Genomic DNA, 110,785 nt, shown 5'->3' with positions numbered 1-110,785 from the left:
CCCCGGTGGGTCCGCCGCGTCCCCCACCCGGCCGACAGCAGTCCGACCAGTTGCAGTCCGCGCCCGCCCTCGTCCGTGTCCCGCGCCCGCCGCCGCCGCGGCTGGACCAGGTTCCCGTCCCAGACCTCGCACACCAGCGTCCGGTCCAGCAGCAGCCGCAGCCTGATCTCGCCCTCCCCGTACCGCAGCGCGTTCGTGACCAGCTCGCTCACCAGCAGTTCCGTCGTGTCGAGCAGGCCCTCCAGGCCCCAGGCGGGCAGCTTGGCCCGGGCCAGTTCCCGGGCCCGGCCCACGGACCGGGCCTCGCGCGGCAGTTGCCAGTCGCCGACCGCGTCGACCGGCAGGCCCTGGACGCGGGCCATCAGCAGCGCGATGTCGTCCTCGCCGTGCCGCGTGTGCAGCGTGGCGAGCACGTGGTCGCAGACGTCCTCCAGCGGCCGGACCGGATCGGCCAGCGCCTCCCGCAGCCCGCGCAGGCCCTCCTCCAGCGGGTGGTCGCGCGATTCGACGAGGCCGTCCGTATACAGGGCGAGCAGTGCCCCTTCGGGGAGTTCCACCTCGACCTCCTCGAAGGGTTCGCCGCCGACCCCGAGCGGCATGCCGGGCGGCACCTCCAGCAGCAGGGCGGGCCGGGGCGGGCCCCCGGGTTCGGCGGGTTCGACCAGGACGGGCGGCATGTGGCCCGCGTTGGCTATGGTGCAGCGCCTGGTCACCGGGTCGTAGACGGCGTAGACGCAGGTCGCGAGGTAGACCTCGGAGAGGTCGGCGTCCCGGGACTGCAGGGCCGCCCGCGAGGACTGCTGGGAGCCGCCGGGGGTGCCCAGGCCCCGGGCGACCTCGTCCAGGGCCGTGAGCACTTCCGCCGGTTCCAGGTCGAGCAGGGCCAGGGTCCGTACGGCGGTGCGCAGTTCACCCATGGCGACGGCGGCCCGCAGGCCGCGGCCCATCACGTCGCCGACGACGAGCGCGGTGCGGTGGCCGGGCAGTTCGATGACGTCGAACCAGTCGCCGCCGACCTCGGTCGCCGCGTTGCCGGGCAGGTAGCGGCAGGCGATGTCGAGGCCCGCCGCGGCCGGGTCGCCGGGGGGCAGCAGGCTGCGCTGGAGTATCAGCGCGCGTTCGTGTTCGCGCCGGTAGAGCCGCGCGTTGTCGATGCAGACGGCGGCCCGCGCGGCGAGTTCGACGGCGACGGCCCGGTCGCGCTCGCCGAAGGGCTCGCTGCCCTTCGTACGGGAGAACTGGGCCAGGCCGACCACCGTGTCGTGGGCGACGAGCGGGACGACGAGCGTGGACTGGATGAGGTCCTCGGGTCCGGCGCCCTCCAGCAGCCGGGGCCGGGCGGTGCGCAGGGCGAGGGTGCCGGGGGAGCCGGGCGGGTAGCGGTGGACCTCGCCCACGGAGACCAGCGCGGCGGGGCCGGGTCCGGAGAGCGGGGCGTCGGAGACGGCGGAGGCGAAGGCGACCCGGCGCAGGGGTGCGGAGGGTGCGCGTCCGGGGCCGCCGCCGGGGAGCGAGGGGACCCCGGGGCCGTGCGGCCGGGCGGGGCGGTCGCGGTCGTCGTCGCCGAGCAGCAGCCCTTGGTAGAGGTCGACGGCGGCCAGGTCGCAGAAGCCGGGGACGGTGACGTCGAGGAGTTCGCGGGCGGTGGTCTCCAGGTCGAGGGAGTTCCCGATCCGGTGGCCCGCCTCGTTGAGGAGGGCGAGGTTGCGGCGTACGCCCGCGGCTTCGCGGGCGGCGAGGTGGCGGCGGGTGACGTCGGTGCCGAGGCCCGCGACGCCGATGGGCTGCCCGTTGCCGCCGTGCACCCGGTAGAGGTTGATGGACCAGTGGCGGTTGTCGCGGCTGCCGGGGGCGGCGCCGGTGATGCGCAGGTCGGTGACCGATTCGCCGGTTTCCAGGACGCGGCGCAGGGCCTCGCTCATCCGGTCGGCCTCGTGCGGGGGCAGGTAGTCGTGGACGGTGCGGCCGCGGTGTTCCTCGACGCCGCCGCCGAAGACGGTGGCGAAGCGGCGGTTGGCGCGCTGCACGGTGAGGTCCGTACCAAAGAGCAGGAAGCCGAAGGGAGATTGACCGAATATCGCCTGCGAGGCCGCCAGATCGGATTCGATCCGGTGCAGCGCGCGTACGTCGACCACGACGCAGAGCGCGGCCCGTTCGGCGGTCGCGGTCTCGGTGGGCATCACATAGATCTCGGCCACGCCGTGTGCGCCGTCACCATCGGGGATGCGGAAGGGGATCAGGCCGGTCCACTCCTTGCCATCGAGGATCTCGGCGACTCTGCGGTGCGCGCCGGGGCGCAGTTCCGGGGGCATGAAGGCGTCGACCGGATCGCGCCCCACCGCTTCGGCGGCGGTCAGCCCGAAGAGTTCCTCGGCGCGCAGACTCCACTGGTCGATGAGACCGTCGGGCCCGATCGAGAAGGATGCGACCTTTATGTAGTCATATATCGAGCCAGGCGGGCTGCTGTGCCACAGGGAGTCATGCCATGCCTCCCCTGTCACATGGGCCTGATGTGCCTGCGCAGGTATTTCGCTCACGCGACCGTCCCCTCCAGCTCACCGCAACCGGACCGGCCATGTCCGCAGTATTCAGCACCACGGGCACGCTCGGCACGGCGTTCACGATCACAGCACGGTCTCGTTCGTTTCGAGCCACGCCAGGTGATCGTCAGAGACCCTTCACCTTGTTACTCACCAGGTAGGGCCAATTCGAACCACACTGTCTTGCCCGACTTCCCATGCCGGGTGCCCCACCGCTGTGCCGAGACGGCCACCAGGTGCAGGCCGCGGCCGCCTTCGTCGTCGGGGTCGGCGACCCGCTCGCGCGGCGGATCCGGAAGCGGATCGGAAACTTCCACGAGCAGCGCCGGGCCCGTGTGGGGATGGTCGGTGGCGGAATCGCGCCGTACCAATCGGACCCCGATCGGGCCGGAGGCGTACCGCAGCGAGTTGGTGACCAGCTCGCTGACCAGCAGCACGGTGACGTCGCCGACGGACTCCAGGCCCCAGGACCGGAGCTTGCCGCGCACGGCGTGGCGGGCGGTGCGGACGGCGCCGGGCTCGGCAGGGAAGTCCCATTCGGCACATTCACCATCTGTGTCGATCACGCCGATCACTTCCCGGGCCAGCAGCGGACCCCAGTCCGGTTCGTCAGCGACGAGGAGGGACGAGATAGGGACTAATAGCGACATACCCGATATTCGCGGCGTCGTACCATCCGACCCCCCAGGCACCGGCGCACTGTGGTGCACCTGGCCTACACCGTGAGCCGTACGCGCCCCCGCGCTCCCGCGCCGACCCGACCGGCCTACGCTCCCGTGACCGCCGCCGCCGCCGCGCGCAGCCGGCGGCCGGCCTCGGCCACGGCCGGGCGGTCCTGGTCGAGCCAGTCCACCGTGTCCAGCTCGTCCGGTCCGAGCCAGCGCAGCTCGTCGTGGTCCTCCAGCGGCGCGGGCTCGCCGGAGAGCAGCCGCGCGGTCCACACGTGCAGCACCAGGCCGGGCTTCAGGGGCCACTCCCCCGGGATCCGCTCCAGGGCTTCGCTCTCCACGCCCAGTTCTTCGCGCAGTTCCCGCACCAGGGCCTCGGGGACGGACTCACCCGGTTCGGCCTTCCCGCCCGGCAGCTCCCAGCGGCCGGCCAGCTCGGGCGGGGCACTGCGCCGGGCGGCCAGCAGGCGCCCGTCATGACAAAGGGCTCCGCCCACGACCACGCGTTCAGTCATGGGGCGGAGCCTATGTCAGTTCAACTCTCAGTTCATCGTGGTGGCGCTCTGCCCGATCCGCTCGACCCAGTAGAGCTGCTTGTGTCCACGGTCGTCGAGGCTGTCGACGACCTTCTGGGCCTCGGCGCGCGTGGGGTAACGGCCCACCCGGTAGCGGTTGCCGTTGTCGTCCTGCCGTATGACCAGCCATGGGAGCAGGGCACCGCCGCCGTCGTTCATCGCGCTTCACCCTCCGCCGATGTACCCGCCCAGGAAACCGCATTGCGCATATGCCCGAGCCTACGCCCGACCTTTACTCAGCGGATACGGTTTTTCACGAAGAGGTACCTCGCAGGCGTACTCATCCGGCCATGTGTGCGAGTGCGCCGTGCGCGCCGGTTCAGGACCGGCGCACCGTCGGCATCGGCAGCACCACCGCGCCCCCGGCCCCGGCCGCCCCGCCCGCGCCCTTGCGGCAGACGTCTCCGCAGGTGGCGTCGAGCGAGCAGCAGAGCGAGCAGATCGGCCCCGCCTGGACGGGGCAGTCGGCGATGTCGGGGAGTTCGTACGCGCTCTCGCAGACCCCGCAGGTGTGGGTGGCGGTGATGTCCGCGACCACGACGCCCGGCCCGGTCAGGGTGTTAGGCCTGGCCAGGTAGTACTTCCCCTTGGTCGCCCAGGCGATCAGCGGGCACAGCGCGAGGGCGAGGAAGGCCGCGATGAAGGTGGAGAAGGCCTCGGCGTACGTCCCGAACAGCCCGAAGAAGGCCAGGATCGAGACGGTGGAGGCGATCACCATCGCGCCGAACCCGGCCGGGTTGACGGCGTAGAGGTAGGCGCGCTTGAACTCGATGTACGGCGGGCTCAGTCCGAGCCGCTTGTTGATGACCAGGTCGGCGGCGACGGCCGCGATCCAGGCGATCCCGACGTTCGAGTAGAAGCCCAGCAGCTTGCCGAGCATCGCGAACATGTCGAGTTCCATCAGCGTCAGCGCGATGGCGAGGTTGAGGAAGATGTACCAGACCCGGCCGGGGTGCCGGTGGGTGAGCCGGGAGAAGAAGTTCGACCAGGACAGCGAGCCGCTGTAGGCGTTGGTGACGTTGATCTTCACCTGGGACACGATGACGAAGAGCGCGGCGGCGGGCAGCGCGAGGCCGCCGAGCCAGGGGCGCAGCGCCTCGATCTGCGGGGCGATCGGTTCCAGGGCGTGGGTCTTGCCCACCGCTTCGAGGGCGGCGAAGGCGAGGAGGGCCCCGCCGAGCTGCTTCGCCGCGCCGATGACCACCCAGCCGGGCCCGGCGGCGAGCACGGCGAGCTTCCAGCGGCGGCTGGTGGCGGGCGTCCTGGCGGGCATGAACCGCAGGTAGTCGGCCTGTTCGCCGATCTGTGCGATGAGGGACAGGGCGATTCCGGTACCGAATCCGAAGCCGATCCAGGAGAAGCCGGACCCAGCGCCCTCCGTCCCGCCGAAGTGCGTGAACGCGCCGAACACGCCGGGGTCCTCGAAGCCGAGCACGAGGAACGGCAGCACCAGGCCGATCAGCCAGACGGGCTGGGTCCAGGCCTGCACCTTGGTGAGCGCGCCCATCCCGCGGAAGACGATGGGGATGACGATCAGGGTGGTGAGGAGGTAGCCGATCTGCAGCGGCAGCCCGAAGGCCTGGTGCATGGCCTGGGCCATGATCGAGCCTTCGAGGGCGAAGAAGATGAACGTGAACGACGCGTAGATCAGGGACGTGAGCGTGGACCCGAAGTAGCCGAAGCCCGCGCCCCGGGTGACCAGGTCCATGTCCAATCCGTACGTCGCGCACGCGCGGGCGATCGGGATGCCGGTGAGGAAGATGACCGTGGCCGCGGTCAGGATCGCGGCGAGCCCGCTGGTGAAACCGTAGGCGAAGACGATGGAGGCGCCGATCGCGAAGTCGGCGAGGTAGGCGATGCCGCCGAGGGCCGTCCCGGCGACGGTGGCGGGAGCCCAACGGCGGTAGGAGTGCGGCGCGTACCGCAGGGAGAAGTCCTCGCGGCTCTCGTCGGCGGCGAGCCGGGCGTAGCGGCGCGTCGGCTCCGGGGACCCGGGGGTGGTGGCGGGTGTGGTGGCGGTGTCCGTCATGCGCGCCGAGGCTAGGCCGTCCGCGTGACGGCCCGCCGCCTCACGGCATTGCCCCGGGGTTACGCCCCGGGCCCCCACGTGACCACGGGGTTACGCCGTCCCACGCAGGCCTGGGGAGTGCCTCAGCGCACCGGGAGGTGGTAGGCCAGCCGGTAGCGGTCGGCCGGTACCACCACGTCCGCCGTCTCCACGGCCCGGCCCGAGGCGAAGTACGTCCGCCCGATCACCAGCACCACGTGCCCCGGGACTCCGCCCAGCGCCAGGATCTCCTCCGCCAGCCCCGGCCGGGCGCCGACCTCCTCCACCACGTTGTCCACGACGACATCGATGGCGGCCATCCGGTCCACGACCCCGCTCCCGCCCAGCGGCCCCTCCTCGGGCAGCATCACCGGAGTCCGGCCGGTCACGGCCAGCGGCTCCCACGAGGTGGAGAGCATCATCGCCTCGCCCGCGTCGCGGAACACATAGCGCGTGCGCATCACCCGGTCGCCGGGCTCGATGCCCAGCCGCTTGGCGACCTCGGCCGGTGCCCCGGTCTGCTCGCTGCTGGATTCCCAGGTGCCGCGGCTGCCCGTGTCCGCCTGTTCCTGCCGGAAGGGGGTCGAGGCCCCGGCCGTGCGGTACCCGGCCCGGGCCACCCGGCGCGGCACCGGCTGCTCCCGTACGTAGGTCCCCGAACCGGAGCGGCCCTCGACCAGCCCCTCCGCCATGAGGACCTTGCGGGCCTCCAGGGCGACCGTGTCGGAGACTCCGTACTCCTCGCGGATCCGGGCCTGCGAGGGGAGCCGCGCGTGCGGGGGCAGGGACCCGTCGACGATCTTCCGTCGCAGGTCGCCGGCGACGCGAAGATAGGCCGGCTGCTCACCGAAAGTCACTAGCCACTCCCATCAGGTTGACAGACAGCTACAGCCTGGCAACCCACGGTTGTACACCGCAAGCAAGGGCCAAAGTTTCACTCGAAGTGATGAAGCCAGGTCACCAAAACCCGTTACCGTGCGTTACACCGACTGCGACCCGGAGCCCTGGCCGTCGAGCCAGCCCGTGTCCGAACCATCCGAGTCCTCCAGCCAGGACGGCACCTTCGTCGCCAGCCCCAGCGCCCCGCGCAGCCCCCGTTCCGTGTCGACCGAGGTCGCGTCCACCGCCCGGCTCCACGCCGCGCGGAAGTCCTCCGGCCGCTGCGCCCGCGCCGCCGTCTGCCAGTGCGTACGGGCCGCCTCGACCTCCTTCAGCAGCGCTTCGGCCGGCGCGCCCGCGGCGGACTCGCGCAGCGCCGCCGCCTCGGCGGCCATCGCCGGTTCCACCTTGGCCGCCCACGCCCGGTACTCGGGCAGCGAGGTCTTCAGCTCGGTCACCGGCGCGGCCGTCAGCGCGGAGTCCAGCCGGTTCGCCGCGCTCAGGAAGGTCACCTGGCCGGGCGTCAGCATCGTCGCGTCCCGCTTCAGGCTCCCCCGCTGCTCGCCCTCCGTGGTGCCGAGCACGCACAGCACGGTGCGGCGGCCCCCGTCCCACTCGTCCGCGGTCGGCGCGAAGAAGTACATCTCCGCGAACTCCGGCAGCGCCCACGTGTCCATCGCGTACGCGTCCTGCGCCTGCCAGCACCGCTCCTCGGCCCGCCCGGCGAGCGCCTCGTCGCCCGGGAAGGCGCCCGGGTCCGCGAGGTAGGACGCGGTGATCTCGCCGTGGTGCGGACGGGTGCACGCCACCTTGAAGACGAACGGCGCCTCGGCGAGCAGGTCGGCGCCGGGCACGTTGAAGCAGTCCCCGGCCCGGACCTCCTCCAGGTCCACCGGATCGCCCTCCACCTCGCGGGCCGCGCCCGCACCGCCCGTACCGCCCGCGCCCTGCCCGGCCGCCCGGGCCAGCCGCTCGCCGACCGGACCCACGGCTTCCACGGCGACCAGGGCCAGCGCCCCGGACATCAGCACGGACACCGCCAGCCCGGCGACCGCCAGGCCCTTGCCGCGCTCCCCGCGCGCGGAGATCTGGACCAGGGCCACGATCCCGAAGACCACCCCGAGCGGCGGGAAGCAGAGCAGGCCCACCAGCAGCGAGGCCAGGGCGAAGCCGTTGAGCAGCTGCGGCCCGCCGGGGGCCGGGGCGCCCGGGAACCCGTACCCGTAGGCGGGCCCCGACGGCGGGGCGGCCCACGGATCGTGCGGCGGCGGCTGGGGCGGTGGCGGGGTACTCACGGCGTGAGCTGCTCCATCAGGCGGGGTGCGGGGTGCGGGCGGGGTGTGGCGAACGACTGCGCGAATAGTACGCAAGGGCAACGGTTCCCGGCCCGGTCGCCCCCGCGGCCCTTCCCCTGAGCCACCCCTCACATACGATCCGTCACGGAGACCGGCCCGGCGGCGGCGCACGAGCCCGCGTACGGGCCACGAAGCGGAGGCGCCCCGCATGACGCACGGAACGACGCACGGACTGCCCGGCTACGTCTGTCCCGACGACGGCGCCCGCGCCGACGTCCGCACCGCCCCCTGGTGCTGCCCCGTCTGTGCGGGCCCCTGGGACCTCGACTTCACCCCGGACCCGCCGAAGGCCCCGGATCCCGGAGCCGCGCCGAACTCGCTGTGGCGCTACGGGCCCGCGCTGCCGCTGCCGGGAGCGCCCGCGGTGACCCTCGGCGAGGGCCGCACCCCCCTGGTCCCGCTGACCGGGCGGATCTCCGCCAAACTCGACTTCCTGATGCCGACCCTGTCGTTCAAGGACCGGGGTGCGGTGATGCTCGCCGAGCTGGCGCGCCGCCTCGGTCCGCGCCGGGTGGTGGCCGACAGCAGCGGCAACGCCGGGACCTCGGTCGCGGCCTACTGCGCGCGGGCCGGACTCGCCTGCGAGGTCTTCGTACCGGAGGGCACCTCGGAGAAGAAGACCGAACAGATGCGGGCGCACGGCGCGCGGGTCCGGGTGGTGCCGGGCGGGCGCGAGGCGGCGGCCCGGGCCGCGCGGGCCGCGGCCGACGAGCCGGGCGTCTTCTACGCGAGCCACGTCTTCAACCCGTACTTCCTGCACGGCACGAAGACCTATGTGTACGAGCTGTGGGAGGAGCTGGGCGGCGAGCTGCCCGAGGTGCTGGTGGTGCCCGTGGGCAACGGCACGCTGCTGCTCGGCGCGGCGCTGGCCGCCCGGGAACTGGCGCGCGCGGGCGTACGGGCCCCCGCGCTCATCGCCGTCCAGGCGGCGGCCATGGCTCCGCTGGCGCGGGCCTTCGCCGCCGGGGAGCGCGAACCGGCGGGCCCGGCCCCGGAGCCGGCGGCGACGCTGGCCGAGGGGATCGCGATCCCGGCCCCGCCACGGGCCCGGCAGATCCTGGCGGCGGTACGGGAGTCGGGCGGCACCTTCCTCACGGTGACCGAGGACCGGCTCCGCGCGGCCCAGCGGGACCTGGCGGCGCGGGGGCTGTTCGTCGAGCCGACCGGTGTGGCGTGCTGGGCCGCCGTCGGCCCGGACGCGCCCGGCGACCCCCTCGCGGGCCGCTCGGCCGTGGTCCCCCTCTGCGGCGCGGGGGCGAAGACGGGGCTGGCTCCCTAGCGACGAGCGGGGCCGGAGGACGCCCCGCCCCCGGCGCCCATGGCTCCGGTCTCCGCAGATGTCCGATTATCGCCAGCCCCCGGCCACCCCCTTCTGATGAAATGCCCGCATGACCAAGACAGTTGACCTTTCCCGCGTCCACGCCTTCCACGCACTGCACACCCCCGCGGCCCCCCTCGCCCTCGCCAACGCCTGGGACGTCGCGAGCGCCCGGCTCGTCGAGGCCGCCGGGTCCAAGGCCGTCGCCACCACCAGCGCCGGTGTCGCCTGGTCCCTCGGTTCCCCCGACGGGGACTCCCTGGCCCGGGACCGGGCCCTCGACCTGATCGCCCGCGTGGTGGGCGCGGTGGACGTCCCGGTGACCGCCGACATCGAGGGCGGCTTCGGCGCCGACGCCGCCGGGGTCGGCGAGACCGTCACCGGGGTACTGGCCGCCGGAGCCGTCGGGGTCAACATCGAGGACAGCGTCCGGGACCCGGCCGAGCAGGCCGAGCGCCTCGCCGCCGCCCGCGCGGCCGCGGATGCCCTCGGGGTCCCGCTCTACATCAACGCCCGGGTGGACACCTACCTCTTCGGCCTCGGCGAGCCCGGTCCGGCCCGCCTGGAGGAGACCCTGACCCGCGCCGCCGCCTACCTGGAGGCCGGGGCCAGCGGCGTCTTCGTGCCCGGGGTGTACGACCCGGCGACCGTGACCGAGCTGGCCCGCGGGATCGACGCCCCGCTGAACGTCCTGGTCGGGCCCGACGCGCCGGACGTCGCCGCGCTGGGCGCCCTGGGCGTGGCCCGGGTCAGCCTCGGCTCGTGGGTCGCGGAGGCCGCGTACGCCGTGGTCCGGCGCGCGACCGAGGAGCTGCTCGCGGGCGGCACGTACGGCGCGCTCTCCGGGTCCCTGTCCTACGGCGAGGTGAACTCCCTGTTCAAGGGCTGACCGGCCGAGGGTGCACGAGGGGGCCGCGAACGGGCGGCCGCGCGCGGGACCGGTCAGCCGCGCGCGGCCTGTTCGTACAGGGCCTTCGCCCGCCCGTCGAAGAGCGCGGCCGTGGAGTCCACGTCCGTGTCCCCGCCGCTGAGCACCGCGATGATCCGGCCCGGCGAGCCGGGGCCGCCCCGGTCGGCGATCCAGGGGCTGCCGCTGGTGCCCGTCCAGAAGCCCGCGCAGCTGATGTAGAGCATGTTCGGGTCGTCGGAGTCGTGCGTGGTCTGGGTGGTGCAGGAGACCGGCTTGTTCTTCGGGTTGAACGCCGAGTCCGGATAGCCGACCACGGTGACGTCGCGCTCGTAGCCGGAGGCCCAGTCGGGGGTCGGGGCCTCACCGTGGCCCACCGCCTGCTGGACGGTGTGGCCGCTCTTGTCGGGCTCGATGGTCAGGAAGGCGAAGTCGGCGGTGTCGTCGCCCCACTTCGTCCAGCGCTCGTCCACATGGATGGCGCTGACCTTCCAGCGGCCCAGTGGCTGCGAGCCGCTGCCCTCGCCGGTGAAGGCGGGGGCGAACGACAGCTCGCCGATGGCGAGCCCGTCGTGGGCCACCTCGCCGGGCGAGCCGTCCTCACCGGCCGGGGCCACGCAGTGCGCGGCGGTGGCGACGACATTGCCCTTGGGGCTGTCGACCACGCTGGCCGTGCACCAGTGCTCGCCGTTCGCCATGAGCACGCCGACGGTGGGGAAGGGCATCGCCTCGGGCTTGTCGGCGCTCGCCGAGTCGAAGACCGCCACGGCGACGACCGCCGCGAGCCCCGCGGCCGCGACGGACGCGCCCTTCACCACCGGCCGCCTCATCGCGCGGCGGAGACGGGAGCGGGGGTCGTGGTGGGCTTCGTGGCGGGCTTCGTTCCAGGAGCCGCCGACGGGCTGGTCCCCGGGCTCGCCGACCCGCTCGGGCCGGGGGTCGGGGGCAGCAGTACTTTGCTGATCCACTCCAGCGAACCCTCCCTCATGCCACGGATGTAGGACTTCCCATTGTGCTCACCATCCTGGATCACTTGGAGGCGGGTGTGCACGGGGCCCCTGGTGTAATCCCGCATGAACTTCTCGGCCTTGTCCCGGCCGCTCTCCTTGGTGCCGATCTGGAAGTTGATGTAGACGTCGGGACCGCCCGCCGCGATCAGCTTCTCAGCCAGCTTCTCCGGGTTGTTCTCGTCCATCGCCTTGGTGTCCCCCTTCCACAGCGGGGAATCGGGCACGAAGTCGACACCGCTGGCGATGACCGCCTTGAACCGCTCCGGGTACTTCAGGACGTGCTTGAAGGCACCGAAACCGCCGGAGGAGGACCCCATGAAGGCCCAGCCGTCACGGGAGGTGAAGGTGCGGAAATTGGCCTTCACGAAATCCGGCACGTCATCGGCCATCCAGGTGCCCATCCTGGGCTCTCCCGGGATGTCCGAGCCGTCGAAGTGGTGCTTCGTGTCGGCGTTGATCACCGGCATGACCAGGAGGAAGGGCAGGCTCCGGCCCGACTTCGCCCCGTCGGTCACGGCCTGCTGGAGGCCGAGACCGGGTCCGGTGCCCCAGTAGTTGGTGGGGTAGCCGCGGCCGCCGGGCAGCGCGATCAGCACCGGGAAGGCGCTCTTGTCGTAGCGCGGGTCGTTGTACTCCTTCGGCGCCCACACCCACACGTCACCCGTGAAGCCCGACTTCTTCCCGGCCAGGGTGGTCTTGCCGATCTCGGTCCCGTCGGGGAGCCGGCTGGTGCGCTGGAAGACCGCCTTGGGGCCGGTGGGCATCCGTACGCCGTTCCGCGCGCCCGTGCCGGCGCTGACGTCGGTGGCTTCGCTCGCGGTGTCCTGGACCTGGCCGAAGGACATCGGGTGGCCTATGTCGGAGAAGAGCCCGAAGCCGTACGCCGCCGCGCCGCCCCCGGCGGTGAGGGCCAGGGCGAGCGCGCCGCCGATCAGACGGCGGCGGCCGCGCCGCGGCGGCTTCTTCGCCGGGTGCTGCCGGTCGTGCTGCTGGTCGTGGTCCTGGTCGTGGTCCTGGTCGTGGTCATGCTGCACGGAAGCGTCCCGATTCCTTTCCGGCGCCCGCGGCGGAGGCGGGCAGGACCGTTTGGTCCCCCTTACACCCCTATGAGAGGGATGAACGGCGGGTCGGGTTGCCTGGGGCGCGTGTGACGTGCATCAGCCGCGCGTGCCGTGGATCAGCCGCGCGTGCCGCGCATCAGCCCTCGGCGGGCTTGGGGCCCTTCATCGCCTTGCTGATCCACTCCAGCGAGCCTTCCTTCATGCCGCGCACGTAGTGCCAGCCGTTGTGCTCGCCGTTCTGGATGTCCCGGATGGTGACCTTGATCGGACCCTTGCCGAACTCGGTCTGGAACTTCTCCATCCGGGCCCGGTCCTTCTCCTTGGTCCCGAGCTGGAAGTTGACGTAGACCTCGGGGCCCTTGGCGTCGATCAGCTTCTGGGCGAGCTTGCGGGGGTTGTTCTCGTCCATCAGCGCGGTGTCCCCCTTCCACAGCGGGGAATCGGGAACGATCTCGCCACCGCTGGCGATCACGGCCTTGAACCGGTCCGGATGCTGGAGCACCTGCTTGAGGCCGACGAAGGCACCGGAGGAGGAGCCCATGAAGGCCCAGCCGTCGCGGGACTTGTAGGTACGGAAGTTGGCCCGGGCGAAGTCCGGGACGTCATCGGCGATCCAGGTGCCCATCTTGGGCTGGCCCGGGATGTCGGAGCCGTCGTAGTAGTTCTTCTCGTCCGGGTTCAGCACCGGCATGATCAGCACGAACGGCAGGCTGGTGCCCGCCTCGACGCCTTCGCTGATGGCCTTCTGGAGGCCGAGGCTGCGGTCGGACCAGTAGTTGTTCGGGAAGCCGTTGCCGCCGGGGAGCGCGATCATCACCGGGAAGGCGCTCTTCGCGTACTTCGGGTCGTCGTACTCCTTCGGCGCCCACACCCACACGTCACCCGTGAAGCCGGACTTCGCCCCGGTCAGCCGGGTCTTGGCTATCTTCGTGCCGTCGTCGAGGCTGCCGGTCTGCTTGAACTCCGCCTTCGGGCCGGTCGGCAGCTGCACGTCCGGGTCACCGCTGGGCTTCGCCGACTGGCCGCCGCCGGGGGCGGCACCGCCGCCCGTGGCCGGGGCCGGGGCCGGGGCCGAGGCCGGCGCCTTGCCGAAGCTCACCGGGTCGCCGTCGCCGGAGAACCAGTCCAGCTTCCAGGCCGCGAAGCCGCCGCCGCCCGCCACCAGTACGACGGCGAGGGCCGCGCTGATCCACACCGCGCGCCGGGACCGCTCGCGCGGCTTGCGCCGGCCGGAACGGCCGGGCCCGCCCGGGCCGCCCGGGCCGCCGGGCTGGGGCGGCGGGGTCTGCGGGTACTCGTGCACGGACATCGCTCCGAACGGTCATGACTGCCCTTACCGGGCAGAACGGCTTGACTCCCTCGCCTTTCCTGATGACCGAATCGCCCAAGAGGTTTCAAGTTCAGGCAAAAAAATGACCTGAATCTCGCCAAGTCGCCGCGCGGCTGACACCGATCCGGTCAGCGCTCCTGGTCCAGCAGGGCCGCGCACCGCCCGAGCAGCGCGATCAGCTGCTCCCGCTCCGCCGCGCTGAACTCCGCGGCGAGCTTGCGCTCCACCCGCACCGCGGCGGCGTCGGCCACGGCGACCACCGCCCGCCCCTCGTCCGTCAGCCGGGTCTCCAGGACGTTGCGGTGCCACTCGTGCGGGCTCCGCTCGATCAGCCCGCGCTCCTGGAGGTTCTTCAGCACGGTGTTCATGGTCGGCGGCGTCACCCCGCACAGCCGCGCGAGCGCCGCGGCGGAGATGCCGGGGTTCTCGGCCAGCCAGAGCAGGGCGGAGTACTGCGGAACCGTTACTCCGGCGGGCTTCAGCACGGCGTGCTTCGTCGCGAGCAGGGACTGTTCGGCCCGCTTGATGTGGGAGCCGATGCGCTCGCCCGGGGGCATGGAGGTCATGTCGGCATCCTACGACCCTTGCCAATCATTAGACCTCTAACATATGTTCATGCCTACATGACAAGAACTGCCTACACGACAAGAATCGCCCTGACACACGGAAGGCCACACACCATGAAGCTCACCCACCTGCCCCTGGCCACGCTGACCGTGGCGGCCGCCGTGCTGGCCACGCTCACGACCACCGCCCCGGCGGCCCAGGCCGACTCCCCTTCCCCTTCCCAGGAACGCACCCGCGTCACGACGGCGTTCGACCTGCCGGGCGCCAAGGTCTATCCGGAAGGCATCGCCGCGGACGCGCGTACCGGCGCGGTCTACGTCGGCTCGTACGCGGACGGCACCGTCTACCGCGCCCGCCCCGGACAGCGCACCGCCGAGGTCTTCCTGCCCGCGGGCACCGACGGCCGCCACACGGCGAACGGCCTGCGCGTCGACGACCGCGGCCGCCTGTGGGTGACGGACTCCACCGCCGGGGTCGCCGTCTACGACACGCGTACGGGGGCCCGGCTGGCCCACTTCGAGACCGGCGGCACCGGCCCGTCCTTCATCAACGACCTGACCATCACCCCGGACGGCACCGCCTACCTGACGGACAGCGTCCGCGCCGTGATCCACCGCGTCACCCCGGCCCAGCTCGCCGCGGGCACCGGCACCCTGGAAACGGCGTACGACCTGAACTCCGCCCTGGCCCCCCGGCCCGCGGGCACCTTCACCCTGAACGGGATCGCCTCCGACCGCGCGGGCCGCTACCTGCTGACCGTCGACATGGCGGCGGGCGACCTCTACCGCGTCGACCTGCGCACCGGGGCCGTACGCCGCGTCACCCTCGACGGTCCGGCCCTGACGCACGCCGACGGCCTGGACCTCGCCCCCGACGGCACCCTGCGGGTGGCCCAGAACAGCGACAACACCCTGACGCGCTGGCAGGTCTCCGCCGACGGCACCCGGGCCCATCTGGAGCGGACCCTGACGGACCCGTCGCTGCAGATCCCCACCACCCTGGCCCACGTCCCGGGCCGCACCCTGGTGGTCCGCTCCCAGTTCGACAAGGGCGGACCCTTCGACCCCACGGGCAGCAGCACCCCGGCCAGCTTCACGATCGCCTCGGTCCGCGGGTTCTGACGGTGCCGCGGAGCCTGCGCTTTTGACCCTGTCCGGCCGGACAGGGCCTCCTTACCTTCGGGGAATCAGGCCCATGCCTGACGGCACGTACGACAGGACGACACGAACGACACGACACGGAGGCACCACATGCCCACAGCCACAGCCGCACGCACGGCCGCTCCGAAGCTCGACGAGTTCCTCGACGCGGGCCCGCTGCTGATCGATGACGAGATGATCGCCTTCGAGGACGACGACCGCAGCGACCGCGAGCACACCGCCTGTCTCGCCGACCCGTGGGTGACCGCCACCACCCGCTTCGCCTGCGACAACAACTCCTAGCGGTGACCGGGTCCATCGTCGGCCGGCGCGGATGGTCCGATGACACGTGGTCGTACCTGAACGACCCGCGCATGCCGGCGATGGACCACGGCTGGAAGCTGCACGTTTCCGCCCGTCCCGGCGAACTCGACGCCGTGGTCGCCCTGGTCCTTCCGGTGCTGCGACGGCACGTGTGCCACGCGAAGTTCGCCAAGAATCCGCAGACCCTGCGCACTATCAACTCCGGGACCGCCGGCCCCGGAATCGTCGGCAAGGCGATCACGGTCTACCCCGGCCCCGGCCCCGGCGTCCTCGCCGCCCTCGCCGCGGAACTCGTGACCGTCCTGCGCGGCCGGGAGGGACCACGGGTCGTCAGCGACCGGCGGGTCGACCCGGACGCCCCCGTCTACTACCGCTACGGACCCTTCACCGGCGACTACCGGACCGGGCGCGGCGGACGGCTTGAATCGGTCATGACCGGACCGGACGGGCAGCTCTTCGACGGGCTGGCGAGCGGCGCGTACCGCTGCCCGCCCTGGGCCCAGGACCCCTTCGCGCCGGACCCGGAACCACGGCGAAAGGGTCCTCGGCCCGCCTTCGGCGTGGGCGGCGGCCGCTACACGCTCACGGCCGGAATCGTCCGCAAGCCCCAGGGGAACGTCTACCGCGCCCTCGACCGGGCATCCGGACGGCTCGTGGTGATCAAGCAGGCGCGTGCCTTCGTATCCGAGGAAGCCGGCGGTACGGACACCCGCGACCGGCTGCGCAACGAGCGCGCGGTCCTCGCCGCGCTCGGCTCCGTCGCGGGCGTACCGCGCGGGCTGGACTACTTCCGGCACGAACCCGACGAGTACCTGGTGATGACCGACTGCGGCGACCGGAACCTGCGCCGGCAGGTCCAGGACCACGGCCCGTACCCGGCGCGCGCCCTCACGGACCTGGCCACCCGCCTCCTCCGCATCATCGACGAGATCCACACCCACTCCGTGGTGATCCGCGACCTCAAACCCGACAACGTGGTCCTGGACCCCGAGGGCCGGTGCTTCCTGATCGACTTCGGGACCAGCGAACGCGACGGCACCGGCCCGGGCGGCGCGACCCCCGGCTACAGCGCCCCGGTCCTGCGCGCGAGCGGACCGGCCCGGCCCGCCGACGACCACTACGCTCTGGGCGCCACCCTGTACTTCGCCGCCACCGGCCTGGACCCGGTGATCATCGACCCCGACCCCGCGGTCAACCGGGAGCGGACCCTCGACGCCCTGTCATGGGTCCTCCCGGACCCCGGCCACCACGGGATCCGGTCCATGATCAGCGGCCTGATGAGCCTGGACGCGACCGTACGGACGTCCACCGCGAGCCACCTCCGCACGGGCACCCCCGCCATCTCCCGCCCACGCCCCCGCCCCGGCCCCGGCCCTCGCCTGGAGGCGGACCGCCTCCGGGAGATCACCGACCACACCCTCACGTTCTGCGTGGCCGAAGCGCAGCGCATCATCGACCCGGTGCGCGCCGCCCGCCTCAGCGTCCCGACGCCGATCGACGTCTACGGCGGCACCTCCGGCCTCGGCCTGGAACTCCTCCACCACCTGCACCGCCCGGACGTGCGCGAGACCGTCACCGCCCTGGCCCAGTGGACCGCCGCACAGCCCCGGTCCAAGAACATGTCACCGGGCTTCTACTCGGGCCACACGGGCGTGGAACTGTTCCTGACCCAGGCGAACACACCCCACACGCCCCACCCGGCCGTCCCCCACCCCCTCCTCCCGTCCCGCACCCCGGACGGGGGTCCTCCGGAAGCCGACCTGATCGAGGGCGCGGCCGGCATCGGCCTCGGCCACCTCCTCCTGGCCCGGCACACCGGGGATGCGGCCCACCTCGCCGCGGCCGCCGAGTGCGCCCGCCTGCTGACCTCCGGCGAGGCCCGGCTGACGGCCACGGCATCCGCCTCCCCCGGCAATGCCGCCCTCGACCAAGGCATCGCCCACGGCGAGGCGGGCGTCGCGTACTTCCTCCTGGAACACGGGGCCACGACGGGCGACCCGCACACCATCGCCCGTTCCCGGCAGGCCTGCGCCCGCCTCGCCTCCCTCACCCCGGGCATCATCGCGGCGGCGAGCACCCCGGCGGCGACCCGCCGCTACGCCTCCTGGTGCCGCGGCCTCGCAGGCATCGGCACGGTCCTCGTCCGAGCCGCCACCCGCCTGAACGAACCCGCGTACCTCACCCTCGCCCAGCAGGCGGCCCGCACCTGCTCCACCCTCGCCCCCCGCATGCCCTTGACCGGCCAGTGCTGCGGCCTGTCGGGCGTGGGCGACTTCCTCCTGGACGTGGCAACCGCCTCCCACTCGGAAGAGTTCCACGAAGCGGCGATCCGGACCGCCCTGATCACCCTGACCCGCACCGGCGGCCCCGCCACCCGCCCCACCTTCCCGGACACCACCCTCACCACCGCCACCGCCACCTGGTCCACCGGCTCCGCAGGCGCCCTCTCCCACCTCCGCCGCCTCCACACCCCCCACTCCCCCCGCCTGGGCCTCCTCGACTGAGGGCACCATGCCGCCGAAACGATCCGGCCGGGACCGTTGGACCGTTGGCACTCCGGCCTGAGCCGCGGGCCGCTACCGTGAAGCCATGACCGCACTGCCCGACTGGATGCGCCCGCCGCGCGCGGAAGGCTGGTTCGCGGAGGACCTCGACCGCCTCCCCGAGGCGCCCCGCCACACCGAGCTGATCGATGGAGCCCTCGTCTTCATGATGTCGCCCCAGCGGTGGTGGCACGGCCACCTCGTCACCATGCTCACGGTCGCACTCATGGAGCAGGTACCCGCCGACAGCAGAGTCGGCCGCGAGATGACCATCAAGCTCGACCCGCGCAACCGCCCCGAGCCCGACCTCCTGGTGACAACGGCCGCGTACGACGACGACCGGACCTGGTTCGCCCCCGAGGAGGTCCGACTCGTCGTCGAGGTCGTCTCCCCCGAGTCCGCCCACCGCGACCGCACGGTCAAGCTCCGCAAGTACGCAGAAGCCGGGATCCCGCACTACTGGTGCATCGAGGACGAGGACGGCGCGCCCGTGGTCCACGTCTACGAGCTGGACAAACCGACCAGCTCCTACGCGCCCGCCGGCATCTTCCGCGGCACCCTCAAGCGCCCGGTCCCCTTCGAAATCACCCTCGACCTCGACAAGCTCACCCCGCCCCGAAGCAGCTGAAAGGTCAGCACCAAGTCAGCACGGGAATGCAGATGGGGCCGGACTCGACAGCGTCCGGCCCCATCTGACCCGCATGTTTGCCATGTCAACGACGTGGCGTCACTTCGCCGCTCACACGTTGAAGCGGAACTCCACCACGTCGCCGTCCTGCATGACGTAGTCCTTGCCTTCCATGCGGGCCTTGCCCTTGGCGCGGGCTTCGGTGACCGAGCCGCATTCGACCAGGTCCGCGAAGGAGATGACCTCGGCCTTGATGAAGCCGCGCTGGAAGTCCGTGTGGATCACGCCGGCCGCTTCGGGGGCCGTGGCGCCCTTCTTGATGGTCCAGGCGCGGGTTTCCTTCGGGCCTGCCGTCAGGTAGGTCTGGAGGCCCAGGGTCGCGAAGCCGACGCGGCCGAGGGTGGCCATGCCGGGCTCTTCCTGGCCGACCGACTGGAGGAGTTCGAGGGCTTCCTCGTCGTCCAGTTCGATCAGTTCGGCCTCCAGCTTGGCGTTCAGGAAGATCGCCTCGGCCGGGGCGACCAGGGCGCTCTGCTCCGCCTTGAAGGCGTCGTCGGTCAGCTCGTCCTCGTCCACGTTGAAGACGTAGAGGAAGGGCTTGACCGTGAGGAGGTGGAGCTCGTGGAGGAGGTCGCCCTGCTCCGTGCCCTTGGTGATGCCGTGGGAGAAGAGGGTGTCGCCCGCTTCGAGGATCTTCTGGGCCTTCTCGACGGCGGCGAGGACCGCGACCTTCTCCTTCTGGAGGCGGGACTCCTTCGTCAGGCGCGGCACCGCCTTCTCGATCGACTGGAGGTCGGCGAGGATCAGCTCGGTGTTGATCGTCTCGATGTCGTCCTTCGGCGAGACCTTGCCGTCGACGTGGACGACGTTCTCGTCGGCGAAGGCGCGGATGACCTGACAGATCGCGTCCGACTCGCGGATGTTCGCGAGGAACTTGTTGCCGAGGCCCTCGCCCTCCGAGGCGCCGCGGACGATGCCCGCGATGTCGACGAAGTCGACGGTCGCCGGGAGCAGCTTCTGGGAGCCGAAGATGCCCGCGAGGACGGCGAGGCGGGTGTCCGGGACGCCGACGACGCCGACGTTCGGCTCGATGGTGGCGAACGGGTAGTTGGCCGCCAGCACGTCGTTCTTGGTCAGGGCGTTGAAAAGGGTCGACTTGCCGACATTCGGCAGGCCGACGATTCCGATCGTGAGCGACACGTTGGCGACTTCCCGTAGCTGGAGGGGGGTGGCCCGGGTACGGGCCATCGGACAGTTTACTTTCCGATGCGTGCCGGTGGATGTACGCGTGTCCAGGCACCCATCCGGGGTCGGCTCCGCCTAGCTTGGTCCAGTGGAGCGAGACAGGATGCGATCGGCATATCACCCGCAGCGACAGCCGGAGGCGGCCCGGCGGCCCGCCGCCGTACCCCCGCAGGGCGGTGGCACCCCGCCCCCGGCCCGACCCCGGCCCCGGCCGCGGCCGGCTCTGGCGCGGCGGCTGCCCCGGCCCAAGCTGACCGGCCTCGGCGGCGGGCTGTTCGCCTGCGCCGCGATGGCGCTGGCCTCCGGGATCGACTGGCTGATCTTCGACGCGTCGCTGCTCGGCTACGGGCTGCTCTTCATGCCCGTCGCCGCCGCCACCGCGCTCTGGGTACGCCCCGCCGACCTGATCACCGCGCCGATCGCCGCGCCCATCGCCTTCACCGCCGGAGTGTGGCCCATCGCGGGCGGCTCCGGCGGCTTCGGCGGTCAGCTGATGGGTGTGGTCACGGCGCTGTCCCTGCACGCCGGGTGGCTGTACGCCGGGACCCTGATCGCCGGGCTGATCACGGTGGTGCGCAAGGCCGTGCTCATCGGACGGCGGCGGACCGTCCCCCGCCGCATCGCCTGAGCGACGTCAAGGAGAAGCGGGCCGCGCCGCCATCGCCGCGCCCACGATCCCCGCGTTGTTCTGAAGCTCCGCGGGGACGATCTCGGCGCGGATGCCCTCGATCAGCGGCAGGAACTTCTCCGGTTTGCGGCTCACCCCGCCGCCCAGGATGAAGAGGTCCGGGGAGAACAGCATCTCCACGTGGGCGAGGTACTTCTGCAAGCGGTGCGCCCAGCGTTCCCAGCTGAGGTCGCCGTCCTCCTTGGCCTTCACCGAGGCCCGCGTCTCCGCGTCGTGACCGCGCAGTTCCAGGTGGCCCAGCTCGCTGTTGGCGACCAGGCGGCCGTCCGTGAAGAGGGCGCTGCCGATGCCGGTGCCGAGGGTCAGGAGGATGACCGTACCGGCGCGGCCGCGGCCGGCTCCGTACGTCATCTCCGCGACGCCCGCCGCGTCCGCGTCGTTCAGGACCGTGACCGGGAGGCCGCCGAGGCGCTCCGAGAGGAGTCCGGCCGCGTCGAGGCCGACCCAGCCCTTGTCGACGTTCGCGGCGGAGCGGGTGATGCCGCCCGTGACGACCCCGGGGAAGGTGACGCCGACGGGGCCGCTCCAGTCGAAGTTCCGTACGACCTCCGCAACGCAGTCGGCCACCCCGTCGGGGGTGGCCGGATGCGGTGTCAGTACCTTGTGGCGCTCCTGCGCCAGGTCGCCGCGGTCAAGGTCCACGGGAGCGCCTTTGATCCCGGAACCGCCGATGTCCACACCGAAGATCTGCATGGACTCACCGTACGAAAAGACCCCGAAGCGGCGGGCGCGACCCGGCCCACTCGCCCGTGGACTTCCCCGTGGACTACTTCCCCGCGAGCAGGTTCGCGGCCTCGGTCCGCAGGTCGCGGCGCAGTTCCTTCGGGAGGGAGAAGACGATCGATTCCTCGGCCGTCTTGACGATCTCCACGTCGGCGTAGCCGCGCTGCGCCAGCCACTCCAGCACTTCCTCGACCAGGACCTCCGGCACCGAGGCGCCCGAGGTCAGGCCGACCGTGGTGACGCCCTCCAGCCAGGCCTCGTCGATCTCGCTCGCGAAGTCGACGAGGTACGCGGCGGACGCGCCCGCGTCCAGGGCGACCTCGACCAGCCGGATCGAGTTCGAGGAGTTCTTCGAGCCGACGACGATGACGAGGTCGGAGTCGGCGCCCATCACCTTGACGGCGGCCTGCCGGTTCGAGGTGGCGTAGCAGATGTCGTCGCTGGGCGGCGAGACGAGCAGCGGGAACTTGGTCTTCAGCGCGTCGACCGTCTCCATCGTCTCGTCGACCGAGAGCGTGGTCTGCGACAGCCAGACCACCTTGGACTCGTCGCGGACGGTGACCTTGGCGACGTCCTCGGGGCCGTCGACGATCGTGATGTGGTCGGGGGCCTCGCCGGAGGTGCCGATGACCTCTTCGTGGCCCTCGTGGCCGATGAGGAGGATGTCGAAGTCCTCGTTCGCGTACCGGACGGCTTCCTTGTGCACCTTGGTGACCAGGGGGCAGGTCGCGTCGATCGTCGCGAGCTTGCGCTCGGCGGCCTCGTCGTGGACGACGGGGGCCACGCCGTGCGCCGAGAACATCACGATGGAGCCCTCGGGGACCTCTTCCGTCCGCTCGACGAAGATGGCCCCCTTCTTCTCCAGCGTCTGGACGACGTACTTGTTGTGGACGATCTCGTGTCGGACGTAGACCGGCGCACCGTACTGCTCGAGAGCCTTCTCGACAGCGATCACGGCTCGGTCGACGCCCGCGCAGTAGCCGCGCGGGGCGGCGAGCAGGACACGGCGGGAAGCGGGAGCGGCGGCAGCAGTCATGGCGTCCATCGTACGGGGGTGTCCAACAGGCCGGACGTACCCCGTTCGGCACAAACTGGACCGAAAGCATGTCCACTGCGTCGCTCGGAGGGCGGATGGTGTCCGATACGGATCCCGGTACGGAGGCCGGTCCGTCGGCCGCGGCCGCCCCCGGAGGACGGCTGCGGCGCAGCCTCGGCTTCCGTGACCTGGTCGTCTACGGGCTGCTGTTCATCGCGCCGATGGCCCCGGTCGGCATCTTCGGCACCCTCGACGCGAAGTCGCACGGCGCTGTAGCCCTGGTCTACCTCGCCGCCACCGTCGCGATGGCCTTCACCGCCTTCTCCTACGCCCAGATGGTCCGGGTCGCGCCGCAGGCCGGTTCGGTCTTCACCTACGCCCGCAAGGGCCTCGGCGAGGGGCCCGGGCTGATCGCCGGGTGGATGGCGATGCTGGACTACCTGCTGATCCCGGCGGTGGCCTACCTCTTCTCCGGGATCGCGATGCACGCGCTGGTGCCCGAGGTGTCGCGCTGGGTGTGGACGGCGCTGGCCGTGCTGGTGACCACCGCGTTGAACCTGTGGGGCGTACGGGCGGCGGCTCGGGTGGGCTTCGCCGTGCTGGCCCTGGAGATCCTGGTCCTGCTGGTGTTCCTGGTCGCCGCCGTGACCGTACTGGTCCAGGACGGCGCGCGGCGCGGCTGGCTGTCCCCGCTGACCGGGGACGGCTCGCTCGGCTTCTCGACGGGCGCGGTGCTCGGCGCGGTGTCGGTGGCGGTCCTCTCCTACCTGGGGTTCGACGCGATCGCCTCCTTCGCGGAGGAGGTGACGGGAGGCAGCGCCAAGGTGGCGCGGGCGGTGCTCTTCTGTCTGGCGCTGACCGGGGTGCTCTTCATCGCGCAGACCTATCTGGCGGCGCTGCTGGCCCCGTTCTCCGCCGCCGAGCTGGCGGCGGATCCGGGGCTCCAGGGCCCGGCCTTCTACACCACGGTCGAATCGGCCGTCGGCTCCTGGCTGCACGACCTGGTCGCGGCCAGCAAGGCGATCGGGGCGGCCTTCGCGGCGCTGGCCGGGCAGGCGGCGGCCGGGCGGCTGCTGTTCGCGATGGCCCGGGACCGGCGGCTGCCGGGGGCCCTCGCGCGGACCTCGGGGGGCACCCCGCGCCCGGCGCTGCTGGTCGCGGCGACGGTGACGCTGGTCGCGGCCGTCTGGGCGGCCCGGCGCGACGACGGGCTCGACCACCTGGTCTCCGTCGTGGACATCGGGGCGCTGGTGGCCTTCACCCTGCTGCACGCCTCCGTGGTCGGCTGGTTCGTGGTGCGCCGCGCCGAGGGGCCGCCGAGCTGGTGGAAGCACCTGGTGGTCCCGGTGCTGGGCGCGGCGGTGACGGTCGCGGTGATCGTCGAGGCCTCGCACACCGCCCAGTGGGTGGGCGCCCTCTGGCTGGCGGTGGGGCTGGCGGTGCTGCTGGCACAGAAGGGACGGCGGGGGCGGCACCCGGGCTCCGGGCCCGGCGGACCCGCCGACGCGACGCCCGGCGGACCCGACGGCATTGTCGGTCGCGGCCGTTAGCCTGCGTGCATGGGTCTGAATTCATCGCCGGAGACGCCGCTGCCGGTCGGTCAGGTGTCCCGGCTGATCGGGGGCTGGATCGACCGCCTCGGTCAGGTGTGGGTCGAGGGGCAGATCACCCAGCTCTCCAGGCGGCCGGGGGCCGGGGTGGTGTTCCTGACCCTGCGCGATCCGTCGCACGACATCTCGGTGGCCGTGACCTGCTTCCGGCAGGTGTTCGACGAGGTCGCGGACTCGGTGTCGGAGGGCGCGCGGGTCGTCGTCCTCGCCAAGCCCGAGTGGTACGCGCCGCGCGGGCAGCTGTCGCTGCGGGCCACCGAGATACGGCCCGTGGGCATCGGCGAGCTGCTGGCGCGGCTGGAGAAGCTCAAGCGGTCGCTGGCCTCGGAGGGCCTGTTCGCGCTGGACCGCAAGAAGCCGCTGCCGTTCCTGCCGCAGCTGATCGGGCTGGTGGTGGGGCGGGCCTCGGCGGCCGAGCGGGACGTACTGGAGAACGCGCGCCGCCGCTGGCCGGCGGTCCGCTTCGAGGTGCGCAATGTCGCCGTGCAGGGCGTGCACGCGGTGCCCCAGGTGATCGAGGCGGTCAAGGAGCTGGACGCGCTGCCCGGGGTCGACGTGATCATCGTGGCGCGCGGCGGCGGCAGCGTGGAGGACCTGCTGCCCTTCTCCGACGAGGAAGTCGTACGGACGGTGGCCGCGGCCCGCACCCCCGTGGTCTCGGCGATCGGGCACGAGCCGGACTCCCCGCTGCTGGACCTGGTCGCCGACGTACGGGCGTCCACGCCGACGGACGCGGCGAAGAAGGTGGTCCCGGACGTCGGCGAGGAGCTGGAGCGGGTGCGCCAGCTCCAGGGCCGGGGGCTGCGCGCGGTGCGCGCCCTGCTGGACCGGGAGGAGCGGGGCCTCGCGCACGCCCTGGCGCGGCCCGTGTTCGTACACCCGCAGCGGATGGTGGAGACCCGGGAGGCCGAGCTGGACGCCCTGCTCGCGCGGGCCCGGCGGACCCTGGGCCACCTGCTGGACCGGGCCGAGTCGGAGCTGGCGCACACCCGCGCCCGGGTGGTGGCGCTGTCCCCGGCGGCGACGCTGGAGCGCGGTTACGCGGTGCTCCAACGGGCGGACGGGCACGTGGTGCGCTCGCCGGAGGGGCTGGGGGCGGACGAGGTGCTGCGGGCACGGGTCGCGGAGGGCGAGTTCGCCGTGCGCGTCACCGCACCCGCGGCGGGCGCCGAGTAGCCGGTGGCCACTGGCTACGAGCGACACACTCCGGCAACAATTTCGTTGTACTACGCAGATACGATCGGAGCGGGGAATGACTGAGGCCGGTACGGCGCTGGGGTACGAGCAGGCGCGGGACGAGCTGATCGAGGTCGTGCGCAAGCTGGAGGCGGGCGGCACCTCCCTGGAGGAGTCACTGGCCCTCTGGGAGCGCGGCGAGGAGCTGGCGAAGGTCTGCCGGAACTGGCTGGAGGGCGCCCGCGCCCGGCTGGACTCGGCGCTGGCGGGGCGGGACGGGGACGGCGCGGGCGACGAATAGCCCGAGGTCACGGGGCGTCGACTGTGAGGCCCGTCACCGGAATGGCCATGTAGTTGAAATTTAAATCTCTTCGGCGTACGGTCGGGACATCGCTTCACCCACGTATGGAAGAAGGCTTTCCGATGTCCCTCGTTCTCGACTCCGCCGCTCAGGACCTCCTGTTCCGCGAGGCCCGTACCGCCAACTCGTTCTCCGACGAGCCGGTGACCGAAGAGCAGGTCCAGGCGATCTACGACCTCGTCAAGTTCGGCCCGACGGCCTTCAACCAGACGCCCCTGCGCATCACGCTGGTCCGCTCCCCCGAGGCCCGCGAGCGCCTCGTGAAGCACATGGCCGAGGGCAACCAGGCCAAGACCCTGGCCGCCCCGCTGGTCGCGATCCTCTCCGCGGACAACGAGTTCCACGAGGAGCTGCCGGCCCTGCTCCCCGGGTTCCCGCAGGCCAAGGACCTCTTCTTCACCGAGCGCCCGGTCCGCGAGCACTCCGCACTGGTGAACTCGGCCCTCCAGGCCGCGTACTTCATCGTCGGCGTCCGCGCCGCCGGTCTGGCCGCCGGTCCGATGACGGGCCTGGACTTCGCCGGTGTCCAGAAGGAGTTCCTGGACGACGACCACACCCCGCTGATGGTCGTCAACATCGGCAAGCCGGGCGAGAACGCCTGGTACCCGCGCTCCCCGCGCCTGGACTTCGACCAGGTCGTCACGACCGTCTGAGCCCCGCACAAGGGTATGTGAAGAAGGCCGCCCGCCCCGGTTTCCCCGGGGCGGGCGGCCTTCTTCACATACCGATTCCGGCGGCTCAGGCGCCCTGCTTGAACTCCAGCGCGGCCGCCAGCTCGCTCAGCTCGCCGAAGGATCCGGTGCCGGTGACCACGGTCACGTGCCCCTGCTCCTGACGGACCAGGGCCCGGTACTTCGGGCCCTCCCAGCGCTCGTAGGACAGGTCGCCGACCCGCTGCGTCGACCCGGTGGCCTTGGCCTGCTGGGTGACCTTCTCCAGGTACTTCGGCGAGGTGTCGCTCGACTGCTCCACCGCGGCGTACTGCTGCCGCGGGTCGAGGAAGCCCAGGTGCCAGGCGTTGCCGGCCTTGCGGTCGTAGGTCACCGAGGTCGCGCGCCACTCCTCCTTGAGCCCGACGGGCGAACCCACCGGGTACGGAGCCGCGCGGCGGGCCGTGATGGTCTCGATCCGGTAGTCGACGACATGGGTCGGATCGGCCTTGTCGTCGTGCGGGACGGCCAGGTAGATACCCCCCGCGACCACGCCGATGATCGCCAGCGACCGGACCATGTCCCAGATCGTCTGCTTGCCTTTCATGCCTGCCACGGGACCATCGTCCCGCATCGCGGTACGCGATCATCACCAGGGTCGCCCGGAGGGGCGGGCGGCGGCCCCGATCGGTCCGCGATCCGGCCCCCATCCGTCCGCTCAGGCCAATCCGCTGACCGATATACCGCTCATACGTGCCCCGCCCTGCTCAATTTATCGACGTACCGATAGAGTTCCAGCACCCTCACTTCCCGGCCGTCGCCGTACAGAAAGGTGCGCTCCGATGACCGAGCACAACCTGCCGCCCCAGCTCGAAGTCTCTCCGGAGGCACCCGACCGCAACCTCGCCCTGGAACTCGTCCGGGTCACCGAGGCCGCCGCCATGGCCGCGGGCCGGTGGGTCGGGCGCGGTGACAAGCTCGGCGCCGACGGCGCCGCGGTCAACGCCATGCGCACCCTGATCTCCACCGTCTCGATGAACGGCGTCGTCGTCATCGGCGAGGGGGAGAAGGACGAGGCCCCCATGCTGTTCAACGGCGAGCGCGTCGGCGACGGCACCGGCCCCGAGGTCGACATCGCCGTCGACCCGATCGACGGCACCACCCTGAACGCCAAGGGCATGCCGAACGCGATCGCCGTCCTGGCCGCCGCCGACCGCGGCACCATGTTCGACCCGTCCGCGGTGTTCTACATGGAGAAGCTGGTCACCGGCCCCGAGGCCGCCGACTTCGTCGACATCAACGCCCCCGTCTCGGTGAACATCCGCCGGGTCGCCAAGGCGAAGAACATGGCCGTCGAGGACGTCACCGTGGTCATCCTGGACCGCCCCCGTCACGAGGGCATCGTCAAGGAGATCCGCGAGACCGGCGCCCGCATCAAGTTCATCTCGGACGGCGACGTCGCGGGCTCGGTCATGGCGGTGCGCGAGGGCACCGGCGTCGACCTGCTCCTCGGCATCGGCGGCACCCCCGAGGGCATCATCTCGGCCTGTGCCATCAAGTGCCTCGGCGGCACCATCCAGGGCAAGCTGTGGCCGAAGGACGAGGCCGAGCGCCAGAAGGCCATCGACGCGGGCCACGACCTGGACCGGGTCCTGCACACCAACGACCTGGTCTCCGGCGAGAACGTCTTCTTCGTCGCGACCGGCATCACGGACGGCGAGCTGCTGCGCGGCGTCCACTACCGCTCGGAGACCGCGACCACCTCGTCGCTGGTCATGCGCTCGAAGTCGGGCACGATCCGGCAGATCGACTCCACCCACCGCCTGTCGAAGCTGCGGGCGTACAGCGCGATCGACTTCGACCGCGCGCAGTAGGCCTGCGGCCGGCGCAGCCGGAGGGGCGGTCACCGCGTGCGGCGGTGACCGCCCCTCCGGCCAAAATCAGCCCCGCCGGCGTTTGAGGCGCGGGGGTCCGGGGGCGGAGCCCCCGGCAGCGGCGCCGCGCCAGACGGGACCACTCAGCCCGCGGCAGCGACCGGCTCGGCCCCCGGCCCCTGCCGCAGCTCGGCCGCCCGGCGCCGCCGACGGGCCAGCACCACCCGGCGCTCGGCAGCGGTGAGCCCGCCCCACACGCCGTACGGCTCGGGCTGGAGCAGCGCGTGCTCCCGGCAGGCGACCATCACGGGACAGCGGGCGCAGACCCGCTTGGCCGCCTCCTCGCGGGCCAGGCGGGCCGCGGTCGGTTCCTTGGAGGGGGCGAAGAAGAGGCCCGCCTCATCCCTGCGGCACACCGCCTCCGCGTGCCATGGGCCGTCCTCTTCCCTCGCGGGCGTCCGTGGGCCCGGGATGCCCCGGACGCTCTGCACGGTGGCTACCTGCAGGGACTGATGCGGCGGATGCTGCACGGTCTACTCCTGACGACGTATTCGCGAGCGAGAGACGATGCACCTGTCCCTACCCGCTGTACGTCCCCCTATGCACTGTGTGCCATCCGGGGGAAGTTCGACCGGAATCCGCCGTATGCGGAAGCCAAGCGGAACCATTCGGCCTTGATCGGAGTCGGCGCGGCCGCCCCGACCCTCCGGCATCACTGCCGAAGCGCTTCAGCCCAGCCGCTTGCGGAACTTGTCCGCCAGGTCGACGAGGCGGGCGCCCCGCTTGCGGCGGGCCTCGATGTTGCCGAGGACCGTGAACCCGCGGACGATCACGACGGGCGCCTGCGGTTCGCTGGTGGACTCGCCCTCGCCGCGCACCTCGAAGTTGCCGAGGACCCCGCTGCCGTAACCCCGCAGGGTGACGTTCTCCGGGACGTGGATCTCGACGTTGCCGAGGACGCAGGTCACGTTGATCTCGGTGACCTGCTGCTCGAAGACGGCCTCGGTGAGGTCGATGGTGATGTCGCCGAAGACCGAGACGGCCCGGGTACGGGCCGCCGGGCGCCAGCGGCCCTTGCGGGCGGAGCTGCTGAACACCGCCACCACGTTCTCGGCGTAACCGCCACCGGGCGGGCCGGAAACCGGCCAGGCGGGACCGGAAGCGGGCGCGGGTGCGGCGTAGGCAGTGCCCTGGGCGGCCGGGAGGTCCCGGACCAGCACCTCCAGTTCACCGACGGTCTTGACGGCGTAGAGGGCGTCGAGGCGCTCCGAGTGCTCTTCGGCGGTCAGCCGTCCCTCGGCGAGGGCGTCGCCGATGATCTGCGCGATGCGGTCGCGGTCGGCGTCGGAGGCGCGCAGCGCGACGGGCGCGGGCCCGGATTCGGCGGCGGGCGCGGGCGCGGCGGGGTGCTTTTCGAGGTCCACGCACCCAGCATAGCGAGACACGATAGATCGCGATACTGCTGAGCGCGGGGCGAGTGAGGGCCCGGCGAATGACCCAGTGAGCCTTACCTCACAGACAGAGCCGGTGGAAGAGGTCCTACGCTGGAGGACTGCGCTGCCAAATGGGCGTCAGCGCTGTCTGCCGAGTGAGGAATGGCCACACGATGCCGGAGTTCGCGTACACCGACCTGCTGCCCCTGGGCGAGGACACCACCCCCTACCGGCTGGTGACCGCGGAGGGCGTCTCCACCTTCAAGGCCGACGGCCGTACGTTCCTCAAGGTCGAGCCCGAGGCGCTGCGCGCCCTCGCCGAAGAGGCCATCCACGACATCCAGCACTTCCTGCGCCCCGCGCACCTCGCGCAGCTGCGCCGCATCATCGACGACCCCGAGGCGAGCGCGAACGACAAGTTCGTGGCGCTGGACCTGCTCAAGAACGCGAACATCGCGGCGGCGGGCGTCCTGCCGATGTGCCAGGACACCGGCACCGCGATCGTGATGGGCAAGCGCGGCCAGAACGTGCTGACGGAGGGCGCCGACGAGGCGGCCCTGTCCCGCGGCATCTACGACGCCTACACCCGCCTCAACCTGCGCTACTCGCAGATGGCGCCGATCACGATGTGGGAGGAGAAGAACACCGGCTCGAACCTGCCCGCGCAGATCGAGCTGTACGCGACCGACGGCGGCGCGTACAAGTTCCTCTTCATGGCCAAGGGCGGCGGCTCGGCCAACAAGTCCTTCCTCTACCAGGAGACCAAGGCGGTCCTCAACGAGGCCTCCATGATGAAGTTCCTGGAGGAGAAGATCCGTTCGCTCGGTACGGCGGCCTGCCCGCCCTACCACCTGGCGATCGTGGTCGGCGGCACGTCGGCGGAGCACGCGCTCAAGACCGCGAAGTACGCCTCGGCGCACTACCTGGACGAACTGCCGACCGAGGGCTCCCCGCTCGGCCACGGCTTCCGCGACGAGGCCCTGGAGCAGCAGGTCTTCGAGCTGACCCAGAAGATCGGCATCGGCGCCCAGTTCGGCGGCAAGTACTTCTGCCACGACGTGCGCGTGGTGCGCCTGCCCCGGCACGGCGCCTCCCTGCCCGTCGCGATCGCCGTCTCCTGCTCGGCCGACCGCCAGGCCACCGCGAAGATCACCGCGGAGGGCGTCTTCCTGGAGCAGCTGGAGCGCGACCCGGCCCGCTTCCTCCCGGAGACGACGGACGAGCACCTGAACGACTCGGCGGACGTGGTCTCCATCGACCTGAACCAGCCGATGGACGACATCCTCGCCACCCTGACCAAGCACCCGGTCAAGACCCGCCTGTCGCTGACCGGCCCGCTGGTCGTGGCGCGCGACATCGCGCACGCCAAGATCAAGGAGCTGCTGGACTCGGGCGCGCCGATGCCGCAGTACCTCAAGGACCACCCGGTCTACTACGCGGGCCCGGCGAAGACCCCCGAGGGCTACGCCTCCGGCTCCTTCGGCCCGACCACGGCCGGCCGGATGGACTCCTACGTCGAGCAGTTCCAGGCGGCGGGCGGCTCCAAGGTGATGCTGGCCAAGGGCAACCGCTCGCAGCAGGTGACGGACGCCTGCGCCGCGCACGGCGGCTTCTACCTCGGCTCGATCGGCGGCCCCGCGGCCCGCCTCGCGCAGGACTGCATCAAGAAGGTCGAGGTCCTGGAGTACGAGGAGCTGGGCATGGAGGCGGTCTGGAAGATCGAGGTCGAGGACTTCCCGGCCTTCATCGTGGTCGACGACAAGGGCAACGACTTCTTCCAGAACCCGGCCCCGGAACCCACTTTCACCCACATCCCGGTCCGCGGCCCGGGCCTGTGACCTGAGGCAGTCGGTCAGACCGGTTAACTCGCCCCGTCGAATCGGTATTCGGCGGGGCGAAGTGCTGTCTCCGGCCCGCCACACGCCGTTCTCCTGAGCCGCCTACCGTGCCCCTGGCGCGACACTGATTTCCCAGGAGAACCATCGTGAAACCCCCGCTTCGCTTCGCGCTGCTCGCACTGGCCACGGCCACCGCCGCGACCGCCGCCGCGTCCGGCCTCGTCCCGGCCTCGGCCGCGGAGCCGCTGTGGCAGAGCCCGCACGGCCAGGACGTCGTGGACATCCAGGTGCTGAACGTCTCCGACTTCCACGGCCAGCTCGACCCGCTGAACATCCGCGGCGTCGGGAACGTCGGCGGTGCGGCGGCGCTGAGCACGTACTGGAAGGCCGACCGCAAGGCCAACCCCGACACCCTGCTGATGTCGGCCGGTGACACGGTCGGCGCGAGCGTGCCGGTCTCCGGCTTCTTCGACGACGAGCCGACCGTGAAGTTCATGAACCAGACGGGCTTCTCCGCCAACACCTTCGGCAACCACAACTTCGACAAGGGACTCGCTCATCTCCAGTCCCAGATCGACGCCGCCGACTTCCCCTACGTGTCGGCGAACCTGACCAACCTGAACCGCAACCTGCACGACGTCAGCCCGTACACGATCAAGACCGTCCACGGCGTGAAAGTCGCGATCATCGGCGTGACGAACCCGGAGGCTCCGACCCTGGTCGCGCCGGGCAATTTCGGCTCGATGAAGGTGACCGACCCGGCGAAGGCCGCGATGCGGGCCCGCGAGGAGGCGGCCCGGCACGGGGCGAAGGTGTTCATCGCCCTCGGGCACCTGGGCATCGAGGGAACGGACGCCCAGGGCGGCCCCACCGGCCCGCTGACCGAGTTCGCGCACGCCGTCCACGGCTTCGATCTGGTCCTGGGCGACCACACCGACGTCCAGTACAAGAGCGAGATCAACGGCGCCCTGGTGCTGGAGAACCTCAGCAAGGGCGCGACCTACGCGAAGACCACGCTGAAGTACGACCGCCGGCGCGGCGGCCACGTCGTGGCGGCGGCCTCGGAGTTCGTCGTCCCGCTGTCGGACAAGGTCACGCCGGACCCCGAGGTGGTGGCGATGCTCAAGCCGTACCGCGACGAACTGTCGAAGCGCTACGACGGCAAGATCGCCGTGGCGACGGGACTCTTCGACCAGAGCGGCGAGGTCGACCGGGTCCGCGAGACCGCGCTGGGTGACCTGACCACGGACGCGCTGCGCACCACGTACGGAACCCAGATCGCCTTCACCAACGGCGGCGGCATCCGCGCCTCCCTCCCCTCGACCTACCAGCCGGCCGACAAGACGCTGCGGCGGACCGGGTCCGGCCCCTACGACCTGGTGGCCGGGGACGCGTACGCGGTGCTTCCGTTCGGGAACCAGTCGCTCACCCGCACCGTCACCGGCACCCAGCTGTGGGCGGTCCTGGAGCAGAGCGTCAGCAAGGCCCCGAACTCCTCCGGCGGCTTCCTCCAGGTCTCCGGATTCCGCTTCACCTACGACTCGGCGAAGCCGGTGGGCTCCCGCGTTCTGTCGGTGACGCTCGACGGCGGCACGCCGATCGCCCGGGACGCCACGACGTACACGGCGGCGACGAACAACTTCACGAACGCGGGCGGCGACGGCTACACGATGCTCGCCGACGGCCAGGGCACGACCCGCAACCTGATGGCCGGCGACCTGCTGACCTACCTGACGGCCCAGAAGACCGTCACCCCCACCACCCACACCCGCATCGACGACACGTCCCGCCCGGACGCGTAACCCACCCCGCCCTCGCCCCCGCCCTCCCCGCCGGGAGGGCGAGGGCGGGGGCGCACCCAGGGGCAGCGGCGGCATCACCCGCCGTGATGGCTGCCGCCTTGAGCCGGTACGGCGAGTTCGGCCCACACCCGCTTACCTGGCCCGCACCGCTCCCCCGCCGCCCACCGGTCGGCGAGCGCGTCCACGAGGAACAGCCCTCGCCCATGGTCCCGTTCCGGGTCGGGGGACAGCATCTCGGGCCGACCGGGGGCCGCGTCGTGTACCTCGATCCGCACACCGGCGGTGAGCCGCACGTACCGGGTCTCGATCTCCCGGCCGCGCGCGGCCCGAGCGTGCCTGCTGGCGTTCGTCAGCAGCTCGGAGACCACGATCAGCGCGTCGTCCTCGATCTGCGCCAGCCCCCAGTTCCCGAGGGCCCTGCGCAGCTCCGTCCTCGCCCGCCCGACGCACCGCGGATCGCGGTTCCACCTGCGTACGACGAGCCCGTCATCCGGCCCGCCCAGGGGCCCCTTAGGGTTCACCATGTTGACGCTCCTTCAGTAAGCGTTGGCCATGCCCCCGGACCGTTAGCGCGGTCGCGGGGGTATCTGCGTTCGGCTCCAGGGCACGCCAGATGTCACCAGGGGTGACGCGGCGTCGCTGAGAGGAGCCGTTAACCAGGGTGCTCCGCACACCGCCGGACCGCAACCGACTCAATCGGAAAATGTTCCAACTTCATGTGGCAGGACTACCCTTGAGCATTCGACGCCACCTGGAGGGGGCCGCACATGGTCGAGCCTCGACCAACTGTCCGACGCCGCCGTCTGGCTGCCCTGCTCGTACAACTACGAGAGAAGTCAGGCAGGTCGCCCGAGGAGGCAGCCGAACGCATCGGATGCCATCGCTCCAAGATCAGCCGCATCGAGAACGCCCGGCTCGGCATCTCCCTGGGCGAGCTCCGCGACCTGCTCATGTTCTACGGGGTCGATGACCCCGCATTCGTGGAGGATCTCGTCGCACTCGCCCGCCGAGGTGGTGAACGAGGGTGGACACGGCACCTTCGCGCGGCCCTCCCCTCCTACGCCGACCACATCGACTACGAGCAGACGGCCGACTACATCCGGTCGTTCCAGCCTCTATTGATCGCCGGTCTCCTCCAGACCTCCGATTACGCGAGGGCGCTGTACCGCGCCAATCCGGAGATGCTCAGTGGTAAGCGCGTGGATGACCTGACCTCCATGCGCATGCAGCGCCAGGAGGTATTGGAGCGCGACAACCCGCCCCGCATGTGCGTGATCGAGGGTGAAGCCGCCCTCCGTAGTCCGGTGGGCGGGCCCAAGGTGATGCGGCAGCAACTCGATCACCTGCTGTCGCGGGCGGAACAGCCGAATGTGGATGTGCAGGTACTGCCGTTCAGCACAGGGGCCCATGTCGGCCTGGTCGGCGCGTTCGTCCTCTTCGGATTCCCCACACCGGCGTTCTCGGACGTGGTGTGCGTCGAGCACGTCACAGGCACTCTGCACATGGAGACTCCCGAGGAGACTGCCCGGTATACGCTCGCGTTCGACACGCTGCGAACAGCGGCTCTGAACACAGCCGACAGCATGGACTTGATTCAGAGCATCAAGCGTGAAACGTGAACGACAGGACTTGAGGTGCAGACCATGCTCGCCACCGAACTCGGCACCGTATCATGGCATAAGAGCAGCTACAGCGGTGGAGGCTCATCCGGCGGTGACTGCATCGAGGTCGCCTCCGTCCAGGGCTCCGCGGCAATACGCGACAGCAAGCGTCCCGAAGGACCTGCGTTCCTCGTATCCGACGTCGCGTGGGACTCCTTCCTCGCCACCCTCAAGGCCTGAGCGCCTGCCCGGCGTTGGCCCGATAGGGTCCCGGACATGTATCCCGTCTCGCCCTCGGCCCCGCGTCTCGTCCTCCGCGAGATCACTCACGATGACGTTGATGCCGTCCACGCGATCTACGGCAACGAGGAAGCCACCCGGCACCTGTCGTTCGAGCCGCGTACGAGGGAGCAGGTGGAGGCCATCGTCGAGCGCTCCGTCACCTCGGCCGTGGCGTCGCCCAGGGACGAGTACTGGCTCGCCGTGACGGCCCGCGAGACCGCGGAGCTGATCGGCTACGCCAGGCTGGCCCTCGACCCTCACCAGCCGATGGCCGCGACCATGGGCTTCGCCCTCCGCCCGGACGCGTGGGGGCAGGGTCTGGGGACGGAGACCGTCCGCGCGCTCCTGAGCCTGGCCTTCGACCACCTCGGCCTGCACCGCGTGTGGGCGGCCCGGGCGCCGCTCAATACCGCGTCGCACAAGACCTTGATCCGTGCCGGGATGACGGAGGAGGGCCGCATCCGTGAGCACGTCCACGTCCGTGGGGCGTGGCGCGACTCCGTCACCTATTCGGTCCTCGATCACGAGTGGCGGCGGCCCCACGGTCGCGGCTGAGGCTGCTCTCGGTGATGCCCGGCCAAGGGCAACCGCGCGCAGCGGGTGACGGACGCGTACGCCCCGCAGGGCGGCTTCCGCCCGGGCGACGCCTACGCCGCCTCGGCCTCGACTGCGGCCAGTTCGTCCATGGCGGGGCGGAAGCCGGGATCTTCCGTGCCCGTGGTGCGGTGGATGGCGGCCAGGGCCTCATTGCGGCGGCTGACGAGGTCCTGGCGTCTCTCGATCTCGACCTCGCGCATCCACCAGTCGAGCCAGTGTGAGGTGGCCGACCTTCCAGCTGCGGATGGCCGCGGCCAGCGCATTCTCCTTGTGCTGCTCCAGCTCCGCCAAGCGGTGCGGCGCGATGCGGGCGAGGGCGACACGTACGGCGTCGGGGGTGTGCTCGGGGCGCGGGATCGGCGCCGCGCCGTGGTCCGGCTGTGCGGTCACGGTGTCCTCCAAGGGGTGGCGCGGCCAGGCTATCGATTCCTCAACGCGTTCAAGGCCTGAGCCTGGTCCGATTCCGTACGGGTGGAGAAGCCTGATGCCTGGAGGAGGGCCGTCAGGAGGCGGGCCTCCACCGGGGTGGCGTGGTAGCCGTCGCGGGACGCTGCCAGGACCTCCGGGATCGTCATTCCGAGCACGTCGCGGAAGACCTTCAGGGCCGCGCCGCCTGAGCCGTCCACGCGGAGCAGGACCGTGCCCTCAGCCGCAACGATGAGCGCGCGGATGTGGTCGGGTGCCCGTCCCCACCCGTAGTCGAGGTTGCAGCCGCCGCGGGGGCCCCCGAACTCACACCGGTCGCACTCCCACTCCGCTTCCCAGCGCAGCCGTCCGCCGTCGATCCGCTGCCACGCGTGATGGACGCAGTGCGGGCATGGCGCACAGACAACGAGGGCCCAACCTGATTCCGGCATGCCGACACCCTCCCGCGCCCAGGAGAGGATCCGCATCCGGTTAACGTCAGAGACACAGCCCCGCACCAGCCCGTTCACCCGGGTTTGCGAGGGTTTGGCGCATGACTCAGGCGTCCTACGTCCCCGCTTCCGCTTCCGCCGCCCGCGCGACGCGGGTCATCGCCCATCGCGGGGCTTCCGAGCAGTATCCGGAGCACACGCTCGCCGCCTACCGGCAGGCCCTGCTCGACGGGGCGGACGCGCTGGAGTGCGATGTGCGGCTGACCGCCGACGGGCGGCTGGTGTGCGTGCACGACCGCCGGGTCGACCGGACCTCCGACGGGCGCGGCGCGGTGTCCGCGATGACGTACGAGCAGCTGGCCGGGCTCGACTTCGGCAGCTGGAAGGGGGCCCGGCACGGGGGCGCCCGGGTGCTGTACTTCGAGGACCTGCTCCGCGAGGTGCTGGCCGCGCCGCGGCCCGTGGGGCTGGCCGTCGAGACCAAGCACCCGACGCGGGCGGGCGGCCGGGTGGAGGACGAGCTGGTGCGGGTGCTCGGGGAATACGGGCTCGCGGACGGGCCCGGGGAGGGCGGTCACCGGGTCGAGGTGATGAGCTTCTCGCGCGGTGCGCTGGCCCGTACGCACCGGCTGGCGCCCGCGCTGGAGACCGTACAGCTGCTGGAGCGCCGGGGTCCGCTGCGGCTGCCGCACACCGTGGGGCACGCCGGTCCCGGGATCGAGCTGGTGCGCCGGGATCCGCGGCTCGTGGACCGGCTCAGGGCGGCGGGGCTCGGGGTGCGCGTGTGGACGGTCGACGAGCCCGAGGACGTCGACCTGTGCCTGCGGCTCGGCGTGGACGCGATCATCACCAACCGGCCGCGGCAGGTACGGGACCAGCTCGACGCCTGCTGAGCGAACACGGAAACACCCGGCCGGGGTGCGCCGGCCGGGTGGGGGGGTGCGTGGGTGCTGGCGGTGCTGGGGGTGCCTGTTACGCGAACTGCTGGTTCGTCGCGCCGTTGCAGGTCTGCAGGCGGACGGGGTCGTGGGCGGCGCCCACGGTGAGGCACATGCCGGGGGCGGCCTGCGGGCGGATGGTGGCGCCGTCACGGACGAACTGCTGGTTCGCGCCGCCGTGGCAGTTCCAGATGATCAGGCCGGTGCCCGCGCCGTAGTTGGCGCCGGGGGCGTCCAGGCAGCGGTCCTGGGTCAGTTCGACGTGGAGCGACTTGCGGGGCGCGTCGTACCACCAGCCCTGGTTGCGGCCGCCGTGGCAGTCCCAGCCCAGGAGCGTGGTGCCGTTGGCGCTGGAGCCGCCGTTGGCGTCGACGCAGGTGCCGTTCGCCGCGTTCTTCAGCGGCTTGTACAGGTCGTCCCAGGCCCCGGCCTGCAGGACGGGGGTGCCGGTGCTCGCCGGGTCGGCGCAGGAGCCCTCGCGCAGGCCGGAGTCGTAGAGCTGGGTCAGGCAGGACGCGAACGCGCCGTGGCCGCGGTAGTTGGGGTGGAAGGACTGCCGGGCGGTGTTCTCGTCCCACGGGAAGTGGTCGCCGAGGTCCAGGTAGAGGCCGCGGGCCCAGGTGTCCTCCATGCAGACCTCGTGGCCGTTGAAGAGCCGCGAGTTGTCGAGGTAGTAGGCACCGGAGGCGAGCGCCGCGGCGCGCATGCCCTTCTCGAAGGTGGGCACCGCGTAGTTGCGGCCCCAGGCGGCGTCCGAGTCGTAGCCCGCGCAGCCGCCGGGGAGCTTGCCGGGGAAGTTCGGGTTGTCGTTGAAGTCCGGGCCGATCGGGCTCGGGTAGCCCATCACGACCAGCTTGTAGTCGGAGTCGGCGTAACCGGCGTCCCGCATGACGGTCTTGAGGTCGGCGACGGTCGATTCGACCTTGGGCTTCAGGCCGTCCACCCGGGCCTGCCAGCCGGGTCCGTACTTGGGCTCGCAGGTGCCCTGGCTGAGCACCCAGCGGGTGACGCAGTCGGTCATGACCGGGCCGAACTGGAGGTCGTCGTTGGCCCCGGCGACCAGCAGCACCATCTTGATCTTGGTGTTGCGGGCCTTGATGGCGAGGTTGTCGCTCTGGACCAGTTCGTCGGCGTACTGCTTGCTGCCGCCGATCCGGATGTTGCCGGTGTAGCCGCCCGAACAGGCCACGTTGAAGGTGAGGTCCGCGGGGATGCCGGTGCGGTGGATGGCCGAGTCCGGCGAGCGGTGGCACTGGTTGGACGAGGTGTTGGTCGCGGGGTCGTAGTTGCCGACGCCCTCGCCCGAGATCTCGCTGTCGCCCAGCGAGATCAGCCCGGTCTTGCGGTCGGCCAGGGGGCGGATCGCCGGGTCGCCGTAGATCTTGGTGGCCTCCGCCGCGCGGACCGCCTCCAGTTCGGGCGACAGGGGCGTCGCCGCGGCCGGGGTTGCGGTGGCCGCGTGGGCCATGGGGGTGATGGCGGTGACGCCGCCGAGGGCGGCCGCGAGCGCGGCCGCCGCGGCGAAGGTAGATCTGAGCCTTGGTGTGGTGCGGGCCATGGATGTCTCCCCGGTGTCAGGTGTTACCCCCGGTATTTACTGGCCGGTAGGGGAGTTGGGAACACTTCGAACAAGACAATTGCTCAACTTTTTGAGGAGGCCACGAACATGACCAAGGATCAGACCGAAGATCAGCAGGCTCATCGGCAGGACCAGCAGGCCCCGGGGTTCCGGGTGGAGCACGATTCGATGGGTGAGGTGCGGGTCCCCGCCGACGCCAAATGGCGGGCCCAGACGCAGCGCGCCGTGGAGAACTTCCCCGTCTCGGGGCAGCGCCTGGAGCGCGCGCACATCGCCGCCCTCGCCCGGGTCAAGGCCGCGGCCGCGAAGGTCAACGCGGAGCTGGGCGTCCTGGACGCGGACGTCGCCGGGGCCATCCGCTCGGCCGCCGCCGAGGTGGCCGAGGGGCGCTGGGACGCGCACTTCCCGGTGGACGTCTTCCAGACCGGGTCCGGGACCTCGTCCAACATGAACGCCAACGAGGTGATCGCGACCCTGGCCACCGAGCGGCTGGGCCGCGACGTGCACCCCAACGACGACGTCAACGCCTCGCAGAGCTCCAACGACGTCTTCCCGTCCTCCATCCACATCGCCGCCACCGCCGCCGTCACCGGCGAGCTGATCCCGGCCCTGGAGCACCTCGCGGCCGCCCTGGAGCGCAAGTCCGCGGAGTTCGCCGAGGTGGTCAAGGCGGGCCGCACCCACCTGATGGACGCCACCCCGGTGACGCTGGGACAGGAGTTCGGCGGGTACGCGGCCCAGATGCGCTACGGCGTCGAGCGGCTCCGGGCGGCGCTGCCCCGGCTCGCCGAGCTGCCCCTGGGCGGCACCGCGGTCGGCACCGGGATCAACACCCCGCCCGGATTCTCCGCCGCGGTGATCGCCGAGGTGGCCGCGGCGACCGGGCTGCCGCTCACCGAGGCCCGCGACCACTTCGAGGCCCAGGGGGCGCGGGACGCCCTGGTGGAGACCTCGGGCATGCTCCGTACCGTCGCGGTCTCGCTCACCAAGATCGCCAATGATCTGCGCTGGATGGCTTCCGGGCCGCGCACCGGATTGGCCGAAATCAATCTCCCGGATCTCCAGCCGGGCTCTTCGATCATGCCCGGGAAGGTCAATCCGGTCGTCGCGGAGGCCGTTCTGATGGTCGCCGCCCAGGTGACCGGAAACGACACCACGGTCGCCGTGGCCGGCGCGGCGGGCAACTTCGAGCTGAACGTGATGCTCCCGGTGATGGCCCGCAACCTCCTGGAGTCGATCCGGCTGCTGGGCAGCGTGAGCCGGCTGCTGGCCGACCGCACGATCGACGGGATCACCGCCAACGCGGCCCGGGCCAGGGAATACGCCGAGTCCTCGCCCTCCGTGGTGACCCCGCTGAACCGCTACATCGGCTACGAGGAAGCGGCCAAGGTCGCCAAGAAGGCGCTCGCGGAACGCAAGACGATCAGGGAGGTCGTACGGGAGTCCGGCTACATCGAACGCGGCTCGCTCACCCTGGAGCAGCTCGACGAGGCCCTTGACGTACTGCGGATGACCCGCCCCTGACCGCTCCCCGTCCCTCTTGATCCCGCTTGGGCGAGGGCCGGATTTCGGTCGAATGCCGTCCCCGAACACCTCCGTGACCTGCACCGCAGCGGGCCCGGGGAGCCCAGCCCTAAGATCTGCGCATGACAGGTACCGGAGGCCGCGGGGGCGGCGAGGCGCGCGGTGACACCCGAGGTGGCACCCGCGGCGACGCGTGCGGTGGCCCGTACGACGGCTCGCACGGCGACTCGTACGGCGACTCGTACGACGGCCCGCGCTGGGCGCCCGGCGAGCACATCCTGTGGCGCTACCGCGATCACGCCCCGGGCCTGAAGGGGCCGGTCCACATCTGCCGTCCGGTGACGGTCGTCCAGGACACCCCCGAGCTGCTGGCCGTGTGGATGGCCCCCGACACCGAACTCGTCAAGCCGGTGCTGGCCGACGGGACCCCGGTGCACGAGGAGCCGCTCGCCACCCGCTACACCGCCCCGCGCACCACCGCCCGCTCGCGGTGGTTCGGCACGGGCGTGCTGAAGCTGGCCCGGCCCGGCGATCCGTGGTCGGTGTGGCTGTTCTGGGATCACGGCTGGCGTTTCCGGAGCTGGTACGTGAACCTTGAGGAGCCCAGGACCCGGTGGTCCGGCGGCATCGACTCCGTGGACCACTTCCTCGACATCTCCGTCTACCCCGACCGCACCTGGAAGTGGCGGGACGAGGACGAGTTCGCGCAGGCGCTGCGGTGTGGGCTGATGGACGACGGGACGGCCGGGCGGGTACGGGAAGCCGGACGCGCGGCGGTGGCACTGATCGAGGAGTGGGGGGCGCCGTTCTCGGACGGCTGGGAGGACTGGCGGCCCGATCCGGGCTGGAAGGTTCCGGTACTGCCCGGGGACTGGGACCGCACCCCGGCGCATATGACCTCATGAGACCCTTGATGCGCCCCCGGGTTTCAAACGTAGGATCGTCCTCCGCAAGCTTGCAGACAGGGCTTCATGCAAGGGTGTACACCCGTAAGTGACGTGCTGTGCGCGGGACTTGACCGGAGGTCAACGCAGACCGAGAGGCAACGAGCGGGCGGGGGTCCCCCCGGACGAAGTTTGGGGGAGTACCGCGGGCGACGGTGCCCCCGCCGCTGAGCGGGTATACCGCGACTGACCGAGTTGAGTGCAGCGCACATCCAGCGCAAACGGACGGAATTCCACGCGTGACGGAGTACCCCACCTCTTACGAGGGCCCGCAGCCTGCCGCGGCAGCCGCGACACCGGCGCCGGGCGGCTCCGACCTGCCCGGGCCCCGCCCGGTGCGGCGGGGTGCCGATGGTTCCGGTGCGGACGCCGGCTCAGGATGCGGATCCGGCTCAGGATCCGGATCCAGCTCAGGATCCGGATGCGGATCCGGTCCCCGCACCGGTTCCCAGGCCGCATCCGCGGCAGCCCCTGCTTCCCGTTCGGACGACCAGGGGCACGGCAAGACCCCGGCCCCGGCCGCCCAGGACACCCGGCCCGGCGCGCCGGATTCGGGTCCCGGCTCCGGTTCCTCCTCCGGTTCCTCTTCCGGTTCCTCTTCCGGTTCCGGTCAGTCCTCGCCGATCCCGGCCGCCCGGCGCGGTGACGCCGCCCCGTCCCGGGACGCGGGCGCCGCCCGCAATGCCGGTACGGGCCCGGGAGCGGCCGCAGGAGCCCCCGGCGGCCCCGGTCCGGCCCCGGGAGCCGGCACGGCCCCGGGCGCCGCCCAGGGCCCCGCCACGGGTTCCGGTACCACCTCCGGTTCCGGCGGCCCCGGCGGCCTGTCCGGCCTCCCGGACACCGGCGCCGCCCGCCGCGAGGGCGACCGGCTGCGCTTCGTCGGCGCGGCCACCCGCCGGATCGCCCGCGGCATCGACCTCGACGAGATCGTCCTCGGCCTGTGCCGGGCCACCGTGCCCACCTTCTCCGACGCGATCCTCGTGTACCTGCGCGATCCGCTCCCCGTCGGCGACGAGCGCCCGGTCGGCCCCGTCGTCTTAAGGCTGCGCCGGACCGACCGGCTGCGGCCGATCGACGACCTCACCGACGCCCTGCGCGGCGCCGACACCATCGGCGCCGGGCTCGACCTCTCCGCCGTCACCGGGGCCGGGGGCGAGCTGGACTTCAGCCAGCTGGCGCTCGTCGGCCCGCAGGGCGACCTGCCCGCGGCCGAGCTGTGCGAGATCCGCTCCGGCGGGGCCCTCGCCGAGGTGCTGCGCGGAGTACGGCCCGTCTTCGGGTCCTCCGCCGCGGCGCGCGCCGCGCTGCCCGAGCTGCTGGGCGCGGACCACCCCGTACCGCGCGGCCAGCGGGCGATCCTGGCCCCGCTGCGGGGCCGCCGCCGGGTGATCGGCGCGGCGGTGTTCCTGCGCACGCCGGACCGGCCCGCCTTCGAGCAGAACGACCTGCTCGTCGCCGCCCAGCTGGCCACCCACACCGCGCTCGGCATCGACAAGGCCGTCCTGTACGGCCGCGAGGCCTACATCGCCGACGAGCTGCAGCGCACCATGCTCCCGGACAGCCTCCCGCAGCCCACCGGCGTCCGGCTCGCCAGCCGCTACCTCCCGGCCGCCGAGACGGCCCGGGTCGGCGGGGACTGGTACGACGCGATACCGCTGCCCGGCAGCCGGGTCGCGCTCGTCGTCGGCGACGTCATGGGCCACTCCATGACCTCCGCCGCGATCATGGGCCAGCTGCGGACCACCGCGCAGACCCTCGCCCAGCTGGACCTGCCGCCCGCCGAGGTCCTGCACCACCTGGACGAGCAGGCGCAGCGGCTCGGCTCGGACCGGATGGCGACCTGCCTGTACGCCGTCTACGACCCCGTCTCGCACCGGATCACCATCGCCAACGCCGGCCACCCGCCGCCCGTCCTGCTGCACCTGGGCGGCCGCGCGGAGGTGCTCCGGGTGCCGCCCGGCGCCCCCATCGGCGTCGGCGGCGTGGACTTCGAGGCCGTCGAGCTGGACGCGCCCGCCGGAGCCACCCTGCTCCTGTACACGGACGGCCTGGTCGAATCCCGGCTGCGCGACGTCTGGACCGGCATCGAGCAGCTGCGCGAGCGGCTCGCCACGACGGCGCAGCTCACCGGCCTGGACCACCCGCCGCCGCTGGAAGCGCTCTGTGACGACGTACTGGACATGCTCGGCCCGGGCGACCGGGACGACGACATCGCGCTGCTCGCGGCCCGCTTCGACGGGATCGCCCCGAGCGACGTCGCGTACTGGTTCCTGGACCCGGAGGAGACCGCTCCGGGCCGCGCCCGGCGCTTCGCCCGCCGCGCCCTGACCCGCTGGGGCCTGGAGGAGCTGAGCGACTCCCTGGAGCTGCTGGTGAGCGAGGTGGTGACCAATGCCGTCCGGTACGCGGAGCGGCCCGTCACGCTGCGCCTGCTGCGTACGGACGTACTGCGCTGCGAGGTCGGCGACGACTCCCCGCAGCTGCCGCGCCAGCGCCGGGCCCGGGACACCGACGAGGGCGGCCGCGGCCTGTTCCTGGTCAACCGGATGGCACGGCGCTGGGGCGCGACCCGGCTGAGCAGTGGAAAGGTCGTGTGGTTCGAGCTGGCGTTGCCGGGGGCGCAGGACCGGCGTTGACCGGGCACTGACCGGAAACGAAAGCCGCCGCCCGGCAGCGCTGACGCTGCCGGGCGGCGGTCTTTTGCCGTGTGCCGCGCCGCTTACGGGAAGGGCGGGAACCCGTTGGTGCGGGTCGGAGTCGGCACCGTGTGGGTCGGGTCCGGGCTCGCGCTGCGCGACGACGTGCGGGTCGGGTCCGGGCTCGTGCTGCGCGACGACGAGCTGGTCGGATCCGGGCTGGTCGACGAGGACGAGGAGCGGCTGCTGCTCGGGTCCGGGGTGCGGCTCGTCGAGGTCGAGGCCGACGGGGTGGGGCTCGGCGGCGGCGTACCCATCTCGGCGTCCGGGAGCTCGAACTTGGTGGTGTCGACGCCCGAGAGCGCGGCCAGCGTGTAGGCCTTCCAGATGGCCGCCGGGAAGCTGGAACCACCTGCGCGGCCGAGACCGGCGGTGCCGGTGAGGGTGACCTGCTTGCCGGTGCCGACCTCTTCACCGAACATCGCGACGACGGTGACCAGTTCCGGGGTGTAGCCGGTGAACCAGGCCGCCACGTTGGACTCGGTGGTACCGGTCTTGGCCGCCGCCTGGTAGGAGTCGCTGAAGACCTTCTTGCCAGAACCGTCGGTGACCACGCCGGTGAGCACCTTGGTGACGGTGTCGGCGGTGGCGGTATCGATCACCTGGTCACCGATGGTCTGCACCGGCTTGTAGGTGCGCGCGTGGTTCTGGGCGCTCTTGATGATCGACGGGGTGACCTTCTTGCCGTGGTGGTCGAAGGTCGCGTAGACCCCGGCCATCTCGACGGTGCTCGCGCTCATGGTGCCGAGCGCCATGGCGGGCTTGTCGGCCGGCCAGCCGTCGCGGTCCCGCATGCCGAGGTTGAGGCCCATCTCCTTGACCTTCTCCGGCTTCGCGTCCACGGTCATCTGCGCGTAGACGGAGTTGACGGAGGAGTTGGTCGCCTTCTGCACGGTGATGTCGTGCCCGATGTCCCAGTAGTTTTCCTGGTCCTGGTTCTGCGGGGAGAAGGCGGTGTCGCTGCCGACGACCGGGCGGCCGCTGGTGCCGTCGTAGAGGGTGTTCGGCGTGATCGGCTTGCCGTCCTGCGTCTTGGCGCCGTTCTGCAGGGCGGTGGCGAGGACGACCGGCTTGAAGGTCGAGCCGGGCTGGAAGTCGGTGCGCAGGGCGTTGCTGGACCACTTCTCGCCCTGGCCGGTGCCGCCGTACATGGCGACGATCGCGCCGGTCTTCGGGTCGACCGAGGTGGCGCCCGCCTGGACGTTCTGGTCGATCGGGCGCTCCGCGGTGTTCTTGCGCTCCAGCTTGGATTCCAGCTCGTCGTTGACGGCCTTCTCCAGGGCGGCCTGCTTCTTCTTGTCGATGTTGAGCTTGATCGTCCAGCCGCCCGCATCGATCGCGGCCTTGGGGACGCCCTGCCGGTTCAGCTCGGCGTCGGCGGCCTCCATCAGGTAGCCCTTCTGGCCCTCGCGCCCGGGGGCGGGCTTGGGCTTGATGGGCTCCTGGAAGTGCAGGGTCTTGCGCTTGGCCTCGTCCAGCTTGCCCATGCCGACCATGTTGTCGAGGGTGGCGTTGAAGCGGATCATCACGAGGCGCTTGCCGTTGGGGCCGGCGGTCGCCCAGTCGTAGGAGCTGGGGGCCTGCAGGACGGCCGCGAGGTAGGCGCCCTGCTCCAGGGTCAGCTTCTGGGCGTCGACGCCGTAGTAGGCCTGGGCGGCGGCCTGGATTCCATAAGCACCGCGACCGAAGTAGCTGGTGTTCATGTAGCCCTCGAGGATCTCGTTCTTGCTCATGCTCTGGTCGGTCTTGAGCGAGATCACCATTTCCTTCAGCTTGCGCGTAGCCGTCTGGTCCTGGTTGAGGTAGTAGTTCTTGACGTACTGCTGGGTGATCGTCGAACCACCGGCCTTGCCCTTGCCGGTCACGGTGGAGATGAAGCCGCGCGCCAGGCCCTTGAAGTCGATGCCCTGGTCTTTGTAGAAGTTCTTGTTCTCGATGGCGATGAACGTGGTGCGGACATCCTCCGGAACCTTGTCGAAGGGGAGGATCTCGCGGTTGTACTTGCCCGTGCGGGTCATGACGGAGCCGTCGGACCACTGGTAGACGTTGCTCTGGAGCGTCGCCTCTTCGTTGGGCTTGGGCGCGTCGACGTAGAAGTAGAGGCCGACGGCCGCTGCCATGCCGAGCAGGATCATGCCGAAGAACGCGCCGAGGATCTTCTTCCAGGTGAAGAACCGGCGTATGCCGGTCCGTTTACCCTTGCCCTTGCCCGCGCCCGGGCCCGTTCCCGCGCCGTTCTTCCCGCGACCGCTCTTCGGCGCGCCACCGCGCGGCGCGGCACGCCGGCTCCCGCGCTGCTGCTGCGCCCGTCGCGCTTCTGCTCGGCCCATCGCTCCCGCTCCGCTCATTTACCCCCGACGTCAGCTCAGAAAGCTAACACCGGCGGCTGTGACAAGGGCTGCACAATTCTGATCAATAACGGTCAATCCGGACGTGAGAATCAGCACCCACGCCCTACGAACCGACGCCTAGGAGACCAGAAGAGTTGCGGTGCGCCAAAAAAGTGATATCACTTTGCTAGAGAGTTCGACCGACTCTCCACGAATGAAACGGGGCGAACCATGACGAAGACCACCGAGATGCCGGAGCCGCAGGTACGGGAGTTCCCCGCGCACAGCGTGGGAGGCGGGCTGGCCCTGCTGCTCGGACTGCTGGGACTGGTGCTCGGCGCGGGCCTGATCGCCACCGGCGCCGTCCTCACCGCCGTGGGCGCCAAGGCGGGCCTGATCGCCTTCGGGGTCGTCGTCACCCTCGGCTCCTTCTACGCGATGTGCGGGCTCAACACGGTCGCGCCGGGCGAGGCCCGCGTGGTCCAGCTCTTCGGCCGCTACCGGGGCACCATCCGCACCGACGGCCTGCGCTGGGTCAACCCGCTGACCTCCCGCGACAAGATCTCCACCCGCGTCCGCAACCACGAGACCGCCGTCCTGAAGGTCAACGACGCCTACGGCAACCCGATCGAACTGGCCGCCGTCGTGGTCTGGAAGGTCGAGGACACCGCGCGGGCCCTCTTCGAGGTCGACGACTTCACCGAGTTCGTCGAGACGCAGACCGAGGCCGCCGTCCGGCACATCGCCATCGAGTACCCCTACGACGCCCACGACGAGGGCGGCCTCTCCCTGCGCGGCAACGCCGAGGAGATCACCGAGAAGCTCGCGGTCGAACTGCGGGTCCGGGTCGAGGCGGCCGGCGTCCACATCATCGAATCCCGCTTCACGCACCTCGCGTACGCCCCGGAGATCGCCTCGGCCATGCTCCAGCGGCAGCAGGCCGGCGCGGTCGTCGCGGCCCGTCGCCTGATCGTCGAGGGCGCCGTGGGTATGGTCGAGCTGGCCCTGACCCGCCTGCAGGAAGAGGACGTCGTGGACCTGGACCCCGACCGCAAGGCCGCCATGGTCTCCAACCTGATGGTGGTGCTCTGCGGCGACCGCGCGGCCCAGCCCGTCGTGAACACCGGCACCCTCTACCAGTGATGCCGGGCGGCGAGCAGGCAACCCCCCGCAGCCCCGGCGACGACGAGCGCGCCGCCCCGGCCACCGGCCCGGCGGGCGCGGGCGGCGCCGCCGGTACGGGCGCCACGGCCGGCCCGGCCCGCCGCGCACCCCGCAAACAGGTGCTGCTGCGGCTCGACCCCCAGGTGTACGACGCGCTCGCCCGCTGGGCGGGGGACGAACTGCGCAGCGCCAACGCCCAGATCGAGTTCCTGCTCCGCCGCGCCCTGGCGGAATCCGGCCGCCTCCCCTCCTCCCCCGGCCCCCTCCCCCGCCGCGGCCGCCCCCCGAAGTCGTCCCCCGAGTAACCGCCTCGGGGCCTGAGTCAAAGTACTCAGGCCCCGAGGAACCGACTGGGCAAGACTGCAGGCATGAGCACCCCACACGCAGAGCCACGGGCAGTGTTATCGAGAGCGTCCGGAGCGGCCGTCACCGGTGCGGTTCTGGCTTGCGGTGCCGTTCGGTTCTTCTCCTGGGTCAGGCAGCACAAGGCCCGGGCCTGCGAGACGGTGGACGGCCTCTGTTGGACCTGGTGGGACTGGGCGGCCGTACCCCTCGCCCTGACGACTGCCCTGATCGTCCTGACGGTCGTCTACAAGCGGCTGGCCATCGGGGACATCGGGACCCGGCTCGCAGTCATCCTGCCGACGATCGCGCTGGCGCCGTTCCCTCTCGCCGCCGCACAGACGGCGGCCGGATGGTGGGCCGCCACCATCACCGGCGGAGCGTGGGCCTGCCTGCTCGCACTGGCCGCGTGGAGCCGCTACCGGATCCTGGGGCTCTCAGCCTCAGCTGCCCTTCTCCTCGCCTCACTCGTCGTGCTGTACCGCTGACCGCACCGCGCCAGTGGATTCGCTCACGGCCGGGTTCCCGAAGGAGCCGAGGGCTGCGGCGCCGAGTAGCGGACAGCTAATCCAGCGAACACGACGGCTCCGGCCAGGGAAGTCGGCAGCGCCCAGGTGACCCAGAACGGCACGAGCTGAACCGTGCTGCCGTCCGGCCAGGTGCACACCACCGACGGGGGGAAAGCCCGGCTGATGACGGTGACTCCGGCGTTGGACGCGTCCTGGTGGGAACGCGGGTCGAAGTGACCCGAGCGCGCCGTGGCGCAGGCGCGGGTGGGCCGGGACTCGAACCCGCTCATGTTCCCCACGGCAAACGCGAGCACGCCCACGCACAGGCAGAGCGCCGCGAGTTCACCGAAGCGGCCGGACCGGGTACGGGCGTACGTGACCCTCCGAGCCACCAGCAGGTGGATCGCCTTCGCCACGAGGATGGCGACGGCGGGCACGGACAGGAGTATGGCTGCGATGAGGATGACGGGCTCCGACGGGTTGCGGGTTGCGGGTTACGGGGTGCTGTAGCTACAGGGCTGTGATCATTCAGCCATGGGTCCCGCTATACACACGAGGTATACACCGTGTGTACAGTCGCCCCCATGTCCATCGGTCACACACTGCTCGGCCTCCTGGAGGCCGGACCGCGCCACGGGTACGACCTCAAGCGCGCCTTCGACGAGAAGTTCGGCCATGACCGGCCGCTCGCCTACGGGCAGGTCTACTCGACCATGTCCCGGCTCCTGAAGAACGGCCTCGTCGAGGTCGACGGCGTCGAGAGCGGCGGCGGGCCGGAGCGCAAGCGGTACGCCATCACCGACGCCGGGATCACCGATGTCGAGGACTGGCTGGGCTCCCCGGAGAAGCCCGAGCCGTACCTCCACTCGACCCTCTACACCAAGGTCGTCCTGGCCCTGCTCACCGGCCGCAGTGCCGAGCGGCTCCTCGACACCCAGCGCGCCGAACACCTGCGCCTGATGCGCCTGCTGACCACCCGCAAGCGCAAGGGCGACCTCGCCGACCAGCTGATCTGCGACCACGCCCTCTTCCACCTGGAAGCCGACCTGCGCTGGCTGGAGCTGGCCGCGGCCCGCCTGGACCAGCTCGCCGGTGAAGTTCTCTCCCGTGAGGTCCGCCCGTGATCCCCGACGGTTCCCTCCTCAGCGCCGACGGTCTGCACAAGGCGTACGGCTCCAACGCGGCCCTGACCGGCGCCGAGTTCTCCATCCACCCGGGCGAGGTCGTCGCCGTGATGGGTCCCTCCGGCTCCGGCAAGTCCACGCTGCTGCACTGCCTGGCCGGGATCGTGGCGCCCGACGCGGGCACCGTCACCTACGCCGGGCGGGAGCTGACCGCCCTGACCGACGCCCAGCGCAGCGCCCTGCGCCGCCGGGAGTTCGGCTTCGTCTTCCAGTTCGGGCAGCTCGTGCCGGAGCTGACCTGCGTGGAGAACGTGGCGCTGCCGCTGCGCCTGAACGGGGTGAAGCGCAAGCAGGCCGAGGCCACCGCCCTGCACTGGATGACCCGGCTGGAGGTCGAGGACATAGGCGCCCAGCGCCCCGGCGAGGTCAGCGGCGGCCAGGGCCAGCGCGTCGCCGTGGCCCGCGCCCTGGTCACCAGCCCCCGGGTCGTCTTCGCCGACGAGCCCACCGGCGCCCTGGACACCCTCAACGGCGAACTGGTGATGCAGCTGCTCACCGAGGCCGCGCGGGCCGCCAGTACCGCGGTCGTCCTGGTCACGCACGAGACCCGGGTCGCCGCCTACTCCGACCGTGAGATCGTCGTACGGGACGGGAAGTCCCGGGACATGGAGCGCATCGTATGAGCGCCGTACGCGGCTGGGGCCGTGACCTCCTCATGGGGGCCCGGTTCGCCGTCACCGGCGGCCGGCAGGGCTGGACCCGTACCGTGCTCACCGGCGTCGGCGTCGGTCTCGGCGTCGCCCTGCTGCTGGTGACGGCCGCGCTGCCGAGCGCGCTGACCGCCCGTTACGACCGCGGCGACGCCCGCGCGAAGATGTCCCTGACCGGGCCCGAGCGCCCCGGCCCGGACACCTTCCTCATCACCCGGGCGAGCCAGGACTACCACCACAAGTCCATCGACGGCTCCTTCGTCAAGGCCGAGGGGCCGAACGCCCCCGCACCGCCCGGCCTCTCACGGCTCCCCGGTCCCGGCGAACTGGCCCTCTCCCCCGCCCTGGACGCTCTGCTGAAGTCCAGCGAGGGCGAGCAGCTGCGCGAGCGCTTCGACGGCAAGCTCGTCGAACTCATCGGCGACACGGGCCTGATCGGCCCCGGCGAGCTGTACTTCTACGCGGGCAACGACACGCTGCGCGGCAACGGCGACCGCTTCGGCCCGGTCCAGCGCTTCAACGCCTTCGGCACCGACGACCAGCCCGATCCGCTGGACCCGGTCCTGGCCCTGCTGGTCCTGCTCACCTTCGTCGCCCTGCTGATGCCGGTCACCGTCTTCGTCGCGGCCGCCATCCGCTTCGGCGGCGAGCAGCGCGACCGCCGGCTCGCCGCGCTCCGCCTGGTCGGCGCCGACAGCGCGATGGTGCGCCGGATCGCCGCGGGCGAGGCGCTGGCCGGGTCCCTGTTCGGCCTGGCGCTCGGCACCCTCTTCTTCCTGGTCTCCCGGCAGCTCGTCGGCAGCCCCGCCCTGGGCAAGCGCAGCGTCTTCCCCGCCGACCTCGACCCGAGCCCCTGGCTGGCCGCGCTCGTCGCCGTCGCCGTACCGCTGCTCTCGGTCCTGGTCACCCTCTTCACCCTGCGCGGTGTGGTCATCGAGCCGCTGGGCGTCGTACGGAGCGCGCGCCCGGCCGTGCGCCGGATCTGGTGGCGGCTGCTGCCGACGCTCACCGGACTCGGCCTGCTCGCGCCGCTGGCGACCCGCACCACGGACGACCCCACGGTCTTCAACCAGGGGCAGGTGGGCGCGGGCGTCGTGCTGCTGCTCGTGGGCATCACCGCGGTGCTGCCCTGGCTGGTGGAGCGGAGCGTCGCCCGGCTGTCGCGCGGCCCGGTCTCCTGGCAGCTCGCCGTACGCCGTCTGCAGGTCGGCAGCGGTTCGGCGGCCCGGCTGGTCAACGGCGTCGCGGTCGCGGTCGCCGGGGCCATCGCCCTGCAGATCCTCTTCGCGGGCACCGAGTCCAGCTACACGACCACCCTCGGCGACGACCCCACACGGGCCCGGATGTCGGTGACCACACACCGGCAGCCCGGATCCATCCGGCAGAGCGAGGACATCGGCGCGAAGGTGGCACAGGCCGAGGGCGTGACCAAGGCCATCGCCCTGACCAAGATCTCCGCGGCCGCCAAGGTGCCGTCCGAGGACAAGATCATCCACATCACGGTGGGCACCTGCGCGGCGCTGCGCACGGTCGCGGTGATCGAGACCTGCGCGGAGGGCGACTCCTTCGTCCTGACGGGCAGCGAGGACCCGGCCGGACGGCCGTACGGGGAGGTCGCCAAGGGTGGTGACCATCTCCTCGCGGGCTCCGTACTGGGCTACCCGGACGACGAGGCTCCGGTCCCGTGGACCGTTCCGGCGGGCATCCGGACCGTGGCCAGTCGCCCGGACCCGAACGGCGAGCTGGGCACCGGCCTGCTGACCACCCCGTCCGTCGCTCCCCCGGTCCCCGACGCGCAGGCCTACTCGAACGTCTACGTCCTGCTCGACCCGGCGGTACCGGACGCGGTGGAGAACGTCCGCACCGCCACCTACAAGGCGGACCCGCTCGCCACCGCCTACTCCCTGGAGTTCACGAAGACGGACGGCCAGTACGGCGCCATCCGGGCCGGGCTGTACATCGGCTCCGTGCTGGTCCTGGTGCTGATCGGGCTGAGCCTGCTGGTGGCGCAGCTGGAGCAACTGCGCGAGCGCAGACGGCTGCTGTCCTCGCTGGTGGCCTTCGGCACCCCGCGCGGCACGCTGTGCCTGTCGGTCCTGTGGCAGACGGCGCTGCCCATCGGACTCGCCTTGGCCCTCGCCAGCGCGGTGGGCCTGGCCCTGGGTTCGGTGCTGCTGCGGATGACGGGGCTGCCCGTCCTGATCGAGTGGAACGTGGTCCTGGCGATGGTCGGGGCGGGCGGCGCCCTGGTGCTCCTGGTGACCCTGCTCAGCATGCCGCCGCTGTGGCGGATGATGCGCCCGGACGGCTTGCGGACCGAGTAGCCCCGCTTCAGTGATCTGAGTCAGAGATGTGGTGGCAGGAGCAACGGATCTCTGACTCAGATCACAGCACTAGCCGGCCGTGTAGGGATTGATGATGCGGTGCGGGCGACGGGCAGTCGCGATGACACTCTGCGGAAACTCCGGGCCCGCGACGTAATGCCGGCCCTTCGTTTGCCCGACCGCGGTCAGCACACCTGCCTTCGTCAGCACCTGCAGGTCCCGGGTGGCCTGCTGGGTGTTGATCGCTTCCTGGCGCTCGTAGCGCGAGCGCCGCACCCGGCCCACCATGGCCACCTCATGGAGAGCCGTGACCTGCCGCTCGCTGATCCCGTGCGGCTCGGCATGCTGCGTCAGTTCGATCCAGACCTGGTTCGAGCGGTCGACCCGGTGCTGCACCCGCTGCGCCTGCTCGTGGTAGGCGCGCAGGTTGAACTTGATCCAGGGCAGAGTGTCACGCTCGGGCGAGTACACCGGCCCGCCGACCTCCCGCAGCACCTTGTAGTACTCCCACGTGTTGCCGGGCATCCCCAGCCACTCCTCGATCGAGGAGAACTCGGGCGCCAGGACACCGCCGCGGGCGATCAGCAGGGTCTGCAGAGAGCGGGACATGCGGCCGTTCCCGTCGGACCACGGGTGGATCTTCACCAGGTTGAGGTGCGCCATCGCCGCCCGGATCAGGACGTGAGTCCCCATGTCGCCGTCGTTGAGCCAGTCCACCAGCTCAGCCACAAGGCCCGGCACGAGTTCATGATCCGGGCCGTCGTAGTCGGTGGCGAACTCGTCCCCCGGGGCGGTGATCCGGATCGAGGTCTTGCGCCACCGCCCGGCCGCGCGCAGCGGGTGGTGGTGCCCCTGGAGCATCCAGTGCAGCGCGTTCAGCAGTTCCTTGTTGTACCGGAAATCTGCGACGTCATGGAGAGACTGGATGTACGTCATCGCCTGCTGGTAGGCGACGGTCTCCGCCTTGTTCTCCTCGCTGGCATCGACATCGCGTTCGCCGTCCATCAGGTCCGCGACGTCCTTCACGTCAACCTGGTAGCCCTCGATCGTGTTCGACGCCGCGATCGCACTCGCGGTCAGCGCCTTCCGCAGGTCTTGAGTCCACTTCATCGGCGCCTGCTGCACCGCGTCACGCAGCCGCACGCGCAGGCCGTCCACCTCGTCCAGGACCTTGAGGTCGGAGGCGTCGAGAGCAGGGATCCCATACAGCATGACTCAATGATACCAGTTACCTATCATTCACGGCCGACGCCCGGCAATCACTCGGCCGCCCAGACCGGGAGCGGGCGGACGGCCTCGCGCAGCGAGTGCGCGACCGCCCGGAACTCCCGCGCCCGGGCCGTGCCCGTCCGCATCGCCAGTGCGATCCGGCGCGTGGGGGCGGGCTCGGCGAAGTACCCGGTGGCGAGGTACTCGTTGCGGGTGGTCTCCAGCCGCAGCGCCGTGCGCGGCAGCAGGGTGACGCCCAGGCCGCCCGCGACGAGCTGGACGAGGGTGGAGAGCCCGGCGGCGGTCGTGGTGACGTCCGCGCCCTGCCCCCGTCCGGCCTCGCGGCAGATGTCCAGGGCCTGGTCCCGCAGGCAGTGCCCCTCGTCGAGCAGCAGCAGCTGGAGCTCGCGCAGCGCCTCGCGCGGGATGTCCTTGCGCCCGGCGAGGGGGTGCTCCCGGGGGGCGAGCAGGACGAACTCCTCGTCGAACACCGGCATTTCGGTGACCCCGGGGACGCCCAGCGGGACCGCGAGGAGCAGCAGATCGAGCCGCCCGCCGGTCAGCCCCTCCAGCAGCGAGGCGGTCTGCTCCTCGTGCACCTGGAGGTCCATCAGCGGGTAGCGCCGCTGGAAGAGCCCGAGGACGGTCGGCAGCAGGTAGGGGGCTACGGTGGGGATCACCCCGAGCCGCAGCACTCCGGTGAAGGGGGCCCGTACCGCCTCGGCCTCCTTCATCAGCTCGCCCATGGCGTCCAGCACCATCTTCGCGCGGGCCGCGATCCGCTCGCCGGCCGGGGAGAGCAGCACCTTGCGGGTGGTCCGTTCCAGCAGCTGTACGCCGACGGCCTCCTCCAGCGCGGAGACGGCGCCGGAGAGGGCGGGCTGGCTCATGCCGATGGCGGCGGCCGCGTCCCGGAAGTGCAGGTGTTCGGCGACGGCCGCGAAGGCGCGCAGTTGAGCGAGGGTGGGCTGTTTCGAGCCACTCTTCGCAGCAGCCTTCACGCCGGTCTTACTGTTGATCTTCACGCCGCCCTTCGCTCCTCTTCTTACCGGGTGCCACTGATAGGCACCTCCGATCACCCGGCACAAGAGTAGCTATTTCTGTAATCAATCCAGGTGTGCCAGCATGTGGAACACGTCCAACCCCCTTGGAAAGCCCCCAAAAAGTCAGCTTTCCCCTCTGCTTGGAGTGCGCGTGCTCACTGTCGGTGACAAGTTCCCCTCGTACGATCTGACCGCTTGTGTCTCCCTGGAGGCCGGTAGCGAGTTCGCCCAGATCGACCACAAGGCCTACGAGGGCAAGTGGCGCGTGGTGTTCTTCTGGCCGAAGGACTTCACCTTCGTCTGCCCGACCGAGATCGCCGCCTTCGGCAAGCTGAACGACGAGTTCCTCGACCGCGACGCCCAGATCCTCGGCGTTTCCGGCGACTCCGAGTTCGTGCACCACGCCTGGCGCAAGGACCACGCCGACCTGCGTGACCTGCCCTTCCCGATGCTGGCCGACTCCAAGCACGAGCTCATGGCCGCCTGTGGCGTCCAGGGCGAGGACGGCTTCGCCCAGCGCGCCGTCTTCATCATCGACCAGAACAACGAGATCCAGTTCACGATGGTGACCGCCGGTTCCGTGGGCCGTAACCCCAAGGAGGTCCTGCGGGTCCTCGACGCCCTGCAGACCGACGAGCTGTGCCCCTGCAACTGGAACAAGGGCGAGGGCACCCTCGACGCCGGCGCGCTGCTGGCCGGTGAGTGACCCGTGTCCCTCGACACGCTGAAGTCGTCCGTCCCGGACTTCGCCAAGGACCTGAAGCTGAACCTCGGTTCGGTCATCGGCAACCAGGACAAGCTCACGCAGCAGCAGCTGTGGGGCACGGTCCTCGCCTGCGCGATCGCCGCCCGCTCCCCGCGCGTCCTGCGTGAGCTGGAGCCCGAGGCGAAGGCGAACCTGTCCGCGGAGGCCTACACCGCGGCCAAGTCCGCCGCCGCGATCATGGCGATGAACAACGTCTTCTACCGGACCCGCCACCTGCTCTCCGACCCGGAGTACGGGACGCTGCGCGCGGGCCTGCGGATGAACGTCATCGGCAACCCCGGCGTCGAGAAGGTCGACTTCGAGCTGTGGTCGCTCGCGGTCTCCGCGGTCAACGGCTGCGGCCAGTGCCTGGACTCGCACGAGCAGGTCCTGCGCAAGGCCGGGCTCGACCGCGAGACGGTCCAGGAGGCCTTCAAGGTCGCCTCGGTGATCCAGGCCGTCGCGGTCACCCTCGACGCGGAAGCGGCCCTCGAAGAGGCCACCGCCACCGCGTAGCACCACCCGAAGGATCCCGCGCCACCCGCGCGTGCACAGCGCAGGGCCCCGCCGCCGTCACCACGGCAGCGGGGCCCTTCGTGCGTCCCCGGCCCGGCCCGCTACTTCTTCACGGCCGCCATCAGTGCGCGCATGTCCGCGATCATGGCCGCCTCGATCGGGGCGTAGTCGACCCTGCCCGTCCCGGGGGGCCGCATCGGGTCACCGCCGCCGAAGGGCGACACCAGCAGGGAGAACACCGCTCCGCCGTCGAGCACCTTCAGCTCGGGGCCCTGGGCGTCGCTCGCCGGGGTCATCACGGCGCGCTCGCCGAGGTCCGGCACGGAGGCCCGGTCCGCCGTGAACCCGCCCCGCTCCCAGGGGTTCTCGACGTCGAACTCCGCCGCCGGGTCGGTCTTCTTGTGCAACTGGACGGTCGCCCACACGTTGAAGCTGCCGACCTTGTTGCCGCTGCCGTCGTTGGGCGGCGCGGTGCTCAGGGAGCACATCCCCCAGTCCAGCGCGGGGTGCTCGGAGTTCATGCTCGTCGGGGCGTCCTTGCGCAGGTCCCCGAGGGCGGCGGTCAGCGCCGTGCCCTTCATGCTGTCGCAGAGCTTCTCCGGCAGCCGGTAGGCCATCGGCGGCTCGGCCAGGCGGTCCCCCAGGGCGTACAGCCCGCCCGCCCACAGCGCCGAGGCCAGCACCGCCCCGCCCAGGGCCCACAGCCAGCGGCCGCCCCACGGGCCGCCACCGCCCCGCTCCCGACCGGGAGCGGCCTCCGTGGGAGGCTCCACGACTTCGGTCGTCCAGCCTGAATCGGCTTCGGGCTCGGATATCACCGCTGCTACTCCCCCTGTTGGACCGCCGCCCGGTCCACGGCGGTCGCCCCGTGCGGGCCCGGACCGAACTGCGCGTCCTGCTCCCGCGAATACACCCGCAGATAGCCGACGACCGTGTTGGTGACGGCGACCAGCGGTACGGCGACCACAGCGCCCCCGATGCCCGCGATCATGCCACCAGCGGCCACCGAAAGCACCACGGCCAGCGGGTGCACCCGTACCGCCCGCCCCAGGATGAACGGCTGCAGCACGTGCCCCTCGATCTGCTGGACGGCGAGTACGACGGCCAGCACCATCAGGCCGGTGAACGGACCCTGGGTCACCAGGGCCACGACCACCGCGAGGGCGCCCGAGATCACCGCGCCGACCAGCGGGATGAAGGCGAACAGGAAGATGAAGACGGCCAGCGGGACCGCCATCGTCACGTCGAGGAACCACAGCCCGAGGCCGATGAAGATGGCGTCAATGAGGGCCACGATGACCGTGCCCCGTACGTAGGCGGTCAGGGTGCGCCAGGCGCGCGGACCGGCGCCCGCGACCCCGGCGCGCGCGGGAGTGGGTACGAGGCCGAGCACCCACTCCCAGATCTTCTTGCCGTCGTACAGCAGGAAGAGGGTGGAGAACATGGCGAGCAGAATGCCCGTCAGGATCTCGACCATCACCGTGACGCCCTGCAGCCCGGCGGAGGTGATCTCCTGGGTGTTGGTGCCGATGGTGTCGCTGAGGTTCTTGGCGATGTCGTTGATCTGCTGCTCGGTCACATGGAACGGGCTGTTGAGCGCCCAGCGCTTCAGCTCTTCGATGCCGTCGCGGACCCGGGCCGAGAGCTGGTCCAGGTTCTCCATGACCTGCCACACCACGAACCAGCCGACCAGCCCGATGATCACGAAGCCGAGGATGGCGGTGACGGCGGTGGCCAGCCCGCGGGGCAGGCCCAGTCGGCGCAGCCGGACCACGAAGGGCTGGAGCAGCGCGGTGACGAGGAGCGCCGCGGCGAAGGCGAGGACGACCAGCCGGACTTCGCTGATCACCTTCATGACGACCCAGAGCATTCCGGCGACCAGCAGCAGCCGCCAGCTGACCTCGGCGGCCACCCGCATCCCCCAGGGCACCACGGCCACCGGGTCGGGTCTCAGCCGCCCCGCGGCCGGGTCGGGCGCGGCGGGCGGCTCGGCGCCCTGCGCGACAGCGGCGGCGGCCACCGGCGCGGGCACGGGCGCCGGTGCGACGACGGCCGGTTCGGCGTTCTCCGCCTCGACCTCGGCCCGGCGCTCGTCCAGCTTCGCCTCGACCTGGCTCAGCCCTCTTCCGAGCCGGCCCAGCCAGGCTGCCCACTTCGACATGTCGTCCCTTTCCCCCCGCCCGTCCCAACGCGACCCCGACGACGGTACACGCGAGGAGCCCCGCACCGTAGGACGGTGCGGGGCTCCTGGAGGTTGTGCGGGGCCGCGGACTAGTACCAGTCGTTGGCCTGGTGGAACGACCAGGCGCTGCACGGGCTGCCGTAGCGCTCGTTCATGTAGTTCAGGCCCCACTGGATCTGCGTGGCGGGGTTGGTGCGCCAGTCGGAGGCGACCGAGTTCATCTTCGACCCGGGGAGCGCCTGGACCAGGCCGTAGGCGCCCGAGGAGTCGTTGACCGCCAGGTAGTTCCAGGTGGACTCGGCATCGACGATGTTCGAGAAGCACTGGAGCTGGCCCGAGGGCACGATCTGCGCCGCGATCGACTTGAGTTCGGAGATCGTGTAGGAGCTCTTCGGCGTGAAGGAAGAGGCGTCGCGGCTGGCGGACCGGCTGGCCACCTGCTCCTTCGCCTCGCGCTCCTTGGCGGCCTTCGCCTCGGCGTCGGACTTCTCCTTGGCCACGGCCTCGGACTTCTTGTCCTTCGCGTCCTTGGCGGCCTGGATGCGGGCCGCTTCCTCGACCGAGCGCTTGGCGTCGGTGTCGGCGGCGTGCGAGAGGGCGTCGGCCTGCTGCGTCAGCGAGGCGTTCTGCACCTTGGCCTGCTCGCCCGTGGGAATGTCAGCGAGGAGAGTCGCTCCCGACGCGGTCGTCTCGAGGTTGGTCGAGTTCTGGGGGTCGCCTGTGGCAACACCCACGACGGCGCCGACGGTGGTGACCGCGGTGGCTGATGCCACGGCGAATCCCCGGACCGAGATGCGGCTCACACGGTGTCCTTCCAGCAGCGTCCGCAACGGTGACCTCGCGGACGCAGGAGTGCCCCTGACACTGGCCTCCATCGTGCTGTGGTCACAGGAGGCGCGGGCCCGTGGGCAACTCCCGTGCTGGGAGTGCCGCGTGGTGCTTGCGGGCGGCATACGGCGGTCGATTGTGGAGTTGTTGCCGAGCTGTGCAGCCCTGGGGGATACACGTGTGCCGTATGCGGGGCCTTACGGAAAGCAGACTCTGCCGGACCTCGACGCCGCGAGGCAATTCTTCGTTGCGTGGGAAAGGTCACACCTGGCACGACTCCACTGTTTCCGGCGAAGTCCTGTGCAGCGGAGCGCCGCCCGGCTAGTCTCTTTCGCCTTTGCCGGACGGCGCCAACTTCCGTACCGCTATGGGTCCTTTCTGAGCTTTGTCAGAGGGTTTCGAGCATCTCCGTCACGAGGGCGGCGATGGGCGAGCGCTCGGACCGGGTGAGCGTGATGTGGGCGAAGAGCGGATGGCCCTTCAACTTCTCGACCACGGCCACCACTCCGTCGTACCGGCCGACCCGCAGGTTGTCCCGCTGGGCGACGTCATGGGTCAGGACGACCCGGCTGTTCGCCCCGATCCGGGACAGCACGGTGAGCAGGACGTTGCGCTCCAGCGACTGGGCCTCGTCCACGATCACGAAGGCGTCGTGCAGCGAGCGGCCCCGGATGTGGGTGAGCGGGAGCACCTCCAGCATCCCCCGGCCCAGCACCTCTTCGATGACATCGCGCCCGGCCACCGCCGAGAGGGTGTCGAACACCGCCTGGGCCCAGGGGCTCATCTTCTCGGCCGCGTCGCCGGGGAGGTAGCCGAGGTCCTGGCCGCCCACCGCGTACAGCGGCCGGAAGACCATCACCTTCTGGTGCTGGCGGCGCTCCAGCACCGCCTCCAGGCCCGCGCAGAGCGCGAGCGCCGACTTTCCGGTGCCGGCCCGGCCGCCCATCGAGATGATCCCGATCTCGGGGTCGAGGAGCAGGTCGAGCGCGATGCGCTGCTCGGCGCTGCGGCCGTGCAGCCCGAAGGCCTCGCGGTCCCCCTTCACGAGCCGTACGTTGCCGTCCGGCGTGACCCGGCCCAGCGCCTTGCCGCGCTCGGACTGGATGACCAGCCCGGTGTGCACGGGCAGTTCCGCGGCCTCGGGGACGTACAGCCGGTCCTCGGAGTAGAGGAGGTCCACCTGCTCGCCGGAGAGGGCGATCTCGCTCATGCCGGTCCAGCCGGCATCGGTGATGGCGAGTTCCGCCCGGTACTCCTCGGCGATCAGCCCCACGGAGGAGGCCTTGATGCGCAGTGGGAGATCCTTCGACACGACCGTGACGTCGTACCCCTCGGCCTGCAGGTTGCGGGCGACCGCGAGGATCCGCGAATCGTTGTCCCCCAGCCGGAAGCCCGCGGGCAGGATGCCCGGATCGGAGTGGTTGAGCTCGACACGCAGTGTGCCGCCGAGATCGCCCAACGGGATGGGGGCGTCGAGGCGACCGTAGCGAACGCGGAAGTCGTCGAGCAGGCGCAGCGCCTGCCGGGCGAAGTAGCCGAGTTCGGGATGGTGCCGCTTGGCCTCCAGCTCGGTGATCACCACGATCGGGAGCACGACCTCGTGCTCGTCGAAGCGGGAGATCGCGTTGGGGTCTGCCAGCAGGACGCTGGTGTCGAGGACGTAGGTCCGCCTGTCGGGCAGGCGGCGCTTTGTGCTGGTCACCACGGAAGGACGTACCCCCTCGGAAGAGGTCGGGCCATGAAGACCGGACCGGTCATCGGCCGCCGTGCCAGGGCCGAATTCCGGCCCTCCAATCCGTCCGTGCGAACCGCACGCGCGTCCTGGTGCAAAGGGCCTCCCGGGCGGACGGCCCTGTGCCGTCCGCTGAGACTCGACACCCGTGGACCGGGCATCGACCTGCAAGGGATATGCCCTCGAACACCCGCCGCCATGCCACGGCATATGACGGACGCTCGGTGAATCCCTGGTGAAGGCCTCGGGCCGGCCCGCCGGGTGGGAAAGCGGAGGAGGGAGGGAAACGCGAACCGGGCCCCGGAAGGAGTCCGGGGCCCGGTTCGGGGCAGGCGGCCAGCGGCCGGGAATCAGGTCCCGTAGCGCCGGTGACGTGCGGCGTAGTCGCGCAGGGCGCGCAGGAAGTCCACCTTCCGGAAGGCCGGCCAGAAGACTTCGCAGAAGTAGTACTCGGAATGGGCGCTCTGCCAGAGCATGAATCCGGACAGCCGCTGTTCGCCGCTGGTGCGGATCACGAGGTCCGGGTCGGGCTGGCCGCGCGTGTAGAGGTGCTCGGCGATGTGGTCGATGTCGAGGATCTCGGCCAGCTCCTCGAAGGAGGTGCCCTTCGAGGCGTGCTCCAGGAGCAGCGAGCGCACCGCGTCCGCGATCTCCTGGCGGCCGCCGTAGCCGACGGCGACGTTGACCAGTATTCCGCCGCGGTCGAGGGTGGCCTCTTCGGCCTCCTTGAGCACGGACTGCGTGCGCGAGGGCAGCAGGTCCATGTTCCCGACGTGGTGGACCCGCCAGCGTCCGTCCGCGGCGAGGCCCCGCACGGTGTTCTCGATGATCGTCAGGAGCGGGCCGAGTTCGTTCTCGGGCCGGTCGAGGTTGTCCGTGGAGAGCATCCACAGCGTGACGACCTCGACGTCCGACTCGTCGCACCAGCCGAGCAGCTCGGAGATCTTCTCGGCTCCGGCCTGGTGGCCCTGCTCCGTGGTGCCGCCGGAGGCCTTGGCCCAGCGCCGGTTGCCGTCCAGGATGACGCCGATGTGCTTGGGCGCCGCGTCATGGTCGATGCGGCCCTCCACCCGGCGTGCGTAGAGCCTGTACACCAGGTCGCGCAGATTCACGATCTTCCAGCCCCTCCGTGCAAAGCCCCCGTGCGAATTGCGGTCCCCCCTCAAGGCCGCAACATTACTGCGCTTGCGCGGGCCTCACCCAACTCGGTCTGTCACAAGTCCGTGATAGGGAGGACAACGTGACTGATACCAATCCCTATCGGGCAGAGCCCTCGCGCTACGACTCCATGGAGTACCGGCGCTCGGGGCGCAGCGGCCTGAAGCTCCCCGCGATCTCCCTCGGACTGTGGCACAACTTCGGGGACGACACGTCCCTGGAGTCCCAGCGGTCGATCCTGCGGCGGGCCTTCGACCTCGGCGTGACCCACTTCGACCTGGCCAACAACTACGGACCGCCGCCCGGCTCCGCCGAGCTGAACTTCGGCAAGATCTTCGCCCGGGACTTCGCGTCCCACCGCGAGGAGCTGGTGCTCTCCACCAAGGCCGGCTACCTCATGCACGCGGGTCCCTACGGCGAGTGGGGCAGCCGGAAGTACCTGCTCGGCTCCCTCGATGCCTCGCTGAAGCGGATGGGCGTCGACTACGTCGACATCTTCTACTCGCACCGCTTCGACCCGCAGACCCCGCTGGAGGAGACCATGGGCGCGCTCGCGTCCGCGGTCCGGCAGGGCAAGGCGCTGTACGTCGGCGTCTCCTCCTACACGGCGGAGCAGACGGCCGAGGCCGTGCGGATCCTCCGGGAGATGGGGGTGCGCCCGCTGATCCACCAGCCCTCGTACTCCATGATCAACCGCTGGACGGAGGAGGACGGACTGCTGGACACCCTGGAGGAGGCCGGCATGGGCTGCATCTCCTTCGCGCCGCTGGCCCAGGGCCTGCTGACCGGCAAGTACCTCAAGGGCATCCCGGAGGGCTCGCGGGCCACCCAGGGCAAGTCCCTGAACCCGGCCCTGCTCTCCGAGGACGTGGTCCGGCGGCTCAACGGGCTGAACGGCATCGCGGAGCGGCGCGGGCAGTCGCTCTCGCAGCTGGCGCTGAACTGGGTGCTGCGCGACGAGCGGATGACCTCGGCACTGATCGGCGCGTCCAGCGTGAAACAGCTGGAGGAGAACGTGGCCGCGCTGACGGGTCCCGCGCTCTCGGAGCATGAGCTGAAGGAGATCGATTCCTTCGCGGTCTCGACGCCCGGGGCCAACATCTGGGCCCAGCGGGGATGACCTGCGGGTTCCCCGTTCCTCCGGGTCCGGGGGACCGGGAAAGAAAAACGGGCCGGTCCGTGGGGGGGATACGGACCGGCCCGAGGGGGGGGTTCCACCATAACCCTTCGTAAAGCCTGCTGCGTGCATTGCCGCGACACGATTACGCTCCGAGGCCGCCGAGGAGCATTCCGGTGAGCGCGCCGGCCGCCATGAAAGGGCCGAAGGGGAAAGGGTCTTGGCCCCGCGCCCGGCCCCGCAGCACAAGGGCGAGGCCGTACAGGGCGCCGTAGAGGAAGCCCAGGAAGGCCCCCGCCGCCCATACCCCCCACCCGTACCACCCAAGAGCGACCCCGAGGGGGAGCGCGAGCTTGACGTCCCCGAAGCCGAGCCCGGCCGGGTTGATGACGAACAGCACCAGGTACCCCGCCCCGAGCGCGCCCCCGCCCAGCAGCGCGAGCCGCCAGGACCCGGCGGCGCCGGGCAGCGCGGCCGCCACCCCGAGCAGCCCGGCCACCGCGGCGGCCAGCGGCAGGGTCAGTACGTCGGGCAGCCGGTGCACGGCCAGGTCCACCAGGGCGAGCAGGAGCGGTACGGGCGCCAGCGCGACGAAGACCGCGGTTTCCGGCCGGGCCCCGGCGGCCGCGGCCAGCGCCGCGCAGACCAACGCGCCGAGTACGGCCGTACGGGTGGCGCGCGGCCCGTAGCGGCGGCCGGAGCAGCGCGCCGGCCCCAGCCAGCCGCGCGGCCCGCCGCCCAGCGGGTGGCCCTGCGGGCAGCTCGACCGCCACGGCTCCCCCGGCGGGGCGCCGAACCGGTAGACGGCCCGGGGCAGGAGCAGCCCGGCGGCCACGCCGTACCCGGCGGCAAGGATGATCACGACCACGCCCATCCCGCCGACCGTAGGGCGCTTGGTTCCGGAGGTCATGGGCCCGGGGACCCATGGCCCGGGCGCCCGCCCCGGCGGAGACTGGACCCGGCGGGACCGGCGCCGGCCGGGACCCCTGCCGACCAGGAGCGAGGGGACACCGGATGGCACGGCGCTGGCAGGACGGACCGGGCACGCTGGGCCTCCCGGAGGGCGGCGCGGTGGCGCTGGAGATCGCGGCGTCCTACCGCGCGCGGACCCGGGGGCTGCTCGGACGGGACGGCATCGGGGGCGACGGCGCCGCGCGGGCGCTGCTGCTGACCCCGGCCGGGAGCGTGCACACCTTCGGGATGCGCTTCGCCATCGACGTGGCCTACCTCGACCGGCGGCTGCGGGTGCTGGCGGTGCGCACGATGGTCCCGGGCCGCCTCGGGCTGCCGCGGGTGCGCTCGCGGCACGTGCTGGAGGCGGCGGCGGGGGCGATGGCGGGCTGGGGGCTGCGGCCGGGGGTGACGGTGAGCGTGGCCGCGGGCGGGGCTGAGGGTTGGGCTGCGAGTGGGGCCGGGGGCGGGGCCGCGGATCCGGGCTGACCGCGGCCCTGGGAGCGGCTCCCGGCGCACGGTAAGTTGGGACGGTTGGGCATCGGGCGGGGTGCGGGAATCGTCGGGGAGCGGCTGTGGCAGAGAACGCGCAGGTCAAGGCGTTGGAACAGATCATGTCCGCGACACACGGGGCCGATGAGGACATCGACTGGCCCGCCGCCGAGGCGGTCTGGGGCACGCGCTTCCCCGCCGACTACGTCGCTTTCATGGGCCGTTTCGGCGCGGGCACCATCAATGGCGAGGCGGGCATCCTGCTGCCGCTGCCCAAGCCGGGGCCGCAGTGGGACCCGGCCGAGATGGCCGAGGAGACCTCGAACGCCCGCGCCCTGTGGGCGGCGGAGGGCGGCCGGGCCGCCTTCGACGTCGATCCGGAGTCGATCCTGGCCTGGGGCGTGGTCGGCGGCGCCGACATCCTGTGCTGGCTGACCACCGATCCCGACCCGGACCGCTGGCCGGTTCTGGTCTGCGGGCGGCACACCGCCGACGTCTTCGCCGTGTACCCGTACGGCATGGCCGAGTTCCTGCTGCGGATGTGCTCGGACGAGTTCGACATGAGTCCGGTCGGCATCACCTTCTGGGACGGCGAGCAGCTCGGCTTCGTGCACTGGCGCAAGGCCCAGCGGCGCTGGCAGGAGGGCCGCAACCCCGAGACGGGCGAGCCGGACCCGTACGCGGGCGACTTCACCGACTGACGGCCGACGGCCGACGGCCGCTTCGCGCCAGAGCGCCACCGCTCCCCCTCATGCCCGTTTCCCGGCCGGAAACGGGCTTTTCGGTATGTCTACGCGCGTCCGAATTGTTGATCACATATCGGAAAACACCAGTCCGAAAAGCATTGCTTGGAGCATTGCCCACAAGTACTGCCCCAACGGAATCATTCCCCCTTCCCCAGGAGAGAATTCCGGCCAACGGGCCGTGCGGGGACACCCCAGCCCGGAGCAACCCATAAGTAACGTCGGGCTACAAAAGAAACTCGGGGAATTCTCTCGTGCGACGAAGAATGTTCGGCACGGTCACCGGTGTGGCCGTGCTCGGTCTGCTCTTTCCACTGGCCGGTTGCGGTTCCACCGCAGGTGGCGGCGGGGACGACCTGACCCTCCAGCTGGTCGCCGCCGAATACGGTGACGGGCCGGGCACCAGCTCCAAGGCCTTCTGGGACAAGATGTCGGGCGATTTCACCGCCGCGCACCCCGGGGTCAAGGTCGAGGTCACGCTGCTGCCGTGGGCCGACATCGACCGCGAGGTCAGCAAAATGGTGAAGGCGGGCAAGGCCCCCGACATGGCCCTCATGGGCGGGTACTCCGACTTCGCGGCCGAGGGCAAGCTCTACTCGGCCGAGGAACTCCTGTCGGTCACCGCCGAGGCGAACTTCCTGGCGCCGCTGGCCGAAGCGGGCTCGGTCGGCAACACCCTCTACGGCCTGCCCTTCGTGGCGAGCAGCCGCCTGCTCTTCTTCAACCAGAGCCTGTTCACCAAGGCCGGGGTGAACGCCCCGCGGACCTGGTCGGACCTCAAGAACGCGGCCAAGGCGCTCAAGGACAAGGGCGTGAAGTTCCCGTACGCCCTCCCGCTCGGCCCCGAGGAGGCCCACGCGGAGGCGATGATCTGGGAGCTGAGCAACGGCGGCGGCTACGCCGACAGCAGCGGCAACTACAGCCTGGCCTCCGACGCGAACGTCGAGACCTTCCGCTGGATCAAGGACAACCTGGTCACCCCGGGCCTGATCGGTCCGGTGCCGCCCGCCCGGCTCAACCGCCAGGACGCCTTCGACGCGTTCCTGCGCGGTGAGGTCGGGATGCTCAACGGCTACCCGTCGCTGCTCCACGAGGCGAAGGCCAAGGGCATCAGCGTCGGCACGGTGACCATGCCGGTCAACGACACCCTGGGCAGCGGCGAGACCCCGCCGGCCGCCGGCGTCGCCGACTGGATGATGGCCTTCAAGCAGAACGGCCACCGCGACCAGATCGGCCAGTTCCTGGACTTCGTCTACCAGGACAAGAACCTCAGCGACTTCGCGGGCCGCTACCACCTGCTGCCCTCCACCATCTCGGCGTCCCGCACCCCGGCGGGCGGCGGCCTCGACAAGGGCGACGAGCAGTTCCTGACCGCCCTGCGCGGCGCGCAGCTCTACCCGGTCAACGACCCGTCCTGGGTGACCGTCAGCGACACCATCAAGCGCAACATCGGCCGCGCCGTGGACCCGTCCGGCGACCCGAAGGGCGTCCTGGAGGGCATCGCCGAGAAGGCCCGCGAGGACTCCAAGAAGCACTGACCGGGCCTGCCTTGACCGGGCCTGCCTTGACCCGGCCTGTTGGGCCCCGCCCGCACCGCGCCCACAAGGCGCGCGGGCGCCGGGCCCTGAACCGGGCCGCGGGCCGCAGGCAGCTAGCGCTTTCCGTTAGTGCCTTCCGTTGTTGTCGGAGAAGGCCGTGCGGTACTGCTCGCAGCTGGAATCCCAGCGCAGGCTGCCGCCGAGGGTGCCGTAGCCGGAGCGGGTGGCCGACCACTCGACCGTGTACTCGCCCGTGTCACAGGCGATCCTCTTGTCCCCGCCGACCGTGGCGCGGCCGGTGGCCGGGCGGCTCTTGGAGTCGCTGGTGATCTCCGCCGCCTTGGTGCCGTCGGCCCGGCGCACCACCGCGTACAGGGTGATGGGCTGCTTGCCGTTCTTGGTGGTGACGGCCTTCTTCACCAGCGTGGAGTCCGACACGGACCAGGCGAACTCGAACTTCGGCTGCCAGGCCAGCGTCTTGGGGTCGGCCTTCTTCGTCTCCCATTCGGGGGCTCCGGCCGGGCCCGGGGCGGCCACCGTCTTGTACTGGACCCCGGGGTGGAAGCGGAACTGCGCCTCCAGCTTGTGCATCTCGTCCTTGGTCCACTGCGTCTTCATCGTCTTCTCGCCGCCGGCCGGGTCCTGGAGGTACGACGTGCCCTCGGCCGCCGAGGCCTCCACGAGGGCGGGCGTGAGGGCCGCGGCGGCGGTGGCGAGGGCGAGAGCGGCGATGCGGGTGCGCTTCATGCGCTGCCCAACGGGCCCTCGTGGCGGGCCGGAACGACACCGGCGGCGCGTTCACTCGTACGGGAACGCACCGAGGTGACGGATTGTGGTGCGCGGTGCGGTGCGCCAGGAATATGACCCCACCGGCCCCCGTTGGCGCTGCTGAGACGACAACACGGCGGAGCGCGAACCAACAGGGGGATGGCATGGCGGTACAGGTCGACGGAACGGTGGCGGCGGGCTGGGAGCGGGTGCGGGAGGAGTTCGAGGCCTTCGCCGCGGCCGAGGCGGTGTCCCCCGAGGCCCAGCTGGCCGTGCACCACAGGGGCCGCCGCGTCGTGGACCTGTGGGCGGGCGAGGACACCACGGCCGACACCCTGACCGGCGTCTACTCGATCACCAAGGGCGCGGCCCACCTGGTCGTGGCCCTGCTCGTGCAGGACGGCGTACTGGACCTGGAGCGTCCGGTGTCGGAGTACTGGCCGGAGTTCACCGGGCACGGCAAGGAGCGGCTGACCCTGCGCCAGCTGGTCTCGCACCAGTCCGGTCTGATCAACACGCCCGAGGGCTTCACCCTCGACGAGATCGCGGACGACGCGCTGATCGCGGCCCGGCTGGCCGGGGCGAAGCCGTACTGGGAGCCGGGGACGGCGTACGGCTACCACGCCTTCGTGATCGGCGCGCTGACCGGTGAGGTGGTGCGGCGGGCGACCGGGAAGACCCTGGCGGAGGTGTACGAGGAGCGGATCCGCGCGCCGTACGGGCTGGACCTGTACATCGGTCTCCCGGCGGAGCTGGAGCCGCGCTGGAAGCCGGTGCTGCCGCAGGTCCCGACGGCCGAGGGGCTGGCGGCGCTGGCGGGCGGCCCGCTGCCGCCGGAGCTGATGGAGACCGCGTTCAACTGGCACGTCAAGCCCCCGATGGACCTGGTGGCCTACGCCAACGACCCCCGGGTCAAGTCGCGGGGCCCCGCGTCGGCGGGCGGCGTCGGCACGGCGCGCGGCGTCGCGGGGATGTACGCGGCGGCGATCGGCGAGCTGGCGGGGCGGCCCGCGCTGCTGAAGCCGGAGACCGCGGCCGAGGTCGCGCGGCTCCACACCCCGGGTGACGACCGGGTGACGCCGGAGAAGGATCATTTCGGACTGGGCTTCGAACGGCAGCCGCTCGTCGGGCCGCAGGCCTTCGGGCACTGCGGTGCCGCGGGCGGTCTGGGCTTCGCCGATCCGGTGACCGAGGTGGCGTACGGGTACACGCGCCGCCGCTTCGGATTCCCGGGCGGCCCGGCTCCGGAGAACGGTCCGCTGACGGCGGCGGTGATGGCGGCGGCGCGGGCGGCCGTTCAGGGCTGACGGGCGGGTGCGCTCAGGCCTGGCCGGGTGCCGGTCAGGCCTGACCGGGTGCGCTCAGGCCTGGCCGGTCTCGAAGCGGCTGATCTTGCCGTCGTCGGTGACCATGAACCGCCAGGCGGTCCGCATCGCGCCCCAGGTGGAATTGCGGTAGTCCACGACGAGGGCGTGCCCATTGGGGGACTGGGATTCGACGTCCATGTGGCCGTCGGCGCCGAAGATCTCCTTGTCGGTCCACTCCCCCAGGTCGCGCTCCGCGCCGTCGTCGGACATCGTCGCGTCGGGGGTGAGGACCGCGAAGACCGCTTCCCGGTCGCCCGCGTTGACGGCGGTGACGAAGGCGCGGACGGCGGGGTCGTTCAGCTGGGCGGGGGCGATGGTCACGGGGCCTCCTGGTCGGCGTACGGGCGGGCGCGGCGCGTACGGGCGTACGCGCGGGTACGACCAGGGAACACCGGGGACGTCGGCCGGGGGCCGACCCTCACCCGTTCGCCACCCGACGGCGTGTCAGGGAGCGGTGCGGGACGGTCAGGACGCGCTCAGGCCGGTCAGGGCGCGGTGCGGACCGGGAAGCCGGTGGGGCGGCCCTGCTCCTCCAGCCAGGACAGCACCTCGTCCAGGGCCTCGACGGTCTGCGCGCGGTTGCCGCCGCCGTCGTGGAAGAGGACGGTCGGGCCGGAGCGCAGTTCCTGCTTGACCGCGTTCACTATCGCGGCGGTGCCGGGCTTCTTGAAGTCCTTCGTGTCGACGTTCCAGCCGAGCGGGCGCATCCCCGCGGCGGCCGCGAGCGCCCGGCTCTCGGGGGTGAACGCCCCGCCGGGCGCCCGGTAGTACTCGACCTTCGCGCCGCCCCCGGCCGCGTCCTCGATGAGCTTCTTCGCGTCCAGGATCTGCTGCTTCTGGTACTCCACCGCCTTCTTGGCCATCCCGATGTCGTGGTCCATGGTGTGGTCGCACAGCCGGTTTCCGTCCGCGACGACCTGCTTCACCACGCCGGGGTGGGCCTTGGCCTGCGGCCCGATCATGCAGAACGTCGCCTTCACCCCGTGCTTGCGGAGCACTTCCAGGACCTTCGGGGTCCAGGTCGGGTCGGGCCCGTCGTCGATGGTGATGTTGACGGCGTCGCCGCCCGCTTCCGAGGCGTGCGCGATGGTGTCGGGGACCCCGCCCGGCTTGGCGTCGCCGGCGCCCGGCCGTCCGGCGGCGTCCGCGGGGTCCTGCGCTCCCCCGCCCGGGGAGTCTCCGCCCGGGGAGTTCCCGCCCGGGGAGTCCTTCTGCCGCGAGACGTTCTGGTGGTCGTGTCCGTCCCCGGGACCGTGCGCGGGCGACGCGAGCGTCGCCACGCCCCACACCGTCCCCGCGACCGCCGCGGCCGCCGCGGTGACGGCTATCCGGGCCCGGGCTCCTCGCTTCGCGATGCGTTCCATGAACCGTCCACTCCCCATCCGCCGTTGAGCGTTCTGTGGAGAAGGACGGCAGCCAACGCGCGGGGGTTCCGGGCCCTTTGGCCTTAAAGTTCGCATAATGGGATCTTGGTCCTTGATCGTCCCGATTCCGAAGCCGGTGGGGGCGCGGGCGGGGCACCGGGGAACGACGAACGGCCCGGCCCCCGTGGAGTTGTCCTCCACGGGGGCCGGGCCGGGGCCGTACGGCAGGTGCGGTGTCAGTGGGCCACGGAGGCCTGCGCGGCCGCGGCCGCGGCGCCGTTGTCCGCGCCGCCGTTGTCCGCGCCGCCGTCCTTGGAGCCGCCCGCCGCGGGACCGGCACCGCGCAGCGGCACCTCCTTGACGAACCAGGCGGCGGCGAAGCCGATCACCGCGATGCACGCTCCGAGCAGGAACGCGGAGTGCGTACCGGCGGCCACCGCGTGCTGGTACGCCTCGCGCACCACGGGCTTGAGCTGCGCCAGGTGCGCCGCGTCGAGCTGCGCGGAGCCGGACTTGGCGGCGGCCTCGGGGCCGAGGCGGTCCGTCATGGTCCGCGTGACCTGGCTGGTGAACAGCGAGCCCATCAGGGCCACGCCGAACGAGCCGCCGAGCGTACGGAAGAGGGTCGCCGAGGAGGACGCGACGCCCATGTCCTTCATCTCGACGCTGTTCTGCGCGACGAGCATGGTGATCTGCATCAGGAAGCCGAGACCGGCGCCGAGGACCGCCATGAAGACGCCGGACATCAGGCGGCTGGTGCCGGTGTCCATCTGCGAGAGCAGGAACAGGCCGACGACCATCAGGCCGCCGCCCGCGATCGGGAACATCTTGTACTTGCCGCTGCTGGTGGTGACGCGGCCCGCGATGAGCGAGACGACCATCATCGACAGCAGCATGGGCAGGAGCAGCAGGCCCGAGTTGGTGGCCGAGGCGCCCTGTACGGACTGCTGGAAGAGCGGCAGGTAGAGCACGCCGCCGAACATCGCGAAGCCGGTCAGGAAGCCGATCACAGACATGAGGGTGAAGTTGCGGCTGCGGAAGATGTGCAGCGGCATGACCGGTTCGGCGGCGCGGGTCTCGACGAAGAGGAAGGCGGCGATGGAGACGACGCCGACGACGATCAGGCCGATGATCTCGGCGGAACCCCAGGCGTACTCGGTGCCGCCCCAGGTGGTGACCAGGACGGTGGAGGTGATCGCGAGGGTGAGCAGGGCTGCGCCCAGGTAGTCGATCTTGCCCTTGGTCTTCTTCTTCGGCAGGTGCAGGACCGCCGTCACCATCGCGAGGGCGACCACGCCCAGCGGCAGGTTGATGTAGAAGGACCAGCGCCAGCCCCAGTGGTCGGTGATGGTGCCGCCGATGAGCGGACCGCCGATCATCGCGAGGGCCATGACGCCGGCCATCATGCCCTGGTACTTGCCGCGCTCGCGGGGCGGGATGAGGTCACCGATGATCGCCATGACGCCGACCATCAGACCACCGGCACCGAGGCCCTGGATCGCGCGGAAACCGATCAGCTGGCCCATGTTCTGGGCCATGCCGCTGAGCACGGAGCCGATCAGGAAGATCACGATGGACGTGAGGAACGAGCCCTTGCGCCCGTACATGTCGCCGATCTTGCCCCAGATGGGGGTGGATGCGGCGGTGGCGAGGGTGTAGGCGGTGACCACCCAGGAGAGGTGCTCCAGACCGCCCAGCTCGCCGACGATGGTCGGCATCGCCGTACCGATGATCATGTTGTCCAGCATCGCCAGCAGCATGGCGATCATGAGCGCGAGCAGCACGACGCGCACGCTCCGCGGCTTGGGTCCGCCGTCGGGCGCCTCCGTCCCGGTTCCCGGCTCCGCCTGTGTCGTCTTGCTCATGTCCCGTCCCACTCCCCATGGCGTCCGGGCCCTTACTTGCCGCCCGGCTAGTTCACTACACTGGGGAAAGTAGACCCGTAACTAGCCGGGCGTCAAGTAAGTAAATGGAGAGTGCCCCATGTCCAGCAGTCCTCAGCAGCGCCGTGGCAACACGCGCCAGCTCATCCAGGACGTCGCACTGGAGCTCTTCGCCGAGCAGGGGTACGAGAAGACGTCGCTGCGGGAGATCGCGGAGCGGCTGGAGGTCACGAAGGCGGCACTGTACTACCACTTCAAGACCAAGGAAGAGATCCTGATCAGCGTCTTCGACGACACGACACGCCCGATCGACGAACTGATCGCATGGGCCGGCGAGCAGCCGCACACGCTGGCCACCAAGCAGGAGATGCTGCGCCGCTACAGCGAGGCGATGCGCTCGGGCGCACAGCTGTACCGGTTCATGCAGGAGAACCAGGCGACGATGCGCGAGCTGAGCATCGGCGAGATCGTCAAGAAGCGGATGCTGAAGATGGTCGACCTGCTGCGCACGGACGACGCCCCGCTGCAGGACCAGGTGCGCTGCGTCAGCGCGATCTTCACCCTGCACGCGGGCATGATGTTCCTCCAGCACGTGGAAGCCGACCCGGAAGAAACCCGGCTGGCCGCCCTGGAAGTCGCCACGGACCTGATCACCCGCGCCCACCAGTAGCGGCGCGGGCGGGGCGGGATGCCCTGATGGCCGGACCGCCGGACGGCCGGACGGGGTCAGGGCAGGCGGCGGTCCGCCGGGGTGATGGGGATGTCGTTGATGCTGGCTTCGCGGCGGCGCATGAGGCCGGTCGTGTCGAATTCCCACTGCTCGTTGCCGTGGCTGCGCCAACACTGGCCCGCCGTGTCGTGCCACTCGTACTCGAAGCGCACGGAGATCCGGTTGCCGGTGTACGACCACAGCTCCTTGCGCAGGCGGTAGTCGAGTTCGCGGCTCCACTTGTCGGCGAGGAAGGCCCGGATCTCGGCGCGGCCGGTGAGGAAGCGGTCGCGATTGCGCCAGACCGAGTCCTCGGAGTAGGCGAGGGCGACGCGGTCGGGGTCGCGGGTGTTCCAGGCGTCCTCGGCGGCCTGGACCTTGGCCCGGGCGGTTTCCTCCGTGAAGGGCGGCAGGAGTGCGGGCATGGGTGTGGGCAGGGGGGTGGGCATGGGGAGACACCTTTCGATGCGATGCCGCGAGAGTGGAGAACGTACGTTCTCACCGTAGAGAACGGGCGTTCTCGGCGCAAGCGGAATTGGACTACGCTGCCCCCATGGACGACGAAGAGGCCCGGACCCGACTGCTCGACGCGGCGGAGGCGCTGTTCTACGCCGAGGGCGTCCAGGCCGTCGGCATGGACCGCATCCGTACCGCGTCGGGGGTCCCGCTCAAGCGGCTGTACCGGGTCTTCCCCGCCAAGGACGCGCTGGTCGAGGCCTACCTGGACCGGCGCGACCGGCGGTGGATGGCGAGCCTGCGCGCGGCCGTGACCGCCGCCGGGCCGGAGCGGGGGGCCGCGGTGGCGGCGGTGTTCGACTGGCTGGCCGGGTGGTTCGCGGAACCCGGCTTCCGGGGGTGCGCGTTCCTGAACGCCCACGGGGAACTGGGGGCGGGACCGGCCGGGGTGCGGGAGGTCGTGCGGCGCCACAAGGAGCAGCTGCGGGAGCTGCTGGGCGAGGTGGCCGCGTCGCTGCCGGACGAGTCCTCCGCGTCGGCGGCGGAGCTGGCCGACCGGCTGATGATCCTGGTCGAGGGCGCGACGGCGGTGGCGGCGCTGGACCCCGGCCCGGCCGCCGCCCTGCGGGCGCGCGAGATGGCGGAACTGCTCCTCGCGGGGAGCGGGTCCCGCGGCTAAACCCCGGGGCGGGGCGGCCTACTTGTCGCTGCCGCGCGGGAAGGTGATCTCCACGCGGCGGTTCTTCTTGCGGCCCTCTTCGGTGCTGTTGTCGGCGATCGGGTAGTCCTCGCTGTACCCGCGGATGTCGAAGACGACGGCGGGGTTGGTGACGGTCTTGGCCAGCTCGGCATGCACGGCGTCGGCGCGCTGCTTGGAGAGTTCCTTGCCGTGCTCGTAGCTGCCCTGGTCGTCGGTGAAGCCGAAGACGCGGACGCGGGTGGCCTTCTGCTGGTTGATCTCGTTGGCGATGGCCAGGATGCGGGCGGCGGCCTGGGCGTTGAAGACGGCGCTGTTCTCGGGGAAGAGGACCTCCGACTGGAGCGCCATCATGACGTTCTGGTTGGTCTCCTGCCGGCGCTGTTCGCCGCCGAGGTCTTCCACGACCTCGGCGATGTCGAGCACCTTGGCGGGCGCGAGGGTGCCGCCCTGCGGGATCTTGAGCCCGGGTGAGTTGGAGTCGATGGCGACGGGTGCGGAGCTGGATGCCTCTGTCCCGGGCGGTACGGAGCCGGTCGGCGTGGCGCCCGTCGGCGTGGCGCCGGGGGGTGGGCTGGGCTTGTCGTCGGCGTGGGCGCTCGTCGCGCCGAGGAGGTGCCCCCCGGCGAGGATCAGCGCGGTCACGGCGATGGCGGCGGCCGCGCGGTGGTGTGTGCGTGAGCGTGTGGTCATGGGGTCACCCGGAGATTTTGATGGTGGCCGTGGCGAAGGTGGGGAGGTTGAAGTCGACCTCCGTGACGTTTGCGGGGGGTGCGGGGAACTGGGCGAAGAAGGGGACGCTTTCGCCGGCACCGATGCGTGTGAGGCCGATGGTGCACAGGCACCTGCCTTCCGTGTCACGAAGCACGTAGTACCGCTTCTTGCCGGCCTTGTCGATCAGGGTGACCCCCGCCACGGATGCTGCGCTCGCGCTGCGTTCATCACCACGCCAGGCGGCGGTCTCCACGAAGGCTTCGCTGCCGCCGTTCTTGATCTGCCCATTGACCGTGAGGAACCCGCCTTGGTCGCGTGCGGCCGAGTTGATCGTCAGCACAGTGCTGGACGGGCCGTTCACCGTAGCGAGGATCTGGGTAGGTGCCGGGCTCTGACTCCCATTCGGCGCAGGCGCCTGCGGGCTGCTGCCGGGCTGGGACGCCGCAGACGACTTCTGCGGCTCCTGCGGCTTGTCGCCGCCACCGCCGCATCCGGCCAGTGTGAGGGCCAAAGCCGCCGCAGTCACTACGGCCGCTCCCCCGCGGACCTTCACCGCGTGCCGCATGCTCATGTGTGCCGCTTCCTTTTCTCTCGTTCGCTATCAGTCGACCAGTCGTACGCTGAACAGGCTTCTGGCCAGCGTGTTCCACGGCTTTGGATGCAGAGGGTCGAACTGGATATCGGCGCTGCCATCACATTCAATGGCGACGGATGGAGGTGTCTCCGCACCTGCGCCGCCCGGTGCGGGGGTGGGCGTCGGTGCCGGGTCGGGCTTCGTCGAGCCTGCACCAAGGTGGCAGCGGGGTTCGATCGCGGCAGTGGCCTTGGCCGCACCGTGCATGTCTTCGGTACCGGGCACCACCGAGCTTCCCACCGTCCCATTCGTCCGCACCACCACGGCGAAGCGAAGCAGGCTGTGCGTGCACGTCGCCGTCGCATCATTCATGCTGGCGAAGTCTCCGGCCTTGGAGCAGGCGGTGTCGATGTTCAAGAACGCCCCTTGGAGCAGCTTCTCCCAGTCCTCGGGCTTGAGAGTGGTGAGATCCAGACCCGGCTGCAAGTGGTCCCTGGCCTCGCGCGCCGCAGCCAATGCGGCCGCGTCAGCGGCCCCTTGCGCATCGCTCCGCGTGACCGCCGCCTGCGCGATGACGAAAAAGGCGAGCGCAGCAAAGAGCAGGCCCGCCACCATCACGACATAGATGGGGAAGGCCTGTCCTCGATCACCTCGACTTGCTGCGGTCAACTGCCGCCGGCCTTGATGCTCTCGACCGCCTTGGCGATCTTGTTCGTGATCGCCGTTCCGATGCCCGAGCCGACGATCGCTCCGATGATCACCACGACCACCAGGATGATTCCCAGGTACTCGAACGCCGTCTGGCCGCGGTCCCCGTTGGCGGAGCGCTTGCGGAGGTTCGTCATGGCCGTGTCCGTCCATCCGCTCACGCGGATCTTCGTGCGCACGGTCGCCTTCAGCAGCGTGCTGTGTGACATAGAGGGGTCCTCCCGGTCCGGTGCCGCTGTCGATTTGCGGACCGTACGGGGTGGGGGTGGGGGAGCCCAAGGGTCCCGGGGCCCAATTACGGACCCAATGCGCTCGGCGTCTACCCATGGCCGGTCACTCCTGGACGGGCGGTTCCCAGCCAGCGGGCTATGGCCTCGCTGCGGGTGGTGCTCTGGAGCTTCGCGAAGATGCGGTTGATGTGGTTCTTGACCGTCTTCTCGCTGATGAAGCAGGTGGCGGCGATCTGCTGGTTGCTCATTCCGGAAGCGATCAAGTCCATTACCTCCACCTCCCTCGAACTCAGGCCGTAGACGGCGTGGTTGTGGTGCTGCAAGGAAGACTGTGCCACAACTCGTTGCGGTTGCGAAGAGTTTCGGAGGTTCGCGAGCAAGATGCTCGACGGGGTCGAGGTGAAGTTCGCGCGGCCGTCGTGGGCGTCGCGGATCGCCGACGTCAGCTGGTCCGGGGTGAATTCGCCGTGGACGAGGTAGCCCGCCGCGCCCAGCAGGAGGGATTCCCGGACGATTTCGGATTCCCGGCTGTAGGTCAGCATCAGTACGGGCGCCAGCTGGACCAGGTGCGGGAGGGCCGAGATGCCGTCCACGCCCGGCATCCGGACGTCCAGCAGGACCACGTCGGGGCGGTGGGCGCGGGTCAGGTGGAGGGCGCCGCGGCCGTCGGCCGCTTCGGCGACCACCTGGAGGTCCTCGTGGGTGGCGAGCAGGGCGGCCAGGCCCGCCCGGACGACCGGGTTGTCGTCCGCGATCAGGATGCGGAGCGGGGGGACGGGGGGTGTCATGCCGGCCCCCGTGGCGGGATGGGGAGCGGCAGGGTCACGCGGACCTCCGTGCCCGACGGGGTGGCGGGGGTGACGGTCAGGTCCGCGCCGATCGCGGCCGCCCGTTCCCGCATGCCCAGCAGGCCGAAGTGGCCCGCCGACCGCAGGGCGGTGGCCGTCGCGTCCACGGCGAGGCCGCGGCCGTCGTCCCGGACGGTGAGGGTGAGCAGGCCGCCGGTGACGGACGCCGTCACCGTCGTCCGGGTCGCCGCCGCGTGGCGGCGGCTGTTCTCCAGGGCCTCGCCGGTGATGGCGAGGAGGTGGCGGCGTACCCGTGGCGGGCAGTCCGGGAGGAGGTCCGGAGGAGTGGAGACGCGTACTCCCTCGAACTGGGCGGCCAGGCCCGTCAGTTCGGCCGCCAGTGGGGGCGCGGGGGTGGCGTCCGCCTCGCGGAGGTCGCACAGCAGCTCGCGGGATTCCGCCGCCGCGCGGCGGGCCGCGCGGGCGATCAGGGCGGCCTGGCCGCGTACCGCTTCGGGGTCGGCCGTGCGGCCCAGCGCGTCCGCCGCCAGGGCCAGGCCGTGCAGGGTCTTGGACACCGAGTCGTGCATCTCCCGGGCAAGCCGGGCCCGTTCGTCGCGGACGGCTTCGGCCACGGCGAGCCGGGCCCGGGTCTCGGTCAGGGCCCGGCTCGCCTCGCCGACGCGCAGCAGCAGTCCGCGCAGGCTGGATCCGGCCGCGCCCGCGAGCAGGCACAGGGTGGCCAGGAGGTACGCCGCGGGCACGTGGTGGGCCAGTGCGGCCACGGACACCGCCTGGAAGGCGGCGTACAGGGCCGATCCGCGCCATCCCTGGACCAGCCCGGCGAGCAGCGGGGTGCACACCGAGACGAAGCCGAGCGGGGATTCGGGGCCGGCGGTGATCAGCAGCAGGGCGCTGAAGGTCATGTCGACGGCGAGCAGCCAGGGGTGGCGCAGCAGCAGCGGGCCGAAGCGCTCCCAGTCACGGAAGAGGGCGTACGAGGACATGAACACGGTCAGCAGCGCGCCCGAGACCAGCCACAGCGGCAGGCCGGGCGCGGTGTGGGTGAGCGCGAGGGGGGCGCCGAGGGCGATCATCACCAGCCGGAAGGCGAAGACCTGACGGCAGAGGGCCTGGAGCGCGTTCACCTGGAGGGGGAGGGGGAGCGATGCCCTCCGCCTCCAGTGGGTGCGCGAAGCACGCATCGCGTGCCCGCCCCGAGAGCCCGTGTAGGACAGTGCGGCCATCGTCGTCAGCCACCCCCCAGGATCGCGCCGAAGTCGACGTTCGCGCCGTAGACGAAGCCGCAGACCAGCAGGATCAGCGTGCCGGGCAGCATGAACATCGTGACCGCGAAGGTCGCCTTGGGGACCGCGCGGGCGGCCCGGCGGCGGGCGTTCTGGGCGTCCGTACGGCGCATGTCCTCGGCGATCGCGATCAGCGTGTCGACGATGGGCGAGCCCAGTTCCTCGCCCTGCTGGAGGGCGGTGACGAACTGCGCGACCTGTTCCGAGTCGTTGCGCCGGCGCAGCTCGTCGAAGGCCTGGCGGCGGCTGACGCCCATGTTCATCTGCTGGAGGGTGATGCGCACTTCGTCGGCCCACGGGCCCTCGTACTTGTCCGCGACCCGCTCCAGCGCCTGCCGGAAGCCGAGTCCGGCGCTCACCACGACGGCGAGCACGTCGAGGAAGTCGGGCAGGATCCGTTCGATGTGGTCGCGGCGGACCCGGATCGCCGACCACAGGCCGACCTCGATCCAGAACAGCCCGAACGCCACCATCAGCAGTGCCGCGACCAGCTGGCCGTTGATCAGCATGGCGAAGGCGCCGAGGGCGCCGAGGGCCCCGTACACCGCGCGCCGCGCCGCGTAGCGGTCGATGGTGAGACCGGCCGGGTTGCCCGCCATGTCGATCTGGCGGCGCTTGCGGGCGACCCGGTCCTGGCCCATCAGGCGCAGTACGAGCGGCGCCCAGCGGATGCCCAGCCGGTCGACGAGGGAGCCGACGGCGGTGGTGCGCGAGGCGCCGACCTCCAGGGCGAGGGCCAGGTCGGTGGGGAGTTTGGTGTCGGCGCGGTAGAGCCGCAGGCCGTGGAAGGCGCCGAAGACGCACAGGCCGACGGTCACGGCCAGGACCGGTCCGATCCATCCGCTGGTGGCGATCTCCGCGGCCAGGAGGACAGGGGGCACAGGAACAGGGGTCATCATCCGGCGGCCCTCACACGTCGATCTTGGACAGGCGGCGGATGAGGACGAACCCCAGGGCGAAGAGGCCGAGGGCGACGAGCACCGCGGTCTGCCCGATGAACGCGCCCGTCATCCGGTCCAGCGCGCCCGGCATCATCGCGTTCACCAGGAGCAGTGACGCCAGTCCGATGACGGGCACCAGGTAAGCGGTCACCGTGACCTGGGAGAGCTGCGTACGGATCTCGCGCCGCGTCTCCTTGCGCTGCTCCAGGGTGACCGTGAGGTTGCGCAGACTGCCTACGATCGCCCCGCCCGCCCGCGCGGACAGCACCAGCGTGGACACCAGGACGACCAGCTCGCGCGAGGGCAGCCGTTCGGCGATCTCCCCCAGGGCCTCCTCGATGGAGTGTCCGACGGCCAGCCGGTCGGCGACCCGGGAGAGTTCCTCGCCCGCGGGCGCCTCCAGTTCCTCGGCGGCGATGCCGATGGCGGTGCGCAGGGCGAGGCCGGCCTGGGTGGCGTTGGCCAGGATCCGGGCCAGTTCGGGGAGCTGGTTGATGAAGCGTTCCGTACGCCGGGCCCGCTGCCAGTTCAGGAAGGCGTTGGCCGCCCAGAGCCCGGTCAGGCCCGCCACCGGGCCGAAGAAGGGGGCGAGGAAGGCGGCGGAGAGCAGCCATGCGCCCGCGACGGCGGCCAGTACGTAGACGAAGAACTCGCCGGGGGTCACGTCGAGTCCGGTCGTGGCGAGCTTCAGCTCGATCCGGCGGCCGAGCGCGGTCGTGCGCAGCCTGCGGTCGAGGGCGGGGAAGCGGCGCGTGCGGCCGGAGGGCGGGGGCTCGCCGCTCGCCGAGAGCCGTTCGATGAGGGCCGCGCGCTGGGCGCGTCCGGCGGCGTACGCGTGCACGCCGAGGACGACCAGCAGGCCGGCCAGCAGGGTGGCTCCGAGGGTGAGGAGCACGAGAGTGTTCACAGGACGGTCCGGGGGTCGAGCGGATCGAGCAGGTCGTGCGGATGCGGCAGCTGGAGAGGCTGATGCGGTGGGTGGTGTGGCGGCTGGTGCGGTTGCCGGTACGGTCCGGCGGCGCCGGGCATCGCGACCCCGAAGGCCTGCGGGACCGGCTGGTTGTTCATGTACAGCCGGTCCGCGATGCGGCGCGGCAGCGGGCCGTACTCGAAGTACCCGTGGACGCGGCCGTCCGGTCCCGGGGGCTGGGCGGCGTACCGGCAGACGGTGGTGATCCGGAACGGTTCGCGGCCGTGCGAGTCGAGGATGGAGATCTCGGTGATCCGGCGGGAGCCGTCGCCGAAGCGGGTCAGCTGGACGATGACGTTCACGGCGCTGTTGATCTGGTCCTGGAGCGCCTCGAAAGGGATCTCTACCTCCGACATCGACGCGAGGGTCTGGAGGCGCATCAGGGCGTCCTCGGAGCTGTTCGCGTGGACGGTGGCGAGCGAGCCGTCGTGGCCGGTGGACATGGCCTGGAGCATGTCGAGGGTCTCGCCGCCGCGGACCTCGCCGACGATGATGCGGTCGGGGCGCATGCGCAGGGAGTTGCGGACGAGGTCGCGGATGGTGATGCGGCCCTTGCCCTCGACGTTCGCCGGGCGCGATTCGAGGCGGATCACGTGCGGCTGCTGGAGCTGGAGTTCGGCGGAGTCCTCGATGGTGATGATCCGCTCGCCCTCGGGGATCAGGCCGGAGAGGGCGTTGAGGAGGGTGGTCTTGCCGGTGCCGGTGGCGCCGGAGACGATCACGTTCATCTTCGCCTGGACCAGCCCGGACAGCAGGAGCAGCATCTGCTCGTCGAGCGAGCCGAGGCCGATCATCTCGTGCAGGGTGAAGGCGCGCGGGAAGCGGCGGATGGTGAGGGTGGCGCCGGTCAGCGAGAGCGGCGGGATGATGACGTTGACGCGCTCGCCGCTGGGCAGCCGTGCGTCGACCATCGGATTGGCCTCGTCCACGCGGCGGTTGACGGTGGAGACGATGCGTTCGATGGTCTGCATGAGCTGGTCGTGGGAGGCGAAGCGGAGCGGGAGCTGCTCGACCCGGCCGCCGCGCTCCACGAAGATCTGGTCGGGTCCGTTGACCATGATCTCGGAGATGGAGGGGTCTTCGAGGAGCGGTTCGAGCACGCCGAGCCCGAGGGCTTCGTCCACGACCCGGCGGATCAGCTGGGCGCGTTCGACCGTGGAGAGGACGGGCCCTTCGCGGCTGATGATGTGCCCGAGTACGCGCTCCAGACGCGCCCGGCGCTCGGCGGGCGCGAGCGCGGACATCTCGGCGAGGTCGATCTCCTCCAGCAGTTTGGCGCGGTAGGCGGAGACCAGGCGGCCGTCCTCGCGGGGGCCGTGCCGGTCGTCGGGGGTGCTGACCCGGGAACGCAGGCTCATGGTGCGGTCACCTTCGGGTCGTCGTTGGGCATGACCGCGGTGCGGGTGGCGTCGGGGACGCTCAGCCCGGGCACGATGGAGTTGACGGAGATGGTCACCGTCACCGTCACCGCGTCAGCGTTCTTGGAGACCGAGATCTTGGCGCGGGAGGCGAGTCCGCCGCTGATGGCCGCCTTGCCCGCGGCCTCGCCGCCGCCGCCGGTACGGGCCTCCACGCGGGCGGCCGTCCGGGCAGCGGTGTCGGCCTGCTCGTGGACGTAGCCGATCCAGCCCAGCTGGATGCCGCAGAGCCCGACGAACAGCACGATGGGCACGAACCCGATGTATTCCAGGGCCACTTGGCCACGGTCGGAGCGGCCGGAGCGGCCGGTCCGCCTGTTCCTGTACCCCTTCATGTCCCTCCTCACCCCCCTCACCTCGCGCTCTCCTTGGCGGAGCCGCCCTCGCCGACGATCGGGACGCCGATGTCCAGACCCGGGTAGAAGACCGGGAGGTTGAGGGTGACCGTCGCCTTGTAGATGTCGCCGGAGGTTCCGCAGGTGGAGGTCATCGCCCAGGCGCCGCCGATGTGCCGGCCCGCCGCGGCCGCACAGGCGCCGTCGCCGCGGGCCGCGCCCGCGCGGGCCGCCTCGTCCGCCGCGTTGCCCGCCAGCGAGAAGGCGTAGCCGATCAGTACGCACTCCCACACGGCGGCCACCAGCAGCAGGATCAGCGGCACCGTCCCCAGGAACTCGATGGCCACCTGCCCCCGGTCACGCTCCTCGCCCCGGCCGGGCCGTCCCCACGTGCCACGCCCCCCGGCGCGCACCCCTCAGCCCTCCCCGGTCCGGCGCCGCCACGGGCCGACCGAGCCGCGGTCGCCGCCGCGCAGCCGGGCCACCCCGGCGCTCGCGCGCACCGCGAGGGCGCCGCCGGGCGCGGCCGGGGGCGCGGCGTCGGCGGCGGGGTCGGGGGCGGTCAGCAGGCCGAGTTCCCCGGCCAGGGTCCACAGGGCCTGCTTGACGGTGGAGCGGTTGTCGAGGTCCTGGACCCGGCCCGCGTCCACGACGGCCTGGAGTTCCTTGAAGGCGGCCGGGACCGGGGTCCGGGTGGCCCGGGTCTTGGTGATCTTCTGGATGAGCGGGGGCTGGATCTCGGTGTGCTTGGTCCAGCGGTTGACGACCATGGAGGTCTCCTCGGCCTTGCGGATCTGGAGCCGTTCCCACATCCGCACCATCCGCTTGGCGGCGCGTACGGCGACCACGTCCGGGGTGGTGACCAGGACCGCCACGTCCGCGCTCTCCACGGCGGTGGCGCTGGCCCCGGTCAGCTGGGTGCCGCAGTCGATGACGACGAGGTCGTAGCGGCCGCGCAGGGCTCCGATGATCTGGCGGGCGGCCCGTTCGTCGACCTCCTCGCCGCGTTCGCCCTCGCCGGGGGCCAGCAGCAGGGCGAGCCCGGTGCGGTCGTCGTACACGGCGTCCTGGAGCACCCGCGGCGAGATGTCCTGGATCCCGGCGAGGTCGGCGATGGAGCGCCGGAACTGCACGTCGAGGTAGGAGCCGACGTCCCCGGCCTGGAGGTCCATGTCGACCAGTGCGGTACGCCGCCCCGAGGCGGCGGCGGCCAGGGCGAACTGGACGGCGGTGAAGGTGGTGCCGACCCCGCCCTTGGCCCCGGTGACGGTGACGACCCGGCCGCCAGGGCCGGGCAGTACGTCGGGGCCGCGGCCCAGGTGGCGGCGTACGCCCACGGACCACTGGGCGGCGGCCTGGACGCGGGCGGCGAGTTCCTCGTAGGCCAGCGGCAGCCCGATCAGTCCGCGGGCGCCGGAGTCCATGGCGGCGGAGAACAGGCCGGGGCCCGCGCCGGAGCTGACCAGGATGACGCCGACGGCGGGGAAGCGCAGGGCGACTTCGCGGATGAGTTCCAGGGCGGGGACGGGGCCGATCCGTTCGTGGACCAGCACCACCTCGGGCAGTTCGTCGAGGGATTCCGCGGCGAGGCGGGCCAGGGTGTCGAGGAGCGCGGTGGAGTCGGGCACGGGGGAGGCCGGCTCGGCCTCGGGGAGCTGGCTGAGCAGGGTGATGATGGAGCGGGCAGCCTCCGGGTCGCTGACCGCCGGGAGGATTCGGGTGGTCATCCGGGCCTCACTTGTCCCCGTCGAGGGTGTACGTGCGGTCGCCCGGGGCGGGCGCCGATTCGGTGCCGGGGGCCACGAGGGCCAGGCGGACGTGCGCCGCGAAGGACTCGGCGTAGGCGACGCGCTGGGTGTCCTTGGTGTTGAGGGCGAAGGTGATCGGCACGACCTCGGCCGGTCCGGTGCGGCTGCTGTCCTTGTCGAGGGAGGTCAGCTTGCCGACGTTGATGACGCGGGCGTTGGCCACGATGATCACCGAGCGGGACGGGTCGGACTCCTTGGCGCCCTTGAAGGTGGCGATGATGTTGACCTTGGCTCCGGAGTAGATCTTTCCGGCCACTCCGGTCGCCGCGTCGATCATGATGGCGATCTCCTGCTCACCGGCCTGGAGCTGCGGCTTGTCGACGACCATGTCGCTCTGGAGCAGGGAGCCCTTGCGCAGGGTGGTGAGCGCGATCTTGTCCCGGACCGCGCCGAGGTCGGTGACGGCGGTGGTGGAGAGCCAGCGCTTGGGGACCTTGATCTCCTCGAACTGGCCCGCGTTCAGGGGACTGTAGGGAGCGATGTCGCCCTTGGCCCGGTACGCCACCACCTCGGGGCCGACCTTCGAGTTGACGTCACCGATCACCACCAGCACCCCGGCGATGGCGCCGAGGGCGCACAGGACCGACAGGAGCAGCAGGATGACGCCGCGGCGCTGGCGTGAGTTCATGGCCGGGACTACCTCGTCGTTCTTCGTTCGGGCCGGTCAGGATCCGGGGCGGGACGCGGGGCGGGAGGCGGGGCCGTTCGCGGAGCGGGCTCCGGGGACGGCCGCGGGTGGGGCGACGAGCGGGGCGGCGCAGAATCCGCAGCGGTCACCGATGAGTTCGGCCCCGCACCAGCGGCACTGCTCGCGGCGGACGGAGGCGACCAGCTGGTAGAGCATGGCGATGTCGGGGATGGCCGCGGCGAACTCGACGAGCTTGCCGGTGGCCCACCAGGCCGGTGAGTCGGCGGGCAGTGGGTTCTCCATGACGCCCTGGACCTGCCAGGCGGGGGCGAGTTCGGCGGTGACCCAGTCGGAGGCGAGCTGGCCCCGGGCGAAGGTGAGGTGGGTGGCGAAGCCGGGTCCGGGCGGCAGTGCGACGCCCCCCGGACCCGGCTTCGCGCCGTGCGCTCCGCCGCCCCCGCCCGAACCGCCGCCCGGGGCGCCGAGCTTGACCAGGTACGGCTCGGGGTGGGCGAGTACGGCGAACTGGGCGCCCGGGGTCCAGGACTTGGCGTGGGCCTTGAGGCCGACCGGGACCCGGTCGAGCTTGGCCACGGTGCCCAGGAGGGCGCCCGCGTAGATGTAGTGGGAGAGCAGCCGGGCCGCGGAGGCGATGATTCCGGGACTGAAATCGCACACGCTGATCTGGCGCAGCTGACGCACCAGCAGGGCGGTGCCCAGCGGCGGCAGATCGGTGCCGATGAGCGCGATCCGGTCGCTTTCCAGGATGGCCCGTACGGTGTGCAGCCGACGGACCGTGGCGGCCGGGAGCCAGGACGGCACGACGGCCACGAGGTGCCCGTGCCGCTCCAGTAAGGCCGTGGTCTCGGCGAGCGAGCCCTCCAGGTCCAGCTGCTCCGGCGGGTGCAGCACGGCGGCCGCCGGGGTGTGCCGGTCGGGGGCGGGCAGCACCAGATCGGCACTGGTGACAGCGATGGCGGTCGGCACGCGAATCCCCCTGTTCACCCCGTACGCCGCGGACGTTCACGACACGGCCGCGTCCGCGCACATGCTGCGCGACCGCAAACGACCGACGCGTTTCCCTCCTGCCCGAGCACCATATCCGCGTCCTCCCTGGCGGGGCAGGGCCTTGCCGATTCCCGTGCCACGGGCACGTGTCACAGGTGGCCAAAAACCCGGACAACAAGGAACTGACGGGTGGCCATTTCCGGCCACATCGCAAAGACCCTTGACACGAGGATTGGTCTGGACCAACTTGGCTACCAGCTTGGCGGCCACCTCGGCGACCAACTCGATGCCGGGGCACCCCACTTGCCCCGAACCCGCCACTCCCCACCGCATTCCCCCATCCCCACCGTCCCACTCCCCCCACCGGAGTTGTCCGTGAAACGCATGCGCACGCTCGCCCTGCTGGGCGCCACCACCCTCACCGCCGCGGGGCTGACCGCCCTCGCCGCCGGTACCGCACAGGCCGCCGACGTCAACGTCGCCCGCAACGGAGGCTTCGAGTCCGGCCTGTCCAACTGGAGCTGCACCGGCTCCAGCGGCGCGGCCGTCTCCTCCCCCGTCTTCGCCGGCACCGGCGCCCTCAAGGCCACCCCCGCGGGCCAGGACAACGCCCAGTGCAGCCAGACCGTCACGGTCAAGCCGAACTCGACGTACACCCTGAGCACGCAGGTCCAGGGCTCCTACGTCTACCTCGGCGCGACCGGCACCGGCACCCAGGACGTCTCCACCTGGACCCCCGGCTCGGGCTCCGGCTGGCAGAAGCTGTCCACCACCTTCACCACCGGCCCCGGCACCACCCAGGTCACCGTGTGGACGCACGGCTGGTACGGCCAGAGCGCCTACTACGCCGACGACTTCAGCGTCTTCGGCCCCGACGGGGGCGGCGGCACCGACCCGGGGCCCTCCGTCCCCGGCGCCCCGGCCGGGCTCGCGGTTTCCGGCCAGAGCCAGAACGCGCTCACCCTTTCGTGGAACGCGGTCAGCGGAGCCACCGGCTACTACGTCTACCAGGACGGCGTCCGGGTCAAGACGGTCACCGGAGCCACCTCGGCGCAGCTCCAGAACCTGGCCGCGTCCACGACGTACTCCCTCCAGGTGAGCGCGTACAACCAGGCCGGCGAGAGCCCGCGCTCGGCGGCCGTCAGTGGCACCACGACCGGCGGCGGGGGCAACCCGGACCCGAACCCGAACCCGTCCGTGCCCAAGCACGCGCTGACCGGCTACTGGCAGAACTTCAACAACGGCGCGACCGTCCAGAAGCTCTCCGACGTCCAGGCGCAGTACGACATCATCGCGGTCTCCTTCGCCGACGCCACGACCACGCCCGGCGCCATCTCCTTCACCCTCGACTCGGCCGGCCTGGGCGGCTACACGGTCGCCCAGTTCAAGGCGGACCTCGCGGCGAAGAAGGCGGCCGGGAAGTCGGTCGTCCTCTCGATCGGCGGCGAGAAGGGCACGATCTCGGTCAACGACTCCGCCTCGGCCAACAACCTGGCGAATTCGGCCTACGCCCTGATGCAGGAGTACGGCTTCAGCGGGATCGACATCGACCTGGAGAACGGCCTCAACCCGACCTACATGACCCAGGCGCTGCGCTCCCTGGCCCAGAAGGCCGGCCCGTCCTTCGTCCTGACGATGGCCCCGCAGACCATCGACATGCAGTCGACGCAGGGCGGCTACTTCAAGACGGCGCTGGCGGTCAAGGACATCCTCACCGTCGTCAACATGCAGTACTACAACAGCGGCTCGATGAACGGCTGCGACGGCAAGGTCTACTCCCAGGGCTCGGTGGACTTCCTCACCGCGCTGGCCTGCATCCAGCTGGAGGGCGGCCTCGACCCCTCGCAGGTGGGCCTGGGCGTCCCGGCCTCGCCCAGCGGCGCGGGCAGCGGTTACGTCTCGCCGACGGTCGTGAACAACGCGCTGGACTGCCTGGCGAAGGGCACGAACTGCGGATCGTTCAAGCCGTCCAAGACCTACCCGGGCGTGCGCGGCGCGATGACCTGGTCGACCAACTGGGACGCCAAAGCGGGTGGCGCTTGGTCCAACGCGGTGGGTCCGCACGTCCACGGCCTGCCGTAACGGGTACCTGTGGGGGTGGCCGTTTCCCGGCCCGTGACCGGATCCCGACGCTTGACCGGTTTCGGGCCCTTGACCGGGACATGCCACGGGCGGACGCTGTGCGCGTCCGCACGGCTACCCCCACACTCCCCACCCAGGAGAACGCATGCGGCTCCACGCCCGCCGAAGGGCCGCCGTCACGGCGGCCCTGCTGGCGCTCGCGCTCGGCGCACCCGTCTACGGCATGAGCGCGGCCACGGCCTCACCACCGCCCACGCCGTCCACCCAGACCCAGGACGAGGCGATCGTCCAGTACCGCATCCACGGCCCCTCCTCGGCCGCCGACCGTACGGCGCTGCTCTCGACCGGCGTGTCGATCGACGAGGTGGACGACCACACCGTCGTCGTCAGCGCCGACCCCCAGCAGGCCAAGAGCCTGCGCGCACGCGGCTACCAGCTGACCGCGCTGGCCGGCCCGCCGGACCGCTCGATGCCCGGCATCGCCGCCCTCCCCTTCGACTTCCCGCCGGCCGACTCGAAGTACCACAACTACGCCGAGGCGAGCGCGGAGATCGACCAGGACATCGCCGCCTACCCGAACATCATGAGCAAGCAGGTGATCGGGAAGTCCTACCAGGGCCGGGACATCGTCGCCATCAAGATCAGCGACAACGTCGCCACCGACGAGAACGAGCCCGAGGTGCTCTTCACCGCGCACCAGCACGCGCGCGAGCACCTCACCGTCGAGATGGCCCTCTACCTGCTCAAGGAGTTCGGCTCCAAGTACGGCACCGACCCGCGGATCACCAGCATGGTCAACGGCCGCGAGATCTGGGTCGTGCCGGACCTCAACCCGGACGGCGGCGAGTACGACATCGCCTCCGGCTCCTACCGGTCCTGGCGCAAGAACCGGCAGCCCAACTCCGGCTCCTCCGCCGTCGGCACCGACGAGAACCGGAACTGGAACTACAAGTGGGGCTGCTGCGGCGGCTCCTCCAGCAGCAAGAGCTCCGAGACCTACCGCGGCGCGGCCGGCGAGTCGGCGCCCGAGGTCAAGGTCGTCGCGGACTTCGTGCGGAGCCGGGTCATCGGCGGCAAGCAGCAGATCAAGGCCTCCATCGACTTCCACACGTACAGCCAGCTGGTCTTGTGGCCGTACGGCTGGACCTACAACGACACCGCCCCGGGCCTGACGGCGGACGACCTCGCGGTCTACAAGACGATCGGCACCAGCATGGCCGCGAGCAACGGCTACACCCCCGAGCAGTCGAGCGACCTGTACATCACGGACGGGACGATCGACGACTGGCTGTGGGGCACGCAGAAGATCTTCACCTACACCTTCGAGATGTACCCCGGTGAGTCCGGCAGCGGCGGCGGGTTCTACCCGCCCGACGAGGTGATCGACCGCGAGACCGCGCGCAACAAGGACGCGGTGCTCCAGCTCCTGGAGAACGCCGACTGCATGTACCGCTCGATCGGCAAGGCGGCGCAGTACTGCGCCTAATGCACGAGGGGGGCGCACCTCCGCCGGAGGGCGCCCCCACCCGCACACCGGGTCCGGTCGGCTCAGCCGAGGACGGCGAGCGCGTCGATCTCCACCAGCAGCCCGGCGGGCAGACCGACGTAGACCGTGGTGCGGGCGGCCGGGGCGGCCTTCAGGCCCTGCTCCTCGAAGTAGGCGTTGTAGATCTCGTTCATCTCGGCGAAGTGCCCGGTGTCGGTCAGGTACACGCGGATCATCATCGCGTCGTCCCAGCTCGCCCCGCCCGCCTCCAGCACCGAGCGGACGTTCTCCAGTGTCTGGAGGGTCTGCTCGCGCAGCGTGGGCCCGGCGGGCGTCGGCGGCTGACCGGCCACCGCGGGCAGGAAGCCGACCTGCCCGGCGACCTGCAGGATGTTCCCCTTGCGCACGCCGTGCGAGAACTTCGCGGGCGGCGCGGTGTGGGTGGCGGGGGTGACGGCGCTCTTCTCGCTCACGCTCAGGATTCCTCTTTCATCTCTGGGGAGCCGGAGCCCGAATACTCCTGGCTGATGACCTCGGCGCTGCGCCGCACCAGCGGCAGCAGGCCGAGCAGTTCCTCCGCGGAGACCACCACGTTCGGCGCCGACAGCGACATCGCGGCCACGACCCGCCCGTCGGCCCCGCGCACGGGCGCTCCCACGCAGTTGATCGAGTCCTCGTGCCCGCCGAGGTCCGCCGCCCAGCCCTGTTCCCGTACGAGCTCCAGCTCGCGCAGGAAGGCATCGGCGTCCGGGACCGAGCGGGCCGTGTACCGCGGGTACTCGATCCGCGCGGCGAGCGCGCGTCGCTCGCCCTCCGGCAGGTCGGCGAGCAGCAGCTTGGCGACGGCGGCGACGGTCAGCGCGACGGGCTTGCCGATGCGCGAGTACATCCGGACCGGATAGCGGCTGTCGACCTTGTCGATGTAGACGACCTCGTCGTCCTGGTGGACGGCCAGGTGCACCGTGTGCCCGGTGCGGGCGCCCAGTTCGACGAGGTGGGGGTGGGCGATCTCGCGCACGTCGAGGTTCTCGACGGCCTCGGCGGCGAGGGCGAAGAGGCTCGCGCCGAGGCGGTACCGGCCGTCGGGCTGGCGGTAGACGAGCCCGTGCGCGTGCAGGGTGCGCAGCAGCCGCAGCGCGGTGCTCTTGTGCACGTCCAGCTCGCGCGCGACCTCCCCGAGGTCCGCCGCCCCACGGGCGAGCAACGGCAGGATGCCGAGCGCACGGTCGACCGACTGGCTCATGCCGCCTTCTTTCGTTCCGGCCCCGCCTGGCAGGCTGCTGGCCGCAGGCAATTCCAGCTCCACCCGGGGGTCCGGGCCGCCGCAGGCAACCCCCGCTCCACCTGGGAAGCTGGGTCGCCGCAGCCAATCTCAGCCCCGCCGGCGATTGAGGCGCCCCCGGAGGGCAACGGCACCCGCACCCGGCCGCAAGGCCTCGGCAGACCAGGGCAGGACGGGACACTTTGACCCGCCGTCACCCGGGATGTTAGACAGCAGAAGGCACAACCCGCAACGACCGTTGCCGTACACGCAACGCGAGGAGGCCCCATGTCCCACGCCCCCGCAGCCGCAACCACCACCGCCGCCGCCGCTGGGCGACCGGCCGACGCCGTAGGGCGACTCGCCGACGAACCGGTCGACCACCGTTTCAAGGGCCTCCCCCCGGACGCCGAGGCCGCCGGCCTCACCGTCGGCGAGCTGGCCGCCCAGCGCCGCGACCTGCACACCGGCGGGTTCACCACCCCCGTCCTGACCCTGGATGCCGACGCCCTCGCGCACAATCTCGCCGTCCTCGGCCGCTACACCGCCCGGCACGGCCTCGCCTTCGCCCCGCACGGCAAGACGTGCATGTCCCCGCAGCTCTTCGAGCGCCAGCTGGAGCACGGGGCCTGGGGCATCACCGCCGCGATGCCCCACCAGGCCCGCGTCTACCGCGCCTTCGGCATCCAGCGGATCTTCCTGGCCAACCAGCTCGTCGACCCCGCCGCGCTGCGCTGGGTCGCCGCCGAGCTGGCCGCGGACCCGGAGTTCCGGTTCGTCTGTTACGTCGACTCCGTGCGCGGCGTGGAGCTGATGGACCAGGCCCTGGCCGAGGCAGGGGCCGGGGCAGGCGCAGGAGCCGCGGCGGACGCCACCCGCCGCCCCGTGGACGTCGTCATCGAACTCGGCGCCGGCGAGGGGGCCCGTACCGGCGCCCGTACCGAGGACGACTGCCGCGCCGTCGCGGACGCGGTCGCCCGTACCGCCACGCTGCGCCTGGTCGGCGTCGCGGGCTACGAGGCCGAGGTGCCCGGCGCCGACGCCGCGAAGGTCACCGCCTGGCTGCGCCGCATGACCGCCCTCACCGTCGCCTTCGACGAGGAGGGCCGCTTCGGCGCCCTCGCCCCCGGCGAGGAGATCATCGTCAGCGCGGGCGGCAGCGCCTGGTTCGACAGCGTCGCCGAGGTGTTCGCCGAGCTGCCGCCCCTGTCGGCGCCCGCCCTGAAGCTGCTGCGCTCCGGCGCGTACGTCTCGCACGACCACGACTGGTACACCAAGCTGACCCCCTTCAACCGGGTGCCCGAGGAGGGCGGGCTGCTCCCCGCCTTCCGGCTGTGGGCCCAGGTCGTCTCCCGCCCCTCCCCCACCCAGGCCTTCCTGAACGCGGGGAAGCGGGACATGGCCTACGACCTCGGGCTGCCGGTGCCCGAGGTGGTCCGCTCGGCCCGCGACGGGGTGGAGCGCCCGGCCGCCGGGCTGCGGCTGGTGAAGGTGTCCGACCAGCACGCCTGGCTGGAGACCGATGGCGCCGGGGACGTGGAGGTCGGCGATCTGGTGGGGCTGGCCATGTCCCACCCGTGCACGATCTTCGAGAAGTGGCAGCTGATCCCGGTCGTGGCGGCGGACGGCACGGTGACGGAGTTCGTGCGCACCTTCTTCTGATCCCGCTGAGGGACCTGCTGAGGGACCCGCTGGCGGCGGGCCGTTCACAGGGCGCACCTACGATGTGCGCCATGCTCGCCTTTGCGCCGTCTGTCCTGTTGTTCGTCCTCTTCTGCATCAGCGCGCGGGAGGACCGGCGGCGCTTCCGCAACGCGGTGTACCTGGGCCTGACCTGCATCAGCCTGTCCGTGGCGCTGCTGGCCCAGCTCCGGCACCTGCCGGGCGGGATCGGCCCGCTGGTCGCGCTGATGGTGTTCGCGGTCCCGGCCCTCGGTGTGGTCGCGCTGGCGCTGTTCCTGATCGCCAACGGCGTGACGATGGTCCGCAAGGAGGGCCGCAGCTTCGGCAACCTGCTGTCGCTGCTGGCCGGGCTCGGCATCGTCGCGCTGCTCGTGCTGATGGTGACCGCCGTGTCCGTCGGTTCGGCCGGGGCCACCGGGCCGGTGGTCACGGTCGTCCTGCTCGCGCTCTACGTCTCCTTCCTCTTCCTCTGCTTCCTCGGGTACGCCTTCCTGTACGGGCGGATCAAGGTGCGCGGCGACGTCGACTTCGTGGTGATGCTGGGCTCCGGCCTGATCGGCGGGGACCGGGTGCCCCCGCTGCTCGCCTCCCGGCTGCGCAGGGGCCGGGAGATCTACGAGGCCCAGACGGCCCGCGGCGGCCCCGCGCCGGTCCTGCTGACCTCGGGCGGCAAGGGCTCGGACGAGCAGGTCGCCGAGGCGCGGGCGATGGCGGACTGGCTGATCGCGGAGGGCGTTCCGGCGGAGCACGTGCGGCTGGAGGACCGTTCCCGCACCACGGAGGAAAACCTCCGGTTCAGCGAGCGGATCATGGCCGGGGCCGTGCCGGGGTACCGGTGCGTGGTGGTCACGAACAACTTCCACGCCTTCCGGGCGGCGATGATGGCGCGCAAGGCGCGGGTCAACGGCCAGGTGCTGGGTTCGCCGACGGCCGCGTACTTCTGGCCGAGCGCGACCATCCGCGAGTTCGTGGCGGTGTTCATGGAGCACAAGGTGGTGAACCTGGCCATCTGCGGGGCGCTGGTCGTGCTGGGCGTGCTGCTGACGCTGGCCACGGTGTAGGCCGAGTGGGCATCCTCCCGGCCCGAGGTGCGTTCAAGGGCGGGCCGCCGGAGGATGGGGCCAGGGGGCACTGGAGGAGGTACGCGATGGACAGTGAATCGGACCAGCAGCCCGGCCGTCCGGCCAAGCTCTTCTCGGGCGGGGAGCGGCCGTACGACCCTGAAGACCTCGTGATGGCACGCGGACAGGACCCGACTCCGGAGCGGCTCGAAAAGGCGCGCGAGCTGATCGAAAAGGAAGGCCCGTCGGTCATCGAGCGCTACCTCCCGTAGCCCGGCCCCGCCGGACTCCGAAGCTCCGAAGCCCCGGGGGCCCCGTCCCCGGGGCTTCCGCATGCCCTTGCTGGCACGGAATGCCAGGTCTGCGAAGCTGGAGGAAGATCCACACAAGGATCCGCACCAGCCAGCTCCCACCCCAGAAGGGACCGGACGCCCATGCCCCAGGTCAGACTGACCACCAATTTCGGCGCCATCGTGATCGACCTCGACGAGGAGAGGGCGCCCGCGACCGTGGCGAACTTCCTCTCCTACGTGGACAGCGGCCACTACGACGGAACGATCTTCCACCGGGTCATCCCCGGCTTCATGAACCAGGGCGGCGGCTTCACCCCGGACATGAACCAGAAGCCCACCCGGGCCCCGGTGGAGAACGAGGCGGCCAACGGCCTCAAGAACACCCTGTACACGGTCGCCATGGCCCGTACGAGCGCCCCGCACTCGGCGACCTCCCAGTTCTTCGTGAACACCGCGGACAACGCCTTCCTCGACCACACCTCCCCGACCCCGGGCGGCTTCGGCTACGCCGTCTTCGGCGCGGTCAGCGAGGGCCGCGAGGTGGTGGACGCCATCGCCGCGGTCAGGACGGGCCGCGCGGGCGGGCACGGCGACGTACCGGCCGAGCCGGTCCTGATCGAGCGCGCCGAGCGGGTCGCACAGGCCTGAGCGCCGCCGCCCGCCGCGGCGGGGGTACCGCCCCGAGTGGCGGTGCCCCCGCATTTCGGCCATCGTGACGGAAACCCTCGGTACCTCGTTAGCCCCGCACATCGTCACCGCGCACCGCGCACCGCGGGCACCACGGAGGGCAGGCACGCTCATGCAGAAGGCCGACGTCGACTGGGACCACCCCGCGGATCCCCCGGGCGAGCGGGAGCGGGCGCACGTCCGCGCGTACGCCGCCACCGGCGGCATCGACGGGCACCTCTGGCACGGCGTCCCCACCCTCCTGCTCACCACCATCGGCCGCGTCACGGGCCGCACGGCCCGCACCCCGCTGATCTACGCGGAGGACGAGGGCCGCCTGATCGTCGCCGCCTGGGCCGGCGGCCTCCCGGACTGGTACCGGAACCTCGAAGCCGACCCCGAGGTCCGCGTCCAGCGGGACCAGGCCCCCTTCCAGGCCAAGGCCCGCCCGGCCACCCGCGCCGAACGCGACGCCTACTGGCCGGCCCTGACCGCCCTGTGGCCCCCCTTCGAAGACACCCAGACCCGCGCTCCCCACGAAATCCCCCTGGCCGTCATCGACCGCTGAGGGCGCGGAAAATCCCTTACCGGCGCCGACACCTGTTTCGCTAGCGTGTGCCCATGAGCGAAGACATGTGGGCGGGAGTCCGGGAGCGGGTGCTGGGGCTCGCCGGACACCCCGGGGCGGACGAGGTCTTCGGGGCGAACCGGCACGGCTTCCGGCTCGGCCCGGTCCTGGGCGAGGAACAGCTCCGGTCGCTGGAGGCTGCCCTGGGCACCGGCCTGCCCGCGCAGTACCGGAGCTTCCTGCTCCGTGTCGGTGGCGGTGGAGCGGGCCCCCACTACGGCCTGATGACACCGGCCCTCGGCGACGGCGGGTGGCGGTGGCACGATGCCGGGCTGGCCTCCCCCGCGCAGGTGACCACCGCCGCGTTCGCCGGACGGCCCTTCGTCGCCGAGGCGCTGCAGCATGAGTTCGACGCGCTGGAGGCGCGGAATCCCGAGCGGGACGCCTACCCCTCCGAAGACGCGTTCCAGCGTGCGCGCACCGCCTGGGACGCGCGCTACGTGGAGCTGGACGAGGCCCGCGAAGCGGGCACCGTGTTCCTCAGCGAGCGGGGGTGCGGATATGTGTCCCTGCTGGTGATGACGGGCCCGCACCGGGGCGCCATCTGGCAGGACCTGCGGCCGATGGACCAGGGGATCCAGCCGACCGGGCACGACTTCGCGCACTGGTACCGGAGTTGGCTGGAGGACACCGAGCAAGAGCTCGGCGTGACACCACCAGCGCCCACCGCACCTCCCGCACCTCCCGCACCAACCCCCCGAAGGCGCGCATTCGGGTAGGCGCGCCGTCAGTCGAAGTCGTAGACCGTCACCGGGACGTCGCGGGCGGAGAGGGCCCCGGTGATCAGGGGTTCGATGCGGGGCCACGTGCCGCCCGCGAGGCCGCAGCCGATGCGCGGCATGTGGACGGAGGCGCCGAGGGTGACGGCGTGGCCGGCCAGGGCCGTGAGGCAGCGCTCGATGGCGTCGTAGCGGACGGGCGGGCCGCCACTGCCGGTGCGTATGCCGTGCTGGCCGATCATGTTGGCGACCCATACGTCCGGCTGGACCTGCACGAGCTGTACGGCGCCCAGCCCGAAGTCGTTCCCGCTGCGGCCGCGGTGCCAGGACCGGTACGCGGACTCGGGCGCCGCCCACCGCTTCGAGACCGCCACGACGAACCCCTTGCCCCAGCCGCCCAGGTCGTTGCAGACGTGGGCGATGATCTTCGGCCCTTTGGCCTGGGGACTCGTCGCGTCCCCCTTGATGATCCGCATCGGCTCCATGGGGCCATGCTCCCAGGGGGCACTGACACACGACCGCGTGCTTTAATGAATGAACAGGCATTCACTAACGCGCCCATCCCAGGAGCACCCGCCCATGCGCCCCCGTACCGTCGACGACGCCGTGATCCTCCGGGCCGCCGTGGAGGTCATGGGGCGGACCGGGCCCGCGAAGCTCACGCTCGCGGCCGTCGCGCGGGAGTGCGGGCTGGTGGCCGGGACGCTGGTGCAGCGGTTCGGGTCGAAGCGCGGGATGCTGCTCGCGCTCGCCGCGCACGGGGAGCGGGATCTCGCCGGGCTGAGCGAGCGCGTCCGCGCCGAGCACGCGTCGGCCCTCGACGCGCTCGCCGCCCTGATCGCCGCCGCCTGGAGTCCGCTGGCCGGGCCCACCGCCTACGCGAACCACCTGGCCTTCCTGTGCGCGGACCTCGCCGACCCCGAGTTCCGGCGGCTCGCGCTCGACGCGCAGCGGGCCCAGCACGCGGCGGTCCGCGAGCTGCTGGACCTCGCCCGCGCGGAGCTGCGCCCGGGCGCCGACACCGGCGCGCTCGCCGACGCCGTACAGGCGGCGGTCACCGGGGCCGGGCTGCTGTGGGCCGTGGACCAGGAGGGCGACCTGGGCGGCCGCCAGCGCGCGGCGCTGGACCGCGTCCTGGCCCCGCACCGACGACGTACCCACCGACGACACGAGGAGGACCCCTCATGAGCAACTCCGGCGACCCCACCAGCTACCGCGCGGACGACGCCGGGCGGCCCGGCAAGGTCCCGCGCGGCGGCCGCCCGTTCCGGACGTCCGTGACCATCGGGGTCAGCCTCGACGGGTTCATAGCCCGCCCCGACGGCGACATCGAGTGGCTCACGATGCGGGGCGCGCAGGCCGGGGAGACGGGCTACCAGGAGTTCATGGAGGGGATCGACACCCTGGCGCTGGGGCGCCACACCTACGAGAAGGTGCTCAGCTTCGGCTTCTGGCCGTACGAGGGCAAGCGCGTCGCCGTCCTCAGCACCGGGCTGACCACGGACGACCCGCGCGTCACCGTCCACCGTTCGCTGCCGGAGCTGCTGGCCGCGCTGACCGAACAGGGCGCGCGCCACGTATACGTGGACGGCGGGAAGATGATCCAGACCTTCCTGCGGGAGGACCTGCTGGACGAGCTGATCATCACCACCGCCCCGGTCCTGATCGGCGAGGGCCTCCCCCTCTTCGGCACGCTGGACCGCGACATCGACCTCCAGCTGACCGCCGCGAAGGTGCTGGACGCGGGGTTCATGCAGACGACGTACGCCGTGCGCCACTAGGGCAGGTGGGGAGGCGTTCGTGTCAGCCTGCGGCGTACCGCACGAACCCGGTCCAGGTGGCGGGGGCCACGGCCAGGTGCGCCCGCTCCACGTCCTTTGAGTCCCGGATGAGGATCGCCTCGGGCGACACCGCCACCTCGACGCAGTCAGGACCGTCGTTGGTGCTGTAGCTGCTCTTGAACCACTTCGAGCTGGAGGCTGTCATGTCTCCCCTAGTACCTTCTCGATGAAAGTCAGCGACTGCCGAGGCGTGAGCGCCTGTGCCCGGATCATGCCATAGCGCATGTCCAGGATCTGGACCTCTTTCGGGTCGGTAATCAAGCGACTGACCAGCTGAACCTCGTTGTGCCCGACCGTCGTTCCGTCCTTGAGCCGGATGACCTTGAGCGACCCGGCAAGGCCTGCATGCTCTTGCACATCGGTGGGCATGACCTGGATCTCGACATGCCGCAGAACAGCGATCTCCAGCAGGTACTCAAGTTGGCGGCGCAACACCATTTCACCTCCGATCGGCCGCCGAAGCACCGCCTCCTCCTGCACCACGGTCAGCAACGGAGCCGGATGTTGACGGAGTACGCACTGACGGGCCAGCCGGGCCGAGACCAGCCTCTCGACCTCGTCCTCCCCATAGGCTGGCCGCCGGAGGGCGTACAGGGCGCGCGCATACTCTTCGGTCTGCAACAAGCCGGGCACAACGATGTTGTCGTAGGCACCGATCTCCACCGCTTCGGCCTCCAGCTTGGCCAAGGCCCGGACCTTCTTGGGATGGCGGGCCCTTTCCACGTCGGTCTTCATCGCGGCGATCTTGCCGCTCGCGCCGAGGATCTCGTCCGCCTTGTCCAGGTACTCCGGGCGTGGAATTCGGGCGCCGCGCTCGATCTTGTAGATGAGATTCGGGCCGTATCCCATGCGCGTACCGAACTGGGTTCGGTCCAACCCGGCCGCCTCCCGCCACATTTTCAACTGGCGTCCCACGGTGGCGATAACCGCCCCCGCTTCATCTTCCGGATCGAGTTCCCAACTCGATTCACTCGACTCATCGGCGCCATCTGCGTTCATCTGCACCCCCGAGGGACAGGCGGGACTGGGCGGGACCGCCCGGGACAGCCGCCGTACACGGCGGACTCTTCCCTGTTCAGGTTACGCACGGGTCGCCACGCTGAGTGACGTGAATCGAGAAATCGCCTTCGTGGCCACGCTCCCCGCCACCCCGCACGGCGCCCGCGCCGCCCGGCAGCTCGCCGTCTCGCAACTGGCGGACTGGGGGCTCCCGTTCCATGACGCGGCCCATGTCGTCGCCGAACTCGCGAGCAACGCCGTGACGCACGGCCGGGTCCAGGGGCGGGGGTTCCGGCTTCGGATCGCCGCCGTCGGCACCACGCTACGTATCGAGGTGAGCGATACGCGCGACGAGTGCACACCGGCCCCGGTCGCCGAATTCCCCTCCCCCGAGGCCGAGTCCGGCCGGGGGCTGGCACTCGTCGCGGCACTGGCGGACCGCTGGGGAGTCTCGACGGGTCCCGTTCCACTGAAAACGGTCTGGGCGGAAATTGGTTGACCGGATCCCGGATCACCGGATCACCGGATCTGAGTTTCCACGTCCCGGTGGACGGCGAAGCGGTTCCGTACGACGTAACCCCGGCTCCGCCGGGGCGCGGTTGCGCCGCTCATGGGTGCGTTGTGCGCGTCCGGGGTCGGCGAGGTTCCGGGGGCTGCCCGCCAGTTCAACTGTCTCTTCGCGGTGCCGTGACCTGTCAAGGGCGCTCCCTACGGTCGCGTCGCTACGCGATGGCCTACGGCCACCCTTGACAGATCCCGTCCCCACGAAAAGCCAAGAACTGTCGGGCGGCCCCCGGGGGAAGGCAGGGGGGACAGGAGCCACTAACCGGGGTTCCGGGCGGGTGGGCCAGGGGCCAGGTGCGGCCCAGCCGCGCCCTCCGGGCGGACAGACGACAGACGACAAGCAACAGACCCGCACAGAGATCGCTACACAGTCCCGGCCGGAGAGGCGTCTGCGGGCTGTTTGTGGCCCGGACCTCGGTCAAGCCGAGGTGGAGAGGGGTCAAGCGGTCGTCCATCCCAAAACGAGGGCCCTAAAGCACCACAAAAAGGGCATTTTGGAGGAGTATTGAGTGTCAGGTGCGGCCTGACCCGAATCCACGCTCATCCAGCCGAGCTTTCGGCCTCCCCTCGCCACCCGCCAGCCCCAGACAGCCCGCAGACGCCGCTCCGAGAGGAGCGCGTAGCGATTTCCTCGCGTTCCTGTCCGCCCGGAGGGCGCGGCTGGGTCGCACCCCGGACCGGGGCCGCCCGCTCCCACCCCCGGCCCATGGTCCAGGTCCCCCATGCCTTCCCCCGGGGGCCGCCCGACAGTTCTTGGCTTTTCGTGACGGGGTGGTCTGTCAAGGGTGGCCGCAGGCCATCGCGAAGCGACGCGAACGAAGAGAGCGCCCTTGACAGGCCGCACCGGCACGGAGAGACAGTTGAACTGACGGGCAGCCCCCGGCACCCCACCGACCCCGGACGCCCAAAGCCAGCGCCCCCGCGGCGCAGCCGCGCCCCCGCCCCGACCCCGGACGCGCGAAACCAGGCTCTCGCGGCGCAGCCGCGCCGCGACCCCTGGGCGACGTACGCCGCCGCGCCCACCGGCGTGACGAGCGCAACACCCGCCCGCGTCCCTCGCGCGCACCCCACCCATTCCGCAGGCCGGGACCCGGGGCCGCCCCCGGTTTCCAAGGGTGCGGCCCACCGCCACCCCGCCCATCCCGCGAACCAGGGCAATTCACCCTCACCCCGCGGGCCGAATCCCGCAGCGCGGGGGCGCCGGGCCCCGTAAGCTCCCGCCATGCAGGTGATCCAGTCAACGAAACTCGCCAATGTCTGCTACGAGATCCGCGGGCCCGTGCTCGAAGAGGCCATGCGGCTCGAAGCGGCAGGTCATCGCATCCTCAAGCTCAACACGGGCAACCCGGCGGCCTTCGGCTTCGAGTGCCCGCCCGAGATCCTTGAGGACATGCTCCGCAACCTGGGCACGGCCCACGGCTACGGGGACGCGAAGGGGCTGCTGTCCGCGCGCCGCGCGGTGATGCAGCACTACCAGACCAAGGGCGTCGACCTGGACGTCGAGGACATCTACATCGGCAACGGGGTCTCCGAGCTGATCCAGATGTCCATGCAGGCACTGCTGGACGACGGGGACGAGGTGCTCGTCCCCGCACCCGACTATCCGCTGTGGACCGCCTCCGTGTCGCTGGCCGGCGGCACCGCCGTGCACTACCGGTGCGACGAGCAGGCCGACTGGATGCCGGACCTGGCCGACATCGAGCGGAAGATCACCGACCGCACCCGCGCGATCGTGATCATCAACCCGAACAACCCGACCGGCGCCGTCTACGACGACGAGATGCTGCGCGGGCTGACCGACATCGCGCGCCGCCACAACCTGATCGTGTGCTCGGACGAGATCTACGACCGGATCCTCTACGACGGCGCCACGCACACGCCCACCGCGGCCATCGCACCCGACCTGCTGACCCTCACCTTCAACGGGCTCTCCAAGAACTACCGCGTCGCCGGTTTCCGCTCCGGCTGGATGGCGGTCTGCGGCCCCAAGCAGCACGCCTCGTCGTACATCGAGGGCCTGACGATCCTGGCCAACATGCGCCTGTGCGCGAACATGCCCTCGCAGCACGCCATCGCCACCGCCCTCGGCGGCCGCCAGTCGATCGAGGACCTGGTGCTGCCCGGCGGGCGGATCCTGGAGCAGCGCGACACGGCGTACGACCTGCTCACGCAGATCCCGGGGATCACCTGCGTGAAGCCCAAGGGCGCCCTGTACCTCTTCCCGAAGCTGGACCCCTCGGTCTACAAGATCAAGGACGACCGGCAGATGGTCCTCGACCTACTGCGGGCCGAGAAGATCATGGTCGTACACGGTACGGGCTTCAACTGGCCCGAGCCCGACCACTTCCGCATCGTCACCCTGCCCGCCGCCAAGGACCTGGCCGACGCCGTGACCCGGATCGGGAACTTCCTGGACGGATACAGCCAGCACTAGCGAGGCAGGCGCCCGGACCCGCGGCCGGATTCAGCTCAACTTTAGAACGGATCCAAGGTAGGATGGTCTCCTGACCCCGCAGGAGGCCCCCTCATGTACGAGCCGATCCGCACCAAGTCGGTCCACCGCATGAGCGGCGGCCACGCCGACCACCGCGCCGACTACCCGCACAGCAGCCGTGGCGAAGCGCTGGACACCCAGCTCGCCGGACACCTGGCCGCCCTGCTCGCCGTCACCGACGAGCTGGGGCTGGACGAGGCCGCCGAGCGGATCTCCGGCCAGGTCGCCCGGCTGCGCGGCCGCGTGCCCACCCGGATCAAGGGCCGGCCCGCCGCCGCCGGGGACGCCGGCCTGGGCGCCCTGCACCGGCGCGCCCACGACCTCGCCGCCCGCGCGCTCCTCGTCGCCGCCTCGCGCGCCGACACCGCCGTCGCGATCCTCGCCGCCGAGCGCATGGACGCGCACTCCGCCGCCGTCGCCGTCAACCCGGCAGGCGCCCTCTAGACGGCCCCGGTCCGGGGCCGCGGAGGCCTCGGACCGGGTGCCATTGATTCCGGTGCGGGCGGGGTCTTGGTGCGGGCCTGGGTCCCGGTGCCGCCGGGTGGGGCCTCCGGCGGGTCCTCAAACGCCGGACGGGCTGATATTGGCCGCCCGGCTGGGTTTGTCCGCCTGGCTGGGTTTGGCCTCCCGGGACAGGTCCACGCCTGCGATTCCGCACCATGGGATCACGCCCGCGGGCCAGACCGGGCCCACCGCTTCGGCGTGGCCGACTTCGCCCGGGTGGACGGCGGCCAGCTTCACCACGGCCTGCACGGGGACGTCGTTCCCCGCCTCGCCGCGGCGGAACTCGACGGTCACGACGTACCGGCCCGGACGCGCGGTGCGGCTCACCACCTCGACCCCGGCCACGACGCGGCGGCTTGCCGGATCGATTCGGCAGCCCGTCACCGCCACATCCTCGGCGACCGGCCGCGGAGGCTCGGGTCCGCTGCTCGCCCACACGTACAGGCCGAACGGGACGAAGACCATTCCCGCAGCCACCATCACCAGCGCCGCCAGCCACCCGCTCACTTGCCTCATGGTTGTGCATCATTCACCCGCGGTCGAAGTGGGACCACCTGCTCACCTGACGTTCACTCAACCGCGCGCGGAATGTGGGTTTCCGTGAGCACGCTGCCCTCGTGAGACGCATCTTCGGAATCGCCCTGGCGGCCCTCCTGATCGGCGGCGTCATAGCCGTCATCTTCGTAGGCCACGGAGACCCGGGCACAGAGCGCGCGGCAACGAAGACCGTGCGGGGAGTCATCGGTTCGGAGAAGGCCGAGTTCTTCAACGACACCGAGGTGGTGAAGGCCCTCGCCGCCAAGGGCTACACCGTCAGGACGGAGACCTCCGGGTCCTGGGCGATGGACAAACTACCCCTGGACCAGTACGACTTCGCCTTCCCCAGCAGCAGTGAGCCCGCCAGCGAGATCGAGGCCAAGACCAAGCTCCAGGGCGCGCAGACCACCCGTCCCTTCTACTCGCCGCTCGTCGTGGTCGCCCGCGCCAGCGCCGCCAAGGTGCTCGCCGACAACAAGCTCGCGGTGATGACCGGCAAGCACAGCGGCACCCTGCTCATGGGGCCCTACCTCAAGGCCGCCGCCGAGGACCGCACCTGGCAGCAGCTGCCCGGAGCCGCGGCCGACGCCGCCCTGACCGGCACGGTGTTCATCAAGACCACCGACCCCGCCTCGTCCAACTCCGGCGCCCTCTTCCTCGCCGCGACCTCCAACGTCGCCAACAACAACACCGTCGTCTCCGACGACGCGGGCGTCAACCGCACCGCGCCCCTGCTGCGCAAGCTGATCGCCGTCCAGGGCGCCCTGCCGCCCTCCACCGACGACCCGTTCCGCGCCTTCATCAGCGGCGCCGGCGATCCGCTCATCCTGGTGTACGAGTCCCAGGTGGCCGCCCTGCTGATGCAGAAGCAGCAGCCCGCGGACCTCGACGCCATGGTGGTCCTCTACCCGGACACCACCGTCAACTCCGCGCACACCTTCGTACCGCTGAACGACAAGGCCAAGGACCTCGGCGGGCTGCTGGCCACCGACCCGGACCTGCGCCGCCTCGCCGTCAAGCACGGGCTGCGCCCGCAGGACGGGCTGGCCGAGTTCACCACCGCCACCGCCCCGCACACCGACTACCTCAACCAGAAGCTCACCGGAATCCGCCAGGTGAACACGCCCACCGTCACGATCCTGATGACGCTGGCGGCGCGCGCCAAGGCGCAGGGGGACACGCCATGACACTGACACCACCCGGCGGCCCCGGCGGCCCCGGGGACAGCCCGCTGGTCCTGACCGCCCCCGAACCCGTCGCCGCGATCCGCTCGGAACAGGCCTCGGGCCTGGTGCCGCTGCAGGACGGGGTCCGCGACGAGATGGCCCGCCGGGCCGGGGAGTACGTCGGTTCCCTCGCCGGACTCGACGCCCGCTCCCCCGAGTTCGCCCAGCGGATCGGCGAGATCGCCGGGCTCGGCGCCGCCGACGTCCGCAGCGCCTCCCAGCAGTCCAACCGGATGCTGGACCGGGCCGTCCGCTCGCTGGGCACCGACGGCGGCGACGCGCAGGCCCGGGTCGCGGGCTCCCTGGTCGAGCTGCGCCGCACCGTCGAGGACCTGGACCCGCGCGAGTCCCCCGCCAAGGGCGTCCGCCGCCTCATCGGCAGGCTCCCGGGCGGCAACCGGCTGCGCGACCACGTGGCGAAGTACGCCTCCTCCCAGGCCACCCTCAACGGGATCGTCGGCGCACTGCGCTCCGGCCAGGACGAGCTGCGCCGCGACAACGCCGCGCTGCACACCGAGCGGGCCCGGCTGTGGGAGACGATGGGCAAGCTCCAGGAGTACTCCGTCCTCACCGAGGCCCTCGACTCCGCGATCGGGCAGCGGATCGCCGACGCCGAGCACACCGACCCGGCGCAGGCCGACGCGCTGCGCGCCGACGTGCTGTTCCCGGTCCGGCAGAAGCACCAGGACCTGCTCACCCAGCTCGCCGTGTGCGCGCAGGGCTACCTCGCCATGGACGTGGTGCGGCGCACCAACGACGAACTGGTCAAGGGCGTCGACCGGGCCGCGACCACCACCGTCTCGGCGCTGCGGATCGCCGTCATGCTGGCTTCCGCGCTCGAAAGCCAGCGCAAGGTGGCCGACCAGGTCGACAGCCTGCGCGACACCACCGAAGAGCTGATCCGCGGCAACGCGGAGATGCTGTCCACGCAGAGCGGGGAGATCCAGCGGATCGCCGCCGATCCGGCCGTCGGGGCGGAGACCCTGCGCGCCGCGTTCGCACAGATCTACCGGACCCTCGACACCATCGACACCTTCAAGGTGCAGGCCACCGAGAACATGGCCGCCACCATCGAAGCCCTGACCGGCGAACTCCAGGCCGCATCAAGCCACTTGGCGCGCACCCGCACCGCGGGCGCCCTCGAAGGGAGCGAGCGATGAGCCGCCGCGGCGCGGTGCTCCGCAGACGGCTCGCGGCCGCCGTCGCCCTGACCGCCGCCCTGCTCGGCGCAGGCGCCTGTACGTCGTCGGGCGGATCCTCCGGCGATGGCACTCCGGGCAAGCCCAAGGAGTCGAAGTACCAGGAGGGCAAGCTGCGGGTGCTGGCCTCCAGCGAACTCGCGGACCTGAAGCCGGTCCTGGACCAGGCGAAGAAGGCCACCGGGGTCACCGTCGAGCTGACCTGGACGGGCACCCTGGACGCGGCCGAGCAGGTCGCCTCCGGGAAGGCCGACGGGAAGTACGACGCGATCTGGCTGTCCTCCAACGACTACCTGCGGCTGCGGCCCGGAGCGGCGGCGAAGCTCAGCTCCGAGACCCCGGTGATGTCCTCGCCGGTCGCGCTGGGCGTGCGGCCCGAGGCGATGGCCCGGCTCGGCTGGAAGCCGGAGGAGGTCACCTGGTCCGCCGTGCACCAGGCGGTGGCCGCCGGGAAGCTGTCGTACGGGATGACCGACCCGGTGCGCTCCAACTCCGGGTTCTCCGCACTGGTCTCGGTCGCCTCCGGCCTCTCGGGCGCCCAGTCCGCGCTGACCGACGCGGACGTGGCCAAGGCCACCCCGCAGCTCAAGGAGTTCTTCACCGGACAGAAGCTGACCTCCGGGTCCTCCGGCTGGCTCGCCACCGCCTACGCCAAGCGCGGGGATGTCGACGCACTCGTCAACTACGAGTCGGTGCTGCTGTCCATGAACCGGGACGCCAAGACGGGCCTGACCGTGATCCGCCCCCGCGACGGGGTGGTCACCGCGGGCTATCCGCTGACCCTGCTGACCTCGGCCCCGGCCGGGGCGCGCGAGTCGGGCCGCGCACTGACCGAGTACCTGCGGGGCGACGCGGCGCAGAAGGCGATCACCGAGCAGACCTTCCGCCGCCCCGTCGCCGCCGGGGTCGCGCCCGCGGCCGGGCTCGCCGCGGACAAGCGGCGCGAGCTGCCGTTCCCGGGCAGCCTCTCGGTCGCGGACGGACTGCTGGCCGCCTACGAGAACGTACTGCGCCGCCCCTCACGGACGGTGTACGTCCTGGACACCTCGGGCTCGATGGGCGAGGACCACCGGATCGACCGGCTGAAGGCGGCGCTCACCGACCTGACGGGCACCGGGACTTCGGGCACGGGAGCGCGCTTCCGGGACCGCGAGGAGGTCACCCTGCTGCCCTTCGGCGACAAGGTGAAGAAGGTCCTCACCCACGTCGTCGAACCGGGGAACCCAGGCAGCGCCCTGGACGCCATCCGCGGCGACGTGAAGTCCCTGGAGCCGGACGGGGGGACGGCGGTGTACGGCAGTCTGAAGGCGGCGTACCAGCACCTGGGCAAGGGCAGCGCCGACGCCTTCACCTCGATCGTGCTGATGACGGACGGGGAGAGCGGGGACAGCGTCAAGGACTTCGAGTCCTTCTACGCGGGCCTGCCGGACGCGCAGAAGCACACCCCGGTCTTCGCGGTGCTCTTCGGCGACTCCTCCCGCAAGGAACTCACCCGCATCACCGAGCTGACCGGCGGGCGGCTCTTCGACGCCACCGACGGCAACGGCTCTCTGAACGGCGCCTTCGAGGAGATCCGTGGCTACCAGTAGACCCAGTGGACGCGGCGCGGGCGCCGGGACCCGGGTCCTCGGCTACCTGGAGTCGAAGAAGAACCTGGCGGGCTGCGCCGGGGGCGTGGCCGGGCTGGCCCTGACCGTGTCGGGGGTGGCCGGGACGTTCTGGCCGGTGGTGGTGGCGGGGCTGTACGGCGCGGGCGCGCTGATCGCTCCGCCGGAGGTGGCCGTCGTACCGCCGGTTCCGGAGCCGGCCGAGGAACTGGGCACCCTGCGCGAGGACTTCGGGCGGCTGCGGGAGTACCTGGCGGAAGTGGACCTGACCCCGGCCGCCGGGGGCAGGCTCACCGAGCTGATGGACCTGTACGGGGCGATGCTCGACCCCGGCTGGGTGGCGGACGTACTGGCGGGCGACCCGGAGACGGTGCACGCGCTGTCCCGGGGGATCCGGCAGGACGTGCCGGAATGCGTGGACACCTACAACCGGACCCGCTGGTGGACCCGGCTGACACCGGGCGGCGAGTCGCCGGAACGGCACCTGGAGCGGCAGCTGTCGGCGCTGTACGACGAGGCGGAACGCCTGACGGCGGGCCTCCGAGAAGCAGAGGCCCGCCGTCAGCAGACGCACACGACCTATTTGGAAGGTCGCAGGGAATCCTAGTCGGGACATCCCGCGTCGGTCCGGCGGCCGGGGACAGCCGGCCGCGGTTCATGGGGCCACGTGGTGGTGGCCGGGGTGACTAGCCGGGACGGCTAGCCGAGGCGCTCGACCAGCGCGTGGTACTGGTCCCACAGCTCCTTGGGGGTGTGGTCGCCGTAGGTGTTCAGGTGCTCGGGGACCAGAGCGGCCTCGTCGCGCCAGATCTCCTTGTCGACCGTGAGCAGGAAGTCGAGGTCCTCGGCCGGGAGGTCCAGGCCGTCGGTGTCGAGGGAGGCCACGGTCGGCAGGATGCCGATGGGGGTCTCGACGCCCTCGGCGGTGCCGTCGAGGCGCTCGACGATCCACTTCAGGACGCGGCTGTTCTCGCCGAAGCCGGGCCACACGAACTTGCCCGCGTCGTTCTTGCGGAACCAGTTCACGTAGTAGATCTTCGGGAGCTTCGCCTGGTCCTTGTCGGCGCCGACGTTGATCCAGTGACCCATGTAGTCGCCCATGTTGTAGCCGCAGAACGGCAGCATGGCGAAGGGGTCGCGGCGCAGCTCGCCGACCTTGCCCTCGGCGGCGGCGGTCTTCTCGGAGGCGATGTTCGAGCCGATGAAGACGCCGTGGTTCCAGTCGAAGGACTCGGTGACCAGCGGCACGGCGGAGGCGCGGCGGCCGCCGAAGAGGATCGCGGAGATCGGGACGCCCTTGGGGTCCTCCCACTCGGGGGCGATCGTCGGGCACTGCGAGGCGGGGACGGCGAAGCGGGCGTTGGGGTGGGCCGCCGGGGTCTCGGACTCCGGGGTCCAGGCGTTGCCCTTCCAGTCGATCAGGTGCGCGGGCGCCTCTTCGGTCATGCCCTCCCACCAGACGTCGGAGCCGTCGGGGGTGAGCGCGACGTTCGTGAAGACGGTGTTGGCGTACATCGTCTTCATGGCGTTGGCGTTGGTGTGCTCACCGGTGCCGGGCGCGACGCCGAAGAACCCGGCCTCGGGGTTGATCGCGTAGAGCCGGCCGTCGGCGCCGAAGCGCATCCAGGCGATGTCGTCGCCGACCGTCTCGACCGTCCAGCCGGGGATCGTGGGCTCCAGCATGGCGAGGTTGGTCTTGCCGCAGGCGCTCGGGAACGCGGCGGCGATGTACTTCGCCTCACCCTGCGGCGGGGTGAGCTTGAGGATCAGCATGTGCTCGGCGAGCCAGCCCTCGTCGCGGGCCATGACGGACGCGATGCGCAGGGCGTAGCACTTCTTGCCGAGCAGGGCGTTGCCGCCGTAGCCGGAACCGAAGGACCAGATCTCGCGGCTCTCGGGGAAGTGCGAGATGTACTTGGTGGTGTTGCACGGCCACGGCACGTCGGCCTGGCCCTCGGCGAGCGGCGCGCCGAGGGTGTGGACGGCCTTGACGAAGAAGCCGTCGGTGCCGAGTTCGGCGAGGACGGGGGCTCCCATGCGGGTCATGGTGCGCATGGCGACGGCGACGTAGGCGGAGTCGGTGATCTCGACGCCGATCGCGGACAGCTCGGAGCCGAGGGGGCCCATGCAGAAGGGGACGACGTACATCGTCCGGCCCTTCATGGCGCCGCGGAAGATCCCCTTCTCGCCGGCGAAGATCTCCTTCATTTCAGAAGGAGCCTTCCAGTGGTTCGTGGGACCCGCGTCCTCGGCCTTCTCGGAGCAGATGAAGGTCCGGTCCTCGACGCGCGCGACGTCGGAGGGGTCGGAGGCGGCGTAGTACGAGTTCGGGCGCTTGGCGGGGTCGAGCTTCTTGAACGTGCCCTTGGTCACGAGCTCCTCGCACAGGCGCTCGTACTCGGCCTCCGAGCCGTCGCACCAGACGATGCGGTCCGGCTCGGTGATCGCCGCGATCTCGTCGACCCAGGCGATCAGTTCGGCGTGATCGGTGGGGAGGACCGTCGGGTGGGTGGTGGGAGCCGCGTTGTCGCGCGCCACGATTGCTCCTTGTTGAGGGGTTTGTTTGGTGTTTGCCCCGTGGGGGCTGCGACCCGGACGCTTCGCGCTCCGCTCATCCGGTGCCGACCGCACTCATCTGATCATCGGGTGCCTATGCGCATATGTCCAGGGGGCCTCTCACGTGAGCATCACCACTCGTGTCAATCTTCGGCAAAGGCCGCTAACCGAAACCTACGGACCCGTAGATAGCATGAGGACCATGACTTCTGACGCCGCCGCCGTGGCCGGACCCGAGGCCGGAGCCACCACCGGACCCATGGCTGAACCGCAGGTCGACGCCGAGGCCAAGCCGATGATGCGCGGCTGGCTGCACACCGGAATGTTCCCCGCCGTGGTGGTCGCGGGCCTGGCGCTCATGACGTTCACCGACTCGACGAAGGCCCGCGTGGCCTGTGGGGTGTACATCCTCACGGCCTGCCTGCTCTTCGGAGTCAGCGCGGTCTACCACCGGGGCACCTGGGGCCCGCGCGGCGAAGCCATCCTCCGCCGCCTCGACCACGCCAACATTTTTCTGATCATCGCAGGGACCTATACCCCGCTGACGGTGCTCCTGCTCCCGGCCTCCACCGGACGGACGCTCCTGTGGGCGGTGTGGATCGCCGCCGCGGCCGGCATCGCGTTCCGCGTCTTCTGGGTCGGCGCCCCGCGCTGGCTCTACACGCCCTGCTACATCGCCATGGGCTGGGCCGCCGTCTTCTTCCTCCCCGACTTCATGCGCTCGGGCGGGATCGCGGTCCTGGTGCTCGTGATCGTCGGCGGACTCCTCTACAGCGTGGGAGGGGTCATCTACGGGATGAAGCGCCCCAACCCCTCCGTGCGCTACTTCGGCTTCCACGAGGTCTTCCACTCGCTGACCCTGGTCGCCTTCGTCACCCACTTCGTGGGCATCGCGATGGCGGCCGCGCAGCACGCGTAACCCCCGAAGGGTCGGGGTCAGGGGCGGGGTCAGGGGCGGGCCGTGGCCAACTGCGCGGCCAGCTCCGCCGGGTCGGTCGTCGGCAGCGCGCAGACGAAGTGCCGGCACACGTACGCCGTCGGCGCGTCCCCTACGAGCGCCCGCCCGGTCAGCAGCGGGAACTCCCCCACGCTGCCGTCCGCCGTCCCCGGCACCCCGGCCGCCACCACCGCGCCGGGAGCCGCCCCCAGCAGCGCGGCCCGGTGCAGCGCGGCCGTCGCCGGATCCTCCGGATGCCCGGCCACCGCCACCTCGCGCGGCCCGTCCAGCAGCGCCTCGACCACCGCCAGGCCCTGCCCGATGAAGCGCGGGGCGCGCGGCCCGAGCGCCCCCACCACGCCGAGCGCCCGCTCCGCCGCCGTCCGGTGCGCCTCCGAGCCGGTGTGCGCGGCGTACGACAGGAGCGCCCCGGCGGCCGCCGTCCACCCCGAGGGCGCGGCGGTGTCCGTCGGGTCCTGCGGGCGCCGGATCAGCTGCTCGGCGTCGTGCGCGGTGTCGTACAGCGAACCGTCCTCGGCCGTGAACCGGTCCAGCACCAGATCCATGAGGAACCCGGCGAACTCCAGCCAGACCCCCTCCCCCGTGACCGACGCCAGCGCCAGGAACCCCTCGGCGACATCGCCGTAGTCCTCCAGCACCCCGGCGT

At 71.3% G+C, this 110,785-nt stretch carries 112 protein-coding genes (2 of these 112 only partly in view); 54 read left to right on the top strand and 58 right to left on the bottom strand.

All coding sequences use genetic code 11. The features are described from left to right. The 7 genes from OHS33_RS23695 to OHS33_RS23665 form a co-directional block, all read right to left on the bottom strand. On the bottom strand, window positions 1-2,537 hold the 5' portion of the coding sequence (locus OHS33_RS23695) for a SpoIIE family protein phosphatase (protein WP_443065342.1). It extends 94 nt beyond the left edge of the window; only the first 2,537 of its 2,631 coding nucleotides appear in the window; the start codon lies at window positions 2,535-2,537; its stop codon lies beyond the left edge, outside the window. A gap of 149 nt (window positions 2,538-2,686) precedes the next feature. After that, a complete protein-coding gene (locus tag OHS33_RS23690) occupies window positions 2,687-3,115 on the bottom strand; it encodes an ATP-binding protein (protein WP_330335170.1) in 429 nt (142 codons plus the stop codon). A gap of 191 nt (window positions 3,116-3,306) precedes the next feature. Beyond that, window positions 3,307-3,723 carry a (deoxy)nucleoside triphosphate pyrophosphohydrolase gene (locus OHS33_RS23685; protein WP_330332415.1) on the bottom strand — a complete coding sequence of 139 codons (417 nt, stop codon included), beginning with the start codon at window positions 3,721-3,723 and terminating at the stop codon, window positions 3,307-3,309. Between the two features lie 27 nt (window positions 3,724-3,750). Further along, window positions 3,751-3,942 carry an SPOR domain-containing protein gene (locus OHS33_RS23680; protein ID WP_330332414.1) on the bottom strand — a complete coding sequence of 64 codons (192 nt, stop codon included), beginning with the start codon at window positions 3,940-3,942 and terminating at the stop codon, window positions 3,751-3,753. A 160-nt stretch (window positions 3,943-4,102) separates the two neighbouring features. Further along, window positions 4,103-5,812, bottom strand: a complete 1,710-nt coding sequence (locus OHS33_RS23675) for a purine-cytosine permease family protein (protein WP_330332413.1) — start codon at window positions 5,810-5,812, stop codon at window positions 4,103-4,105. Between the two features lie 122 nt (window positions 5,813-5,934). Then, window positions 5,935-6,687: a GntR family transcriptional regulator gene (locus tag OHS33_RS23670; protein ID WP_330332412.1), complete on the bottom strand. Its 753-nt coding sequence runs from the start codon at window positions 6,685-6,687 to the stop codon at window positions 5,935-5,937. Window positions 6,688-6,810: 123 nt separating this feature from the next. Beyond that, the gene (locus OHS33_RS23665) at window positions 6,811-8,004 is read right to left on the bottom strand and encodes a DUF4190 domain-containing protein (RefSeq protein ID WP_330332411.1); all 1,194 of its coding nucleotides are present in this window, start codon (window positions 8,002-8,004) and stop codon (window positions 6,811-6,813) included. Between the two features lie 208 nt (window positions 8,005-8,212). Between OHS33_RS23665 and OHS33_RS23660 the strand changes: the two genes are divergently transcribed. Further along, on the top strand, window positions 8,213-9,343 hold the full coding sequence (locus OHS33_RS23660; protein ID WP_330332410.1) for a pyridoxal-phosphate dependent enzyme: 1,131 nt from the start codon (window positions 8,213-8,215) through the stop codon (window positions 9,341-9,343). A gap of 109 nt (window positions 9,344-9,452) precedes the next feature. Next, entirely contained in the window at window positions 9,453-10,271 is an 819-nt protein-coding gene (locus tag OHS33_RS23655) for an isocitrate lyase/PEP mutase family protein (RefSeq protein ID WP_330332409.1), read from the top strand. Between the two features lie 53 nt (window positions 10,272-10,324). On the opposite strand, the gene OHS33_RS23650 is transcribed toward OHS33_RS23655, so the two are convergent. The 4 genes from OHS33_RS23650 to OHS33_RS23635 form a co-directional block, all read right to left on the bottom strand. Beyond that, window positions 10,325-11,107, bottom strand: a complete 783-nt coding sequence (locus OHS33_RS23650; RefSeq protein ID WP_330332408.1) for a trypsin-like serine peptidase — start codon at window positions 11,105-11,107, stop codon at window positions 10,325-10,327. Window positions 11,108-11,115: 8 nt separating this feature from the next. After that, complete coding sequence (locus tag OHS33_RS23645) at window positions 11,116-12,333, bottom strand: alpha/beta hydrolase (protein ID WP_330332407.1); 1,218 nt, start codon at window positions 12,331-12,333, stop codon at window positions 11,116-11,118. Between the two features lie 163 nt (window positions 12,334-12,496). Then, the gene (locus tag OHS33_RS23640; protein ID WP_330332406.1) at window positions 12,497-13,669 is read right to left on the bottom strand and encodes an alpha/beta hydrolase; all 1,173 of its coding nucleotides are present in this window, start codon (window positions 13,667-13,669) and stop codon (window positions 12,497-12,499) included. Window positions 13,670-13,818: 149 nt separating this feature from the next. Next, window positions 13,819-14,256 carry a MarR family winged helix-turn-helix transcriptional regulator gene (locus OHS33_RS23635; protein WP_330332405.1) on the bottom strand — a complete coding sequence of 146 codons (438 nt, stop codon included), beginning with the start codon at window positions 14,254-14,256 and terminating at the stop codon, window positions 13,819-13,821. Between the two features lie 114 nt (window positions 14,257-14,370). Between OHS33_RS23635 and OHS33_RS23630 the strand changes: the two genes are divergently transcribed. From OHS33_RS23630 to OHS33_RS23615, 4 genes are all read left to right on the top strand, one after another. After that, window positions 14,371-15,378 (top strand): SMP-30/gluconolactonase/LRE family protein, encoded by a 1,008-nt coding sequence (locus OHS33_RS23630; RefSeq protein WP_330332404.1) that lies wholly within the window; start codon window positions 14,371-14,373, stop codon window positions 15,376-15,378. Window positions 15,379-15,507: 129 nt separating this feature from the next. After that, a complete protein-coding gene (locus tag OHS33_RS23625; RefSeq protein ID WP_330332403.1) occupies window positions 15,508-15,699 on the top strand; it encodes an SflA family class IV lanthipeptide in 192 nt (63 codons plus the stop codon). Beyond that, window positions 15,654-18,224 carry a class IV lanthionine synthetase LanL gene (lanL, locus tag OHS33_RS23620; RefSeq protein ID WP_330332402.1) on the top strand — a complete coding sequence of 857 codons (2,571 nt, stop codon included), beginning with the start codon at window positions 15,654-15,656 and terminating at the stop codon, window positions 18,222-18,224. The genes OHS33_RS23625 and lanL overlap by 46 nt, the downstream gene beginning before the upstream one ends. 85 nt (window positions 18,225-18,309) lie before the next feature. Next, complete coding sequence (locus OHS33_RS23615; RefSeq protein WP_330332401.1) at window positions 18,310-18,891, top strand: Uma2 family endonuclease; 582 nt, start codon at window positions 18,310-18,312, stop codon at window positions 18,889-18,891. Window positions 18,892-19,002: 111 nt separating this feature from the next. Here the strand turns inward: OHS33_RS23615 and ychF are convergent, their stop codons facing one another. Further along, a complete protein-coding gene (ychF, locus tag OHS33_RS23610; protein ID WP_330335169.1) occupies window positions 19,003-20,091 on the bottom strand; it encodes a redox-regulated ATPase YchF in 1,089 nt (362 codons plus the stop codon). Window positions 20,092-20,239: 148 nt separating this feature from the next. Between ychF and OHS33_RS23605 the strand changes: the two genes are divergently transcribed. Further along, window positions 20,240-20,764: a DUF6542 domain-containing protein gene (locus OHS33_RS23605; protein WP_330332400.1), complete on the top strand. Its 525-nt coding sequence runs from the start codon at window positions 20,240-20,242 to the stop codon at window positions 20,762-20,764. Between the two features lie 6 nt (window positions 20,765-20,770). On the opposite strand, the gene ppgK is transcribed toward OHS33_RS23605, so the two are convergent. Beyond that, entirely contained in the window at window positions 20,771-21,517 is a 747-nt protein-coding gene (ppgK, locus tag OHS33_RS23600) for a polyphosphate--glucose phosphotransferase (protein ID WP_330332399.1), read from the bottom strand. Between the two features lie 73 nt (window positions 21,518-21,590). Next, window positions 21,591-22,592: a 4-hydroxy-3-methylbut-2-enyl diphosphate reductase gene (locus tag OHS33_RS23595; protein WP_330332398.1), complete on the bottom strand. Its 1,002-nt coding sequence runs from the start codon at window positions 22,590-22,592 to the stop codon at window positions 21,591-21,593. Window positions 22,593-22,678: 86 nt separating this feature from the next. Here OHS33_RS23595 and OHS33_RS23590 point away from each other — a divergent pair, with 86 nt between their 5' ends. From OHS33_RS23590 to OHS33_RS23575, 4 genes are all read left to right on the top strand, one after another. Next, window positions 22,679-24,133, top strand: a complete 1,455-nt coding sequence (locus OHS33_RS23590) for an APC family permease (RefSeq protein ID WP_330335168.1) — start codon at window positions 22,679-22,681, stop codon at window positions 24,131-24,133. 9 nt (window positions 24,134-24,142) lie between these two features. Further along, a complete protein-coding gene (gene xseA, locus OHS33_RS23585) occupies window positions 24,143-25,369 on the top strand; it encodes an exodeoxyribonuclease VII large subunit (RefSeq protein ID WP_330332397.1) in 1,227 nt (408 codons plus the stop codon). A 76-nt stretch (window positions 25,370-25,445) separates the two neighbouring features. Continuing rightward, entirely contained in the window at window positions 25,446-25,670 is a 225-nt protein-coding gene (locus OHS33_RS23580; protein ID WP_330332396.1) for an exodeoxyribonuclease VII small subunit, read from the top strand. Between the two features lie 122 nt (window positions 25,671-25,792). Continuing rightward, entirely contained in the window at window positions 25,793-26,383 is a 591-nt protein-coding gene (locus tag OHS33_RS23575) for a malonic semialdehyde reductase (protein ID WP_330332395.1), read from the top strand. Window positions 26,384-26,468: 85 nt separating this feature from the next. Here the strand turns inward: OHS33_RS23575 and OHS33_RS23570 are convergent, their stop codons facing one another. Then, window positions 26,469-26,987, bottom strand: a complete 519-nt coding sequence (locus OHS33_RS23570) for a DUF4245 domain-containing protein (protein ID WP_330335167.1) — start codon at window positions 26,985-26,987, stop codon at window positions 26,469-26,471. A 235-nt stretch (window positions 26,988-27,222) separates the two neighbouring features. On the opposite strand from OHS33_RS23570, the gene glpX reads away from it, so the two are divergent. Next, complete coding sequence (glpX, locus tag OHS33_RS23565) at window positions 27,223-28,254, top strand: class II fructose-bisphosphatase (RefSeq protein WP_330332394.1); 1,032 nt, start codon at window positions 27,223-27,225, stop codon at window positions 28,252-28,254. A 143-nt stretch (window positions 28,255-28,397) separates the two neighbouring features. Here the strand turns inward: glpX and OHS33_RS23560 are convergent, their stop codons facing one another. After that, entirely contained in the window at window positions 28,398-28,784 is a 387-nt protein-coding gene (locus tag OHS33_RS23560) for a WhiB family transcriptional regulator (protein ID WP_330332393.1), read from the bottom strand. A gap of 198 nt (window positions 28,785-28,982) precedes the next feature. Further along, a complete protein-coding gene (locus OHS33_RS23555; protein WP_330332392.1) occupies window positions 28,983-29,678 on the bottom strand; it encodes a DUF1707 SHOCT-like domain-containing protein in 696 nt (231 codons plus the stop codon). A 182-nt stretch (window positions 29,679-29,860) separates the two neighbouring features. On the opposite strand from OHS33_RS23555, the gene OHS33_RS23550 reads away from it, so the two are divergent. Together OHS33_RS23550 and OHS33_RS23545 are read left to right on the top strand one after the other, a co-directional pair. Beyond that, window positions 29,861-31,525 carry a fumarate hydratase gene (locus OHS33_RS23550; RefSeq protein WP_330332391.1) on the top strand — a complete coding sequence of 555 codons (1,665 nt, stop codon included), beginning with the start codon at window positions 29,861-29,863 and terminating at the stop codon, window positions 31,523-31,525. Between the two features lie 146 nt (window positions 31,526-31,671). Then, complete coding sequence (locus OHS33_RS23545) at window positions 31,672-33,327, top strand: bifunctional metallophosphatase/5'-nucleotidase (RefSeq protein WP_330332390.1); 1,656 nt, start codon at window positions 31,672-31,674, stop codon at window positions 33,325-33,327. Window positions 33,328-33,401: 74 nt separating this feature from the next. Here the strand turns inward: OHS33_RS23545 and OHS33_RS23540 are convergent, their stop codons facing one another. Then, window positions 33,402-33,851 carry an ATP-binding protein gene (locus tag OHS33_RS23540; RefSeq protein ID WP_330332389.1) on the bottom strand — a complete coding sequence of 150 codons (450 nt, stop codon included), beginning with the start codon at window positions 33,849-33,851 and terminating at the stop codon, window positions 33,402-33,404. A 243-nt stretch (window positions 33,852-34,094) separates the two neighbouring features. Here OHS33_RS23540 and OHS33_RS23535 point away from each other — a divergent pair, with 243 nt between their 5' ends. The 3 genes from OHS33_RS23535 to OHS33_RS23525 are packed head-to-tail and all read left to right on the top strand — an operon-like array spanning window position 34,095 to window position 35,765. After that, on the top strand, window positions 34,095-34,946 hold the full coding sequence (locus OHS33_RS23535; protein ID WP_330332388.1) for a helix-turn-helix domain-containing protein: 852 nt from the start codon (window positions 34,095-34,097) through the stop codon (window positions 34,944-34,946). Between the two features lie 24 nt (window positions 34,947-34,970). Then, window positions 34,971-35,168 (top strand): DUF397 domain-containing protein, encoded by a 198-nt coding sequence (locus OHS33_RS23530; protein WP_330332387.1) that lies wholly within the window; start codon window positions 34,971-34,973, stop codon window positions 35,166-35,168. Between the two features lie 36 nt (window positions 35,169-35,204). Then, the gene (locus OHS33_RS23525) at window positions 35,205-35,765 is read left to right on the top strand and encodes a GNAT family N-acetyltransferase (RefSeq protein WP_330332386.1); all 561 of its coding nucleotides are present in this window, start codon (window positions 35,205-35,207) and stop codon (window positions 35,763-35,765) included. 92 nt (window positions 35,766-35,857) lie between these two features. Here the strand turns inward: OHS33_RS23525 and OHS33_RS23520 are convergent, their stop codons facing one another. Both OHS33_RS23520 and OHS33_RS23515 read right to left on the bottom strand, forming a co-directional pair. Beyond that, window positions 35,858-36,007: a hypothetical protein gene (locus OHS33_RS23520; protein WP_330332385.1), complete on the bottom strand. Its 150-nt coding sequence runs from the start codon at window positions 36,005-36,007 to the stop codon at window positions 35,858-35,860. 219 nt (window positions 36,008-36,226) lie between these two features. Then, entirely contained in the window at window positions 36,227-36,664 is a 438-nt protein-coding gene (locus OHS33_RS23515) for a hypothetical protein (protein WP_330332384.1), read from the bottom strand. A gap of 101 nt (window positions 36,665-36,765) precedes the next feature. On the opposite strand from OHS33_RS23515, the gene OHS33_RS23510 reads away from it, so the two are divergent. Continuing rightward, entirely contained in the window at window positions 36,766-37,557 is a 792-nt protein-coding gene (locus OHS33_RS23510) for a glycerophosphodiester phosphodiesterase (RefSeq protein WP_330332383.1), read from the top strand. A gap of 79 nt (window positions 37,558-37,636) precedes the next feature. Here OHS33_RS23510 and OHS33_RS23505 read toward each other — a convergent pair whose 3' ends face one another. Beyond that, window positions 37,637-39,160, bottom strand: coding sequence for a ricin-type beta-trefoil lectin domain protein (locus OHS33_RS23505; protein ID WP_330332382.1), 1,524 nt, complete (start codon window positions 39,158-39,160; stop codon window positions 37,637-37,639). Window positions 39,161-39,268: 108 nt separating this feature from the next. Here OHS33_RS23505 and OHS33_RS23500 point away from each other — a divergent pair, with 108 nt between their 5' ends. The 3 genes from OHS33_RS23500 (at window position 39,269) to OHS33_RS23490 (ending at window position 44,285) form a co-directional block, all read left to right on the top strand. Further along, on the top strand, window positions 39,269-40,705 hold the full coding sequence (locus OHS33_RS23500; protein WP_330332381.1) for a class II fumarate hydratase: 1,437 nt from the start codon (window positions 39,269-39,271) through the stop codon (window positions 40,703-40,705). A 122-nt stretch (window positions 40,706-40,827) separates the two neighbouring features. Further along, window positions 40,828-41,610, top strand: coding sequence for a cytidylyl-2-hydroxypropylphosphonate hydrolase (gene fomD / locus OHS33_RS23495; RefSeq protein WP_330332380.1), 783 nt, complete (start codon window positions 40,828-40,830; stop codon window positions 41,608-41,610). A gap of 662 nt (window positions 41,611-42,272) precedes the next feature. After that, a complete protein-coding gene (locus tag OHS33_RS23490; RefSeq protein ID WP_443065463.1) occupies window positions 42,273-44,285 on the top strand; it encodes a SpoIIE family protein phosphatase in 2,013 nt (670 codons plus the stop codon). An 83-nt stretch (window positions 44,286-44,368) separates the two neighbouring features. Here the strand turns inward: OHS33_RS23490 and OHS33_RS23485 are convergent, their stop codons facing one another. Further along, on the bottom strand, window positions 44,369-46,675 hold the full coding sequence (locus OHS33_RS23485) for a transglycosylase domain-containing protein (RefSeq protein ID WP_330332378.1): 2,307 nt from the start codon (window positions 46,673-46,675) through the stop codon (window positions 44,369-44,371). Window positions 46,676-46,906: 231 nt separating this feature from the next. Here OHS33_RS23485 and OHS33_RS23480 point away from each other — a divergent pair, with 231 nt between their 5' ends. The 3 genes from OHS33_RS23480 to OHS33_RS23470 all read left to right on the top strand — a co-directional run bounded on the left by OHS33_RS23480 (window position 46,907) and on the right by OHS33_RS23470 (window position 48,669). Then, the gene (locus OHS33_RS23480) at window positions 46,907-47,818 is read left to right on the top strand and encodes an SPFH domain-containing protein (protein WP_330332377.1); all 912 of its coding nucleotides are present in this window, start codon (window positions 46,907-46,909) and stop codon (window positions 47,816-47,818) included. Then, on the top strand, window positions 47,818-48,144 hold the full coding sequence (locus OHS33_RS39860; RefSeq protein WP_443065462.1) for a hypothetical protein: 327 nt from the start codon (window positions 47,818-47,820) through the stop codon (window positions 48,142-48,144). The genes OHS33_RS23480 and OHS33_RS39860 overlap by 1 nt, the downstream gene beginning before the upstream one ends. A gap of 201 nt (window positions 48,145-48,345) precedes the next feature. Beyond that, the gene (locus tag OHS33_RS23470) at window positions 48,346-48,669 is read left to right on the top strand and encodes a hypothetical protein (RefSeq protein ID WP_330332376.1); all 324 of its coding nucleotides are present in this window, start codon (window positions 48,346-48,348) and stop codon (window positions 48,667-48,669) included. Between the two features lie 23 nt (window positions 48,670-48,692). On the opposite strand, the gene OHS33_RS23465 is transcribed toward OHS33_RS23470, so the two are convergent. After that, entirely contained in the window at window positions 48,693-49,127 is a 435-nt protein-coding gene (locus OHS33_RS23465; RefSeq protein WP_330332375.1) for a hypothetical protein, read from the bottom strand. 147 nt (window positions 49,128-49,274) lie between these two features. Between OHS33_RS23465 and OHS33_RS23460 the strand changes: the two genes are divergently transcribed. From OHS33_RS23460 to OHS33_RS23450, 3 genes are read left to right on the top strand one after another with little or no spacing between them, the layout of a single operon-like run. Continuing rightward, window positions 49,275-49,814 carry a PadR family transcriptional regulator gene (locus OHS33_RS23460; RefSeq protein ID WP_330332374.1) on the top strand — a complete coding sequence of 180 codons (540 nt, stop codon included), beginning with the start codon at window positions 49,275-49,277 and terminating at the stop codon, window positions 49,812-49,814. Then, on the top strand, window positions 49,811-50,497 hold the full coding sequence (locus OHS33_RS23455; protein ID WP_330332373.1) for an ABC transporter ATP-binding protein: 687 nt from the start codon (window positions 49,811-49,813) through the stop codon (window positions 50,495-50,497). Before OHS33_RS23460 ends, OHS33_RS23455 begins: the two co-directional genes overlap by 4 nt. Continuing rightward, window positions 50,494-52,848 (top strand): FtsX-like permease family protein, encoded by a 2,355-nt coding sequence (locus OHS33_RS23450; RefSeq protein ID WP_330332372.1) that lies wholly within the window; start codon window positions 50,494-50,496, stop codon window positions 52,846-52,848. The genes OHS33_RS23455 and OHS33_RS23450 overlap by 4 nt, the downstream gene beginning before the upstream one ends. Before the next feature lie 69 nt (window positions 52,849-52,917). On the opposite strand, the gene OHS33_RS23445 is transcribed toward OHS33_RS23450, so the two are convergent. Next, entirely contained in the window at window positions 52,918-54,060 is a 1,143-nt protein-coding gene (locus OHS33_RS23445; RefSeq protein ID WP_330332371.1) for a Fic family protein, read from the bottom strand. A gap of 47 nt (window positions 54,061-54,107) precedes the next feature. Further along, window positions 54,108-55,082, bottom strand: coding sequence for a hydrogen peroxide-inducible genes activator (locus OHS33_RS23440; RefSeq protein ID WP_330332370.1), 975 nt, complete (start codon window positions 55,080-55,082; stop codon window positions 54,108-54,110). Between the two features lie 169 nt (window positions 55,083-55,251). On the opposite strand from OHS33_RS23440, the gene OHS33_RS23435 reads away from it, so the two are divergent. Together OHS33_RS23435 and OHS33_RS23430 are read left to right on the top strand one after the other, a co-directional pair. Further along, a complete protein-coding gene (locus OHS33_RS23435; RefSeq protein ID WP_330332369.1) occupies window positions 55,252-55,806 on the top strand; it encodes a peroxiredoxin in 555 nt (184 codons plus the stop codon). A 3-nt stretch (window positions 55,807-55,809) separates the two neighbouring features. Then, window positions 55,810-56,361, top strand: coding sequence for an alkyl hydroperoxide reductase (locus OHS33_RS23430; protein ID WP_330332368.1), 552 nt, complete (start codon window positions 55,810-55,812; stop codon window positions 56,359-56,361). 101 nt (window positions 56,362-56,462) lie between these two features. On the opposite strand, the gene OHS33_RS23425 is transcribed toward OHS33_RS23430, so the two are convergent. From OHS33_RS23425 to OHS33_RS23405, 5 genes are all read right to left on the bottom strand, one after another. Then, the gene (locus tag OHS33_RS23425) at window positions 56,463-57,134 is read right to left on the bottom strand and encodes a hypothetical protein (RefSeq protein ID WP_330332367.1); all 672 of its coding nucleotides are present in this window, start codon (window positions 57,132-57,134) and stop codon (window positions 56,463-56,465) included. Between the two features lie 50 nt (window positions 57,135-57,184). Beyond that, window positions 57,185-58,522, bottom strand: coding sequence for an AI-2E family transporter (locus tag OHS33_RS23420; RefSeq protein ID WP_330332366.1), 1,338 nt, complete (start codon window positions 58,520-58,522; stop codon window positions 57,185-57,187). 110 nt (window positions 58,523-58,632) lie between these two features. Continuing rightward, window positions 58,633-59,346 (bottom strand): transglycosylase SLT domain-containing protein, encoded by a 714-nt coding sequence (locus OHS33_RS23415; protein WP_330332365.1) that lies wholly within the window; start codon window positions 59,344-59,346, stop codon window positions 58,633-58,635. 413 nt (window positions 59,347-59,759) lie between these two features. Continuing rightward, complete coding sequence (locus OHS33_RS23410) at window positions 59,760-61,076, bottom strand: PhoH family protein (RefSeq protein WP_330332364.1); 1,317 nt, start codon at window positions 61,074-61,076, stop codon at window positions 59,760-59,762. Between the two features lie 377 nt (window positions 61,077-61,453). Further along, the gene (locus OHS33_RS23405; protein ID WP_330332363.1) at window positions 61,454-62,215 is read right to left on the bottom strand and encodes an isoprenyl transferase; all 762 of its coding nucleotides are present in this window, start codon (window positions 62,213-62,215) and stop codon (window positions 61,454-61,456) included. 128 nt (window positions 62,216-62,343) lie between these two features. On the opposite strand from OHS33_RS23405, the gene mgrA reads away from it, so the two are divergent. After that, the gene (mgrA, locus tag OHS33_RS23400) at window positions 62,344-63,381 is read left to right on the top strand and encodes an L-glyceraldehyde 3-phosphate reductase (protein WP_330332362.1); all 1,038 of its coding nucleotides are present in this window, start codon (window positions 62,344-62,346) and stop codon (window positions 63,379-63,381) included. A 142-nt stretch (window positions 63,382-63,523) separates the two neighbouring features. Here the strand turns inward: mgrA and OHS33_RS23395 are convergent, their stop codons facing one another. Beyond that, window positions 63,524-64,252 carry an A24 family peptidase gene (locus OHS33_RS23395; RefSeq protein ID WP_330335165.1) on the bottom strand — a complete coding sequence of 243 codons (729 nt, stop codon included), beginning with the start codon at window positions 64,250-64,252 and terminating at the stop codon, window positions 63,524-63,526. Between the two features lie 140 nt (window positions 64,253-64,392). On the opposite strand from OHS33_RS23395, the gene OHS33_RS23390 reads away from it, so the two are divergent. The 3 genes from OHS33_RS23390 (at window position 64,393) to OHS33_RS23380 (ending at window position 67,102) form a co-directional block, all read left to right on the top strand. Next, window positions 64,393-64,818 (top strand): DUF192 domain-containing protein, encoded by a 426-nt coding sequence (locus OHS33_RS23390; RefSeq protein WP_330332361.1) that lies wholly within the window; start codon window positions 64,393-64,395, stop codon window positions 64,816-64,818. An 86-nt stretch (window positions 64,819-64,904) separates the two neighbouring features. Further along, window positions 64,905-65,522: an SMI1/KNR4 family protein gene (locus OHS33_RS23385; protein ID WP_330332360.1), complete on the top strand. Its 618-nt coding sequence runs from the start codon at window positions 64,905-64,907 to the stop codon at window positions 65,520-65,522. A gap of 296 nt (window positions 65,523-65,818) precedes the next feature. Continuing rightward, window positions 65,819-67,102, top strand: coding sequence for an extracellular solute-binding protein (locus OHS33_RS23380; RefSeq protein ID WP_443065341.1), 1,284 nt, complete (start codon window positions 65,819-65,821; stop codon window positions 67,100-67,102). 126 nt (window positions 67,103-67,228) lie between these two features. Here OHS33_RS23380 and OHS33_RS23375 read toward each other — a convergent pair whose 3' ends face one another. Further along, window positions 67,229-67,849 carry a hypothetical protein gene (locus OHS33_RS23375; RefSeq protein WP_330332359.1) on the bottom strand — a complete coding sequence of 207 codons (621 nt, stop codon included), beginning with the start codon at window positions 67,847-67,849 and terminating at the stop codon, window positions 67,229-67,231. Window positions 67,850-68,034: 185 nt separating this feature from the next. On the opposite strand from OHS33_RS23375, the gene OHS33_RS23370 reads away from it, so the two are divergent. Next, entirely contained in the window at window positions 68,035-69,177 is a 1,143-nt protein-coding gene (locus tag OHS33_RS23370; protein ID WP_330332358.1) for a serine hydrolase domain-containing protein, read from the top strand. Window positions 69,178-69,231: 54 nt separating this feature from the next. Here OHS33_RS23370 and OHS33_RS23365 read toward each other — a convergent pair whose 3' ends face one another. From OHS33_RS23365 to OHS33_RS23355, 3 genes are all read right to left on the bottom strand, one after another. Beyond that, window positions 69,232-69,558: a nuclear transport factor 2 family protein gene (locus OHS33_RS23365; protein WP_330332357.1), complete on the bottom strand. Its 327-nt coding sequence runs from the start codon at window positions 69,556-69,558 to the stop codon at window positions 69,232-69,234. A 164-nt stretch (window positions 69,559-69,722) separates the two neighbouring features. Then, on the bottom strand, window positions 69,723-70,601 hold the full coding sequence (locus OHS33_RS23360) for a polysaccharide deacetylase family protein (protein ID WP_330332356.1): 879 nt from the start codon (window positions 70,599-70,601) through the stop codon (window positions 69,723-69,725). Between the two features lie 236 nt (window positions 70,602-70,837). Then, window positions 70,838-72,466, bottom strand: coding sequence for an MDR family MFS transporter (locus OHS33_RS23355; protein ID WP_330332355.1), 1,629 nt, complete (start codon window positions 72,464-72,466; stop codon window positions 70,838-70,840). Between the two features lie 118 nt (window positions 72,467-72,584). Between OHS33_RS23355 and OHS33_RS23350 the strand changes: the two genes are divergently transcribed. Then, window positions 72,585-73,154, top strand: a complete 570-nt coding sequence (locus tag OHS33_RS23350; RefSeq protein WP_330332354.1) for a TetR/AcrR family transcriptional regulator — start codon at window positions 72,585-72,587, stop codon at window positions 73,152-73,154. 56 nt (window positions 73,155-73,210) lie between these two features. Here OHS33_RS23350 and OHS33_RS23345 read toward each other — a convergent pair whose 3' ends face one another. Beyond that, window positions 73,211-73,642 carry a nuclear transport factor 2 family protein gene (locus tag OHS33_RS23345; RefSeq protein ID WP_330332353.1) on the bottom strand — a complete coding sequence of 144 codons (432 nt, stop codon included), beginning with the start codon at window positions 73,640-73,642 and terminating at the stop codon, window positions 73,211-73,213. A 104-nt stretch (window positions 73,643-73,746) separates the two neighbouring features. Here OHS33_RS23345 and OHS33_RS23340 point away from each other — a divergent pair, with 104 nt between their 5' ends. Beyond that, the gene (locus OHS33_RS23340) at window positions 73,747-74,328 is read left to right on the top strand and encodes a TetR/AcrR family transcriptional regulator (protein ID WP_330332352.1); all 582 of its coding nucleotides are present in this window, start codon (window positions 73,747-73,749) and stop codon (window positions 74,326-74,328) included. Window positions 74,329-74,346: 18 nt separating this feature from the next. Here OHS33_RS23340 and OHS33_RS23335 read toward each other — a convergent pair whose 3' ends face one another. The 14 genes from OHS33_RS23335 to OHS33_RS23270 form a co-directional block, all read right to left on the bottom strand. After that, complete coding sequence (locus OHS33_RS23335; protein ID WP_330332351.1) at window positions 74,347-75,039, bottom strand: OmpA family protein; 693 nt, start codon at window positions 75,037-75,039, stop codon at window positions 74,347-74,349. 4 nt (window positions 75,040-75,043) lie between these two features. After that, window positions 75,044-75,631, bottom strand: a complete 588-nt coding sequence (locus OHS33_RS23330) for a hypothetical protein (RefSeq protein WP_330332350.1) — start codon at window positions 75,629-75,631, stop codon at window positions 75,044-75,046. A gap of 30 nt (window positions 75,632-75,661) precedes the next feature. Further along, a complete protein-coding gene (locus OHS33_RS23325; RefSeq protein WP_330332349.1) occupies window positions 75,662-76,303 on the bottom strand; it encodes a pilus assembly protein TadG-related protein in 642 nt (213 codons plus the stop codon). Beyond that, the gene (locus OHS33_RS23320) at window positions 76,300-76,551 is read right to left on the bottom strand and encodes a hypothetical protein (protein ID WP_443065340.1); all 252 of its coding nucleotides are present in this window, start codon (window positions 76,549-76,551) and stop codon (window positions 76,300-76,302) included. The genes OHS33_RS23325 and OHS33_RS23320 overlap by 4 nt, the downstream gene beginning before the upstream one ends. A 110-nt stretch (window positions 76,552-76,661) precedes the next feature. Beyond that, the gene (locus tag OHS33_RS23315) at window positions 76,662-77,360 is read right to left on the bottom strand and encodes a response regulator transcription factor (RefSeq protein ID WP_330332348.1); all 699 of its coding nucleotides are present in this window, start codon (window positions 77,358-77,360) and stop codon (window positions 76,662-76,664) included. Continuing rightward, a complete protein-coding gene (locus OHS33_RS23310; RefSeq protein WP_330332347.1) occupies window positions 77,357-78,508 on the bottom strand; it encodes a sensor histidine kinase in 1,152 nt (383 codons plus the stop codon). Before OHS33_RS23310 ends, OHS33_RS23315 begins: the two co-directional genes overlap by 4 nt. Before the next feature lie 104 nt (window positions 78,509-78,612). Then, complete coding sequence (locus tag OHS33_RS23305; protein ID WP_330335162.1) at window positions 78,613-79,503, bottom strand: DUF5936 domain-containing protein; 891 nt, start codon at window positions 79,501-79,503, stop codon at window positions 78,613-78,615. A gap of 73 nt (window positions 79,504-79,576) precedes the next feature. Next, a complete protein-coding gene (locus OHS33_RS23300) occupies window positions 79,577-80,515 on the bottom strand; it encodes a type II secretion system F family protein (RefSeq protein WP_330332346.1) in 939 nt (312 codons plus the stop codon). Continuing rightward, window positions 80,512-81,936, bottom strand: a complete 1,425-nt coding sequence (locus tag OHS33_RS23295; RefSeq protein ID WP_330332345.1) for a CpaF family protein — start codon at window positions 81,934-81,936, stop codon at window positions 80,512-80,514. The genes OHS33_RS23300 and OHS33_RS23295 overlap by 4 nt, the downstream gene beginning before the upstream one ends. After that, window positions 81,933-82,274 (bottom strand): TadE/TadG family type IV pilus assembly protein, encoded by a 342-nt coding sequence (locus tag OHS33_RS23290; RefSeq protein WP_330332344.1) that lies wholly within the window; start codon window positions 82,272-82,274, stop codon window positions 81,933-81,935. The genes OHS33_RS23295 and OHS33_RS23290 overlap by 4 nt, the downstream gene beginning before the upstream one ends. 74 nt (window positions 82,275-82,348) lie before the next feature. Beyond that, window positions 82,349-82,678, bottom strand: a complete 330-nt coding sequence (locus tag OHS33_RS23285) for a TadE/TadG family type IV pilus assembly protein (RefSeq protein WP_330332343.1) — start codon at window positions 82,676-82,678, stop codon at window positions 82,349-82,351. 69 nt (window positions 82,679-82,747) lie between these two features. After that, window positions 82,748-84,058, bottom strand: a complete 1,311-nt coding sequence (locus tag OHS33_RS23280; protein WP_330332342.1) for an AAA family ATPase — start codon at window positions 84,056-84,058, stop codon at window positions 82,748-82,750. A 7-nt stretch (window positions 84,059-84,065) separates the two neighbouring features. Then, on the bottom strand, window positions 84,066-84,767 hold the full coding sequence (gene cpaB / locus OHS33_RS23275) for a Flp pilus assembly protein CpaB (RefSeq protein WP_330332341.1): 702 nt from the start codon (window positions 84,765-84,767) through the stop codon (window positions 84,066-84,068). A 36-nt stretch (window positions 84,768-84,803) separates the two neighbouring features. Next, window positions 84,804-85,754 carry a hypothetical protein gene (locus OHS33_RS23270; RefSeq protein WP_330332340.1) on the bottom strand — a complete coding sequence of 317 codons (951 nt, stop codon included), beginning with the start codon at window positions 85,752-85,754 and terminating at the stop codon, window positions 84,804-84,806. A 405-nt stretch (window positions 85,755-86,159) separates the two neighbouring features. On the opposite strand from OHS33_RS23270, the gene OHS33_RS23265 reads away from it, so the two are divergent. Together OHS33_RS23265 and OHS33_RS23260 are read left to right on the top strand one after the other, a co-directional pair. Further along, window positions 86,160-87,857 carry a chitinase gene (locus tag OHS33_RS23265; RefSeq protein ID WP_330335161.1) on the top strand — a complete coding sequence of 566 codons (1,698 nt, stop codon included), beginning with the start codon at window positions 86,160-86,162 and terminating at the stop codon, window positions 87,855-87,857. 145 nt (window positions 87,858-88,002) lie between these two features. Beyond that, complete coding sequence (locus tag OHS33_RS23260; protein WP_330332339.1) at window positions 88,003-89,343, top strand: M14 family metallopeptidase; 1,341 nt, start codon at window positions 88,003-88,005, stop codon at window positions 89,341-89,343. A 62-nt stretch (window positions 89,344-89,405) separates the two neighbouring features. On the opposite strand, the gene OHS33_RS23255 is transcribed toward OHS33_RS23260, so the two are convergent. Both OHS33_RS23255 and OHS33_RS23250 read right to left on the bottom strand, forming a co-directional pair. Then, a complete protein-coding gene (locus tag OHS33_RS23255; protein ID WP_330332338.1) occupies window positions 89,406-89,816 on the bottom strand; it encodes a RidA family protein in 411 nt (136 codons plus the stop codon). 2 nt (window positions 89,817-89,818) lie between these two features. Next, on the bottom strand, window positions 89,819-90,586 hold the full coding sequence (locus OHS33_RS23250; RefSeq protein ID WP_330332337.1) for an IclR family transcriptional regulator: 768 nt from the start codon (window positions 90,584-90,586) through the stop codon (window positions 89,819-89,821). A 306-nt stretch (window positions 90,587-90,892) separates the two neighbouring features. Here OHS33_RS23250 and OHS33_RS23245 point away from each other — a divergent pair, with 306 nt between their 5' ends. From OHS33_RS23245 to OHS33_RS23220, 6 genes are all read left to right on the top strand, one after another. Next, window positions 90,893-92,266, top strand: a complete 1,374-nt coding sequence (locus tag OHS33_RS23245) for an amino acid deaminase (RefSeq protein WP_330332336.1) — start codon at window positions 90,893-90,895, stop codon at window positions 92,264-92,266. A 71-nt stretch (window positions 92,267-92,337) separates the two neighbouring features. Further along, on the top strand, window positions 92,338-93,348 hold the full coding sequence (locus OHS33_RS23240) for a YdcF family protein (RefSeq protein WP_330332335.1): 1,011 nt from the start codon (window positions 92,338-92,340) through the stop codon (window positions 93,346-93,348). An 86-nt stretch (window positions 93,349-93,434) separates the two neighbouring features. Further along, entirely contained in the window at window positions 93,435-93,620 is a 186-nt protein-coding gene (locus tag OHS33_RS23235) for a hypothetical protein (protein WP_330332334.1), read from the top strand. Window positions 93,621-93,782: 162 nt separating this feature from the next. Continuing rightward, complete coding sequence (locus OHS33_RS23230) at window positions 93,783-94,289, top strand: peptidylprolyl isomerase (protein ID WP_330332333.1); 507 nt, start codon at window positions 93,783-93,785, stop codon at window positions 94,287-94,289. A 151-nt stretch (window positions 94,290-94,440) separates the two neighbouring features. Further along, complete coding sequence (locus OHS33_RS23225) at window positions 94,441-94,875, top strand: nitroreductase/quinone reductase family protein (protein WP_330332332.1); 435 nt, start codon at window positions 94,441-94,443, stop codon at window positions 94,873-94,875. 53 nt (window positions 94,876-94,928) lie between these two features. Continuing rightward, on the top strand, window positions 94,929-95,654 hold the full coding sequence (locus OHS33_RS23220) for an SMI1/KNR4 family protein (protein WP_330332331.1): 726 nt from the start codon (window positions 94,929-94,931) through the stop codon (window positions 95,652-95,654). Between the two features lie 8 nt (window positions 95,655-95,662). On the opposite strand, the gene OHS33_RS23215 is transcribed toward OHS33_RS23220, so the two are convergent. After that, complete coding sequence (locus tag OHS33_RS23215; protein WP_330332330.1) at window positions 95,663-96,139, bottom strand: macro domain-containing protein; 477 nt, start codon at window positions 96,137-96,139, stop codon at window positions 95,663-95,665. A 94-nt stretch (window positions 96,140-96,233) separates the two neighbouring features. On the opposite strand from OHS33_RS23215, the gene OHS33_RS23210 reads away from it, so the two are divergent. Together OHS33_RS23210 and OHS33_RS23205 are read left to right on the top strand one after the other, a co-directional pair. After that, the gene (locus tag OHS33_RS23210) at window positions 96,234-96,842 is read left to right on the top strand and encodes a TetR/AcrR family transcriptional regulator (RefSeq protein WP_330332329.1); all 609 of its coding nucleotides are present in this window, start codon (window positions 96,234-96,236) and stop codon (window positions 96,840-96,842) included. Then, the gene (locus tag OHS33_RS23205) at window positions 96,839-97,435 is read left to right on the top strand and encodes a dihydrofolate reductase family protein (protein ID WP_330332328.1); all 597 of its coding nucleotides are present in this window, start codon (window positions 96,839-96,841) and stop codon (window positions 97,433-97,435) included. The genes OHS33_RS23210 and OHS33_RS23205 overlap by 4 nt, the downstream gene beginning before the upstream one ends. 22 nt (window positions 97,436-97,457) lie before the next feature. Here OHS33_RS23205 and OHS33_RS23200 read toward each other — a convergent pair whose 3' ends face one another. Then, on the bottom strand, window positions 97,458-97,640 hold the full coding sequence (locus OHS33_RS23200) for a DUF397 domain-containing protein (RefSeq protein ID WP_330332327.1): 183 nt from the start codon (window positions 97,638-97,640) through the stop codon (window positions 97,458-97,460). Beyond that, on the bottom strand, window positions 97,637-98,494 hold the full coding sequence (locus OHS33_RS23195; RefSeq protein WP_330335160.1) for a helix-turn-helix domain-containing protein: 858 nt from the start codon (window positions 98,492-98,494) through the stop codon (window positions 97,637-97,639). Before OHS33_RS23195 ends, OHS33_RS23200 begins: the two co-directional genes overlap by 4 nt. Before the next feature lie 109 nt (window positions 98,495-98,603). On the opposite strand from OHS33_RS23195, the gene OHS33_RS23190 reads away from it, so the two are divergent. The 3 genes from OHS33_RS23190 to OHS33_RS23180 all read left to right on the top strand — a co-directional run bounded on the left by OHS33_RS23190 (window position 98,604) and on the right by OHS33_RS23180 (window position 101,996). Next, entirely contained in the window at window positions 98,604-98,993 is a 390-nt protein-coding gene (locus OHS33_RS23190) for an ATP-binding protein (RefSeq protein ID WP_330332326.1), read from the top strand. Between the two features lie 1,287 nt (window positions 98,994-100,280). Further along, a complete protein-coding gene (locus OHS33_RS23185; protein WP_330332325.1) occupies window positions 100,281-101,492 on the top strand; it encodes a pyridoxal phosphate-dependent aminotransferase in 1,212 nt (403 codons plus the stop codon). 93 nt (window positions 101,493-101,585) lie between these two features. After that, window positions 101,586-101,996, top strand: coding sequence for an SCO4983 family protein (locus tag OHS33_RS23180; protein WP_330332324.1), 411 nt, complete (start codon window positions 101,586-101,588; stop codon window positions 101,994-101,996). Window positions 101,997-102,113: 117 nt separating this feature from the next. Here OHS33_RS23180 and OHS33_RS23175 read toward each other — a convergent pair whose 3' ends face one another. Next, window positions 102,114-102,563: a hypothetical protein gene (locus OHS33_RS23175; RefSeq protein ID WP_330332323.1), complete on the bottom strand. Its 450-nt coding sequence runs from the start codon at window positions 102,561-102,563 to the stop codon at window positions 102,114-102,116. A gap of 110 nt (window positions 102,564-102,673) precedes the next feature. On the opposite strand from OHS33_RS23175, the gene OHS33_RS23170 reads away from it, so the two are divergent. From OHS33_RS23170 to OHS33_RS23155, 4 genes are read left to right on the top strand one after another with little or no spacing between them, the layout of a single operon-like run. Continuing rightward, window positions 102,674-103,780, top strand: coding sequence for a hypothetical protein (locus OHS33_RS23170; RefSeq protein ID WP_330332322.1), 1,107 nt, complete (start codon window positions 102,674-102,676; stop codon window positions 103,778-103,780). After that, window positions 103,777-104,979 (top strand): toxic anion resistance protein, encoded by a 1,203-nt coding sequence (locus OHS33_RS23165; RefSeq protein ID WP_330332321.1) that lies wholly within the window; start codon window positions 103,777-103,779, stop codon window positions 104,977-104,979. Before OHS33_RS23170 ends, OHS33_RS23165 begins: the two co-directional genes overlap by 4 nt. After that, window positions 104,976-106,607, top strand: coding sequence for a substrate-binding and vWA domain-containing protein (locus tag OHS33_RS23160; protein ID WP_330332320.1), 1,632 nt, complete (start codon window positions 104,976-104,978; stop codon window positions 106,605-106,607). Before OHS33_RS23165 ends, OHS33_RS23160 begins: the two co-directional genes overlap by 4 nt. Beyond that, window positions 106,594-107,232, top strand: a complete 639-nt coding sequence (locus OHS33_RS23155; protein WP_330332319.1) for a hypothetical protein — start codon at window positions 106,594-106,596, stop codon at window positions 107,230-107,232. The genes OHS33_RS23160 and OHS33_RS23155 overlap by 14 nt, the downstream gene beginning before the upstream one ends. Window positions 107,233-107,324: 92 nt before the next feature. Here OHS33_RS23155 and OHS33_RS23150 read toward each other — a convergent pair whose 3' ends face one another. Continuing rightward, window positions 107,325-109,163 (bottom strand): phosphoenolpyruvate carboxykinase (GTP), encoded by a 1,839-nt coding sequence (locus tag OHS33_RS23150; RefSeq protein WP_330332318.1) that lies wholly within the window; start codon window positions 109,161-109,163, stop codon window positions 107,325-107,327. Window positions 109,164-109,374: 211 nt separating this feature from the next. Between OHS33_RS23150 and trhA the strand changes: the two genes are divergently transcribed. Then, on the top strand, window positions 109,375-110,100 hold the full coding sequence (trhA, locus tag OHS33_RS23145) for a PAQR family membrane homeostasis protein TrhA (protein ID WP_330332317.1): 726 nt from the start codon (window positions 109,375-109,377) through the stop codon (window positions 110,098-110,100). Window positions 110,101-110,129: 29 nt separating this feature from the next. Here trhA and OHS33_RS23140 read toward each other — a convergent pair whose 3' ends face one another. Continuing rightward, window positions 110,130-110,785 carry the end of a thioredoxin domain-containing protein gene (locus OHS33_RS23140; protein WP_330332316.1) on the bottom strand. 1,393 nt of this gene lie beyond the right edge of the window, so the window shows 656 of its 2,049 coding nt (coding positions 1,394-2,049); its start codon lies off the right edge, out of view — the gene reads right to left on this strand; it ends in the stop codon at window positions 110,130-110,132.

It is taken from the genome of Streptomyces sp. NBC_00536, from assembly GCF_036346295.1.
In the GTDB taxonomy this organism is placed as follows: domain Bacteria; phylum Actinomycetota; class Actinomycetes; order Streptomycetales; family Streptomycetaceae; genus Streptomyces.
This window is presented reverse-complemented; position numbering and strand designations above follow the sequence as displayed.

Excerpts from the sequence above, each read along its gene's own strand:
- OHS33_RS23685 (WP_330332415.1), bottom strand. The coding sequence starts at position 3,723 with ATGACTGAACGCGTGGTCGTGGGCGGAGCCCTTTGTCATGACGGGCGC.
- OHS33_RS23680 (WP_330332414.1), bottom strand. The coding sequence starts at position 3,942 with ATGAACGACGGCGGCGGTGCCCTGCTCCCATGGCTGGTCATACGGCAG.
- OHS33_RS23675 (WP_330332413.1), bottom strand. The coding sequence starts at position 5,812 with ATGACGGACACCGCCACCACACCCGCCACCACCCCCGGGTCCCCGGAG.
- OHS33_RS23660 (WP_330332410.1), top strand. The coding sequence starts at position 8,213 with ATGACGCACGGAACGACGCACGGACTGCCCGGCTACGTCTGTCCCGAC.
- OHS33_RS23655 (WP_330332409.1), top strand. The coding sequence starts at position 9,453 with ATGACCAAGACAGTTGACCTTTCCCGCGTCCACGCCTTCCACGCACTG.
- OHS33_RS23640 (WP_330332406.1), bottom strand. The coding sequence starts at position 13,669 with ATGTCCGTGCACGAGTACCCGCAGACCCCGCCGCCCCAGCCCGGCGGC.
- OHS33_RS23635 (WP_330332405.1), bottom strand. The coding sequence starts at position 14,256 with ATGACCTCCATGCCCCCGGGCGAGCGCATCGGCTCCCACATCAAGCGG.
- OHS33_RS23630 (WP_330332404.1), top strand. The coding sequence starts at position 14,371 with ATGAAGCTCACCCACCTGCCCCTGGCCACGCTGACCGTGGCGGCCGCC.
- OHS33_RS23625 (WP_330332403.1), top strand. The coding sequence starts at position 15,508 with ATGCCCACAGCCACAGCCGCACGCACGGCCGCTCCGAAGCTCGACGAG.
- OHS33_RS23615 (WP_330332401.1), top strand. The coding sequence starts at position 18,310 with ATGACCGCACTGCCCGACTGGATGCGCCCGCCGCGCGCGGAAGGCTGG.
- OHS33_RS23605 (WP_330332400.1), top strand. The coding sequence starts at position 20,240 with ATGCGATCGGCATATCACCCGCAGCGACAGCCGGAGGCGGCCCGGCGG.
- ppgK (WP_330332399.1), bottom strand. The coding sequence starts at position 21,517 with ATGCAGATCTTCGGTGTGGACATCGGCGGTTCCGGGATCAAAGGCGCT.
- OHS33_RS23595 (WP_330332398.1), bottom strand. The coding sequence starts at position 22,592 with ATGGACGCCATGACTGCTGCCGCCGCTCCCGCTTCCCGCCGTGTCCTG.
- OHS33_RS23590 (WP_330335168.1), top strand. The coding sequence starts at position 22,679 with ATGGTGTCCGATACGGATCCCGGTACGGAGGCCGGTCCGTCGGCCGCG.
- xseA (WP_330332397.1), top strand. The coding sequence starts at position 24,143 with ATGGGTCTGAATTCATCGCCGGAGACGCCGCTGCCGGTCGGTCAGGTG.
- OHS33_RS23580 (WP_330332396.1), top strand. The coding sequence starts at position 25,446 with ATGACTGAGGCCGGTACGGCGCTGGGGTACGAGCAGGCGCGGGACGAG.
- OHS33_RS23575 (WP_330332395.1), top strand. The coding sequence starts at position 25,793 with ATGTCCCTCGTTCTCGACTCCGCCGCTCAGGACCTCCTGTTCCGCGAG.
- OHS33_RS23570 (WP_330335167.1), bottom strand. The coding sequence starts at position 26,987 with ATGAAAGGCAAGCAGACGATCTGGGACATGGTCCGGTCGCTGGCGATC.
- glpX (WP_330332394.1), top strand. The coding sequence starts at position 27,223 with ATGACCGAGCACAACCTGCCGCCCCAGCTCGAAGTCTCTCCGGAGGCA.
- OHS33_RS23550 (WP_330332391.1), top strand. The coding sequence starts at position 29,861 with ATGCCGGAGTTCGCGTACACCGACCTGCTGCCCCTGGGCGAGGACACC.
- OHS33_RS23540 (WP_330332389.1), bottom strand. The coding sequence starts at position 33,851 with ATGGTGAACCCTAAGGGGCCCCTGGGCGGGCCGGATGACGGGCTCGTC.
- OHS33_RS23535 (WP_330332388.1), top strand. The coding sequence starts at position 34,095 with ATGGTCGAGCCTCGACCAACTGTCCGACGCCGCCGTCTGGCTGCCCTG.
- OHS33_RS23530 (WP_330332387.1), top strand. The coding sequence starts at position 34,971 with ATGCTCGCCACCGAACTCGGCACCGTATCATGGCATAAGAGCAGCTAC.
- OHS33_RS23525 (WP_330332386.1), top strand. The coding sequence starts at position 35,205 with ATGTATCCCGTCTCGCCCTCGGCCCCGCGTCTCGTCCTCCGCGAGATC.
- OHS33_RS23520 (WP_330332385.1), bottom strand. The coding sequence starts at position 36,007 with ATGCGCGAGGTCGAGATCGAGAGACGCCAGGACCTCGTCAGCCGCCGC.
- OHS33_RS23515 (WP_330332384.1), bottom strand. The coding sequence starts at position 36,664 with ATGCCGGAATCAGGTTGGGCCCTCGTTGTCTGTGCGCCATGCCCGCAC.
- OHS33_RS23510 (WP_330332383.1), top strand. The coding sequence starts at position 36,766 with ATGACTCAGGCGTCCTACGTCCCCGCTTCCGCTTCCGCCGCCCGCGCG.
- OHS33_RS23505 (WP_330332382.1), bottom strand. The coding sequence starts at position 39,160 with ATGGCCCGCACCACACCAAGGCTCAGATCTACCTTCGCCGCGGCGGCC.
- OHS33_RS23500 (WP_330332381.1), top strand. The coding sequence starts at position 39,269 with ATGACCAAGGATCAGACCGAAGATCAGCAGGCTCATCGGCAGGACCAG.
- fomD (WP_330332380.1), top strand. The coding sequence starts at position 40,828 with ATGACAGGTACCGGAGGCCGCGGGGGCGGCGAGGCGCGCGGTGACACC.
- OHS33_RS23485 (WP_330332378.1), bottom strand. The coding sequence starts at position 46,675 with ATGGGCCGAGCAGAAGCGCGACGGGCGCAGCAGCAGCGCGGGAGCCGG.
- OHS33_RS23480 (WP_330332377.1), top strand. The coding sequence starts at position 46,907 with ATGACGAAGACCACCGAGATGCCGGAGCCGCAGGTACGGGAGTTCCCC.
- OHS33_RS39860 (WP_443065462.1), top strand. The coding sequence starts at position 47,818 with ATGCCGGGCGGCGAGCAGGCAACCCCCCGCAGCCCCGGCGACGACGAG.
- OHS33_RS23460 (WP_330332374.1), top strand. The coding sequence starts at position 49,275 with ATGTCCATCGGTCACACACTGCTCGGCCTCCTGGAGGCCGGACCGCGC.
- OHS33_RS23450 (WP_330332372.1), top strand. The coding sequence starts at position 50,494 with ATGAGCGCCGTACGCGGCTGGGGCCGTGACCTCCTCATGGGGGCCCGG.
- OHS33_RS23445 (WP_330332371.1), bottom strand. The coding sequence starts at position 54,060 with ATGCTGTATGGGATCCCTGCTCTCGACGCCTCCGACCTCAAGGTCCTG.
- OHS33_RS23420 (WP_330332366.1), bottom strand. The coding sequence starts at position 58,522 with ATGTCGAAGTGGGCAGCCTGGCTGGGCCGGCTCGGAAGAGGGCTGAGC.
- OHS33_RS23395 (WP_330335165.1), bottom strand. The coding sequence starts at position 64,252 with ATGGGCGTGGTCGTGATCATCCTTGCCGCCGGGTACGGCGTGGCCGCC.
- OHS33_RS23390 (WP_330332361.1), top strand. The coding sequence starts at position 64,393 with ATGGCACGGCGCTGGCAGGACGGACCGGGCACGCTGGGCCTCCCGGAG.
- OHS33_RS23375 (WP_330332359.1), bottom strand. The coding sequence starts at position 67,849 with ATGAAGCGCACCCGCATCGCCGCTCTCGCCCTCGCCACCGCCGCCGCG.
- OHS33_RS23370 (WP_330332358.1), top strand. The coding sequence starts at position 68,035 with ATGGCGGTACAGGTCGACGGAACGGTGGCGGCGGGCTGGGAGCGGGTG.
- OHS33_RS23360 (WP_330332356.1), bottom strand. The coding sequence starts at position 70,601 with ATGGAACGCATCGCGAAGCGAGGAGCCCGGGCCCGGATAGCCGTCACC.
- OHS33_RS23355 (WP_330332355.1), bottom strand. The coding sequence starts at position 72,466 with ATGAGCAAGACGACACAGGCGGAGCCGGGAACCGGGACGGAGGCGCCC.
- OHS33_RS23350 (WP_330332354.1), top strand. The coding sequence starts at position 72,585 with ATGTCCAGCAGTCCTCAGCAGCGCCGTGGCAACACGCGCCAGCTCATC.
- OHS33_RS23345 (WP_330332353.1), bottom strand. The coding sequence starts at position 73,642 with ATGCCCACCCCCCTGCCCACACCCATGCCCGCACTCCTGCCGCCCTTC.
- OHS33_RS23340 (WP_330332352.1), top strand. The coding sequence starts at position 73,747 with ATGGACGACGAAGAGGCCCGGACCCGACTGCTCGACGCGGCGGAGGCG.
- OHS33_RS23335 (WP_330332351.1), bottom strand. The coding sequence starts at position 75,039 with ATGACCACACGCTCACGCACACACCACCGCGCGGCCGCCGCCATCGCC.
- OHS33_RS23330 (WP_330332350.1), bottom strand. The coding sequence starts at position 75,631 with ATGAGCATGCGGCACGCGGTGAAGGTCCGCGGGGGAGCGGCCGTAGTG.
- OHS33_RS23320 (WP_443065340.1), bottom strand. The coding sequence starts at position 76,551 with ATGTCACACAGCACGCTGCTGAAGGCGACCGTGCGCACGAAGATCCGC.
- OHS33_RS23315 (WP_330332348.1), bottom strand. The coding sequence starts at position 77,360 with ATGACACCCCCCGTCCCCCCGCTCCGCATCCTGATCGCGGACGACAAC.
- OHS33_RS23295 (WP_330332345.1), bottom strand. The coding sequence starts at position 81,936 with ATGAGCCTGCGTTCCCGGGTCAGCACCCCCGACGACCGGCACGGCCCC.
- OHS33_RS23280 (WP_330332342.1), bottom strand. The coding sequence starts at position 84,058 with ATGACCACCCGAATCCTCCCGGCGGTCAGCGACCCGGAGGCTGCCCGC.
- cpaB (WP_330332341.1), bottom strand. The coding sequence starts at position 84,767 with ATGAACTCACGCCAGCGCCGCGGCGTCATCCTGCTGCTCCTGTCGGTC.
- OHS33_RS23265 (WP_330335161.1), top strand. The coding sequence starts at position 86,160 with ATGCGCACGCTCGCCCTGCTGGGCGCCACCACCCTCACCGCCGCGGGG.
- OHS33_RS23260 (WP_330332339.1), top strand. The coding sequence starts at position 88,003 with ATGCGGCTCCACGCCCGCCGAAGGGCCGCCGTCACGGCGGCCCTGCTG.
- OHS33_RS23250 (WP_330332337.1), bottom strand. The coding sequence starts at position 90,586 with ATGAGCCAGTCGGTCGACCGTGCGCTCGGCATCCTGCCGTTGCTCGCC.
- OHS33_RS23245 (WP_330332336.1), top strand. The coding sequence starts at position 90,893 with ATGTCCCACGCCCCCGCAGCCGCAACCACCACCGCCGCCGCCGCTGGG.
- OHS33_RS23240 (WP_330332335.1), top strand. The coding sequence starts at position 92,338 with ATGCTCGCCTTTGCGCCGTCTGTCCTGTTGTTCGTCCTCTTCTGCATC.
- OHS33_RS23235 (WP_330332334.1), top strand. The coding sequence starts at position 93,435 with ATGGACAGTGAATCGGACCAGCAGCCCGGCCGTCCGGCCAAGCTCTTC.
- OHS33_RS23230 (WP_330332333.1), top strand. The coding sequence starts at position 93,783 with ATGCCCCAGGTCAGACTGACCACCAATTTCGGCGCCATCGTGATCGAC.
- OHS33_RS23225 (WP_330332332.1), top strand. The coding sequence starts at position 94,441 with ATGCAGAAGGCCGACGTCGACTGGGACCACCCCGCGGATCCCCCGGGC.
- OHS33_RS23220 (WP_330332331.1), top strand. The coding sequence starts at position 94,929 with ATGAGCGAAGACATGTGGGCGGGAGTCCGGGAGCGGGTGCTGGGGCTC.
- OHS33_RS23215 (WP_330332330.1), bottom strand. The coding sequence starts at position 96,139 with ATGGAGCCGATGCGGATCATCAAGGGGGACGCGACGAGTCCCCAGGCC.
- OHS33_RS23210 (WP_330332329.1), top strand. The coding sequence starts at position 96,234 with ATGCGCCCCCGTACCGTCGACGACGCCGTGATCCTCCGGGCCGCCGTG.
- OHS33_RS23205 (WP_330332328.1), top strand. The coding sequence starts at position 96,839 with ATGAGCAACTCCGGCGACCCCACCAGCTACCGCGCGGACGACGCCGGG.
- OHS33_RS23200 (WP_330332327.1), bottom strand. The coding sequence starts at position 97,640 with ATGACAGCCTCCAGCTCGAAGTGGTTCAAGAGCAGCTACAGCACCAAC.
- OHS33_RS23195 (WP_330335160.1), bottom strand. The coding sequence starts at position 98,494 with ATGAACGCAGATGGCGCCGATGAGTCGAGTGAATCGAGTTGGGAACTC.
- OHS33_RS23185 (WP_330332325.1), top strand. The coding sequence starts at position 100,281 with ATGCAGGTGATCCAGTCAACGAAACTCGCCAATGTCTGCTACGAGATC.
- OHS33_RS23180 (WP_330332324.1), top strand. The coding sequence starts at position 101,586 with ATGTACGAGCCGATCCGCACCAAGTCGGTCCACCGCATGAGCGGCGGC.
- OHS33_RS23165 (WP_330332321.1), top strand. The coding sequence starts at position 103,777 with ATGACACTGACACCACCCGGCGGCCCCGGCGGCCCCGGGGACAGCCCG.
- OHS33_RS23160 (WP_330332320.1), top strand. The coding sequence starts at position 104,976 with ATGAGCCGCCGCGGCGCGGTGCTCCGCAGACGGCTCGCGGCCGCCGTC.
- trhA (WP_330332317.1), top strand. The coding sequence starts at position 109,375 with ATGAGGACCATGACTTCTGACGCCGCCGCCGTGGCCGGACCCGAGGCC.